The organism is Mycobacterium sp. ITM-2016-00316 (assembly GCF_002968335.2).
In the GTDB taxonomy this organism is placed as follows: Bacteria; Actinomycetota; Actinomycetes; order Mycobacteriales; family Mycobacteriaceae; genus Mycobacterium.
The window spans coordinates 3,591,346-3,705,357 of record NZ_CP134398.1 but is presented as its reverse complement, the minus strand read 5'-3'; the positions used below and the strand labels follow the sequence as shown (position 1 = coordinate 3,705,357).

Genomic DNA, 114,012 nt, shown 5'->3' with positions numbered 1-114,012 from the left:
ACAACCAGAACGCCGACGCGGCGGCCACCTCAGGGCCGGCGATCGACGCGCTGAACGGCAGCGCGGACCTGGTCGCGGGCAGTCTGTCCGATCCGCTGGGGCCCGAATTGAGCGGTGCGCTCACCCGCTGGGTCGACGCCGCGCGGGCGGTGGCCTCGGCGATCGCGACAGATATCGGGCCGAGTCCGTTCAATGACGCCATCAACGAATTGAACGATTCCCGGACGGTGGCACTGGATCTGTGCGACGCGGCTTACTGACGAACTGGGTCAAACTTGCCGCCAGGGGGCGGCTACCACAACACGACGTGCGACGATAAGGCTCCAGAAGTTCGGAGGCGCATACGAAGCAGGATGAGGGAGGACAGAAGGTGGTCGCGGCGGGGAAGGAATCCGACCCGAATTACGCCCAGAAGTTGGGTATCGAAAAGGGTCAGGTCGTCCAGGAGTTGGGCTGGGACGAGGACACCGACGACGATATCCGGTTCGACGTCGAGGATGCGTGCGGCGGTGAAATGCTGGACGAGGACTCCGACGAGGTTGTCGACGTGGTGCTGCTGTGGTGGCGCGATGACGACGGTGACCTGGTGGACCGACTGATGGACGCCATCACCCCGCTCGCCGATGACGGCGTGATCTGGGTGGTGACGCCGAAGACCGGCAAGCCCGGCCACGTGCAACCGGCCGAGATCGCCGAGTCCGCGCCCACCGCGGGACTCATGCAGACCTCGTCGGCGAATCTGGGGGACTGGATCGCCAGCCGATTGGTGCAGCCGAAGTCCAAGGCCGTCGCGAAAAGCCGATAGGCATGCTCGCTGTCGGCGACAGCGCGCCGGACTTCACGCTCAAGGATCAACACGGCCGCGCCGTGACGCTCTCGGCGCTGCGCGGCAAGAACGTGCTGCTGGTGTTCTTCCCACTGGCGTTCACCGGGGTGTGTCAGGGCGAACTCGGGGAGATCCGCGACCAGCTGCCCGAGTACCAGAACGACGACACCGGGGTGCTCACCATTTCCGTCGGACCGCCACCCACCCACAAGGTCTGGGCCACCGACAACGGCTTCGGTTTCCCGGTGCTGTCCGATTTCTGGCCACACGGCGCGGTGACGCAGTCCTACGGCGTGTTCAATGCCGACGCCGGCTACCCCAACCGGGGCACGTTCGCCATCGACCGCGACGGCATCATCGGCTTCGCCGAGATGATGCAACCCGGCGAGCTTCGCGACCAGTTGGTCTGGCGGCAGGCGTTGGCGGCCTTGCGGGGCGGCTGAGGATTTCACCGCACGCGGGCGCGACGTGTAAGTTGCCTGCGACGGGGCGCGTAGCTCAGTGGTAGAGCTCTGGTTTTACACACCAGCGGTCGGCGGTTCGATACCGTCCGCGCCCACCATCAAGTTCCCGGGTAAGTAGGTTCGGCGAGCTGCCCGCGGTAGCCGTGCCGGACGGAGCCCGTCGAGGGGCCCTGCTGAGCAGTCGCCGCATATCGGGCGTCCAGGGGCGCCCTGGGCATGCGACCGTCAAAGAGGCTGCCCACGAAAAGATCTCGATACGGTCTGGGCGCCGCGGTGAAACGCGGTGATCCCGCCACAAACTATCCGCGGATCTCGCACCTGCAATGAGGCCCCACAGTTCGTGCAGTGATCGACGCAAAGGGTGTGAATCCGTCCGCGCCCGCCATTGGCGCCGCACCGGGCCGAACACAAAAGCAGGGCGGGCCCGAATGATATTCGGACCCGCCCGTACCTAATTGAAATGCGTCAGTCGTTCGGTCCTTCGACGGTCTGCTGAGGCGCCGTCACCGGGGGAGTGAATACACCACCGCCGGGGTTGAGCGACTTTTCGGTGGGGGTCAGCGAGACCTCGGTGGTGGTTGTAGTCGTGGTGGGCGACTCTTCGGGCTTGTCGCTGTCACTGCTGCACGCTGCGGTGAAGCCGATCATCGCGATGATGGCGCCACCGCCAACCGCTGCCGAAATCCGACGACGAGCCAGACGATTTGTTGCCATCTTCGTGTCCTTTACGTGTAGTGAAACGTGGGTCGGCGCGATGGTCTGCGAAAACCGGCGATCCGATGTCACAAACTGTAACGCAGCACCTGCATCGGTACATTCCCTATCCCGTGCTCCGCGCGGGTGAATTGGCGCGGTCAGAGTTGGATTAAGTGGCCGTATATCGGATCCGTGACATTTGTTGTCGACGGACAAAACGGGCCATCCCCGACGGCATGCCCGGGCCTGGACTCCGTCGGTCCTGGGGATAACCCCCGGAGGACACGCGGGATTCCCACCTGGACAACCACCTTCGTGAAATTCGACCATAGATGTGGAATGTCCACCGGCCGAGAAGTGTTGGTGATGGGTGTGAGTGCGGTGCCAGTGATGACGCGTGCTCATACGTTGAGAGACAGCACAGGTCTGGTTCAGCGGAAGGCGGGTCACGTGCCTGAAACCTACTGATATGCCGATAGATAACTCCTAGAACCCACACGTCACAACTTCAGAAATCACAGAGTCCCGCCCCGGGTGTCCACTGCGCGCCGCCGGGTGGTTCAACTCTGCCCGAAAGGAACACGAAAATGCAGAAAATTCTCTTGGCCTCGGCAGCCTTCATGGCATTGGCGGGCGGCTCATTCGGGTTGGCGGCCACCGCGTCGGCGGCCCCAGCCGGAGCGTCGTCGGTCGAGGAAACGATCTATGACCTGCGCACTCAGGGCTACAACGTGCAGCTGAACGGCACCCGCAACGGGCCGTTGTCCAATTGCTCGGTCGACTCCGTGCGCGGAGCGTCCGACGCTGCCGTTCCGGGTGCGACGGTCTACGTGGACCTGTCCTGCCCGGCCGAGTACCAGTACTGATCGCACTGGGTCGCCGGTGCCGCTCACCCCGTGAGCGGCACCGCGACCTCATTGCGGCGCCGGAAGGGCAGCGTCCATGGCGGGTCGTAAAACCATGCCACCGGCTGCCCGTCGGTCGTGAAGTCGGTGCCCTGCAGGGCCGTCAGGAGCTCGGCCGATTTGGTCGTGACGGCCGTCGAGCTGCGGTCACCGCTGAAGCGCAGCACGGCGAAGCGTTCGGATGGCACCTCCACCACCGTCACCGAACTGTCGTCGGGTTCGGGCAGCGTCTCCATCGACCACTTCGAGGGCATATAGAACCGGATCACCGAATCGCCGGTGCCCCCGGCGTGAGTCTGCGCGACCGGGGCCGTCATGGCGATCTTCTCCCCGTGCTGCGCCACCGGGGCCGTCATCGCGATCTTCGTCTTGCGGTGATTGCCGCCGAAGATGTAGCCGGCCAGCCTCCGGAAGCCCTCGCTGCGCGCATCCTGACCGTCGCCCTTGACGCTGGTCTGCGCCGCCACGCGCGGACCGTACCGACGGATCTCGATCTCACCGATGTTGTCCTCGTGAACGTAGAGCGGTTCTTCGGTGCCCGCACGGATACCGAAGACACCCCCGACTCCCTCGATGAACTGGGTGGCGGTACCTGCGATCTTCGTCAGCATGACCTACCAAGTACCCGCTCGCGCGCCCCTCACACCACCGGTTTGCCGCGTCGCGCACGCGATCGCATATCCCAGAGATAGAGCTGATAGCCGAGCAACCACAGATCGCGCGGGACGACGCGGTCGGCGATCCGCAGCGCGGCGATCAGGGCGTCGAACGCCCGTTGCTGGCGGCCGGTCCAGCGCAACCGCATCAGGGTGCGGAACTCGGCGGGCAGGAATCCGGTCGTCGCGAACAGGTTCAACGGGCCGGCCACCTGGCGCAGCGGGGTCGGCAGGAACACCAGCGCCGCCACTCCGTGGAGATGCCTGCGCACCGGCTCGTCGATCCGCAGATCGTCCAGTGATCGATTCCAGTACTCCTCGAACGCGACGCGGTCCGCCGGCCACATGCCCTCGCGTACCTGCAGCGTGGTGCCCAGCCGTGCGGCGTCCCGGTACACCGCATCGGCGGACTCGTCATCGAGTGGGCCGTAGAGGAACTCGTGCTGATCGACGTAGTAGCGGTACAGGCAGGCCGCCACCCACAGTTGCAGCGCGGGATCGAATGCGTTGTAGCGCACGGGGCTGTTCGCACCGGACCGGATCTGGCGGTGCGCGGTGTCGACGGCCCCGCGGATCAGTGCCCTGTCGCCGTCGGTTCCCACGGTGGCCGCCGCCAGATAGGTGCCGGTGGTGCGGGCCCGTTTGAACGGATGCCGATAGACGTTGCCGCGGTCCACCGGGCTCTCCAGGACGCCGTACCCGACGCCGGGGGAAGCCAGTTGCATGATGACGTTCGCGGCAGGTGCCAGCGCCGCGGCCGGATTGATCAGATCGGCGACACGCCTCGGATTCCGTGGGGGACCGAGCCTCATGGAACCGAGTACACCACCTTGTGAGACGCTGCCGACGTGTTTGCGCCCAATGGCTGTGCCCGCGCGATCGGCCTGGCGGCCGGTTACCTGGCCGACGTGTTCCTGGCCGACCCGCAACGCGGCCATCCCGTCGCCGCATTCGGGTCCGCCGCTGCGGCGCTGGAGCGCCGCACCTACGCCGACAACCGGGCCGCCGGCGCCGCCCACACCGCCGCGCTGCTCGGCGCCCTGGGGGTGCTCGGGGTGGCCGTCGAGCGCACCGCGCGCCGGCGCGGCCCGGTGTGGGTGGCCGCGGCCACGGCGGTGAGCACCTACGTGGTGCTCGGTGGAACATCGTTGGCCCGTACCGGTGCCCGGCTGGCGGACGCCCTGGAGCGCGACGATATCGACGGGGCCCGCTCGCTGCTGCCGTCGCTGTGTGGTCGTGACCCGGCGGCCCTGGACGCCGACGGTCTGGCCCGTGCCGCCCTGGAATCGGTCGCCGAGAACACCTCCGACGCGCAGGTCGCGCCGATCCTGTGGGGAGCGGTCGCGGGCGTGCCCGGTCTGTTGGTCTACCGAGGCGCCAACACCCTGGACGCGATGATCGGCCACAAGTCGCCCAGATATCTGCAGTTCGGTTGGGCGGCAGCTCGATTCGATGATGTGGTGAACTATGTGGGAGCGCGTGCGACCGGGCTGGTCGTGGTGGCGGTCAGCGGCGCGCCGGGCGCCGCCTGGCGAGCCTGGCAACGCGACGCCGGCAAACATCCCAGCCCCAACGCCGGTGTCGCCGAGGCGTCCTTCGCCGGGGCGCTGGGGGTGCAGCTCGGTGGCCCCACCCAGTATTCGCACCGCCTCGAGATGCGTCCCACCCTGGGTGAAGGCCCGGCCCCCGACGCGGCCGACCTGCGTGGTGGGGTGCGGCTGTCGCGGGCGGTGCAGGCCGGGGCGACCGTGCTGGCGGTGGCCGTCAGTGCCGCTTGCCGTACCGGTCGGCGAGCTTCTGTTCGGTGCTGACCGGCTTCGGGGCCGCAGCCTGGTCGGGCTCGGAATCGGTCTGCGGGTTAGCCAGAGCCTTCTCCCGGCGCCGGACCTTCACCTCGGCGAGGATGAAATACCCCACACCGATCGGGGCGATGATGCCGAACGCGATCCACTGAATTCCGTAGGACAGGAACGGGCCGGCATCCAGCACGGGCAGCGGAATCACGCCGAGCCCGCCGGGCTGGTCCTCGACCAGTTGCAGATACGAGCCCGTCAGCGGGACACCGGTCAGCCCCGAAATCTGCTCCGGGTTGATGGTGTAGACCTGCTGCGTCCCCTCGGCGATGAGCGGGTCCTTGCCGGGATACACCCCCTCGGCGTCGCGCAGCCGCCCGGTGATGGTGACCGGCTCCACCGGCGCGGGCGCGATGGTCGGCACCGCGGTGCCCTGCTCGGGTTTGACGTAGCCGCGGTTGACCAGCACGGTCGGTCCGCCGTCGACGACGAACGGGACCAGCACCTCGTAGGCCGGCGCACCGTCCACCGACCGCAGACGGGCCAGCACCTGCGCCTCGGGCAGGTAGCGGCCCGAGGCTGTGACCCGCTGCCACTGATGCTCGCGTGCCGACGAATCCTGCTGCGGCAGATAGTTTGTCAGCGGCACCGGATCCGTGTTCAGCGAGTTGGCGATCTGGGCGTTCTCGCGTGAGGTCGTGGTGTTCTTGCCGAGCTGCCAGGGCGCCAGCACGGTGAAGCACAACCAGGCGAAGGCCGCCACGACGACATACAGCGCCAGCCATTGCGGCCGGAACAGAAATCCGAAACGCTTCATGGCTGTTTCCCGTTCGCGCACGTGCTCATCGGTGCCGTCCCAATTGCTGGTCGATCCAGCCGTGCAGGCCGGGCAGCGCGGCCTCGATGACGGTGAAGACGGCCTCGAAATCCTCCGGACCACCGTAATAGGGATCCTCGACGTCCAAGCTGAACGCGCCCGAGCGCGGGTCGAAGGAACGCATCATCCGCAACCTCTCCGGCGGGACACCCATGTCGGCGAGCATGCGGGCGTGGTTGCGCCCCATGGCGACGACCATGTCGGCAGCCAGATGGTCCTCGTCGAGTTGGGCCGCGCGGTGAGTGGTCGGATAGCCGTGCGCCAGCAGAACGGCGTTGGTGCGGTGATCGGCGCCGTCACCGGCATGCCAGCCGCCGGTCCCGGCGCTGGTCACCCGCACCTGTTCGGCCAGACCGCGGCCCGCGATCTGGTGGGCCAGCATCTTCTCGGCCATCGGGGACCGGCAGATGTTGCCCGAGCAGACGAACGTCACATGCACCGACTGTTCCCCGGGTCGCTGCGCTCTCCCCCGCAAGCGGGAGGTGCCCCCAGCCGGCCGACTAGACACCGAGCACCCTCCGCAGTTCGGCCATCGTGGCCACCCGGTGCAGCGGTGCGGGGGCGTCGGGCCCGTCGAAATCGGTGCCGCCGTATCCCCAGTCGACCACCACGGTGTCGATACCGTGGAAGGAGGCGCCCTCGACATCATGGCTACGGTCACCCACCATCAGCACCCGCTGCGGCCGCGGGCCCAGCTGCGCCAGCGCGTACGCGATCACCTCGGCCTTGGCGGCCCGGCTGCCGTCCGGGCTGGCGCCGGCGATGACCTCGAAATACCCGTCCATCCCGAAGTGGGCCAGGATGCGCTGCGCGGTGGGCTGTGCCTTCGACGTCGCCACCGCGAGCCGCATGCCCGCGCGCTTCAGGTCCTCCAACAGCTCGGGGATGCCATCGAACGGCCGGTTCATCGACCAGCCACGACTGGTGTAGTCGGCGCGATAGGCGGTCATGGCCTCGTCGGCGCGGTCACCGAGGCCCATGGACGTCAGCGTGTGATGCATGGGCGGGCCGACGATCCGGCCGGCGAGATCGCCGTCGGGGACGGAGGCGCCGATGCTCTCCAGCGCATGCCGGAAGCTGGCGACGATGCCGTCCGCTGAGTCCGTCAGGGTGCCGTCGAGGTCGAACAGCACCAACTGGGGAGCTCGGGTCACGGTTTCAGTCACCCCACCATTGTCGCCGATGTTCCGGTGCCGCTGGTCGGCGCACTACTGTCGTGCTGTGGTTCATGAGGTTCGGCAGGCGGCGCGCTATCACGGCGACCAGGCCGTCACGTCCGGGATGCTGGACTTCGCCGTCAACGTCCGCGCTGCCGGACCGCCGTCCTGGCTGGTCGAACGCCTCGGCGGGCGGCTCAGCGACCTGGGGCACTACCCGAGCGCGGCCGACGTTGCCCGAGCCACCGAGGCGGTGGCCGCGCGGCACGGACGCGAGGTCGGCGAGGTGGCGCTGCTGGCCGGCGGCGCCGAGGGATTTGCGCTGCTCCCGAACCTGGACCCGCGGCTGGCCGCACTGATCGCGCCGTCGTTCACCGAACCGGAGGCGGTGCTGAGCGCCGCCGGGGTGCCGATCCAGCACGTGGTCCTCGACCCGCCGTTCGGGCTGGCCGGCGCGGCGGTACCCGCTCGGGCCGACCTGGTCGTGGTCGGCAACCCCACCAACCCGACCTCGGTGCTGCACCCGGTGCGTGACATCCTCGCGCTGCGCGCGCCCGGCCGGATCGTCGTCGTCGATGAGGCCTTCGCCGATGCGGTACCCGGCGAGCCCGAATCGCTGGCCGGGATGTCGCTGCCCGATGTGGTGGTGCTGCGCAGCCTGACCAAGACCTGGTCGCTGGCCGGCCTGCGGGTCGGCTACGCACTCGGGGCGCCGGAGGTGCTGGCCCGGCTGACCGCCCGGCGCGCACACTGGCCGCTGGGCACTCTGCAACTGGAAGCCGTCGCGGCCTGCTGTTCCCCGGAAGCGGTGGCCGAGGCGGATGCCGGCGCGCGCAGGCTCGCCGCCCTGCGTACGGAGATGGTCGCCGGGATGCGCGACGTCGGGGTCGACGTGGTGGACGGCTGCGCACCGTTCGTGCTGCTGCGCGTCGACGATGCCGAGCTGACCCGAAAGCAACTGGAAACCAGGGGGATTGCGGTGCGCCGTTGCGACACCTTCGTCGGTCTGGACGGCGAGTATCTGCGGGCGGCGGTGCGTCCCGAATGGCCGCTGCTGCTGGAGGCCCTGAGATGAGTGTCTCGCTCGCCGAGGTGATGGACGTCCTGGACGCGGCGTATCCGCCTGCGCTGGCTCATGACTGGGACTCGGTCGGGCTGGTGGCCGGTGACCCGGCAGAGCCGGTCACCTCGGTGACGGTGGCGGTGGACGCCACCGACGCCGTGGTCGCCGAGGTGCCCGAGGGCGGACTGTTGCTGGCGCACCATCCGCTCTTGCTGCGCGGTGTGGACACGGTGGCCGCCTCGACCGCCAAGGGCGCCCTGATCCACCGGATGATCCGTTCCGGGCAGGCGCTTTTCACCGCACACACCAACGCGGATTCGGCCTCGCCGGGTGTCTCCGATGCGCTAGCCGAGACGCTGGGCCTGGTGGTCGAGGACGTGCTGTCGCGCGGGCCTTCCGGACCCGAACTGGACAAGTGGGTGGTGTTCGTTCCGGTCGAACAGGCTGCGCAGGTGCGGGATTCGATGTTCGCCGCGGGTGCCGGGCAGATCGGTGACTACTCCTGCTGCAGCTGGAGTGTCACCGGCACCGGCCAGTTCCTGCCGCACGCGGGTGCCACGCCGGCCATTGGTGAGGTGGGCACCGTCGAGCAGGTCACCGAGGACCGCGTCGAGGTGATCGCGCCGGCGCGGCTGCGCGCACGGGTGCTCACCGCGCTGCGCGCCGCGCATCCCTACGAGGAACCCGCCTTCGACGTCTTCGCGCTGGCACCGCTGCCCGCCGATGTCGGGATCGGCCGGATCTGCACACTGCCCCAGCCGGAACCGTTGTCGGCGTTCGTGTCCCGGGTGCGCGCCGCGCTGCCCGCGACCACCTGGGGTGTGCGGGCCGCCGGCGTCGCCGACGCCGTGGTGTCCCGGGTCGCCGTCTGCGGCGGCGCGGGCGACTCGCTGCTCGGCGCGGTCGACGGCGCCGGGGTACAGGCTTATGTGACCGCAGATCTGCGGCACCACCCGGCCGATGAGCACGGCCGGATCTCTGATGTGGCACTGGTCGACGTCGCGCATTGGGCAAGTGAGTTCCCCTGGTGTCACCAGGCGGCAACGCTGCTGCGCGGCAGTTTCGGCGAGGCATTACCGGTGCGCGTGAGTACCGTGCGCACCGATCCGTGGAATATCGATGGAGGTTCCCAATCATGAAAGCCGAAGTGAGTCAGCAACGTTCGCTACTGGACCTGGCCGAGGTCGATGCCGAATTGCGTCGCGTCGACCATCGTGCCGCCAATCTGGCCGAGCAACAGGAATTCGAACGGGTGCAGGCGCTGTACCAGGAGGCCAACGACCAGCTTGCGGTGGTCGGGATCGCCCTGGAGGACCTCGACGGCGAGATCACCAAGTTGGAGAGCGAGATCGATTCGGTGCGCCAGCGCGAGGACCGTGACCGCACACTGCTGCAGGGCGGCACAGTGAACGCCAAGCAGCTCAGCGAACTCCAGCACGAGCTGGAGACATTGGAGCGCCGCCAGTCCTCCCTGGAGGATTCGCTGCTGGAGGTGATGGAACGCCGCGAGGAGCTGCAGCGGCAGCAGTCCGAGCACCTGGCCCGCATCGACGCCCTGCAGAACGAGTTGTCGGCGGCACAGCTCGCGCGCGACGCGGCACTGGTGGACATCGAGAACGTCCGCCAGGTGTCCGCCGGGCGGCGCACGGAGTTGACGTCGCTGCTGAATGCAGACCTGGTCGCCCTCTACGAGAAGCAGCGCGCCGGTGGCGGTGCCGGAGCCGGCCTGTTGCAGGGAAAGCGTTGCGGGGCATGCCGTATCGAGATCGACCGGGGCGAGATGGCCAGGATCCTGGCCGCCGATGACGACGAGGTGCTGCGGTGCCCGGAATGTGGAGCGATCCTGTTGCGGGTCAAACAGTGAAGGTGGTCGTCGAAGCCGACGGCGGATCGCGGGGGAATCCGGGTCCGGCAGGCTACGGCGCGGTGGTGTTCAGCGAGGACCGCTCGGCGGTGCTCGCCGAGCGTCAGGAGTCCATCGGGCGGGCCACCAACAACGTCGCCGAGTATCGCGGATTGATCGCCGGACTGACCGCGGCGGCCGAACTGGGTGCCACCGAGGTGGTGGTGTTCATGGACTCCAAGCTGGTGGTGGAACAGATGTCGGGGCGCTGGCGGGTCAAGCATCCCGACCTGCTGGAGCTCAATCGGGAAGCCGCGCAACTGGCCCGGCAATTCGGACAGATCGAGTACGGCTGGATACCGCGGGCGGAGAACTCGCATGCCGACCGGTTGGCCAACGCGGCGATGGATGCTGCGGCGGCTCCCGTGTCGGCGCCGACCCCAGCCCCGGCCTCGCCGGGCTGGAGCGGCGCTCGTGGCGAACCGACCCGGCTGATGTTGTTGCGCCACGGGCAGACCGAGCTCTCGGTGGACCGCCGGTACTCCGGGCGGGGCAACCCGTCGCTCACCGAACTCGGACGCAACCAGGCCGCGGCGGCGGCTCGCTACCTGGGGGAGAAGGGCGGTATCGACGCGGTCGTCTGCTCGCCCTTGGGGCGCGCCCGGGAGACAGCCGGTGCTGCCGCGAAGGAACTCGGCCTCGACGTGGTCATCGACGACGATCTCATCGAGACCGATTTCGGTGGGTGGGAGGGCTTGACGTTCTCTGAGGCGGCCCAACGGGATCCGGACCTGCACGGCAGGTGGCTGCGTGATACCAGTGTGACCCCGCCGGGTGGTGAGAGCTTCGATGCGGTGGCGGAGCGGGTGCGCAGGGCCCGCAACCGGATCGTCGAGGAGTACGCGGGGTCGACGGTGCTGGTGGTATCGCATGTCACGCCGATCAAGACCATGTTGCGACTGGCGCTCGATGGTAGCGCCGGGATTCTGTACCGGCTGCACCTCGATCTCGCATCGCTGAGCATCGCCGAGTTCTATCCCGACGGGCTCGCCTCGGTGCGGTTGGTGAACCAAACCTCCTACCTTTGATTCAGCTGGAATGCAGGTGCAGCCGTTCACCGTGGACATCGAAGATCATGATGGCCTCGACCGGCCCGTCGACGGTGCCGAACCAATGCGGCGTCCACGTTGAAAATTCCACAGCCTCACCGGGTTTGATGATGAAATCGCGTTCTCCCAAGACCAGGCGCAGCTGCCCGGAGAGCACGTACATCCATTCCTGACCCTCATGGACCGGAAGTTCGGTGGGCGGTGTGTTGCGTTTGGTGCTGACCCGCACCTTGAACGTGTGCCGTCCGCCGGTGGGGCCCTGACGGGTCAACGGCCAGTAGGTCACCCCGTTGCGGGTGTGCGAGCTGCCGCGGACACGCGGGTCCTCGGACTCCGGCTCGCGCAGCAGTTCGTCGGTGCTGACCGACAGCGCGAGGGCCAGCCGGGGCAGGTGATCCAGCGCCAGCCGGCGCTTGCCGGATTCCAACCGGCTCAGCGTCGACACGTCGATGCTGGCGCGGGCGGCCACATCCTGCAGCGTCAGGCCTTGTTGGGTGCGCAGATCCCGCAGCCGCTTGCGGACGGTGTCATCGACACTCTTTGCCTCCATGGCAAACGAGCTTGGCATTTTGTCCGGCGATCGGCAAGCTCGATGACATGAACAACCAATGGGACTGCATCATCGTCGGTGGCGGCGCGGCCGGTCTGAGCGCGGCGCTGGTACTCGGCCGCGCGCGGCGGCGCACCTTGATCCTGGACGACGGTGAGCAGAGCAATCTGGCCGCCCACGGTATCGGCGGGCTGCTGGGGCACGACGGCAGGCCGCCCGCCCAGCTGTACGAGGCGGGCCGTGCGGAGCTCACGGAATACCCGAACGTCACCTTTCGGTCGGCGCGGGTCACCGCCGCCAAGGCGGACGGGCCGGACTTCGTCGTCGAACTCGCCGACGGGGGCCACGAACACGCGCGCCGGATCCTGCTGGCGACCGGTATGCAGTACCGGCCGCCGCAGCTCCCCGGTCTGGAGGCGCTGTGGGGTGGTTCGGCTTTCCACTGCCCGTTCTGCCATGGCTGGGAGGTTCGCGACCAGCCGCTGGCCGTGCTCGCCGACGGGGAGCGGGCTGTGCACATGGCGTTGATGCTCAAGGGCTGGACCGACGATGTCGTCGTGCTCAGCAACGGCGCGGGCCTGGAGAATGACCTGCTGGCGGCCGCCGGCATTGCGGTGGACGACCGCCAGGTCAGCGAATTCCATGCCGAGGGTGGTGTATTGACCGAAGTGCGATTCACCGAGGGTGCGCCGCTGCCGCGACGCGGTGTACTGGTGGCGGCGGTGCTGCATCAGCGTTCACACCTGGCCGCCCATCTCGGCGTGGCATTCGCGCCGGCGAGTCCCGTTGCGGCAGATGCCATCGTCGTCGACCAGTTCCAGCGGACCACGGTTCCGGAGTGTTCGCGGCCGGTGACGTCAGCGTGCAGATGCCCCAGGTGGCGGCCGCGGTGGCCAGTGGGTCGCTCGCGGCGGCCGCCGTGGTGCAGAGCCTGCTGGCCGATGACGTCGGCCTGCCCGTCCCGCCGTGGCCGGCACCCGATGTCCAGCAGCACTGGAACGAGCACTACGGGCAGCGCGATCGGGTGTGGAGCGGGCGGGTGAACCTGCGGTTGTCCGAGGTTGCGGAGTCGCTGCCGGCCGGGCGTGCCCTCGACCTGGGATGCGGTGAGGGCGCAGACGCCAGCTGGCTGGCGTCGCGGGGATGGTCGGTGGTGGCCACCGATGTCTCACAAGTGGCCCTGGACCGCGCGGCGGCCGACGCGGGGGAGTTGTTGAGCAAGATCGACTTTCAGCACCACGATCTCGAGGTGAGTTTCCCGGACGGTGAATTCGATCTGGTGTCCGCACAGTTCCTGCACTCGAAGATTCCACTGGACCGGGCGCGGGTGCTGAAGCGGGCGGCGGCTGCGGTCGCGCCCGGGGGACTAATGGTGATCGTCGATCACGGTGAGGCGCCGCCCTGGTCGAACCACCGCCACGTCGAGTTTCCCAGTGCGGAGGAAGTGGTCGGATCGCTCGACCTCGACGACAGCTGGGAACGCGTGCGGGTGGGCCCGGTCGAGCGCGAGGCCACCGGACCCGATGGGCAGCCGGGGCATCTGATCGACAACGTGATGGTGTTACGGCGGAAGTGACGTCACCCCGGACGGTCGGAACGTGTTGTCGGCCGTCCAGGGGTCGTCGAACGGTGGGTTGTTGCGGGCTCTCGGCTCCGGTGTCGAGGTGATTCTGTCGATCCGAGAACGAGTCCCATTGCCTCGCGTGGTGGCGGCGCTGGGTTCGGCCATCAGAGGTTGAGCGTGGATCACGCTGCTGGGCGCCAACGTAACGATGCCCGGCACTTCCTTGCCAGTTCTGATGAAAGTTATCCACAGCCGCGAAGTTCCCGCTTTGCGATGTCGGGGGCGCGAGTAATATAGAACACATGTTCGAAGGTTTGGATCGTGGCTCACTCGCGGAGCTGAGCGATGAGGCGCTCATCAGCGCGGTCACGACGATGACCCAGACCGAGGCGAAGGCCGCCGCGGCGCGGTTGGCGTTGATCGGCGAAGTGGTGGCCCGCCAGTGTGATGACGAGGATGACACTGTTGCTCATCAGGTGATCGATGGCTGGGCGTGGGCGCAGGCTGCGGTCGCTGCGGCCTGCAACCTCAACCCCTATGCCGCGTCCAAGCAGATGCGCATCGCCCAAGCGTTGCGTGACCGGCTGCCCCGCACCGCGGCCCTGTTCGCCACCGGCGCGATCTCGGCGACGGTGATCGATGCGATCACCTGGCGCACGCATCTGGTCGTCGACGAGGACGCGCTGGTGTTGATCGACACCGCGATCTCTGGTGAAGCGGGCGAGTATGGGGCGCATTCGGAGAAACAGTTGATCGGCGCGGTTGATCTGTGGGTGGAGAAGTTCGACCCCGAAGCCGTCGTGCGCTCCCGGCGGGCGGCCAAAGACCTTTACGTGGAGTTCGACGACAAGGACGACCCCAACGGGGTGGCCTCGTTCTGGGGACGGCTGCGTATCACCGACAAAAAGATCCTGGAACAACGGCTCGACGCCCTGGCCGACACCGTCTGCCCCAATGATCCGCGCCGTCGCGGGGAACTGCGCGCCGCCGCGCTGGCCGCGTTGGGTGTGGTGGGCCCCGCCCTGGAACGACTGACCTGCGAGTGCGGGGATACCGGCTGTGCGGGCAGCGGGAAGGATCCGCGCGCGGGCGCGATCACCATCTACGCGCTCACCGACCAGGCGCCCGCCGCCAGTGAAGACACCCCGCCGCAGAGCACGCCCGGCGGTGCGGGCGCCCCGGACTCCGAGCCCGCCGCGACCGAGGCTGCGCCAGAGAAAGAGGAGCAGACACCGGCCGCGGAATCCGAACCCGCTGCGCCCGAGCACGAGCCGCAGACACCGGCCGCGAAGTCCGAACCCGCTGGACCATCCGAGCCTGCCGCGCCGGCTGCCAGCACCAAGCCCCCTGCGCCCGCCGCACCCGCGGCCAGCACCGAGCCTGCAGCACCCGCGGCCCGCAGCCCCAGCCCCGGGGTGATGCTCGATGGCGCCATCATCCCGGCCGCCATGCTCGCCGAACTCATCGCCGCCGGCGCCACCATCAAACCCCTCGCCGAGATCGCCGATCTACCCGCCGAACGCCAATACCGGCCGTCGGCCGCGCTGACCGCGTTCGTCCGGATGCGCTCGATGACCTGCAGCTTCCCCGGTTGCAACCGGGCGGCACACCGCTGCGACTTGGATCATCTGATCCCGTGGCCGGCCGGGGCGACGCATCCGGGCAACCTCGGGCCGCTGTGCCGTCTGCACCATTTGGTCAAGACTTTCGGTGGTTGGGAACCGGCAGCGAAACCCGACGGCAGCATCCAATGGACAGCACCCACCGGGCACAGCTACCAGAAAGCCCCCGGCGCGGCAATCCTGTTCCCGCACTGGAACATTGACACGCCCATCCCGCGAAAACGGGCGATCAGTCTCATCGACGACACCGACCGCGACACCAAGATGCCGCTCCGGCAACGCACCCGCGCCCAGGACCGGGCGCAGCGCATCAAAGCCGAACGCCAACGGAACCAACTGGAGCGCGCCCTCGAACTCGCCGACAACGACAGCGACCCACCACCGTTCTGAGGTCAGTTGAAGGCGCTGACGTCAGCCAGTTGGGTGAGCCGGACGCTGTTGCCCGACGGGTCACGGAACCCGCAATCGATGCCGTACGGCATCTGATGCGGCTCCTCGGTGAATTCCACTCCGCGGGAACGGAGTTCCTCGAATGAAGCCTGGCAGTCATCGGTGGTGAGAAATACCGTCCCGGCAAAGCCCTTCGCGGTGAGGTTGCGGACCTCCTGCTGGGTGACCGCATCCATGACCGGCGGACCGGGCACCGCCATCAGCACGATCGAGACATCGTCCTGGCCCCGCGGACCGACCGTCAGCCAGCGGAATGTGTTGTCGAGATCGGGTAGTGAAGCGTCCTGGCGGACTTCGAATCCGACCTTCTCGGTCCAGTAGCGGAGAGCGGCGTCCTGGTCGTGCACCCACAGGTGCGCGCTTGCGATTTTGATCATGCGGATGACGCTACGGCCGCTCGCCGGGTGCCGTCTTCTCCCCGTGTGCTGTCTTGGACCGGCTGGCCGGGGCGCGCCGGGTATCGCGCTTGACGATGCAGTTGGGCACCCGGGCGTACACGCTCGCGGGCGGCAGGCTGGCCCGATAAGCGGCAGGCGGCCTTCCGTACACCCTGGCGAACGCAGTGGTGAACGAACCGACGCTGGTCAAGCCGACCATCGCGCAGACGTCGGCCACGGACCTGTCGGTGTTGCGCAGTAGCGCGGCGGCGCGCTCCAACCGTCGGCTCTGGAGATACGCTCGCGGCGACTCGCCGAACGTCCTGGCGAACATCCGGCTGAAATGCGCCCGGGACAGTCCGGCGGCCGCGGCGAGGTCGTCCACCGTGATCGACTCGGCGTAGCGAGCATCGACGAGATCCTTCGCGCGCAGCAAATATCGGGCTGGGGGCACCTGCGCCATGGCCCTAAGGGTACGGTGATCGGCGCGGACGAGTTGGCCGGGCGACCGCGGAGTTCAGGTTTCCACCTGGGCGTCGAGGAAAGTCCGGACTTCACAGAGCAGGGTGATTGTTAACGGCAATCCGGGGAAACCCGCGGGAAAGTGCCACAGAAAGTAGACCGCCTCCGCTGTCCTCGTGACAGCGAAGGTAAGGGTGAAACGGTGCGGTAAGAGCGCACCAGCATCCCGGGCGACCGGGGTGGCTAGGTAAACCCCACCCGAAGCAAGGCCAAGAAGGCCGCAACCTGGTTGTGGCTGCGCAAGCGTCCGAGGGCTGCTCGCCCGAGCTTGCGGGTAGGCCGCTTGAGGCACCCGGCAACGGTGTGTCCAGATGGATGGTCGCCGCCTCGCCGGACACTCCGGTGAGGAACAGAATCCGGCTTACAGGCCAGCTCGTCCGCCCTACTTCTTGACGGCCTTCTTCAGGGCCTTCAGGGCGCCGTCGATGCCGTCCTCGGCCTGCAACGCCACCTCGGCCTCCTTCTCGTAGAGCAGTCCGTAGGTGAAGGTGTCCTCACCGGCGGCGTGCGCGGCGTCGGCCTCCTCAAGCAGGTGTGTCCGGCTGACCACGCTGTCCTGGTGATCGCCGAGCAGGCTCTGGATGGTCTTGGCGCCATCGGCCACCGCGGAATTCCCGGTCGCCGCGGCGGTGTACCGAAGGCGCTTGGCGCGCTTGCGGATTCGGTGCAGGGACTCGTCGGTGCCGTCCTCTTCGGCCTTCTTGGCAGCCTTGTGGACCTTCTTGTAGGCCGCAGCGACACTCGCCGCAGCGGATTCCTCGCCGGATTTCTCCGCAGTCGCCGACGGCGCGGCCACCAGCTCATCCAGGGCATCGAGCAACCGGAAGTAGCGCTCCGAGCGCATGGCCAGCAGCGATCGCCGCCACCCGCCGGCATAGCGCTGCTTGGCGCCCTCGACCAGTCGCTCGCGTACCGGACCGCGCACCAACTCCGGCGCCAGCCCGTCCAGTGCTTTCTCGTATTTCTCGGCCAGCACCTCGGCATCGCGGGCCACCCCGAGGATGCCGGCCAGCAGTTTCAGTTCATCGAGCACCCAGGCGTCGTCGGCGAGACCGAACGACTCATCGGCGATCAGGCTGCGGATCTTGCGGGTGGTGACCCGCATCTGGTGCACCGAGTCCCAGACATCGGCGCGCACCGCCCGATCCCATGCGATCAGCTCCTCGACGTTCTCTGCGACGGCCCGCCGCACCGGGTCGGAGGCCTCCACCGCCGCCGCCTCCGGTTCGGCGGTGGCGAGCACCCTGGCCAGTTTGGAGCCGTGCCCGGCCGGTACCGCGCCCGCGTCGAGCAGCCGGTTCGACAGCCGGTCCAGAATGTCGGTGGAGCCGGCGCCCTCGGCCAGTTCCAGCTCCCATTCCCGCCAGGCCTGCGGTTCGCTGTCCGGTCGCAGCGCGGCCGCGGTCACCTGGTCATCGCAGAACTCCGCGACCGGGGAGTCGTCGGCGCCGAACAGCAACGACACGGTGCGCTGCGTGGTGATGCGAGCCACGGCGCCCAGCGGCCGGTCCCGCACGATCGCCGCCACCACGTCGCGGATCTCCTCGGGGACCGAGTCGGCCAGCGGTGCGCGCACCTCGGTGCGGGCGTCCGGGCCCGCGGGCAGCTTCACATGCCAGCCGGCGTCGCCCCCTCCGGTACGCCGGCGCAAGGTGATGCGCTTGGCGGCCAGGTCGTAGTTGGGTGTGTCGAAGTACACCGCTTCCAGCGTCTGGGTGGGTGCGTGTTGCACCCTCGACACCACGGCCAGGCCCTCGAAAGACGGCGTGACGGTGGTCTCGACCACGTCGAACTTCCGCTCAACCTCGGTGTGGCGCGACGCTTTTGGCTTCTCAGCAGGCATGTTCACCCTTGTTCGGTACCGCATCTGTCAGACGTTGTGAACAGCGTGCCACATCCAGGTGAACAACCTCCGGGCGTAGCGGGCACCGGAATCCGGGGGCGCGTGTTACACACGATGGCCCCGCCGTAATACGGTGAGCGCCATGACCGCATTCGAGACGCTGAAGTTCACCCGGGCCGGATCCGTCGTCAACATCGTCCTGGACCGGCCCGACGCCGCCAACGGGATGAACGCCGCGATGACGCGCGACCTCGCCGACGCGGCAACCTTGTGCGACACCGCGGAGACGAAGGTGGTCACCCTGACCGGCGCGGGCCGGTTCTTCTGCGCCGGCGGTGACCTCAAGGCGATGGCCGCGGCCGACGACCCGGGCGTCTTCGTCAAGGGCATCGCCAACGATCTGCACCGCGCCATGTCCACCTTCGCCCGGATGGACGCCGTCCTGATCACCGCGGTCAACGGTGTGGCCGCCGGCGCGGGATTCTCCCTCGGCGTCTCGGGTGACCTGGTGCTCGCCGCGGAGTCGGCGTCGTTCACGATGGCGTACACCAAGGCGGGCCTGAGCCCCGACGGCGGCGCCTCCTATGTGCTGCCGCGGCTGGTGGGCCTGCGCCGCACCCAGGAACTGATGATCACCAACCGGGTGCTCAAGGCCGCCCAGGCGCTGGAATGGGGCCTGGTGACCACCGTGGTTCCCGACGCCGACCTGCCCGCCAAGCTCGCGGAGCTCGCGGCCGAGGTCGCCGCGGGCGCAAAGGGTTCCAACTCGGCGGTCAAGCAGCTGCTGCTGAACACCTACGGCGCCGACTACGAAGCGCAGCTCGAACTGGAAGGCCGGTTCATCGCCCGCAACGCCGCCGGCGCCGACGGCAAGGAAGGCATCGCCGCATTCCTGGGCAAGCGCGCCCCGGTATTCCGTTAGATCCGGCGGGCTGGAGCGAAGCGACCCGGGGAGGGGGTCAGTAGGAGTGCTCCTCGGCGGGGAAGACCCCGCTGGCCACCTCATCGGCGTACTGCGTTGCGGCGCGCCGCAACTCGGCGCCGACCTCGGCGAACCGCTTCACGAACTTCGCGGTCTTGCCCGATGTCAGCCCGGCCATGTCCTGCCACACCAGCACCTGGGCATCGCAGTTCGGGCCGGCGCCGATACCGACGGTCGGGATGGTCAGCTTGCCGGTGATCTGGGTGGCCAGCTCGGCGGGCACCATCTCCAGCACGACGGCGACCGCGCCGGCCTCGGCCACCGCGATCGCGTCGTGGATGGTCTGATCGCCGGCGTCGCCGCGACCCTGCACCCGGAATCCACCGAGGCCGTTCACGCTCTGCGGGGTGAAGCCGATGTGCGCGATCACCGGGATGCCGGCCTGGGTCAGCGCCGCGATCTGGGCGGCCACCCGCTCGCCGCCCTCCAGCTTGACCGCGTGCGCGCCGGTCTCCTTCATGAAGCGGGTGGCGGTCTCCAGCGCCTGATCGGCGCTGCGCTCGTAGCTCCCGAACGGCAGATCGGCGACCACCAGGGCATGCTCGGCGCCGCGGACGACGGCCCGGACCAGCGGGATGAGTTCGTCGACGGTGACCTGCACGGTGGTGTCGTAGCCGTACACGACGTTGGCGGCGGAATCGCCGACCAACAGCACCGGGATGCCGGCGTCATCGAAAATTCGGGCGGTGGAGAAGTCGTATGCGGTGAGCATCGACCACTTGTGGCCTTCGGACTTCCACTTCTGCAGGTGGTGGGTGCGGACCTTCACGGGCGCTTTGGTGGCACCATAAACGGACTGCTCAGACATCATTGTCCCTCGATGTGTGGTTGTCGGGTTGATCCTCGTGGCCCATCCGGGTCCCCGGGTCATCTGACGGCTACCAGTGTGCCACCCCTGGGCGTGAAGGTGAACGGCCGGTTAAGTGGATTTCCTCACATCGACACCGCGCGGTCCTACCATCGGCACCATGCAACGTCTGAGCGGGCTCGACGCCAGCTTCCTGTATCTCGAAACCGCGGCCCAGCCTCTGCACGTCTGCTCGATCCTGGAGTTGGACACCTCGACGATGCCCGGCGGCTATACGTTCGACCGGCTGCGTGACGTACTGACCATGCGGATCAAGGCGATGCCGGAATTCCGGGAGAAGCTCGCCGACAGCCGGCTGAATCTGGACCACCCGGTCTGGGTGGAGGACACCGACTTCGACGTACAGCGCCATCTGCACCGCATCGGGCTGCCGTCGCCGGGCGGGCGCACCGAACTGTCCGAGATCTGCGGGCACATCGCGTCGCTGCCGCTGGACCGCAGCCGGCCGCTGTGGGAGATGTGGGTCATCGAGAACGTCGCGGGCACCGACGCACACTCCGGCGGGCGACTGGCGTTGCTGACGAAGGTGCACCACGCGGCGGTCGACGGCGTCACCGGCGCTAACCTGATGTCCACGCTGTGCACCACCGAGCCCGACGCCCCGCCCCCCGACGCCGTCGACGGCGTCGGGGGAGCATCCGAGTTGGAGATCGCGGTGGGCGGCGCGGTCAAGTTCGTCACCCGGCCGCTGAAGCTGGTCAACATGCTGCCCGCGACGGTCTCCACGGTCGTCGACACGGCGCGCCGGGCCACCAAGGGCCTGACCATGGCGGCGCCCTTCGCCGCCCCCAAGACGGCGTTCAACGCCAACGTCACCGGGCACCGCAACATCTCCTTCGCCGAGCTCGATCTGGCCGACATCAAGACGGTGAAGGACCGCTTCGGGGTGAAGGTCAACGATGTCGTGCTGGCCCTGGTCTCGGGAGTGCTGCGGCGTTTCCTGCTCGACCGCGACGAACTGCCGGAATCGTCTCTGGTGGCCATGATCCCGGTCTCGGTGCACGACAAGTCCGATCGGCCCGGCCGCAACCAGGTGTCGGGGATGTTCTCCGCGCTGCACACCAACATCGAAGATCCCGCCGAACGGCTGATGGCCATCGCGTCGGCCAACTCGGTTGCCAAACAACACAGTTCGGCCATCGGCGCGACCCTGCTGCAGGACTGGACTCAGTTCGCCGCACCCGCGGTGTTCGGGGTCGCGATGCGGGTCTATGCCCGCAGCAAGCTCTCGGCGGCCGCGCCGGTGCACAACCTGGTGGTCTCCAACGTGCCGGGCCCGCAGGTGCCGCTGTACCTGCTCGGGTGTGAGGTCAAGGCCATGTACCCGCTGGGCCCGATCTTCCACGGCTCCGGGCTCAACATCACCGTCATGTCGCTGACGGGCAAGCTCGACGTCGGGCTCATCTCATGCCCGGAACTGCTGCCTGACCTGTGGGAGATGGCCGACGACTTCGCCGTCGAACTGGCCGAGTTGGTGGCAGTCAGCGGATAGCCTCACCTGCTCCGATGTCGGCACATGGCAGCATGGTCAGCCATGAACCTCACGCGCGGGGTCCCCGCGGCCGCCATGGTGCTGCTTCTGGTCGCCGGATGCAGCAACGCAGTCGACGGCCGCGCCGTGATTTCGGCTCCCCGGCCGGGGACCCCGGTGCAGTGGGCGCCGTGTGAGGCCGCGTCGGGGGAGTCGCGGCTTCCCTCCGGCGCGGAATGCGGGCTGCTCTCGGTGCCGGTCAACTACGACAACCCCGACGGCGACGTGGCGCAGATCGCGATGATCCGGATCAAGGCGACCGGCGAGAAGATCGGCTCGCTGTTCGTCAACCCCGGCGGTCCCGGCGAATCGGGTGTGGAGGCCGCGGTCAACATCGTCGGCACCATGCCGCAGTCGGTGCGGGCGCGATTCGACCTGGTCGGTTTCGATCCGCGCGGGGTCGGCCTGTCCAAACCCGCGCTGTGGTGCAACTCGGATGAGGACAACGACAAGTTGCGTGCGGATCCGACGGTGGAATACACCGACGAAGGCGTCGAGCACATCGAGACCCAGACCAAGGAGTTCATCGACCGCTGCGTCGAGAAGATGGGCGAGGAGTTCCTCGCCAATGTCGGAACCCAAAGCGTGGCAAAAGATCTCGATGCCATGCGGGAGGCCGTCGGCGACGAGAAGCTGACCTACCTCGGCTACTCCTACGGCACCCGGATCGGCGCCACCTACGCCGAGCTCTTCGGTGACAAGGTGCGCGCGATGATCCTCGACGGGGCGGTGGATCCCAATGCCGACCCGGTGGAGGCCGATATCCGGCAGGCCGAGGCCTTCCAGACCGCCTTCAACGACTACGCCGCGGACTGCGCGCAGGACCCGAATTGCCCGCTGGGCACCGACCCCGCGAAGGCCACCGACGTGTATCACGACCTGGTCTACCCGCTGGTCGACAACCCGGCGCCGACCAACGATCCGCGTGGCCTCGGTTACAGCGATGCGATCGTCGGCACCATCCTGCCGCTGTACTCACCCAACTTGTGGCGCCACCTCACCGACGGCCTGACCGAGCTGCGCGACGGCCGCGGCGACACCATGCTGGCGCTGGCCGACCTGTACATGGGCCGGGATGCCAACGGTCACTACAACAATTCGACCGATGTGCGGGTCGCCGTCAACTGTGTCGACGAGCCACCCATCACCGACCGGGAGACCGTCATCGAACAGGACCGGAGGGCCCGCGAGGTGGCCCCGTTCCTGAGCTACGGCGAGTTCACCGGCAACGCCCCGATGGGCACCTGCTCGTTCTGGCCGGTGCCGCCCACCTCCGAACCCCACGAACTGAACGTGCCCGGGCTGCCCCCGACCTTGGTGGTGTCCACCACGAACGACCCGGCCACCCCGTATCAGGCGGGTGTCGACCTGGCCGAACAGCTCGGCGGCACCCTGCTCACGTTCGAGGGCACCCAGCACACCGTGGTGTTCCAGGGCAACGCCTGCGTGGACGACATCTCGGCGAAGTACGTCATCGACGGAGTCGTTCCGCCCGAGGGCACCCGCTGCAGATAACGGCGCTGTCACCGTCTGGTTCCCGGGTGGTCTCTGCCTGGATCCGCCGGCGAACTCGACCCGGCTCGCGTGCAAACATGAGGGCCATGTGGCTGGCGGGCAGGATTTTCGCGGTGCTGCTGGCCCTGCTCACCACGGCCGGCATGCTCTGCGCACCGGTGCAGGCGGCACCTGTGTCCTGGGGTGGCTGCGCGCAATTCCTCGGCGATGCTCCGGTGATCACCACCGCGCAGTGCACCACCATCGCGGTTCCGGTCGACCGGGCCAATCCCGAGGGCGCCCAGGCACAACTGGCCGTTATCCGAATTCCCGCGGCGGGCAACCGGATCGGGACGCTGATGGTCAACCCCGGCGGCCCGGGTGCGTCGGCGGTGGACACCGTCGCCTCGATGGGCACCGCCCTGGCTGCCTCCCCGATCGGGCAGCAGTTCGACCTGGTGGGCTTCGATCCGCGCGGGGTCGGCTACTCGACCCCGCAGCTGCGCTGCCGCACCGATGCCGAATTCGACTCCTACCGCAGCGATCCGATGGCCGACTACAGCCCGGCCGGGGTGGCCCATATCGAAGGCAGGTACCGGTCGTTCGCGCAATCCTGCCTGGACAACGTGGGGCGGGAGTTCCTGGCCAGTGTCGGCACCGACTCGGCCGCTCAGGACATGGACGCGGTACGCGCGGCCCTCGGTGAGGAACAGCTGAGCTATCTCGGTTTCTCCTACGGCACCGAACTCGGCACGGCCTACGCGCACCGCTACCCGGAGCGGGTCCGGGCCATGGTGCTCGACGGGGCGCTGGATCCCGGCACGGATCCGATCAGCGAGAGCGTATGGCAGCTGACCGGATTCCAGCGGGCCTTCGACGACTACGCCGCGGACTGTGCGCAATCGGCCGACTGCCCGCTGGGCACCGACCCCGCCCAGGCCGTCGCGCGGTACCACCAACTCGTCGACCCGCTGGTGCAGCGGCCCGCGGCGACCCCGGATCCGCGCGGACTCGGCTACGCCGATGCCATCACCGGAACCGCCAACGCGCTCTACAGCCAGCGCTACTGGCCGTACCTGACCAGCGGGCTGCTCGGTCTGCAGCGCGGGACAGATCCCAGCGACCTGCTGCAGCTCGCCGATGACTACTGGCGTCGCGATGCGTCGGGGCGCTACCGCACCCAGCAGGACGCGTTCACCGCGATCCGCTGCGTCGACGCGCCGTACCCGACGGACCCGGCGGCCTGGGTGGATGCCGACCGGCGCACCCGCGCCGCCGCGCCGTTCATGGAGTACGGCACCTTCACCGGCTACGCGCCGCGCGACACCTGCGCGCTGTGGCCGGTGCCGTCCACGTCGGTACCGGCGGCCGCGACCTCGCCCGGCCCGGGGAAGGTGATCGTGGTGTCGACGACGCGCGATCCCGCCACACCGTACGAGGCCGGTGTGGAACTGGCCCGCCAGCTCGACGCGCCGCTGGTGACCTTCGAGGGCACCCAGCACACCGTGGTGTTCAACGGTGACGAGTGCGTGGACACCACGGTGCTGGCGTTCCTGCAGGACCTGGTTCAGCCGCCGCCCGGGCTGCGCTGCTGAGAAGACGGCTTCCGGAACTATTTCCCGGGTCGCTTCGCTCCTGCCCGCCGGAACGGGATCATCTCGCGGGACAGCAGCGCCCGCACCCGGGGATCGCGGCTGCACGCCACCGCGAACACCGTCAGCAACACCCAGCTGCTCAGCGCGCTGGCGAGCACCAGCCCGAAGGCGGCCCAATCGCCGCCGGCGAGTTCACGGGCCGCGTACTGCCGGGACCAGAGCCGCCAGTAGATCATCAGGTTGACCGTCAGCCCGACCCCGTAGGACAGCGCGAACGAAAACAGGAAAGGCTTCCAGGTGCCGTCGTGCAGGCGCGCCGAAACCGGTTCGTGCCGAAGCGGATACAGCACCGACAGCACGTTCGCCACGCCCAGCCAGATGAACACCATCGTCACCAGCTGGTCGATCATGGCGACGGGATTACCGTCCCCGATCGCGGTGAGGGCGCCGATCACCGGCAGGCCCGCCCCGATCACCAGCACCGCGATGGTGATGTTCTTGACCACCAGGATGCGCCAGATGCGCTCGCCGGCGGCCAGCGCGCGGCGCACCCGTTCGGCCTCGAAACACAGTGCGTTCGTGCAGACCACACTGCCCACGATGGCCGCGAACAGATAGAGCGTCAGCCGGCCGGCGTCATAGCGGACCAGGCCGGAGAAGTGATAGAAGCCGACCAGTGACAGCGCGATGCCCAGGGTGATGGCGGTGCGGACCAGGATCGCCCGCGGTCTGTCGAACAGGACGTGGCGCAGTTCGGCGCCGACCCGGCGTGCCAGACCGGGCAGCAGGGGCCGGACACCGCGCACCACCGCGGCCCGGGTCGGCTCGGGTGCCACCTGTCGGGCCAGGGCGACCTGGGTCACCGCCTCGGCGACCGCCGCCCGGGCCAGGCCCACCGCCACCACGACGTTGGCCGCGGCCTGCAGCGGGGTCTGCGGCAGGTCCCGGGTCGAGTCGACGGCGCGGGCGTGCCCGGCCGCGCGGGCCAGCCACTGTTCGGACGCCCCGGCCGCGCCGACATCCGAGCCGACGACACGCCCGAGCTCGACGCGGGCTCGCCGGGCCTCCTCGGCGAGGGCGGCGTCGTCACCCCATTCGGCGGCCGCGGCCGCCGCTTCGGCGGCCCGCAAGGCGCCGGTCAGGGCGCGTAATTCCTGGATGGCCGCGAGTGACTGTGACTCCCGGTCGGCATCTTCGATCACCGCAACACTGAATCACGTCGAGGTCGCCGGAACCGCGACCCGTGTGTAACACAGATTTAACAGCCGGTACCTAGGCTTCCAGCATGGACCGCCAGAAGGAATTTGTGCTGCGCACGCTGGAGGAACGCGATATCCGCTTCGTCCGGTTGTGGTTCACCGACGTGCTCGGATACCTGAAGTCGGTGGCTATCGCACCCGCCGAACTCGAAGGCGCCTTCGAGGAGGGCATCGGCTTCGACGGTTCCTCCATCGAGGGATTCGCCCGGGTCTCCGAGGCGGATATGGTCGCCCGGCCCGATCCGTCCACCTTCCAGGTGCTGCCGTGGTCGGACAGTGCCGGCAAGCACCACTCCGCGCGGATGTTCTGCGATATCACCATGCCCGACGGCTCCCCGTCCTGGGCGGACTCCCGCCATGTGCTGCGCCGCCAGCTCGCCAAGGCCAGCGACCTCGGGTTCTCCTGCTACGTGCATCCGGAGATCGAGTTCTTCCTGCTCAAGCCGGGTGGTGAAGGGGACCTGCCGGTGCCCGCGGACAACGGCGGTTATTTCGACCAGGCCGTCCACGACTCGGCACCCAACTTCCGCCGCCATGCCATCGATGCGCTCGAGCAGATGGGCATCTCGGTGGAGTTCAGCCACCACGAGGGCGCGCCCGGCCAGCAGGAGATCGACCTGCGTTATGCCGATGCGCTGTCCATGGCCGACAACGTGATGACCTTCCGCTACCTCGTCAAGGAGGTCGCCCTGGCCGACGGCGTGCGGGCCTCGTTCATGCCCAAGCCCTTCGGCGAGTACCCGGGCTCGGCCATGCACACCCACATGAGCCTGTTCGAGGGCGACACCAATGCCTTCCACAGCGCCGACGACCCACTGCAACTCTCGGATGTGGCCAAGTCGTTCATCGCGGGCATTCTGGAGCACGCCAGCGAGATCAGTGCCGTCACCAACCAGTGGGTGAACTCCTACAAGCGGCTGGTGCACGGCGGCGAAGCGCCGACCGCGGCTTCCTGGGGCGCGGCCAACCGCTCGGCCCTGGTCCGGGTGCCGATGTACACCCCGCGCAAGGCCTCCTCGCGCCGCATCGAGGTGCGCAGCCCGGACTCGGCCTGCAACCCGTACCTGACCTACGCGGTGCTGCTGGCCGCCGGTCTGCGCGGTGTCGAGAAGAACTACGTGCTGGGCCCGCAGGCCGAGGACAACGTGTGGAGCCTGACCTCCGAGGAGCGTCGCGCGATGGGCTACAAGGAGCTGCCGGGCAGCCTCGGGGTGGCGCTGACCGAGATGGAGACCTCCGAACTCGTCGCGGAAGCGTTGGGGGAGCACGTCTTCGACTACTTCCTGCGCAACAAGCGCACGGAGTGGGAGAGCTACCGCAGCACGGTCACCCCGTTCGAGTTGAAGAACTACCTGTCGTTGTAGCCGGTCCCCGTCGCTTCGCTCGCCCCAGGTAGCGTGGGTGGGTGGCCAAACCCGCGACGCAGCGCCCCAAACTGCCCGGTGTGGGCCGGCTCGGACTTGTCGAGCTCACCGCGCGGGAGGACCTGGACCGGCTCGGCTGGACCACCGATGACCACGTCGAATTGTTGTGGTCACTGTCGCGGGCACCCGACGCCGATGTGGCGTTGCGGGCCATGGTGCGCCTCGCCGACGCGCTGGAGTCCGACTGGACGGAACTCAACCAGGCGCTGTTGAAGGACAAGGCGCTGCGCGGCCGGTTGTTCTCGATCCTGGGCGGGTCGCTGGCCCTCGGCGATCACCTGATCGCCCGGCCGCAGTCCTGGCATCTGCTGGCGGGTGCGGTCACGCTGCCGCCCGTCGAGGAGTTGCGGCAGGCGTTCGTCGCCGAAGCGGAGGGTATCGCCGACCCGCGCACGGCGAGCCTGCCGCTGCAGACCCTCTACCGGGACCGGCTGTTGGTGCTCGCCGCGCTCGATATGGCGCCGACGGTCGAGAACGAACCGGTGCTGCAGTTCAGCACCGTCGGCGAACACCTCTCGGATCTGGCCGACGCCGCGCTGGCCGCGGCGCTGACCATCGCCGTCAAGACGGTGTGCGGGGACGCCCCCGCGCCGGTGATCTCGGTGATCGCGATGGGCAAATGCGGTGCCCGCGAGCTGAATTACGTCAGCGACGTGGACATCATTTTCGTGGTGGAGAAAGCGGATGCGATCACCACCCGGGTGGCGGGCGAGATGATGCGCTTCGCCGGCGACACCTTCTTCGAGGTGGACGCGGCACTGCGGCCCGAGGGCAAACAGGGCCAGCTGGTGCGGACCCTGGAATCACATATCGCCTACTACGAGCGGTGGGCCAAGACCTGGGAGTTCCAGGCGCTGCTGAAGGCACGACCGGCCGCCGGCGACCCCGAGCTCGGTGCCCGCTACATCGAGGCGCTCATGCCGATGGTGTGGACCGCCTGCGAGCGCGAGGATTTCGTGGTCGAGGTGCAGGCGATGCGCCGCCGCGTCGAGGAACTGGTCCCCGCCGGGGTGCGGGCGCGGGAGCTCAAACTGGGCACCGGTGGTCTGCGCGATGTCGAATTCGCAGTTCAGCTCCTGCAATTGGTGCACGGCCGCAACGACGACTCGCTGCACGTGGCCTCCACGGTCGACGCGCTGGCCGCCCTGAGCGCGGGCGGTTACGTCGGCCGTGACGATGCCGCCAACCTCACCGCGTCCTATGAGTTCCTGCGGCTGCTCGAACACCGGTTGCAGCTGCAGCGCCTCAAGCGCACCCACATGTTGCCCGAGTCCGATGACGAGGAGGGGATGCGCTGGTTGGCGCGCGCCGCGCACATGCGCCCCGACGGTCAGCACGACGCGCTCGGGGTGTTGCGCCAGGAACTCAAACGCCAGAGCATGCGGGTGTCGCGCCTGCACGCCAAGCTGTTCTACCAGCCGCTGCTGGAATCGGTCGGCAAGCCGGGCTTCGCGGAGGGGATGTCGACCGAGGCCGCCGAGCGCCAGCTCGCCGCACTCGGCTACGAGGGCCCGCAGAGCGCGCTGACCCACCTGGCCGCGCTGGCCGGCGAGGGCGGCAGGCGCGGCCGGGTGCAGCAGGTGCTGCTGCCCACGCTGCTGGACTGGTTGTCCGACACCCCCGACCCGGACGCCGGACTGCTGTCCTACCGGCGGATCAGCGAGGAGCTGGGGGACCTGCGCTGGTATCTGGCCACGCTGCGCGACGAGGGCGCGGTCGCCAAACGACTGATGCGGGTGCTCGGCATCTCGGCCTACGTGCCGGATCTGTTGATGAAGGCCCCCGAGGTCATCCAGCTGTACGCCGACGGCCCGCAGGGGCCCAAGCTGCTCGACGTCGACCCCGACACCGTGGGCCGGGCGCTGGTCGCATCGGCGGGACGACACCAGGATCCGGCGCGGGCGATCGCGGCGGCGCGGACCCTGCGCCGTCAGGAACTGGCCCGCGTCGCCTCGGCGGATCTGCTCGGCATGCTCGAGGTGTCCGATGTGTGCCGCGCCCTGACATCCATCTGGGTCGCGGTGCTGCAGGCCGCGCTGGACGTGGTGGTCCGGGACAGGTCACCGGAGAGCGGGCCACCGGCGCGCATCGCGGTGATCGGGATGGGCCGGCTCGGCGGCCGTGAACTGGGATACGGCTCCGACGCCGACGTCATGTTCGTCTGCGAACCCGCCGACGGAGTCGAGGAAGCCGTCGCGGTGAAGTGGTCGGTGACCGTCGCCGAACAGGTGCGGGCGCTGCTCGGAACCCCCAGCGCCGACCCGCCTCTGGAGGTGGACATCGGCCTGCGTCCGGAGGGCCGCAACGGCCCGCTGGTGCGGACGCTGTCCTCGTATGAGGCCTATTACGCGCAGTGGGCCCAGCCCTGGGAGATCCAGGCCCTGCTGCGGGCGCACCGGGTGGCCGGCGACGCCGAACTGGGAGAGCGGTTCCTGTTGATGGTCGACAAGACCCGCTATCCGGCGGGCGGGGTGTCGGCCGAAACCGTGCAGGAGATCCGTCGGGTCAAGGCCCGGGTGGACGCCGAGCGACTGCCCCGCGGTGCGGACCCGAACACCCACACCAAGCTGGGGCGCGGCGGCCTCGCCGATATCGAGTGGACGGTGCAGCTGCTGCAACTGCGCTACGGGCACAAAATCCCGTCGCTGCACAACACCTCGACACTGGAGACGCTGGACGCCATCGGTGCCGCCGAACTGGTCGCCGAGGGCGATGTCGCGCTGCTGCGCGAAGCCTGGCTCACCGCGACCAGGGCCCGCAATGCGCTGGTGCTGGTGCGCGGCAAGCCCACCGACCAGCTGCCCGGCCCGGGGCGTCAGCTCAATGCCGTTGCGGCCGCAGCCGGTTGGGCAGGTGGCGACGGCGGGGAGTTCCTGGACAACTACCTGCGGGTGACACGGCGCGCGAAGGCCGTGGTGCTCAACGTCTTCGGGGGCTGAACCGGTCGGGGGCCGACCCGCTCAGGTCAGCCGGTCGGCGACGATCCCCACGGAGTCGAAAGCTGCCTTGATGGCTTCGATCTGGGCGGCGCCGAACCCTTCGGCGCGCGCCGAGGAGATGATCGCGTACCGGGCGTCGACGAACTTCGCCGTCGAGGGCAGCCGGTACAGCGAGTCGTAGAACACCCGCGCCCACTGTTCCCCGGACACCTGATTCTTGGTGGCTTCCATCATCTTGTATGCGGCGAAGTTCATGATGCCGCTGTTGCTGTGCACATAGTCGAAATCGTCGTTGGCGGTGCATCCGCATCCGTCGACGAGGCGGCCGCCGTAATGCTCGGGCTGCCGGTAATCCGACGGGTCCTCCATGTTGCGGTACGGGCTACCCGCGGCGTCTTCGGCGAAAAGCCAGCGGGCAGAACCGGTCTTGTTCTCGATGAGGGCGCCCATGATGTCGGCATAGGACTCGTTCACGGCGCCCGACTCACCCAGGTAGGCAAGCCCGTTGATGTACTGGATGACCGCGTGGGTGTATTCGTGGGCCACCAGATCCAGGGCCGCCTGGGTGTTGCCGGCATCCCCGAACACCATCACCGATCCGGACCAGGCGGCATTGCGCCAGCCGCTCGCCGACGCGCCGCCGGGGTTGTAGTCGATGCTGAGCACCAGCGCTGCGCCGTTGTCATCGAACGAATCCCGGCCCAGCACGCCCGCGTAGTAGTCGAAGACCCGAATCATGTTCGCCTGTGCCGACACCGCGGACCGCAGCCAGCTCGTCGTATATCCCACCACCTCGCCGGGGATGCTGGGCAGCCCCGACCACGTGGCCTGGTACCTGGTCGCGTAGGTGGTGATGTTGCGGCCGATATCGGTCAGCACGATCGAGGACCCGGTGTTGGCGGCGGTCACCGTGCGCACCTTGCCCAGCTGATCGGTGCCCGAGGAGCGCACCGGGGCCACAGCGTGCTGCGCGGCGGAGAATTCGGAGATGATGGCGCCGGGTTTGGCCCCGCTCGCGGCGATGATGTAGCGGGTGCCGATCGAGGGGTATCGGCTGTCGGCCGCGGAGGTCACGTCAACCCGCCAGGCCAGTCTGGGCTCGTTGTTCAGATCCTCGTGGTAGATCACCAATTCGGTGTCGTAGTGCAGTGTCGCGAAGAAGGCATCCCTGGTGGCCTGGCTGGGGTTGCCGCCGAGATCGGACACCAGGTCGGCCTTGATCAGCTCGATGACCTTGGAGACCCGGTCCACCGTGCCGATCGGGACGGTGTTGACCGCGGTGATGGCCGGGTCGTAGTTGCTGATCAGGCTGGTGACCATGCCGGTACCGTCGGTGGTGAGCACCAGCTCGCTGCCCAGCACCCGCAGCCCGTTCACCGTCGGGTTGAGTCGGTAGGACACCGTGCCGAAGTCGTTGGTGGACATGGTGATATCGCCGGCCTTGGCGAACCCGGTGGGCACGCCGAGCAGGGTGGAGATCCGGTTCAGCAGGGCCGCGGCCGACACCGCATCGGTGACGGTGTCGACGGTGAAGGTGCCGTCGATATTGCGTACCTTGCCCGCCGCGTTCCGGCCGACATCGAGGTGGCCGGTCGACGCCAGGTTCCGCAGTTCGGCCAGGGTGAGGGTGCCGTCGACGTCGGGGTGCACCGCCGCGATCGGGATACTGAGGTCGACGGGGATCCCGTGGGTGCCGTCGAGCGCCGACACGGTGACGTCCAGTGCGTCGGGACCGGGGGTGAACCAGGCGCGGTAGCGCGCAACGGTGTTCGGTGTGAAGGTGAACGCGCCGGTGTTCTGGTTGAGGGTCAGCGTGCCGCTGGTCGGCGTCGCCGAGGCGAGCAGGTAACTCAGCGGTGAGGAGTCGGTCACCTGGATCTGGCCGCTGACCACGCCGGTCACAGCGTTCACGGTGTACACGACGGTGCCCGCCACGGGCAGGTCGTTGCCGGGCGTCGACGCCGCGACGGTGACCGACACCGTGAGCGTCTGTGTCGCACCGTGTCCGTCATCGACCCGCACGGTGAACGAGTCGGTGCCGATGCCGGCTGCGCGTGCGTCGGCGGTGGGGGTGTAACCGAAGCTGCCGTCGGTGTTGACGATGACGGTGCCGCGCGCCGGAGCGGTGGGCACCACGAACGTCAGCGGATCAAGGTCGGCATCGGTGACGCCGATCAGTCCGGTGACCCGTCCGGTCGCCGGATCGGCGGACAGCCCGCTGATCGACGCGGCGGTCGGCGCGGTGTTGCGGGGACTGATGTTCACGGTCACCGGCACCGTCACCAGGCCACCGTGCCCGTCATCGACGGTGATGGTGAAGGTCTCGGTCTTGGCCGACGGGTCCGCGGTCGCCGCGGCATGTCGGGCGGTGACGGTCGGGGTGTAGGTGAACTTGCCGTCGGCGGCGACGACCAGGGTGCCCTTCAGGGTGGCGGCGGTGCCGTCGTAGTAGATGCGGTCGCGATTGGCGTCGGTGCCCTTCACGGTGCCGGTGATCACGCCGGTTGTCGAATTGGGCTTGCTCACCGTCACTTTCACCACCGGCGCGGTGTTCGCCGGGACCACCGCGATGGTGATGGTCTGCTGGACCACGCCGCGCCGTCCGTCGTCGACGGTGATGGTGACCGTGTCGGTCAGCGCGGACAGTGTCGCGGTGTCGGCGGCTGCGGTGTGCCGGGCCGTTGCGGTGGGGGTGTAGGTGAAGGTGCCGTCGGCGGCGAACGTGATGGTGCCCTTGGTGGGTTTGGTGAGGACCGTGATCGTCAGGGCATCACCGTCACCGTCGGTGACACCGGTCGATCCGATCACCTGGCCGGTGACCGCGTTGCCGGCGCCGGTCGGTGCTGCCACGTCGGGTCGCAGATTGGCCGGCACCAGCGAAACCACCCGCAGCACACCGGCGGCGGTATCGGTCAGATACAGCTGCATACCGTCCGGGCTGGCGGCCAGACCGCCGATACCGCTGCCGGTGTCCAGGGTGGTCTGCAGGGTGCGTGTCATGGTGTCGTACACCGCGAGATCGCCGTCGTCGGACGTCAGGAACAGCAGCGATCCATCTTTGCTGACCGCGGCGCTCGTGGTGGTCTTGGCGGTGCCGAACTCGCCGAGGACGCCGAAGTTGGCCGCGCTGAGCGCCCTGACGGTGGTGCCGTCGGTCACCGTGTAGAGGGCTGCGGAATCTCGGCTGACCGCGAGCACCGTTGAATCGATGGTGCCGGCAAGCAGTTTCGCAGAGTTCGACCACGAGGAGGTGCTGTAGGCGGCGATGCCCGCAGGTGTGCTCGCGTACACCCGCTTGCCGTCGGGGCTGACCACCAGCGTCGTCGCGCCGGTGGTGTTGGCGATCCAGGCGGTGATGCGGTTCGTCGACGTGCTGAGCTTGGCCATCTTGCCGGTGGCGTTGCCGATGTACACCGCGCCACCGGACGGGCTGATCGCCAGCGTGGTGGGGGTGAAGCGCAGCGCGATCTGGCGCTGCACGGTGTTGGTGGCGGTGTCGATCACCGCGATCGAGCGCCCCGCCGCGTCGGCCACATAGACCGCCTTGCCGTCGGCCTTGACCACGACCGACACCGGATCGGTGCCGACCGGGATCGTCGAGACCACGGTGCCGTCCAGGGTATCGATCACCGTCACGGTGCCGGCATTGACCAGGTAGGCACGGGTGTTGGTGGCCGCCACCGCGCCCGGTCGGCCGGCGGTGGGCACCGGGTCGAGCAGGTGTATCGGCGTCGGGTCGATCGGGATGGCCACCGCCGCAATCACCTTAGGTGTCTTGCCGTCGCTCACCGTCACCGTGAAGACGGCGTCGGGAACGGCCGCCAGTCCGGCCTGGACGCGTTGGGCCGCGGTGGGCGTGTAGATGAACGCGCCGGTGGAGGTGAATGTCAGGGTGCCCTGGGCGGGCCGGGTGAGTACTGCGTAGGTGAGCCGGGCGCCCTCGGGATCGGTGGCCACGACCTGCCCGCCGACCGCACCGGTGGTCGGATCGGGATCGCCGATCACCGGTGCGCCGATGACGGGCGCGACGTTGGCGGTGGCCGCGGCGACCGCCAAGGCTGCCGGGGCGGATGCCGCGGTCGCGGTGGGGGTGACGCCGAGCTGGCGGCGGGCCGCGGCCAGCAGTACCCACAGGCCGGGAAAATCGACCGTCGGGCCGGGCCGGCTGCCCTGGAACGGTGCGGCCAACGCGGACAGCAGGGTATTGATCACCTTCGCCGGTGTCGGCAGTGTCGGCTTCGGAACGGACTGGGGGACAGTGCTGCTCGCGGTGGCCGCGGCGATCACCGGGGCCGCGGCGGCGGCCGGCTCTGAGGACACGGTCTGCACTAGGGCGGGTGCCGCAGGCTCGACGGTCTGCCGCGGCGCCGGTGCCGCGGCGGTCTTCGCGGTGCGCCGCTGTGTGAGGGCGGTGCGGGGTTTCTTCTTCGGCGACGCGGTCCGCAGCGAGGGACGCTCGGATGCGGTGGCGGCCGGCGGTCCGGGATAGGTGCTGGGCTCCGCGGTGCCGGCCTCCGGCCCGGCGGTCGCCGGTGTGGTGTCGGTCGCTGTCGGGTCGGATGATGTCGGTTCGGACGCGGAGGTCGCGCTGTCGGACTGGCTGGTCTCCGAGCCGCCGGCGCCGGGATCGGACCAGGCCGGTGCCGGGACCGCGATGGCGGTGCCGATTCCCAAGGCCACCGCGAGCGCGCCGACGCGGCCCACGTGACGGGCGCAACCCGCTGCCGTCGAGTCCCTCACGATAACGCCCCCGCCTTGTGGCCGAACAATTGACGGCAACGACAACACTGCCTGGAAGTAGACCACAAAAACGCCCGGACCGGAGACGATGGCGCGTTTGAGTGCCGGCCCGGCTACTGATAGACCGGCTAATGATAGAACCATCTGATGAGCCAGCCGTTTTCCGAGATCAGCGCCGATGAGCACGACCGCCAGCAGGCGCTGCACGGGCCGCTGGCCGCCGCGGTGCGCAGACTGGTGGAGGCCAGCATCACCACCGGCGCCGACAGCGAGACGATCCGCCGGGCGCAGGTCGCCCTGGACGCTGTCGCCGACACCCTGGAGCAGCGGCGCTACGACGGTCCGCGGACCATGCTGCATGCCGATACCGGCCGGCCGATCACCTGGGCCGACCCGGTGATCGGTCTGCGCAATGCGATTGCGCCGCCGCTGACCATCGAGCACACCGAATCAGGCCGCTGCTGGGCCGAATTCGACCTCGGGGCGCCCTACGAGGGTCCGCCCGGGCGGGTGCACGGCGGCATCTGCGCGCTGGTGCTCGACCACATTCTCGGCGAGGTGGCCAGCGAGGGTCTGCGCAAGCCGCGCTTCACCGGCACGCTGACGTTGAAATATCTGCGCGGCACCCCGCTCGGGCCGCTGCGTGCCGAAGCCTGGGTGGATCGGACCGAGGGCATCAAAGCCTTTGCGCGCGGGCAGATCTTGGACGCCGAGGGCGTGACGGTCGAGGCCGAGGGCATCTTCATCATGCCCGCGTGGGCGCGGGAAGCTGTTTAACTCTTCCTTCGGATGATGGTGTCGAGCGCGATCGAACCGCCGCCGAGAAACACCAGCAGCAGGAACCCGAAGCAGAACAGCACCGCGGGTTCGCCGCCATTGTCGATGGGCCAGAACGCCGTCGGCAGGTGCGCGCTGGAGTACGCGTAGGCCATCTCCCCGGAGGCGATGAAGGCCGCGATGCGGGTGAACAGTCCGGTCAGGATGAGCAGGCCGAGCACCAGTTCCAGGACCCCGGCGTACCAGTACGGCCAGGTGCCCATCGGGACGGTGCCGCTTTCCATCGCGGTCGGGAATCCCAGCAGCTTCTGGGTGCCGTGCAGCGTGAAGAGCAGTCCGAACACGATCCGGAAGACCGAGAGGACCACGGGCGCGAACTGCGTCAGCTTGGTGTCGATATTGGGCGAGGCCATGCACCAATAATAGGACTACGGTCCGCTTATTTCCTAGTGCTCGGGTGTCCGGGTCCGCAACCTGTCCACGGAATACGGCCCGGGGCCGGTGAAGACCAACAGGAAAAACACGAAACAGAACGCGATGGCGTCGAGCCCGCCGTTTCCGCCGTACTCCGGCGGGACGATCGGCCAGAGGCCCATCGGCTGGTGCTGCCAGAAGTAGGCGACGGCCATGGTGCCGGAGGCGACGAACGCTGCGGCACGGGTGAACAGGCCGAACATGATGAGCAACCCGGCGACCAACTCGATCAGCCCCGCGTACCAGGCGGGCCAGGACCCGGTCGGCATCGTCATCGCGATGGGCCAACCGAACATCTTGGAGGTGCCGAACGCGGTGAACAGGAATCCGAAGACGATCCGGACGAGACTCAGTATCGACGGTGCCAGCGCGTCCAGGCGAGCGGACAGATTGATCATGTGTTCGGACCCTACCGACTGCATGCGGACGGGCACAGACGACACCACCCGCACCACGATCGGCAGGGCGATCGCGGCGCGGGTGGCGTCGTCTCTGGTGCAGCTCCCTAGGGGGTCTACACGTCGTAGTACAGCGAGAACTCGTACGGGTGCGGACGGATCTGGATCGGCATGATCTCGTTCTCCCGCTTGTAGGAGATCCAGGTCTCGATCAGGTCGTCGGTGAACACGCCACCCTCGGTGAGGTATTCGTGATCCTCTTCGAGCCTGTCGATCACCGCAGCCAGTGACGTCGGGGCCTGCGGGATGTTGGCGGCCTCGTCCGGCGGCAGCTCGTAGAGGTCCTTGTCGACCGGTGCGAGCGGCTCGATCTTCTTCTTGATGCCGTCGATGCCGGCCATCAGCATGGCCGCGAACGCCAGGTACGGGTTGCCCGAGCTGTCCGGGCAACGGAATTCGAGGCGCTTGGCCTTCGGGTTGTTGCCCGTGATCGGGATGCGGACACAGGCCGAGCGGTTGCGCTGGCTGTACACCAGGTTGATCGGAGCCTCGTAACCCGGCACCAGGCGCTTGTAGGAGTTCACCGTGGGGTTGGTGAACGCCAGCAGCGACGGTGCGTGGTGCAGGATGCCGCCGATGTAGTGGCGCGCCATATCCGACAGACCCGCGTAACCCGACTCGTCGTGGAACAGCGGCTTGCCGTCCTTCCACAGCGACTGGTGGGCGTGCATACCCGAGCCGTTGTCACCGAACAGCGGCTTGGGCATGAAGGTGACGGTCTTGCCGTTCTGCCACGCGGTGTTCTTGATGATGTACTTGAACAGCAGCACATCGTCGGCCGCGGCCAGCAGCGTGTCGAACTTGTAGTTGATCTCGGCCTGGCCGGCGGTGCCGACCTCGTGGTGGCCGCGCTCCAGGATGAAGCCCGCGTTCTGCAGGTTGGTGGCCATCTCGTCGCGCAGGTCCACGTAGTGGTCGTACGGAGCGACGGGGAAGTAGCCACCCTTGGGGCGCACCTTGTAACCGCGGTTGGGGGATCCGTCGGCCTCGTACGGCTCGCCGCTGTTCCACCAGCCCGACTCGGAGTCGACCTCGTAGAAGGTGCCGTTGATCTTCGAGTCGAAGCTCACCGAGTCGAAGATGTAGAACTCGGCCTCGGCACCGAAGTAGCAGGTGTCGGCGATGCCGGTGCTGGTGAGGTAGTTCTCCGCCTTGCGGGCGACGTTGCGCGGGTCGCGCGAGTACGCCTCACGGGTGAACGGATCGTGCACGAAGAAGCTGAGGTTCAGCGTCTTGGCCGCCCGGAACGGGTCGATGCGTGCCGTGTTGGGATCGGGCAGCAACATCATGTCGGACTCGTGGATCGACTGGAAGCCGCGCACCGAGGAGCCGTCGAAGGCCAGCCCGTCCTCGAACACGCTCTCGTCGAATGCCGCTGCCGGGATCGAGAAGTGCTGGACGACACCGGGCAGATCGCAGAACCGAATGTCGACGTACTCGACGTTCTCGTCCTTGATCAGCTTGAAGATGTCATCGGAGGTCTTTTCTGCCACTGCAAGTTCTCCTTTTCTGGTGACCCGCGCGTTGACGCTAAGGACACGATGTTGCACGGTCATCAACCATATGTTGCGTGGACGTTACGCAATGCCTTCCGCTCTATGCTTGGTCGTATGGCCCGTGAGCTCTCATCCTGGTTGTCCGGACCGGAACCTTCAAGGTCGGGCAACCCCGCCGACGGGCCCGATGACTACCCCGGGCACCGGCTGGGCCTGCCGCAGCACGGGTCGGGGTCGATCGCCGGATTCGGGCGACGGACCGCGGCGCTGCTGGTCGACTGGCTGATCGCCTACGGACTGGCGGCGCTGGCGATGAGCCTGGGGCTGCTGTCGCTGCAGACGTTGTCCACCGCGGTCCTGGTCATCTGGCTGGTGCTGGGCGCGGCATCGGTGCGGTTGTTCGGTTTCACTCCCGGCCAGATGGCCCTCGGGTTGATGGTGGTGTCGGTGGACGATCGCCAACATGTCGGGATCGGTCGTGCGCTGGCCCGCGGCGTGCTGGTGGCGTTGGTGATCCCGCCGCTGTTCACCGACAGCGATCAGCGCAGCCTGTCCGATCTGGCCACCAAGACCGCCGTGGTGAGGCGCTAGCTGTCCCGTACGTAACGCCACGGCGAGAATCTGGCCGGTTTTCCGCCACCACGTTACGAACACGGTGTCGGTGGGCGCGGGCACTGTCGAAGGACGGCACCGCACCGGGCGGCGCGCGCCGGGCGTGTGCGACTATTTGCGGCGCACGGTGCGCTGCACGCCGCGCATCTTCGCGTTGCCCGGCATCGGGCCCTTCGGCATGGCGGCCGGGCCGATCTTGGAACCGAGTGCGACCAGACGGGACTCCAGCGAATCCATCTGCTTGACGGTGATGTTGGCCGGCAGCTTGTTCAGGTGGCGCTCCAGCTTGGCCAGCGGGATCTCGCCCTCGCCGTTACCGACGACGATGTCATAGATCGGGACATCGCCGACCAGCCGTGCGGTGCGCTTCTTCTCCTGGGCCAGTAGCGGTTTCACACGGGAAGCCGCCCCTTCGCCCACGAGTAGCACCCCGGGGCGGCCGATCACCCGGTGCACCGCGTCGAAGTGCCCGGTGGCCGCGACTCCGGGCGTGACCCGCCACTTGCCGCGCAGGTTGTCCAGCGCCCAGGCCGCCGCGCCGGTCTGGCCCTCGGCCTTCTTGTACACCGACTTCTGCGCGCGACGGCCGAAGATGATGAACGCAACCAGTGCGCCGAGGATCACGCCGAGCGGGATCAGCATGTAGGTGGTGAAGCCACCGGCGACGATGCCCAACGCGACCGACGCCGCGACGATGATGACGAAAGCACCCACCATGTACGGCAGCAGGCGCTTGTCCTCTTTGCGCTGGATCTGGAATGCCTGCCAGAGCTGACTGCGCCGCTGCTTCGAGGCCGCCTTGCGGGCGGCCTTCGCCTCAGCCTTGGCGGCCTTGGTCTGGGCGGGGTTACGCGATTTCGCCATTGGATCAGGATACGGGTGGTGTGGCGGATGCCCGAACCCGTGCCGCCTGCTCGTAGAGCCGGCCGGCGCGGTAGGACGACCGGACCAGCGGACCGGCCAGTACGCCGGCGAATCCGACGCCCTCGGCGAACGAGGTGAACTCGACGAACTCGTCGGGATGCACCCACCGGTCCACCGGGTGGTGCCGCGGCGAAGGTCGCAGGTACTGGGTGATGGTGACGATGTCGCAGCCGGCCTCGTGCAGGTCGACCAGCGCGGTGCGCACCTCATCGGGGGTCTCGCCCATACCCAGGATGAGGTTGCTCTTGGTGACCAGACCGAAGTCGCGGGCGGCGGTGATGACATCGAGGCTGCGCTGGTAGCGGAAGGCGGGCCGGATCCGCTTGAAGATGCGCGGCACCGTTTCGACGTTGTGCGCGAACACCTCCGGACGCGACTCGAAGACCTCTTCGAGCAACGCGGGCACCCCGTTGAAATCCGGGGCCAGCAACTCGACGCCGGTGTTCGGGTTCAGGGCATGGATCTGGCGCACCGTCTCGGCGTAGAGCCAGGCGCCACCGTCGGGCAGGTCGTCGCGGGCCACACCCGTCACCGTCGAGTAGCGCAGCCCCATGGCCTGCACGCTCTCGGCGACGCGACGCGGTTCGTCGCGGTCCAGTTCGGCGGGCTTGCCGGTGTCGATCTGGCAGAAGTCGCAGCGCCGCGTGCACTGCTCACCGCCGATGAGGAAGGTGGCCTCGCGGTCTTCCCAGCATTCATAGATGTTGGGACACCCGGCCTCTTCACACACGGTGTGCAGGCCCTCGCGCTTCACCAGCGATTTGAGCTCGGTGTACTCCGGGCCGGTGCGCAGCTTGGTCTTGATCCACGGCGGTTTGCGCTCGATCGGGGTCTCGGCGTTGCGGACTTCCAACCTCAGCAGTTTTCGACCTTCTGGGACCACACTCACCGGGTCAATGCTACGCGGATCTGTCCGTCCAGAGCACCGGAGACGGCGTCGGCGACGGCGGTGGTGACATCTTTCACTCCGACCTGTCGGCCCAGTTCAGCGGTCAGCGAAGTCACCCCGGCATCGGCGATGCCGCACGGGATGATGCCGCCGAACGCGCCCAGGTCGCAGTCGCAGTTCAGGGCGAACCCGTGCTGGGTCACCCCGCGCGCCACCCGGATGCCGATCGCACCGACCTTGCGGGCCGGCCGCCCGCCGTCGCCGGCCACCCAGACACCGGAGCGCCCCCCGACCCGGCCGGCGTCCACCCCGACATCCGCGCACACCGTGATGAGCGCCTCCTCGAGACGGCGGACGAAATTCACCACATCCAGCGGTTCGGTCAGCCCGACGATGGGATAGCCGACGAGCTGGCCGGGGCCGTGCCAGGTGATCTTGCCGCCCCGATCGGTGTCCACCACCGGGACACCGTCGGCGGGCCGTTCCTCCGGCAGGGTGCGCTTACCCGCGGTGTAGACGGGCGGGTGCTCCAGCAGCAGCAGGGTGTCCGGACCGCCGGCCACCCGCTCCTCGGCGATCTCGCGCTGCAGCTGCCAGGCCTCGCGGTAATCGACCGTGCCCAGCAGCTTGACCTGCAGAGGCGCCGAGGATGACCGGATGGAATCCATGACCATCACGCTACGCGGGCGGCGCGCCCGCGGTGACATAGGCGAGCGCCTCGCCGACCGTCTTGTGGTGGAACACGAACCCGGCCTCCTCCAGCGCGGCCGGGATGGCCCGCTGCCCGCCGAGCAGACCCTCGTCGGCGAACTCGCCGAGCACGGCCCGCAACGCGAAGCCCGGCACGATCATCGGGGTCGGCCGGCTCAGCGCGCGACCGAGCGCGGAGGTGAACTCGCCGTTGGTGACCGGTGCCGGCCCGGTGAGGTTGACCGGCCCCGCCAGCCCGGTGTGCGAGATGGCGAACAGCATCGCCCGCACCTGGTCCTCGAGGCTGATCCACGGGAAGTACTGCCGTCCATCGCCGAGCCGGGCCCCCAGGCCCAACCCGAACAGCGGGCGCAGCCGGTTCAGCATGCCGCCGCTGGGGGACAGCACCAGCCCGGTGCGCAGCAGCACCACCCGGGCACCGGCATCGGCGGCCGCCGTGGTGGCCGCCTCCCAGTCCACACACAACTGGGCCAGGAATCCGGCACCGTGCGGGGCGCTCTCATCGACCACCCGGTTGCGGGTGTCACCGTAGAAGCCGACCGCGCTGGCGTTGATCAGAAGCGGCACACCGGCTTCGGCGACCGCAGCGGCGAGCACGTCGGTGGGATCGATCCGGCTGTCGCGCAGGCTCTGCTTGAACGCACCCGACCATCGTTTGGCGCCGACATTGACCCCGCACAGGTTCACCACGACGTCGACACCGGCCAATTCGCCGACATCGAACTCACCGGTGTCCGGATTCCAGAACACCTCGTCGGCGTTCGACGGACGCCGCCGCACCAGCCGGATCACCCGGTGATCGGCGGTGCGCAGCGCCGTGGTCAGTGCGGAGCCGATCAGGCCCGAGGATCCCGCGATCGCGACGACCATGCCCGCCACCGGCTACAGCCCCAGGTCGGCCTCGAATGCGCCCTCTTCGAGACGGCGCTTGACGGTGCTGAGGAAACGGCCGGCGTCGGCCCCGTCGATCAACCGGTGGTCGTAGGTCAGCGGCAGGTAGGCCACCGACCGCACACCGATCGACTCGTTGCCGTTGTCGTCGACGACGACGCGCGGACGCTTGACGATCGCGCCGGTGCCCAGCATCGCCGCCTGCGGCGGGACCAGGATCGGCGTGTCGAACAACGCACCCTGGCTGCCGATGTTGGTGATGGTGAAGGTGCCACCGGACAGCTCGTCGGGCTTCAGGTTGCCCGACCGCGCGCGGGCCGCGATATCGGCGATCGCGCGGGCGAGCCCACCGAGGGAGAGATCGCCGGCGTTGTGCACGACGGGGGAGAGCAGGCCCTGCTCGGTGTCCACCGCGAAGCCGAGGTGCTCGGCGTCGTAGTAGGTGATCTCCTTGCTGTCCTCGTTGTAGCTGGCGTTGACGTTCGGGTGTGCCTTGAGTGCGTCGACGACCGCGACGGCGAAGAACGGCAGGAACGTGAGGTTGACGCCCTCACGTTCGGCAAAGCTGGCCTTTGCCTTGGCTCGTAGCGCCACGATCTTGGTCAGATCGACCTCGTGGGTCTGGGTCAGCTGGGCGGTGGTCTGCAGGCTCTCGCGGGTCTTCTTCGCGGTGATCTGCCGGATCCGGTTGGCCTTCTGCGTGGTGCCGCGCAGGTGCGCCAGCGCGGGGGCCGCGGCGGGCTTGGCGGGCGCAGCAGCGGCGGGCGCGGAAGCGGCAGGTGCGGCGGGTGCCGGGGCCTTCTTGTCCTCGGCCGCGGCGAGCACATCCTGCTTGCGGATGCGTCCGCCGACACCGGTGCCCTTGACCGAGTTGAGGTCGACACCGTTCTCGGTGGCCAGCTTGCGCACCAGCGGGGTGACATACGGCGACCCGTCACCCGACGGGGCGCTCTCGGCGGCCGGCGCCGGCTTCGGCTCGGGCTTGGGCTCGGGTTCGGGTTCCGGCTTGGCTTCCTCGGCGGGCTTGGCCTTCGGCTCGGGCTTGGGCTCTTCCTTCGGCTCTTCCTTGGGTTGCGGCTCGGGCTCCGGCTCGCTCGCAGAGGGCGCGGCGTCGGCCGAACCGATCTTGGCGAGCTCGCCACCGACCGGGACGACATCGTCTTCCTCGGCGGTGATCGACAGCAGGGTGCCGGCAACGGGCGACGGGATCTCGGTATCGACCTTGTCGGTGGACACCTCGACGAGCGCCTCGTCCACGGCGACCTCGTCGCCGACCTTCTTCAGCCAGCGGGTGACGGTGCCCTCGGTGACGGACTCGCCGAGTTCGGGCATGGTGATCGAGGTGGCATCGCCGCCACCGGAGGCGGCGGGCTTCGCGGGCGCGGCCGCTGCGGCGGGCGCCTCTTCTTCGGCTTCTTCTTCGGCGGCCGGCTCGGGTTCGGGCTCGGGCTCGGCTTCTTCGGCGGGAGCGGACTCGCCGGAGTCGGCCGACTCGCCCTCTTCGCCGATCAACGCGAGGTCGCCACCGACCTCGACGACGTCATCCTCGGCCGCGATGATCTTGGTGAGGACACCGGCGACGGGCGACGGAATCTCCGTGTCGACCTTGTCGGTACTGACCTCAAGCAGGGGCTCGTCGACGGCGACGGCGTCGCCCTCCTGCTTAAGCCATCGCGTGACGGTCCCCTCGGTGACGCTCTCACCGAGTGCGGGCATCTGGACGGAGATTGCCATGGGTTTTGACTCCTCGAAAGTCATCGTCACGTGTCGTATGAAATGCCCTTCTATCCTGTCACGTCCGTCGCGTGCGGTCGTCGCGGACCGCCCACTCGATGCTCTGGCACCATCGAAGTAGGCGTCCGAGAGGAGTAACCCCAGTTGGGACTGTTCGACAGGTGGCGGCGTCCGCGCGGCGGATCGCGATCACAGACCCGAAAACAGGCTTCTGCCGACGTGGCGTATCTGCGTGACTGGGTGGCCACACACATCGGGGTTGAGGCCTTCGTGGAACCTCAGACCACCGTCACCGAGGTCACCGTCGTGCTGGTGGCCGCCGACGGTGAATGGACCCGACGGCGCACCGGCGGCGACGCCGGGGCCCGCCGATTGAGCAAGCAACTCGACATCCCGGTCTACGACGTGCAGAAAGTGGGCTACCCGCAGCGCATGCGCGATTACGATGCGCGTCGCCGCATCGAGCGCGACCGCGCGATGCGCAAAGACCTCGAAGGGTAGGCCCATGACCGGCATCACCGAACGGTTCGTCGACAGCGCCGACGGGACCCGCATCGCGGTCTACGAACAGGGCAATCCGGACGGTCCGACGGTGGTGCTGGTACACGGCTGGCCGGACTCCCACGTGCTGTGGGACAGCGTCGTGCCGTTGCTCTCAGGACGCTTCCGGGTGATCCGCTACGACAATCGCGGCGTCGGGCAATCGGGGGTGCCCAAACATCATTCGAGCTACACGATGGCGCGTTTCGCCGATGATTTCGGCGCGGTGGCCGCGGCGGTCAGCCCGGGGGCGCCGGTGCATGTGCTGGCACACGACTGGGGTTCGGTCGGGGTGTGGGAATACCTGGCGCGACCCGGTGCGGCGGACGTGGTGGCCTCGTTCACGTCGGTCTCGGGGCCCAGCAGCGACCATCTCAATCGCTTCGTGATCGACGGACTCACCCAGCCCTACCGGCCACGCCGGTTCGTCCGCGGGCTCAGCCAACTCGCTCGGTTGTCCTACATGGCGGTGTTCTCCACCCCGGTGCTGGCACCGGCCGCCGTCCGAATCGCCTTCGCGCGCGGCGGAATGCGGCGGCGACTGCTCAAGGACGGCATCGCGCCGGAGGCCATCCACCATTCCCGGGGATTCGTCGGCGACGCGGTGAACGGTGTCAAGGTGTACCGGGCCAACTTCTTCCACGGGTTGCTGCACGCCCGCGCCGACCATCACGTCGACATCCCGGTTCAGCTGATCGTGAACACCAAGGATCCCTACGTGCGGCCCTACGCCTATGCCGACGTCCCGAACCGGGTGTCGCGGCTGTGGCGCCGCGACCTGATCGCCGGGCACTGGGCGCCGCTGTCGCATCCCGGTGCGCTGGCCCGGGCCGTCACCGAGTTCGTCGATCACCTGGGCGGCGCCCCTGCCTGCCGTGAGCTCGCCCGGGCCGAGGTGGGTGTGGAGCGTGCGCCGTTCGGCGATCAGCTGGTATCGGTGACCGGCGCGGGCAGCGGCATCGGGCGGGCCACCGCCCTGGCCTTCGCCGCACTGGGCGCCGAGATCGTGGTGAGCGATCTCGATGAGGGGGCTGCGGCCGCGACCGTCGCGGAGATCACGGCCGGCGGCGGAACCGCGCACGCCTACCGGCTCGACGTGGCCGACGGCGAGGCCGTCGATCGGTTCGCCGAGCAGGTGTGCTCCGCGCATGGGGTGCCCGATGTGTTGGTCAACAACGCCGGTGTCGGGCACGCCGGGCTGTTCCTGGATACCCCGGCCGACCAGTTCGACCGGGTGCTGAACATCAACTTCGGCGGGGTCGTCAACTGCTGCCGGGCATTCGGGGCACCGATGGTCGAGCGCGGCACCGGCGGGCACATCGTCAACGTCGCGTCGATGGCCGCGTATTCACCGACCCAGGCGATGAATGCCTATGCCACCAGCAAGGCCGCGGTGTTCATGTTCTCCGACTGCCTGCGCGCCGAACTCGATTCGGCGGGGATCGGGCTCACCACGGTATGCCCCGGCGTCATCGACACGAACATCATCGACGCCACCCGCTTCGATGTGCCCACCCACAAGCGGGCCGACGTGGAACCGCTACGGGCACAGATCAAGAAGGGATTTGCGCTGCGGCGCTACGGCCCGGAGAAGGTGGCCAAGGCCATCGTGTCGGCGGTGCAGAAGAACAAGCCGATCCGCCCGGTCACCCCGGAGGCGTACCTGGTCTACGGGGTGGCGCATGCGCTGCCGCAGGTGATGCGCAGCACCGCGCGGGCCAACCTGGGCTGAGGATCAGCCGTTGGCGGCGATGTCCTCCAGCACGGCGAACATGGTCCGGGTCGGCAGGCCGGTGCCACCCTTGGGGGTGTAACCCCACGGCGCGCCGGTGTTGTAGGCGGGGGCGGCGATGTCGATGTGCGCCCACTGCACGTCATCGGCGACGAACTCACGCAGGTACACCCCGGCCACGAGCATGCCGGCGAAGCGCGAGGAACTCACATTGGCCAGGTCGGCGACCGTCGACTTCAGGTCGTCCTTGAGCTCCTCGGGCAGCGGCATCGCCCAGCCGTTCTCGCCGACCGACTGCGACAGCGCGGCCACCCGGTCGCGGAACTCGTCGCTGCCCATCACGCCGGGGGTGCGGGAGCCCAGCGCCACGGTCTGCGCGCCGGTCAGCGTCGAGGTCTCGATGAGGTAATCCGGGTCGTCCTCGCAGGCCCGCACGATGGCGTCGGCCAGGATCAGGCGGCCCTCGGCATCGGTGTTGAGCACCTCGACGGTGATGCCGCCGTACTGGGTCAGCACATCGCCGGGGCGCTGCGCGGTGGCCGACGGCATGTTCTCGGCCATCGGGACGGTGGCGATGACATCGATGGGCAGCTTCTGCGTGGCGGCCAGCACCACCGTGGCGATGACGGCGGCCGCGCCGCCCATATCCGAGGTCATGTGGTGCATGTTGGCGGCCGGCTTGATGGAGATGCCGCCGGTGTCGAAGGTGATGCCCTTGCCGACCAGCGCGACCCGCTTGCCGCCCCGCTTGGCGCCCTTGTAGGTCAGCCGCACCAGGCGCGGCAACCGTGACGAGCCCTTGCCCACCCCCACGATGCCGCCGTAACCGGCCTTGGTCAGCGCCTTGTCATCGAGCACCTCGACCACCAGGCCGACGGCCTCGCCCAATGCCTTTGCCCGCTGGGCGAATTCGGCCGGGAACAGGTGGCTCGGCGGGGTGTTCACGAAGTCGCGGGCGGTGCCGACGGCGGAGGCCACATCGACGGCGCGGGCGGCGGCGGCCTTGGTGACAGCCTTCGCGTCGCCCGCGAGCGCGACGATCTTGGTCAGGCCGGTGTCCTTGGGCGCGGTCTTGGCGCTGCGGAAATCGGTGAACCGGTACCCGCCGAGGATCAGGCCCTCGATGGCGGCCTCCAGGTCCAGGATGGACAGCGCGGTGACGACGGTGCCGACCTTGTCCAGCGAGCGCGCCGCGGACCCTGCGGCGCGGCGGATCGTGTCGGGCTGCCATTCGTCGCTCGCGTCACCCAGGCCGACGGTCAGCACGCTGGCCACCGGCAGGGCGGCGATCACCAGCCGGTGTAGCTGACCTTCGCCGCCGGTCCCGTTGAGCGCCCGCAGACCGGACTCGATGGCCCCGATGGCTTCGGCGTCCAGCACGGCGTCGACGCCGATGACGGCCGGACCGGCGTCGCCGGTGACCACCGGTACGACGAGTACGGCGTCGGCGATGCCCCTGCCGGGCAGGGACGAGCTGACGGTGACGGTGGGGGCCTGGTATCCGGGTGCGCTGCTCACCCGCCCAACCCTAATCCGGTCAACGCGTACGCGTTGACCGGCTCGTCGAAGCCCTTCAGCCGCAACGGTGCCGCGGCGGCGGTCTGGCGGCCGGGGGAGAGCTCGTGCACGGACTCCGAGACCAGGATCTGGCCGGGTGCCGCGGCGGCCACCAGTCGGGCCGCGCGGTTGACCGGGTTGCCGAAATAGTCCCCGCCGAAGGTCAAGACCGTGCCGTAATCCAGGCCGGCCCGGATCAGCAGGCCGGCCTCGGCGGCGCGCGGATGCCCGACGATGTCCTCGGCGACCCGCACCAGTTGCTCGGGGCTCGGTGCCACCCACATCACCTCGTCGCCGATGAACTTGACCAGCCGTCCGCCCAGGCCATGGATGACATCGGCTGCGGCGGCGCTGAATTCGTTGAGCAGCGCCGTCAGCTCGGGGATGCCGAGAGTCTGGGTCAGCGACGTGAAACCGGACAGGTCGGCGAACCCGACACCGCACACCACCGTCGCCGGATCCTCGCGGGCCACCTGCTCGAAATACATCCGGGTGGTCCGCAGGTGATGACGGTGCACGGCGTCCATCAGTGCGCCGAGGCGCGGGACGAACTCCGCGGCGACCCGGTAGGCCCTGGCCGTGCGGAATTCGTCATGGGACTGCTCGATCTGGATGTCCGGGGTGTTGGCGCGGATCATCGAGGCCACCGCTTCGGACAGCCGCGCCATCCCGGCCCCCACCACCCGCAGCAGGGCGGTGGCCGCCTCGTCGCCGAGCGGCCCACGCATATCGACCCAGGTGGCCAGGCCGTCCACATCGGCCTGGCTGAGCACGAACTCGTCGGGACCGGCGACGGTGAGTCCGAGCGCGGCCCAGGCCCGCGCCACCTCGGCGACCGGGAGCCCCAGCGCGTGCGCCGCGGTGGTCAGGCTGTGGATCGGCGGACCGGTCAGCTGGACCGCGTCACCGGCCAGCCCGAACAGGCGGCCGCGCCGTTCGGCGTCGACCATCTCCTCGGGGCTGAAGCCGAGCCCGTCCAGGTATTCGATCAGCGCCGCCCGGCCGCGCGCGTCGGCGATCCCGGCGGCCTGGAGCGCGTCGAAATCCACCACCGGGTCAGTGTGACAGCAGGGAGGCTCGCACTAGGGTGTGTTCGTGAGTGAGAACCTGCTGCACGGCCCGCTGGAAGAACAACACCGCGCACTGGGCGCCAGTTTCGCCGAGTTCGGCGGCTGGCTGATGCCGGTGTCCTACGCGGGCACCGTCGCCGAGCACACCGCCACCCGCACCACCGTCGGCCTGTTCGACGTGAGCCATCTGGGCAAGGCGCTGGTGAAGGGCCCGGGTGCGGCCGACTACGTCAACCGCGCGCTCACCAACGACCTCAATCGCATCGGACCGGGAAAGGCGCAGTACACGTTGTGCTGCAACGAGACCGGTGGCGTGATCGACGATCTGATCGCCTACTACGTCGCGGACGACGAGATCTTCCTGGTGCCCAATGCCGCCAACACGGCCGCCGTGGTCGCCGAGTTGGCGCGCCACGCCCCGGACGGCCTGACCATCACCGATGAGCACCGCTCCTATGCGGTGCTGGCGGTGCAGGGACCCAAGGCCGCCGAGATCGTCGCGGGACTGGGGCTGCCGACGACGATGGATTACATGGGTTACGCGGACGGCGAGGTGGCCGGTGTGCCCACCCGGGTGTGCCGCACCGGCTACACCGGCGAGCACGGATTCGAGCTGCTACCGGAATGGGATCGCGCCGGGGCGGTGTTCGACGTTCTGGTCGAGGCCGTGCGTGCCGCGGGCGGTGAGCCTGCGGGCCTGGGCGCCCGCGACACCCTGCGCACCGAGATGGGTTACCCGTTGCACGGGCACGAACTGTCGTTGGACATCTCCCCGCTGCAGGCCCGTACCGGCTGGGCGGTGGGCTGGAAGAAGGACCAGTTCTGGGGCCGCGACGCGTTGCTGGCCGAGAAACAGGCCGGACCGACCCGGCTGCTGCGCGGCCTGAAGGCGCTGGGCAGGGGGGTGCTGCGGGCCGATCTGACCGTGCTCAACGGAGACACCCCGGTGGGCGTCACGACATCGGGAACGTTCTCTCCCACACTGAAGGTCGGCATCGCGCTGGCATTGATCGACACCGCCGCCGGGATCGAGGACGGCGCGACCGTGACCGTCGATGTGCGCGGGCGGGCCCTGGAATGCGAAGTGGTAAGCCCGCCCTTTGTCCAGGCGAAAACCCGTTAGCCTTGGGTTATACAATCGGTTCATGACTGACCGCCCCCTCGAATTCACGCTTGCCCGCAACACCTCTCCGGCAAGCGATGAAGTACGAGCGGGCATCCTGGCCGATCCCGGTTTCGGGCGGTTCCACACCGACCACATGGTGTCGCTGAGTTACACCACCGCCAACGGCTGGCACGACGCGCAGGTGCTGCCGTACGGCCCCATCGAGCTGGATCCGTCGGCGATCGTGCTGCACTACGCGCAGGAGATCTTCGAGGGACTGAAGGCCTACCGGTGGGCCGACGGTTCCATCGTGTCGTTCCGGCCGGAGGCCAACGCCGCCCGGCTGCAGACCTCGGCGCACCGACTGGCCATCCCCGAACTGCCCACCGAGCTGTTCCTGGAATCGCTGCGCCAGCTCATCGCGGTCGACGAGCAGTGGGTGCCCGCCGCGGGCGGCGAGGAATCGCTGTACCTGCGTCCGTTCGTGATCGCCACCGAACCCGGACTGGGCGTGCGGCCCTCCGACGAGTACCGCTACCTGGTCATCGGTTCGCCGGCCGGGGCCTACTTCAAGGGCGGCATCAAGCCGGTCAGCGTGTGGCTGTCCAACGAGTATGTGCGGGCTTCCCCGGGCGGCACCGGCGCGGCGAAGTTCGGCGGCAACTATGCGGCGTCGCTGCTGGCCCAGGCCCAGGCTTCCGAGCAGGGCTGCGATCAGGTGGTGTGGCTGGATGCGATCGAACGCCGCTACGTCGAAGAGATGGGCGGGATGAACCTGTTCTTCGTCTTCGGCAGCGGCGGGTCGGCGCGCCTGGTCACCCCGGAGCTGTCCGGCTCGCTGTTGCCCGGCATCACCCGGAACTCGTTGCTGCAGTTGGCCACCGACGCCGGCTTCGCCATCGAGGAACGCAAGATCGATGTCGACGAATGGCAGAAGAAGGCGATCGCCGGTGAGATCACCGAGGTGTTCGCGTGCGGGACCGCCGCCGTGATCACCCCGGTGTCACACGTCAAGCATCGCGAGGGTGAGTTCACCATCGCCGACGGTCAGCCCGGGGAGATCACCATGGCGCTGCGCGACACCCTGACCGGGATCCAGCGCGGCACCTTCGCCGACACGCACGGCTGGATGGCCCGGCTCAACTAACGCGGGCCGCGATCATTGCCCGGAGCTACCAGGTTTCAGTCTCGACGAGCAGGATGCCCGGAGACTGAAGCCAGGTAGCCGAAAGCGGCTGGCGGCCTACACCAGTGCAGCCGCGTGGCCGATACGGGCAACGAGACTGAAGCCAGGTACACATCCCAGCCGAGAGTCTCAGGTACCGCAGAAGGTGCGGTAGCCGGCCGCGAAATCCTCCGATGCGGGCAGCGCGTAGCGCTGCAGGCCGGGGCGTTCGGTGAACGGATCCCCGACCGCGTCCAGCAGCGCGCGTGCCGGTCCGACATCTCCGGCGGTGGCCGCCGCCAGCGCTTCCTCGACCAGGTGGTTGCGCGGGATGTAGACCGGGTTCGCCGCATCCATCGCCGCGGTGTCCGGGGAGTGCGTGCGCCAGCGCTTCACCCACGCCATGAACCCCAGCGGCATGTCACCGTGGGCCAACCCGCGGAAGAACGAGGTGTGATCGGTGCGGTGTTCCGCCATCAGTGCGGGCAGCTCGTCGATCAGGGCATCGTCGGTAAACCCCTGCGCCAGGCCGAGTTTGGTGCGCATTCCCGCGCGCCACGCCGCCTGGTAGCGCGGGGCGAACTCGCCGAGCGTGGCGGTGGCCAGTTCGATGGCGGTATCGGCATCCTCGTCGATCAAGGGCAGCAGCGTCTCGGCGAAGCGGGCCAGGTTCCATCCGGTGATCGCCGGCTGGTTGCCGTAGGCGTAGCGGCCCCAGCTGTCGATCGAGCTGAACACGGTGGCCGGATCGAAGGTGTCCATGAACGCGCAGGGCCCGTAGTCGATGGTCTCACCGGAGATGGTCACGTTGTCGGTGTTCATCACGCCGTGGATGAACCCCACCAGCATCCACCGGGCCACCAGTTCGGCCTGCACGGAGATCACCGCGTCGAACAACGCCAGGTACGGGTTGTCGGCCTGCGCGCAGCCGGGATGATGGCGGGCGATCGCGTGGTCGGCGAGGCGGCGCAGCAGTGCGTTGTCCCCGGTACCCGCGGCGTACTGGAAACTGCCGACCCGCAGGTGACTGGCCGCGACCCGGGCCAGCACCGCGCCCGGCAACGGCGTCTCCCGGTGCACCGTCGCCCCGGTGGCCACCACCGCCAGCGATCGGGTGGTGGGGATCCCCAGGGCGTGCATCGCCTCACTGATCACGTACTCGCGCACCATCGGGCCGATCGCGGCCAGGCCGTCACCCCCGCGGGCCAGCGGGGTCCGGCCCGAGCCCTTGAGGTGCAGGTCGCGGCCGTCCTCGAACTCACCGAGCAGCAGCGCCCGGCCGTCACCGAGGCGCGGCTGCAGCCCGCCGAACTGATGACCGGCATAGACCTGGGCGACCGGTGTCGCCGAGGCGGGCAGCGTCGTCCCGGTGAGCAGACCGATACCGGCCGGGCTGCGCAGCCAGTCGGGGTCCAGTCCCAGCTCGCGGGCCAGCGGTTCGTTGAGCAGCAGCAGGGTGGGTTGCGGCGGGTGCTGCGCCTGCCAGCTGATCGCCAGCTCGGGAAACTCGGTGGCGAAGCGGTTGCCCAGCGAGAGGGTCGAGGTGGTCATCTTCTCGACGCTAGTTGATGGCCAGTCCCAGTGCGGTCAGCGTCGTCGTGACCTCCACGGATGCCCCGAGCACATCGCCGGTGATCCCACCGAACCGGCGCACACAATGGGCGACCAGCCCCGCGCACAGCCCCAGCGCCAGCAGCACCACCAGCGGACCCTGCCACGGCCGCGGGGTGGCGAAGGCGGCGGCCGCGGCCAGCGCCGCGGTCCAGGCCACCACCACCGGCAGCGGCTGGGAGCCCGCGACCATCGTGCCCAGCGTGCTGCCCGGCGCGGCCGGCACCGAACGGCGACAGGTCAGCACCACCGCGACCCGGCCGGCCAGCACCGCCACCACGATCCCGGCCGGCTCCAGCGTGCCGAAGGTCAAGCCCTGCACCGCGATGGCGATGACGACGGCCGCGACCCCGAACGGCCCGGCGGTCCCGTCACGCATCACCGCGAGCGCCCGCTCCGGCGGGCCGTAGCAGCCCAGTCCGTCGACCGTGTCGGACAGGCCGTCGGTGTGCAGGCCGCGGGTGAGCAGCAGCAGTGCCGTGACCGCCAGGACGCCGGCCAGCGCCTCCGGCCCGAACAGCTGCCCGCCCGCCCAGACCAGCCCGGCGGCCACGGCTCCCAGCACGGCGCCCACCACCGGAAGCGCGGTCAGCGCGCCGCGCCCGAACGGCGTCGCCGATCGCACCGGCAGCACCGTGCCGAACGCGAAAGCCGAAGCGAGCGAACCGATCATCGTGGTCTGCTCACGCCGGGGCGGTGGAGATGCCGGCCGCGTCGAAGGTCGCCATGGAGGCCAGGGTGGCCACCGCGGCCCGCAGCACCGGCAGCGCCACCGCCGCACCACTGCCCTCGCCGAGGTGCATCCCGAGATCCAGGATCGGCTCCAGGTCCAGGTGCTGCAAAGCCAGCGTGTGCGCCGGTTCGGTGGACCGGTGCCCGGCCCGCCACCAGGCCCGCGCGCCGGGGGCCAGCTGATCGGCGACCAGGGCGGCGGCGGTGACCACGACACCGTCGAGCAGCACGGGGGTGCGCCGCACCGCGGCCTGGGCCAGAAAACCGGCCATCGCGGCCAGGTCGGCGCCGCCGCACACCCGCAGCAGACCGACCGGATCGGCGACCACGCTGCGGGCCCGGTACAGCGCATCGCGGATCGCCGAGGCCTTGCGGGCCCAGCCCTCGTCATCGATGCCGGTGCCGCGACCGACCACCGCGACGGGTTCCGAGCCGGTCAGCGCGGCGATCAATGTCGTTGCGGGCGTGGTATTCCCGATGCCCATATCGCCGGCGATCAGCAGATCGGCCCCGCCGTCGACCTCCTCGTCGGCGATGTCGCGCCCGGCCTGCACGGCGGCCAGCGCCTCCTGGGCGCTCAGCGCGTCCTCGACGGCGATGTTTCCGCTGCTGCGGCGCACCTTGTGCGCGCCGATGCCGGTGTCGCCGGATTCGGTGTCCACCGCGATATCGGCCACCCGCACCCCGGCGCCGGCCAGGTCGGCCAGCACGTTGATGGCGGCGCCCCCGGCGCCGAAGTTGGCGACCATCTGCGCGGTCACCTCGGACGGGAACGCCGAGACCCCCGAGGCGGTCACGCCGTGGTCCCCGGCGAACACCACGACCCGGGCGCGGGTGAACTGCCGCGGCGGGCAGACGCCCTGGCAGGCCGCCACCCAGACCGACAGTTCCTCCAGACGGCCCAGCGATCCGGGCGGTTTGGTCAGGGTCTGCTGGCGGGATCGGGCGGCGCGCTCGGCCTCGGGGTCCGGGCCGACCACCGCGGGGAACGCACTCACCTGATCTCCTTCACGGCCAATGGCTGCCCGGCGATGACCAGCACCACCCGTTCGCACAGGGTGGCCAATCGCTGGTTCACCGTGCCCAGTTCGTCGGCGAACAGCCGGCCTGCCGCGGTCGCGGGCACGACCGTCAGCCCGACCTCCGGGCTGACCAACACCAGCGGCCCGGAGAAGCCGTCGACCGCGCGGCACAGTGCCTCGACCTCGGCCGCGACCGAACCCCCGGTCCATGCGGCCCGGCGGTCCATGGCCGCGGTGAGCCAGCCGCCGATATCGTCGACCATCGTGGGTGTCACGGCGTCGGCGTGCAATTGCGTTGCGACATCTGACGTTTCGACGGTCGACCAATGCGGTGGGCGTCGGTTGCGGTGCGCGTCGACGCGCACCGACCAGCTGGCGTCACCGTCGGGGGACGGTCCGGTGGCCAGGTAACGCACGGCGCCGGCCTCGGCGAGCATGCCCTCCGCATGGTGCGATTTGCCCGAGCGGATTCCGCCGAGAACCAGCACGCGCATGTGCGTCAGACGTCGGCGCCGCGGTTGACCATCGGGCGGGGGGCGCGCATCCGGCGCAGCTGCGATGCCCGGCTGCCGGCGTAGAAGCCGAGCTTCCAGCCGGTTTCGGTGTTGTCCGGGAAACGCTCGTCGACGCGGCGGTTCACGAAGCGGCCCAGGATGACGCCGTCGATGGCCATCACGATCAGCAGCACCGGCATCGCGAACGACAGCGGTTGCTGCACCGCCGGGGTCGGGACGGACAGCGTGACCAGGATGAGGGCCAGCGCGATCGGCATGAAGAGTCCGAGCAGGTTGCGGCGGGAATCGACGAGATCCCGCGCGTACCGGCGGACCGGACCTTTGTCGCGGGGCAGCAGGTAGGCGTCCTCGCCGGCCATCATCCGCTCACGGCGATCGGCCATATCGGCGCGCCGGGTCAGTTTCTCGGCCTTGCGCTCTTCCTTGGTGAGCTTGCGGCCACCGACCTCTTTGCGACGCTTGCGCGCCTCGGCGGTGGTCATCGGCGCCGGCGCCACCGGGCCGCGCCTGCGCGCCGCCTCGCTGCGCTTGGGGGTCGGCCGGCCTTTCGGGGCAGTCGCCCGGGCCTCGCCGGCATCCACCGGTGTGCCGGCGGAATCGTCATCCTCCGGGGGCGGGTTGTCCTTCTTGCGGCCGAGCAGATTCACACCGACCAGATTACTTCCCGGGCGGCGGTCGCCCGCCATGCACCTCGGAAAGTGAGGCTCTACGCTGCTGGAATGACGGGCCTTGCAGTGCTGATAGCGCCGGATTGCTACGGAGACAGCCTCACTGCGGTGCAGGCCGCCGGCGCCATCGCCGACGGCTGGCGGCAGGCGCGCGGCGATGACCGGTTGACCCTGGCCCCGCAATCCGATGGCGGGCCCGGGTTCGTCGATGTGCTGGCCAGCAGGCTGGGCGGCCTGCAGAACGCCACCGTCAGCGGCCCGCTGGACATCCGGGTGACCGCGCAGTGGGTGTTGCACGGGCAGACCGCGTATATCGAGTGCGCGCAGGCATGTGGGCTGACGCTGCTCGGTGGACCGCCCACGGTGCGCACCGCGGTGGCAGCGCACAGCGGGGGAGTCGGAGAGCTCATCGCCGCCGCCGCGGACGCCGGGGCCCGGCGCATCGTGGTCGGGCTCGGTGGCAGTTCCTGTACCGACGGTGGGCGCGGCCTGGTGGAGGCGCTGGGCGGACTCGAGGCGGGCCGGGCCCGGCTGGCCGGCATCGAACTGATCGCCGCCAGTGACGTCGAGCACCCGCTGCTGGGGCCGATGGGTGCGGCCGTGGTCTTCGGGCCGCAGAAAGGGGCCGACCCGGCCACCGTGGAGCTGCTCGAAGCCCGGCTGACCGAATGGGCGGCCGAACTGGGTGACGATATCGCCGACCAGCCGGGAGCCGGAGCCGCCGGCGGGATCGGCGCGGCCCTGCTGGCATTGGGCGGACGCCGCGAACCGGGGGCGGCCGTCATCGCCGAACACACCGATCTGGCCGCCGACGTGGCGCGGGCCGACCTCATCATCACCGGTGAGGGCCGCTTCGATGACCAGTCGCTGCACGGAAAGGTGGTCAGCGCGCTGGCCGGCGGGGCGCGGGAGCGGGGCACCCCGGTGCTGGTGCTTGCCGGGCAGGTCACGCTGTCACCGGCCGCTCTCGCACCGGCGGGAATCGCCGCGGCCTACTCGATCACCGACTTTGCCGGGTCCGTGCAGCGGGCCATGGACGATGCCGAAGCCCAACTCACCGGGCTGTCCCGGCGGACGGCCGGTGACTGGCCAGGACATAACTCGGGAATAGCGCCCGAGCAAGGTACCGTTGATTAGATCGCGAATGCACTAGCAGTTCCGGGTACGTCAGGGAGAAAAGCAATGACTGTTCAGGACACCACCACCGAAACCCATGGTGCGGTGCTGACCGACGCGGCCGCCAGTAAGGCCAAGGCACTGCTCGACCAGGAGGGCCGCGATGATCTGGCCCTGCGTATCGCCGTGCAGCCGGGTGGTTGCGCCGGCCTGCGCTACAACCTGTTCTTCGATGACCGCACCCTCGACGGTGACCTGACCTCCGACTTCGGTGGCGTGGCGCTGACCGTGGACCGGATGAGCGCGCCCTACATCCAGGGCGCCACCATCGACTTCGTCGACACGATCGAGAAGCAGGGCTTCACCATCGACAACCCCAACGCCACCGGCTCGTGCGCCTGCGGCGATTCGTTCAACTGATCGTCACGGCTCAGCTGCTGCGCTGCACGTAGGAGCAGACGAGGATCTCGTCGTCTGACTGCAGCAGCTGGGCCACCACCTGCATCTCGGTACCGGCGTCGGCGGATCCGCGTCCGCTGCCCGGGGTGATCACCGTCATGGTGAACAGTGCCTGGGCCTGATTCGTCGACCACGGCACCACCTTGTCCACCGAGGTCACCTCGACCTCGGTGAACTGCTTGCGGAACGCGTCCGAACTCAGGTCGGCCAGCGCGAGATCCGAATTCCGGTCGTCCACCGCGTCGTACAGCCCGCACAGCGCGTGCCGGGCGATCGCCTCGTCATCACCGTCGGTCAGCGCGTCCAGGAAGCCCTGGATGGCCGGTCGCACGTTGTCGGCGTCCATCGCCACCGGCGCGTCGTCATCCCCGCCGGAGAACACCAGCACGGCACCGGCGACGGCGGCGACGACCGCCACCGCGGCACCGACGGCCGCGATCGCTTTCCAGGGCGTGCGTTTCGGGTACTGCACCGGCGGCGGCAGTGCGCCGGGATACGCGCCGGGAAATGGCGGAAACCCTTGTGGGGGAGTTGATTCGGGATACGGCACGGGACCGGACATCGGTGCTTTCTCAGGTGTTGGGGCGGGTGACGGACTCGCATGCAGGCTATCGCACGCCGGTCAGCGCCCCCGCGGACCGAAGCGCCGGCACCCACGCGTCTGTAGTGTTCGCCTAGCTATGTACATGAACTGAAGGGCTGTATTCGTGACCATCGCCGTGACCGGCTCCATTGCGACCGACCATCTGATGAAGTTCCCCGGCAAGTTCTCCGAGCAGTTGCTGCCGGACCACCTGCAGAAGGTGTCGCTGAGTTTCCTGGTCGATGACCTGGTCATCCACCGCGGTGGCGTGGCCGGCAACATGGCCTTCGCCATCGGGGTGCTCGGCGGCGACGCCGCGCTCGTCGGGGCGGTCGGCAAGGATTTCGACGACTACCGCGGCTGGCTCACCAATCACGGCGTGAACTGCGACAACGTGCTGGTCTCCGACAGCGCCTACACGGCACGGTTCGTCTGCACCACCGATGAGGCAATGGCCCAGATCGCGTCGTTCTACCCCGGTGCCATGTCCGAGGCCCGCAACATCGATCTCGCCGATGTGGTGAAGCGCAGCGGCACACCGGAACTGGTGATCGTCGGCGCCAACGACCCGGACGCCATGTTCCGCCACACCGAAGAATGCCGTTCGCTGGGCCTGGCGTTCGCCGCGGACCCGTCCCAGCAGCTGGCCCGGCTCTCCGGCGAGGAGATCCGCCGCCTGATCGACGGCGCGGCGTACCTGTTCACCAACGACTACGAATGGGACCTGCTGCTGCAGAAGTCCGGACTGTCCGAGGCGCAGGTCATGAGCCAGATCAAGCTGCGCATCACCACGCTGGGTGAGAAGGGTGTCGACATCGTGGGCAGCGACGGCACGTTCGTGCACGTCGGCATCGTCCCGGAAACCCATCAGGAGGACCCGACCGGCATCGGCGATGCCTTCCGCGCCGGCTTCCTGACCGGCCGCGCCGCCGGCCTCAGCCTGGAACGCTCCGCGCAGCTGGCCTCGATGGTCGCCACGCTGGTGCTGGAGGCCCCCGGGCCGCAGGAATGGACCTGGGACCGCGACGCGGCCGTCACGAGGCTGACCGACGCCTACGGCGCGGAGGCCGGCACCGAAATCGGCGCCGCCATCTGATCGGGCATGCCCCGACCTAGATCTGCACCGGATAGGTCGGTTCGCTGATCTGAGGTGTCACGCTGCCCTCGATGAAGATGGCGTGCCACAGCATGAAGATCAGCACCGTCCACAACCGTCGGCTGTGATCGCTGTCGCCGGCCCGGTGCTCGTCGAGCATGGTGCGCACCGCGTTCAGGTCGACGAGATCACCGGTCTGGGACGCCGCGACCATGGCGTGCGCCCAGTCGAGCAGCTCGCCGGCCTTGAGCCAGTGCCGGATGGGCACCGGGAAGCCGAGCTTGGGCCGGTTGAGCACATGCGCGGGCACGATCGGTTCCAGCGCGCGGCGCAGCGCGTATTTGGTGGTGGTGCGGGTGATCTTCTGGTCATAGGGCAGCCGCGAGGCCACCGCGAACACCTCGGGATCCAGGAACGGCACCCGTAGTTCCAGCGAGTTGGCCATCGTCATCTTGTCGGCCTTGACCAGGATGTCGCCGCGTAGCCAGGTGAACAGGTCCACATGCTGCATGCGGGCCACCGGATCCCAGCCCTCCGATGCCGCGTACAGCGGCGCGGTGACATCGGTGTGCGTCCAGTCCGGGCGGAACCCGGGCAGCACCGCCCGTAGTTGGGCATCGGAGAAGCTGCGGGCGTTGCCGTAGTAGCGCTCCTGCAGCGTCAGCGAACCCCGATGCAACAGGCTCTTGCCGCGCATCCCGTCGGGCAGCGGCTGCGACGCCTTGCCCAGTGAACGTCGCACCGGCTTGGGTAGGTAGTCGAAAGCCTTCAGCGACAACGGTTCCCGGTAGATGGTGTAACCGCCGAACAGCTCGTCGGCGCCTTCGCCGGAAAGCACCACCTTGACGTGCTTGCGCGCCTCGCGAGCGATGAAGAACAGCGGCACCAACGCGGGATCGGCGACAGGTTCGTCGAGGTACCAGACGATCTCGGGAAGCGCGGCGACGAACTCGGCCGCACTCACCACCTTGGTGACATGCCGGGCGCCGATCGCCTTCGCCGATTCCACGGCGACGTCGACCTCGGAGAAGCCTTCCCGCTCGAAGCCCGTCGTGAACGTGATGAGGCGCGGGTTGTGCCGCATGGCCAGCGCCGCGATGGCCGTGGAATCGATACCCCCGGACAGGAACGCGCCGACGGTGACATCGGCGCGCATGTGCTTGGCGACGGAGTCCTCCAGCACCGCGGTGATCTCGTCATAGCGGGCCTGCTCGCTGCCCGCCCTGAACGGCACAGTGGTGAACTTCGGCTCGAAGTAGCGCGTCACCACCGGTGCCCGCCCCGGACGGACCAGGGCATAACTGCCCGACTCCAGTCGGCGGATGCCGCGCTGCAGGGTTTCGGGTTCGGGCACGTACTGCAGCACGGTGTAGTGCTGCACGGCGCGCTCGTCGATACCCAGGTCGATCCCGGCGGTCGCGGCGAGGTCGAGGAGGCATTTCTTCTCGCTGCCCACCACGGTGCCGCCCGGGCCGGTGGCCAGATAGAGCGGCTTGATGCCGAACGGATCCCGCGCGCACAACAGTTCCGCAGTGTGGGTGTCCCACAGCGCGAAGGCGAACATGCCGCGCAGCCGGGTCAGGACATCGGTGCCCCAGTGGTGGAAGCCGGCGACGATCGCCTCGCCGTCACCGTCGGTGTGAAACACCGCACCGTGCTCGGATTGCAGGGCGGCACGCAGTTCCAGATAGTTGTAGATCTCGCCGTTGAACACCAGCGCGTAGCGCTCCGGCGCCTCCGGCGGACCCCAGCGCAGCGGTTGATGACTGTGCGCGATATCGATGATCGAGAGCCGGTTGAAACCGAGCACGATATCGGCATCGGTCCAGGTCCCGGGCTCGTCAGGACCTCGATGACGCATCAGATGCGAGGCCCCCGATACCGCTTCGACCAGCGCAGGGGAGGTCTCGACGGACGGGTCGGTCAGATACGCCAGCAGTCCGCACACCGGGCCAGTATGCCGAATCGTCCAGTCGCTTCGCTCGACCCGGCGGGCGTGGTCTACGCTGCGTAGTATTCGCCAAGTTTCACCGACCGCCCTGCGGTTCACCGACTTCATTTAGGAGGCGCCAACGTGGCCGCTCGCGGGTACCGTTTGGTGGCGTTGTCAGTGGTTCTGGGTGGCGTGGCCATCCTGCTCAGCGGTTGCAGCTACCAGGAGATCTTCGGCCTGGGCTGGCCGGAGGGCATCACCCCGGAGGCCCGGCTGAACCGCGACCTGTGGGTCTGGTCGGTCATCGCCTCGTTCGTCGTCGGCGGCATCGTGTGGGCGCTGATCTTCTGGACCAGCGCGTTCCACCGCAAGAAGGACACCGACACCGAGCTGCCGCGTCAGTTCGGCTACAACATGCCGCTGGAACTGGTGCTCACCGTGGTGCCGTTCCTGATCATCTCGGTGCTCTTCTACTTCACCGTCGTCGTGCAGGAGCGGATGCTGCACAAGGACCCCAACCCCGAGGTCGTCATCGACGTGACCGCCTTCCAGTGGAACTGGAAGTTCGGTTACCAGAAGATCGAGTTCGGTGACGGCACGCTGTCCTACGACGGCGTCGACAACGCGCGTAAAGAGGCCATGGCCTCGGCGCCCGAGGGTGTCGACGAGCACGGCAACGAGATCGTCGGCCCGATCGCGGGCAAGAACGAGACCGACCGCACCTACCTGAACTTCGACAAGATCGAGACGATCGGCACCTCCACCGAGATCCCGATCCTGGTGCTGCCCAAGGGCAAGCGCATCGAGTTCCAGATCGCCTCGGCCGACGTCATCCACGGTTTCTGGGTCCCGGAGTTCCTGTTCAAGCGGGACGTGCTGCCCAATCCCAAGGAGAACAACTCCGACAACATCTTCCAGGTCAGCGAGATCGAGCAGACCGGCGCCTTCGTCGGCCGCTGCACCGAGATGTGCGGCACGTACCACTCGATGATGAACTTCGAGGTCCGTGTCGTGGAGCCCAACGATTTCAAGGCCTACCTGGACGCCCGGACCGGTGGCTTGACCAACGCGCAGGCGCTGGAGGCCATCAACCAGGCTCCGCTGGCCACCACCACGGCGCCGTTCGACACCCGTCGCGGCGAGCAGGTCGGCGTTCCCGCACAGGCGAGCAAGTAAGGACGACTCATGCATATCGAAGCCCGGTTGTTCGAGTTCCTGACCGCGTTCTTCCTGCTGTCATCGATCGTGTACGGCGTGCTGACCGCGATGTTCGCCACCGGCGGCATCGAGTGGGCGGGCACCACCGCCCTCGTGCTCACCACCGGCCTGACGCTGATCACCGGTACTTTCTTCCGGTTCGTGGCGCGACGTCTGGACACCCGGCCCGAGGACTACGAAGACGCCGAGATCAGTGACGGCGCCGGCGAGCTGGGCTTCTACAGCCCGCACAGCTGGTGGCCGATCCTGATCGCGCTGTCCTTCTCCACCGCGGCCGTCGGTGCCGCGCTGTGGCTGCCCTGGCTGATCGTCGCGGGTGTCTGCTTCGTGCTGGCCTCGGCCGCCGGCCTGGTCTTCGAGTACTACGTCGGCCCCGAGAAGCACTGAGGTCTTCCGCCAGGTCACAACCGTGCGTCAGTTCGCTGACGTGACGTCGTGGCGTGGTCCCCACCGTTGCCTGGTTGGGTAGTGTTGCCGAGGCAGCAGTCGAGAAGGATAGGCCGAGGTTTAGTTGCAGATGAGCGGGCCGTCAGGACCGGAGCAGTCGGGTGCGGACAAGGATCGCAGATCCCGCGCCGACGAGACCGACATCCAATCCCGGGCGTACTCCGCCCCGGAATCCGAGCAGTTCACCAGCGCTCCGTACGTGCCGCCGGATCCGGCGCTGTACGACTACGACAACTACGCGCCCGCTGATCCCGACCAGGACGCACCCCCGAGATGGCCATGGGTCGTCGGCGTGGTGGCCATCGTCGCCGCCGTAGCCCTCGTGGCATCCGTGGCACTGCTGGTGACCCGCACCGACAACACCGGACTGGCCAACCCCGAAACGTCGACCACGACGGCGCCGCCCGTGCAGGACGCGATCACCACGACGCCACCACCGCCGCCCAGCAGCGAGCCGCCGCCCCCGCCGCCGCCCACCGAGGAGCCCCCGCCCCCGCCCCCGGAGACCGTCACGGTGACGCAGGAACCACCACCCCCGCCACCCAGTGCGGAGGCGCCGCCACCGCCTGCCACCACAGAGGCCCCGCCGCCGCCCCCGCCGACGACGACACGGCCGGCGGGACCCCGGCAGGTGACCTATTCGGTCACCGGCACCAAGGCGCCCGGCGACATCATCACCGTCACCTATATCGACGCGTCCGGGCGCAGCCGCACCCAGCGCAACGTCTACATCCCGTGGTCGCTCACCGTCACCCCGATCTCGCAGTCCGAGGTCGGGTCGGTACAGGCGTCGAGTTTGTTCTTGGTCAGCCGGCTGAACTGCTCGATCACCACAAGCGATGGCACCGTGCTGTCGTCCAACACCGGCAACGCCGCACAGACAAGTTGCTGATGCTCAAAGACACTGAACTCACCCCGTCACCCCGTCGTACCCTGTCCGGTCCGGAGAACCTGGAGCGGATCCTGCTGGGCGCCTGTGCCGTCATCTGGCTGGCAGCGCTGGGCGCCGCGGTCGCCGCCACCGTGTCCCTGGTGGACATGGCGAGCGGCCGGGGCACCGTCCGCGCCGAACTGTCCGAGGCGTCCGGCTCGGACACCCCCTGGGTGCTCTACACCGTGATCGGCATATCGGCCGCGGTGATCGTCGTGGCGATCCCGCTGTTGGTGCGGGCCCGTCGGCAGAGCTCCCACCGGCCGATCCGGGACACCCCCGCCGGCGGCTCGGTGGTCGAGGACATCGCCGCCGTGTCGCCCCGCGAGTCCCGGCGCAGGCGTTCCGACCAGGTCCCGGAGTCCACCACGCGTGCTGCCGCGCTGCCGGGCGTCATCGATCAACTGTCCGTGCGATTCGGGCTGTCGATCGCGTGCGCGGTCGGGGTGGGCACCCTCGCCGTCGGGCTGGCCACCTACCTGACGGCCAATGACAGCGGCAGTGCCGCCGTGGCGTTCTTCATCATCGCCGGGATCGTCACCGTGGCCATGCCGGTGCTGCTCTGGTTCTACCTGCGCGAGCTGCGCGGCGTGCTCGGGCCGGCCGACAAGCCCGCCGCCTGACTCAACCTGCTCCCGGGCGCCAATCGGCCGGCGGGTCTTCACCGACGCGTCCGTCGACGGCCTCGCGCAGCAGATCGGCGTGGCCGGTGTGGCGGCCGTACTCCTCGATCAGGTCACATACGCTGCGGCGCAGGCTCGCCCGGCTGCCGTCGGGCCAGGCGATGCACACCAACTGATCGAGGCCACCATCGGCCAGCGCCGCTGCAAGCCTGGCCCGGGAATGCGCGATGGCCCGATCCCAGAGTGCATAGAGCTCCGCCGGGGTGTCCTGCGCGGCCGAGGTGAAGTCCCAGTCCGGGTCCGCATCCCAATCGGCGGAGTCCCACGGCTCACCCATGGGAGAGTCATCGAGGCCGGGGCCGAAACGTTGTGCCTCGGCCCGCGCGAGGTGCTTGAGCAGACCTCCGAGCGTCAGCGACGAGGCGCCGATCCGGACACCCAGCCCGGCCGAGTCGAGCCCGTCGGCCTTCCAGCGGAACGTCGCTCGCAGCCGCTCCAGCGAGGCGACGAGATGCTGTTCCTCGGTGCCGGCCAGCGGTGGCTCCCATGGCGGATCGGCGACCATGCGGGTCAGCGTACTGCCGGCGGGGTAGGGGAGAGGGGCCGAACGACAGAAGGCTCGCGCAGCGTGCTGCGCGAGCCTTCTGCCGTCGTGAAACTGCTAGTGGTGCCCGTTGGATCCGTTCGACCCATGGGAACCGTTGCCGTTGCTGCCCTGGTGCTCGGCCAGCACGGCCAGCGCCCGGTGCTCGGAGGCATGGGCCGCCTCGGCGAGCGCATCGTGCTCTTCCACCGGATCGGCGAACAGGAAGCTGCCGCTGCCGGGCGCGCCGCCGGATCCGAGCTTGTTCATCCGCTTGGGCAATGCCGCGCCCTGGTACTCCAGCGGAATCGGGTGCCCGTGATCGTCGACCGGTCCGAGCGGCTGGTGCAGCTCGATGTAGGCACCGTGCGGCAGGCGCGTGATGATGCCCGTCTCGATACCGTGCTCCAGCACCGCACGGTCGCTGCGCTGCAGGCTGATCGCCCACCGGTAGGTGATGTAGTAGACGATCATCGGCAGCACCACCATGCCTATGCGGCCGATCCACGTCGTCGCGTTCAGCGAAATGTGGAACTTCAACGCGATGATGTCGTTCATGCACATGAACGTCAGCAGGATGTAGAACGAGATCGCCGCGGCGCCCACAGCGGTACGCGTCGGGGCGTCACGCGGGCGCTGCAACAGGTTGTGGTGTGCGTTGTCGCCGGTGAGCTTGCGCTCCAGGAACGGGTAGACCGACAGCAGCACGAACACCAGGCCCATGCCGACCGCCACCCACACCGACTGCGGAATCGTGTAGTTCCCGATGTAGAACTCCCAGGCCGGCCAGGTGCGGGCCAGGCCGTCGGTCCACATCATGTAGAAGTCGGGCTGGCTACCCGCCGAGATCTGCGAGGGCTTGTACGGGCCGAGCACCCAGATCGGGTTGATCTGCAGCAGGCCGCCCATCAGGCCGAGCAGGCCGGTGATCATGGCGAAGAAGGCACCCGACTTCACCGCGAAGACCGGCATGACGCGCACGCCGACGACGTTCTTCTCGGTCCGGCCGGGACCGGGGAACTGGGTGTGCTTCTGGAACCACACCAGCGCCATGTGAGCGCCGATGAGCGCCAGCATGATTCCGGGGATCAGCAGAATGTGCAGGGCGTACAACCGCGGGATGATGATCTCGCCGGGGAAGTCACCGCCGAACAGCGCCCAGTGCAACCAGGTGCCGATGACCGGCATGCCCAGGGTGATCGAGGAGAACGCGGCCCGCAGGCCGGTGCCCGAGAGCAGATCGTCGGGCAGCGAGTAGCCGAAGTAACCCTCGAACATCGCCAGGATCAGCAGCAGCGAGCCGATGACCCAGTTGGCCTCGCGGGGACGCCGGAACGCGCCGGTGAAGAAGATGCGCGCCAGGTGAACCATGATCGACGCCGCGAAGAGCAGCGCGGCCCAGTGGTGGATCTGGCGGACGAACAGGCCGCCGCGCACCTCGAAGCTGATCTCCAGGGCCGATTCGTAGGCCCGCGACATCTGCACACCGCGCAGCGGCTGGTACACGCCTTCGTAGGTCACGTGCGCCATCGACGGATCGAAGAACAGCGTCAGCCACACACCCGTGATCAACAGGATGATGAAGCTGTACAGCGCGATCTCACCCAGCAGGAACGACCAGTGCGTGGGGAAGACCTTGTTCAGGATGCCGCGACGTACCGCCTCCGAGGGGTGGTACCGGGAATCGATCGCATCGCCTTGTGCGGCCGCGATATCTCCGAGCTTGGGACTCATGATTTGCGCTCCCAGAATGCCGGTCCGACGGGTTCGATGAAGTCGCCGTTCGCGACCAGATAGCCGTCCTTGTCGATGGTAATAGGCAATTGCGCCAGCGCACGCGCGGCCGGACCGAAGATCGGCCGGGCGAAGTGCAGCGCATCGAACTGCGACTGGTGGCACGGGCACAGAATGCGGTAGGTCTGCTGCTCGTAGAGCGAGGACGGGCAGCCCAGGTGCGAGCAGACCTTCGTGTAGGCGAACAGTTCGCCGAAGTTGAAGCTCTCCTGGCCCTGGCGCTTGACGACCTTTTTCATGTCCTGAGGCTTGATGCGGATGAGCATGACCGGGTTGCGGACACCCATCGCGACCTCGAACAGGTGGTGGCTGGATTCCACCGTGACGCCGTCACCGTCGGACTCGCGCCAGGGGAAGACCGTCTCCATACCGCCGGCGTCGATGTCCTCGGGACGCATCTTCACGAAGGGCGATTCGCCGGGGATGCCGGTGGCACGGGCCAGGTAGATGGTCTCGCCCTGGAAACGCGGGGTCCATCCCGAGGTCCACAGCACGGCCTTCTTGCCCTCGGCGGTCTGCACGACCGGCTTCCACGGGTTCTTGATCAACCCGCCTGCGAAGGCGACCAGGGTGCCCAGGCCGAACGCCCCGAGCCCGATGCCCATCGACAGCCCGATCAGCTTGCGCCGCTTGATGGTCGACCCCTCGAGGGCGTCGCTCAGGTTGGCGACGATGGTCTTGCGGTGGATCTCCGCGGAGGCGCCGTCGTGGCGGTCCTGGATGGTGATCTCTTCGGGGATGAACTTCTTCTGGAAGAGCACCGCGCCGATACCGATCGCCAGGATCGACAGGCCGAAGGTCAGGCCGTACAGCGGGGTGGCCAGCGTGTAAATCCGCTCGCCCTCGGCGCCGTAGGGCACGTACTCCCAGGGCCAGAACAGGAAGACCAGCAGCAGCGCCAGCCCCGAGAAACCGCCGAGCAGCAGCCAGTAGGACACGGTGCGCGAGGCACGCTTCTCGGCCTTGGTGCCCTCGACCGGCCAGCGGGGTTCCTTGAAGACGACCTCGACACCGTCGAGCTTGCCGCCGAGCGCGAGCAGTTCCTCGCGCGACATCTCGGCCAGTTCGGCGTCGGTGGGCTGACCCGGAACCGGACGTCCCGAGGTGTCGCCGCCCTGGATATCCCCGCTCATGCGCGTGCTCCGATCCACAACGTCATGCCGACGGCAGCCACGATCCCGATGATCCAGATGGCCATACCTTCGGTGGTCGGGCCGAATCCGCCGAGGCCGTAGCCGCCGGGATCCGGAGTGTCCGCCGCCTGCCGCACGTAGGTGACGATGTCGGCCTTCTCCTCGGGGGAGAGCTGGCGATCGGAGAACTTGGGCATGTTCTGCGGGCCGGTGAGCATGGCGGTGTACACCTGCGCGGGCACCTTCGACGCCTCGCCGAGGTCCGGTGCGTACTTGCCGGAGGACAGGGCTCCGCCCTTGCCGGTGAAGTTGTGGCACGAGGCGCAGTTCAGCCGGAACAGGTCGCCACCGCGGGCGACGTCACCGGACAGCAGGGACTCGTCGGCGATCTGCCCGTTGGCTTCCCGGGGCACGACGGGGCCGCCGCCGTTGGCCTGGACGAAGGCGCCGAGCGCGTCGATCTGGTGCTCGTCGAAGACCGGCTCCTTGCGGGGCGCCTGGGCCTCGCCGCGCATTGCGGGCATCCGGCCGGTGGAGACCTGGAAGTACACGGCCGCCTCACCGGTGCCGATCAGGCTGGGGCCGCGGTCGGGCACACCCTGCAGGTTGGCGCCGTGGCAGCTGATGCACGAGGTGTCGAACAGTTGCTTGCCGGTGCGCAGCAGCGCCGACTGGGATTCGTCGGCGACGGCGACCTGGGGGGTCGGGGTCAAGGTGGCGGCGGTGACGCCCGCCACAGACAGCCCGAGCAGCAGCAGCACGGCCGCCGACACGCGCCGGCGCAAGCGACGTTGCTTGATCGTCTTCCCGGCTGCGCCGGACTTGCTGGTCATCGAACCCCTTCTCATCGTCGAGAGCATCGGACGCATCGGCTTGCCGATCATCGGACGAAGTAGATGACGGCGAACAGGGCGATCCACACGATGTCGACGAAGTGCCAGTAGTAGGACACGACGATCGCCGCGGTCGCCTGCGCAGGCGTGAATTTGGACAGCCTGGTGCGAATGAGCAAGAAGATGAAGGCGACCAGACCGCCGATGACGTGCAGTCCGTGGAAGCCGGTGGCCAGATAGAACACCGACCCGTAGGCACTGCCCGGGATGGTGGTGCCGGTCTCGACGAGGTGGATGTACTCGTAGCCCTGGCCGAGGACGAAGAACAGTCCCATCAGGAAGGTGATCACGTACCACCGGCGCAGGCCGAACACGTCGCCCCGCTCGGCGGCGAACACGCCCATCTGGCAGGTGAAGGAGGAGGCGATCAGCACCGCGGTCACCGGTACCGCGAGCCACAAGTTCAGCTCGGTCGGCTCGGGCGGCCAGGCGCCTTGGGCCTGCGCACGCGCGGTGAAGTACATCGCGAACAGACCAGCAAAGAACATCAGCTCACTGGAAAGCCACACAATGGTGCCGACACTGACCATGTTCGGTCTGTTCAGCGAATGTACGCGGGAGGTAATCGCGGTCCCCGAGGTCCCAACAGCGCTCGTCACAGGTGCAAGTATGACGCTTTGTAGTTGACGAACACCACCCGGGTTCGTAATTGAGTTGAAACGTGTCTTGGTAGGCAGTCGTGACAGGCTCCGGACGGCGGGTGCGCGGGCGATAGCATCACGGCGTGTCATCCGCTCAGAGCGCATCCGAGAGTCCGTTCACCTGGCCGCTGATCCTCGGCCGTCTGACCACCCACCGGGATCTGGAGCGTGGTCAATCGGCGTGGGCGATGGACCAGATCATGACCGGCACGGCGACGCCGGCGCAGATCTCCGGCTTCGCGGTGGCGATGCGGATGAAGCGCCCGACATCGGCGGAGGTCACCGAGCTCGCCGACACCATGCTCAAGCACGCCCGCCGGATCCCCGACAGTGCGGTCGGCGCCGACGCCGTCGACATCGTGGGAACCGGGGGCGACGGGTCCAACACGGTGAACCTGTCGACGATGGCCTCGATCGTCACGGCGGCGGCCGGGGTGCCGGTGATCAAGCACGGCAACCGGGCGGCTTCCTCACTGTCCGGCGGAGCGGACACCCTGGAGGCGCTCGGGGTGCGCATCGATCTGGGACCCGAAGATGTCGCGCGCAGTGTCGCCGAGGTCGGTATCGCCTTCGCGTTCGCGCCGCAATTCCATCCCTCCTACCGGCACGCCTCGGTGGTCCGCCGCGAGATCGGCGTGCCGACCGTGTTCAACCTGCTCGGTCCGCTGACCAATCCGGCGGCACCGCGGGCCGGTCTGTTCGGCTGCGCCTGGGGGGATCTGGCCGAGGTGATGGCCGGGGTGTTCGCCGCCCGCGGCGCCAGCGCCCTGGTGGTGCACGGTGACGACGGTCTGGACGAACTGACCACCACGACCACCAGCACCATCTGGCGGGTGCAGGCCGGCACGGTCGAGCGCCTCACGCTCGATCCCGCGGCCTTCGGGTTCCGGCGGGCCGATCTGAGCGAACTCGTCGGCGGTGACGCCGAGGCCAACGCCGCTTCGGTGCGGGCGGTGCTCAGCGGCGCCAAGGGACCCGTCCGGGACGCGGTGGTGCTCAACGCCGCCGGCGCGATGGTCGCCCATGCCGGTCTTTCCGGTGACGCGCAGTGGGTGCCCGCGTGGCAGTCCGGTCTGCAGCGTGCCGCCGAGGCCATCGATTCCGGTGCCGCAGAACGACTTCTGGCGAACTGGGTGCGGTTCACCCAGAAGGTCGCCGGCTGACTCAGACCGCCCTGGCGTGGGTGCGCCCGGGTTTGTGGACGCCGTAGCGATCGTCCAGATCATCGGTCTGGGTGGCCGGCTGCGCGGCGGCCAGGCGCGCCGACCGTGCGGTGGCGGCCCAGTCGGCCCACCGGGCGGCCGACCCGATCGGGCTGGCCCAACCGGTTTCGGCGCTGACGATGCGCACACCCGGGCCGGCCAGCCACCGGGTGATCACCGCCGTCTCCTCCACCAGTGCGCCGCCCAGCGGGGCCGGTTGCGGCAGGATCGACTGTGCCGCAAGGGTTATGGCGTCGATGACCGGCATGGGCGGCACGCCGCGGCGGGCGCACCCGGCCGAGGCCAGCTGTCCGTGCCGGATCACGGCCAGCTCCCAGCCGCCGCGCCCGTCGGGCCGCGCCGCGATCAGCTCGTCGACCGCGGCCAGTGCTTGGAGCCGTTGCCCACGCCATGTCGTCTCCACGGCGGACGCCGTGTGATCGCGTAGCCGGGCGGCGGTTTCATAGCGGTGCAGGCTCGCCAGCGACTCGATCTGGCTCAGCACGGTGCCGAACGCCGCGCTGTCCACACCGTCGAGCAGATCGGTCGCCCGCTGCGCCGCGCCGGCGTACTGCGCCATATCGGCGCCACGGGTGGCCGGGCAGGGGGAGAGCTCGCGTTCCTCGCAGGCGTGCCGCGCGCTGCGGGCCAGCCGGGTGCTGCAGGTTCGTACGCCGGTGCCGAGGGCCAGCACGTCGACGGTCGTGACGGCATCCGCGCGGGAGGTGAACGGTCCGATCGCGCGCGGACTGCGCGGGGAGCGCACCACCGAAAAGCGGGGGAACGCCTCGTCGGTGAGGGTGATCCACCACCACCGGCGCGGAAACTTGGACCGGCGGTTGTACGGCGGGGCGTGCGCGGCCAGCAGCCGCAACTCGCGCACCCCGGCCTCCAGCTCGTGCGCACACTCGACATGGTCGACCCGGGTGGCCAGCGCCACCATCTCCTTCATCCGGGTGCGTGGGTCGGCCCCGGTGAAGTACTGGCCCACCCGGCGGCGCAGATTCACCGCGGTGCCGATGTAGAGCACCTCATCGGCGGGCCCGCGGAACAGATACACGCCCGGCCGGGACGGCACACCATCTGCCAGGTGACGCTTGCGACGCTGCGGGGCGGTGGCGTCGGGCAGATAGGCGCGTAACTCGGGATAGGTGCGCACCCCCTGGTTCCCGACGCGCTCGATCAGCCCGTGCAGCACATCGACCGTCGCGCGGGCGTCATCGAGTGCCCGGTGGTTCGGGGTGGTGGTGGCCGAGAACAACCGCGCGAGTGCCGAGAGTTTGACGCTGGGCGCCTCGTCACGGGTCAGCACCCGCCGCGCCAGCCGCACCGTGCACAGCACCGGCGGGCGCGGCCAGGCGATGCCCAGGCGCTGCGCCGAGGCCCGCAGGAACCCGATGTCGAATCCCGCATTGTGGGCGACCAGCACCGCGCCCCGGGCGAACTCGAGGAACGCGGGCAGCACGGCATCGATGCGGGGTGCGTCGTGGACCATCGCCGACGTGATGCCGGTCAGCGAGACGATCTGTGGCGGGATGCTGCGGCCCGGGTCGACCAGGGTGGCCAGTTCGCCGAGAACCTCACCGCCGCGGATCTTGACCGCGCCGATCTCGGTGATCGCGTCGTGGTCGTTGCTCCCGGGCGTGCTGTCGGTGGCGCGGCCACCGGTGGTCTCCAGGTCCACCACCACGAAGGTGGTGTCGGCCAGCAGCAGATCGACGAGCGGGTCACCCTCGGCGAAGCCGACGGATGCATCACCGTCGGCGAAGCCGACAGATGGATCCACGTCGGCGAAGCTCAGCTGCTGCACACCGGTGACGGTAGGCCCCGCCCCTGACAAGCCGGGCCAGCGTGTCGTCGGTCGGTGGGCGTGTCGGTACCCGTCGTTACGGTGCGAAACATGAATCAAGGCCCGATGAACGAACGTGCGATGGAAGAGCCCGACGACGCGCTGGACACCGGCTCGGTGGTGATCGACTGTGATGACTGCGCGGTGCGCGGTCCGGGCTGCCAGGATTGCGTGGTGAGTGTGCTGCTCGGTGTGCCGGAGACTTTGCTGGACGACGAGCGTGCAGCGCTCGCGGTGCTCGCCGAGGTCGGGCTGGCGCCCCGGTTACGGCTCGTTCCGATCCATCGCCACGAGCGCCCGGATGGTAGAACTGGTGTGGCGTGAGGACACGCGCGTGACCTTTGGCAACGCCGCCAAGTCCGAATTTAATCCCGGTCGCCTGTTACGTTCACGTCTTCCGTTGGACAAGCCCGATGCCGTTTCGTAACCTATTCGAGACCAAACAGAAGTTCGTCGCGGCTGAATCGCAGTTGTAAGGACGCAATATCTTGAGGCCTGATCGCACACACCGACGTAAGAGTGGCGTCCAGCGACCCCTGATCGGTGCGTTAGCGGCCCTGACCGTGTTCGGCGGGATCCTCGCCTCCGGCGTGCAGGCCGACCCGGCCGACGATGCACTGGCAAAGCTCAACGAGTTGTCGCATCAGGCCGAGATCGCCACCGAGAACATGCACGCCGCCCAGCTCGATCTCGACACCAAGCTGGTCGCGCAGCGTGCCGCCGAAGAAAAGCACGCCGCCGATATCGCGGCGGTCGAGGCGGCCAAGGCCGATCTCGCAAAATTCCAGACCTCCGTCGACAAGATCGCCGCCGCCCAGTACATGGGCGGCCGCACCGATGGCCTGGATTCCATGCTCACCGCGAGCTCGCCGCAGGTACTGATCGATCAGCTGGCCGTGCAGCGCGTGATGGCGACCGAGATGTCGGCGCAGATGCAGAACTTCCGGAACACCAACGTGCGGGCCGCGCAGGCCGAATCGGCCTCGGCCCAGTCCGCCGCCAACGCCAAGACCGCCGCCGAGCAGGCCGCCGCGGTGCGTGCGGACCTGCAATCCAAGCAAAGCAAGCTGCAGGTCGAGATCGCCGTCGTCAAGTCGCAGTACGAGGTGCTGACCCCGGCCCAGCGTGAGGCGCTGGCCGCCATCCCACCGGTGCCGGCTTCGGTCCCGGTGCCGGCTCCGGAGGCGTTGCCGAACAACGATCCCGGCGTGCTGGCCGCCCCGCCGGCGGGCATCCCGCCGGGCGATGTCGCGCCGCCGCCCGCCGCCGCACCCGGCTCGGGCCCGGCCGTGGTGGCCGTGCAGGCCGCACTGACCCGCATCGGTTCGCCCTATTCGTGGGGTGCCGAAGGCCCGGGCGCCTTTGACTGCTCCGGCCTGGTGAAGTGGGCCTTCCAGCAGGCCGGTGTCTCGCTGCCGCACTCCAGCTACGCGCAGGCCGCCGGTGGCCAGGCGGTCTCGACCGATCAGATGCAGCCCGGTGACGTCGTGTCCTACTACTCGGATGCGTCGCACGTCGGCATCTATATCGGTGACGGCATGATGGTGCACGCCTCCACCTTCGGCAAGCCCGTGGTCGTGGCCCCGGTCAACAACGCACCGATCTACAACGTGCGTCGGTACTGAGAACGTGCGTCGGTACTGAGACACGCACTGTGCGGCGCGCTGACCGCCGCAGTCCTGCTGTCCGGGTGCCAGGCTGAATCACCGCCTGCGCCGCCGGTACCGAGCCCGACATCGAGTACTGCCGCGACGACCAGCATCTCGCTGCCCGACGGGCGTACCGCGCAGTTGCGCGGGCTCGGCGGTGCGCGCAGCGCGCCGATGATCGAGCGGATCGGCGCCGAACTGCCCGGGGCGGCGGCCGCCGTCACCGCGTTCTGGGGCCCGGACTGGCCGCGCGAGATCGTGGTCGTGGTGACCGAATCCGACGAACAGTTCCGGGTACTGGCCCACGGCAGCCCCGATATCGCCGCGGCCACCACCGCCGACGGCATGGTGTTCGCGCCGGGAGCGGCAGCGATGAATGACACCGCGCTGCGGATCGTGGTGCGCCACGAGCTGTTCCACTACGCGGCCCGCCCGCACACGGTCGCCGATGCGCCGCTCTGGGTCACCGAGGGTGTCGCCGACTATGTCGGCCGGCCGGAGCCGGGCCCACCCGGGCCCGCACAGGCCGATCTGCTCGCCCGGTTGCCCGAGGACGCCGACCTGCAGACCGAGGGACCGGTACGCTCGCTGGCCTACGACCGGGCCTGGTGGTTCAGCCGCTACGTCGCGCAGCAGTACGGCCCGCAGACATTGCGTGCGCTGTATCTGCGGGCCTGCGGTCCCGGCCATCCCGATCCGGCCACCGCCGTTCGCGAGACACTGCACGAGGACCTCGATGAGGTGCTCGCGCAGTGGCGCCGGTGGATGACCGGATAGCGTTGCCGGTCGATGGTCGGCGGTGCCGGTAGTGAGGAGAGCGATGACACGGGTGCTGTTGGTGACCAACGACTTCCCCCCGCGCCGCGGCGGCATCCAGTCCTACCTGGAGGCCTTCGTCGGGGAACTGACCGCGACGGGCGGCCACGAACTGACCGTGTACGCGCCCTCGTGGAAGGGCGCCGCCGACTACGACAAGGCGGCCGCCGAGGCATCCGGATACCGGGTGGTGCGACACCAGAGCACCCTGATGTTGCCCGAGCCGACGGTCGCGGGCCGGATGCGCGCCCTGATTGACGAGCACGACATCGAGACGGTGTGGTTCGGCGCGGCGGCCCCGCTGGCGCTGCTGTCACCGCTGGCCCGGCGTGCCGGGGCGACCCGGGTGGTGGCCAGCACGCACGGCCATGAGGTCGGCTGGTCGATGTTGCCGCTGGCGCGCAATGCGCTGCGTCGCATCGGCGACGACGCCGACGTGGTCACCTATGTCAGCGGCTACACCCGGGGCCGGTTCGCATCGGCATTCGGCCCGCGGGCCCGCCTGGAGCGACTGTCACCCGGGGTGGACATCGACCGCTTCGCGCCCGATACCGTCTCGCGTGCGCAACTGCGCGCGAGGTACGGGCTGGGGGACCGGCCGGTGGTGTTGTGCCTCTCCCGGCTGGTTCCGCGCAAGGGCCAGGACATGTTGATCCGCGCGTTCGGCCGGATCCGGCGGCGGGTTCCCGGTGCGGCCCTGGTGATCGTCGGCGGCGGACCGTATCGGGAGAACCTGGAGACGCTCGCGCAGCGCGCGGGCGTCGCCGACGATGTGCTGTTCACCGGCGGCGTCCCCGGCGCGGAGCTACCGGCCCACCACGCCATGGCCGATGTCTTCGCCATGCCATGCCGCACCCGCGGTGCGGGTCTGGACGTCGAGGGCCTGGGCATCGTGTTCCTGGAGGCCTCGGCCTCCGGCGTGCCGGTGGTGGCGGGCCGCTCCGGCGGCGCCCCGGAGACGGTGCGAGACGGTGAGACCGGCTGGGTGGTCGACGGCACCGATGTCGACGCCATCGCCACGGCGGTCAGCGATCTGCTCGCCGACCCCGCCACCGCCACCCGGATGGGGGCGGCGGGGCGGGATTGGGTCGTGCAGAACTGGCAATGGCGTACCCAGGGCACGCGACTGCAGCGACTGCTGACGCCCTGAGACCAGGGAATCAGGCGTAGATCGCCGCGATCTGGTCGGCGAACTTCTCGGCGACCACCTTGCGCTTGACCTTCAGCGTCGGCGTCAGCTCACCGGTGTCCTCGGTGAAGTCGACCGGCAGGATCCGGAACGTGCGGATCGCCTCGGCCTTGGACACCGATTCGTCGGCCTCATCGACCGCAGATTGGATCTCGGCGAGTAGGTCGGGGTCCTGGGTCAGATCTGCCACCGTGGCAGCCGCATTCTTCCCGTGGCGCTGTTTCCAGCCCTCGAAGGCCTCGGGATCGATGGTGATCAAGGCGGCGATGAAGGGTTGGGCGTCGCCCACGCACATCGCCTGGCTGATCAGCGGGTGTGCGCGCAGTTTGTCCTCCAGCGGGGCCGGGGCGACGTTCTTGCCGCCCGCGGTGACGATGATCTCCTTCTTGCGGCCGATGATCGTCAGGAAACCGTCGGCATCGATCGCGCCGAGGTCGCCGGTGTGGAACCAGCCGTCGGTGAACGCATCCGCGGTGGCCTGTTCGTTGCGCCAGTAGCCGCCGAACACCACGCCGCCGCGCAGCAGCAGCTCATGATCATCGGCGAGCCGCATGCTGTTGCCGGGCAACAACTTTCCGACCGAACCGACCTTGACGGCGCCCACCTGGTTGGCGGTGACCGCGGCGCTGCTCTCGGTCAATCCGTAGCCTTCGTAGATGGTCAGTCCGACACCGCGGTAGAAGTGCCCGAGTCTGGCGCCCAGCGGTGCGCCGCCGGAGATCGCGGCGCGGCAGTTGCCGCCGAGCGCGGCCCGCAGCTTGCCATAGACCAGCTTGTCGAACAGCGCGTGCTTGAGCTTCAGGACCAGACCGGGGCCGGTGCCGTCCTGGGCCTGGCTGAACTCGATGGCGGTGTTGGCGGCGATCTCGAAGATGCGGCCCTTGCCGTCGTTGCGCGCGTTCTGCTCGGCAGTGTTGTACACCTTCTCGAAGACCCGCGGCACCGACACCACCAGCGTCGGTTTGAACACCCCGAGCGCGGGCACCAGGTTCTTGATATCGCTGGTGAAGCCGAGGGTGACCTTGTTGGCGAACGCGCCGATGGTGATCGCCCGGGCCAGCACGTGCGCCAGGGGCAGGAAGACCAGCAGCCGCTCACCCTTGCGCAGCAGCGTCGGGAAGGCCGCCTTGGCGCCGCGGATCTCGTAGAGCAGGTTGGAATGGGTGAGCTGGCAGCCCTTGGGCAGGCCGGTGGTGCCCGAGGTGTAGATCAGCGTTGCGGGATCGCCTGACTTGATGGCACCGACCCGGGCTTCGAGGGCAGCGGCGTCCTCGGTCTGCCCGGCTTTGGCCAGCACGTCGAGGGCGGGCTCGGCAGTGCTGCTCTCGATGCGCAGCACCGCACGCACGTCGGGCAGCTGGTCGGTGAGTTGCTCGACCCGGTCGGCATGGGCATCGGTCTCGGCGATCACCAGCACCGCGCCCGAATCGTTGAGCACGTGCCGGATCTGCTCGGGGGCCGATGTCTCGTAGATCGGGACGGTGACGGCGCCGATCGACAGGATCGCGAAGTCGAAGATCGGCCATTCATAGCGGGTTGCCGACAGGAGGGCGACCCGGTCGCCGGCCTGAATGCCATGGGCGATCAAACCCAAAGCCGCCGAACGAATCTGGGCTGCCGCCTGGGCGCAGGTGACATCGGTCCAGGCGCCGTCCACCTGACGCTGGAAGATCACCTGGTCGGGATCCTCGCGCTCATGTGCATAGACCGAGCTGACGACGGTGTCATACTCGGCGATCTCGAACGATGCCGGAACGGTGAACTCACGCACGATCTTGGCCCCTCGGGTCCTGGTGACGGATTTTCTGGCGACAGCCTAGTCGGCCGCCCAGTCAGCTAGGTCACAGCGCTCGCAACCCATGTGTGAAGCTATTGGGCGATGAACAGCGTGCAGATCGCCGATGAGACCTTTGTGTGCGCCGACCCGGCCGATGTCGGGCGGGCGGTCGCCGACCCGGCCTGCTGGCGGCGCTGGTGGCCGGATCTGCGGCTCACGGTGGTCGAGGACCGCGGTCCGGCAGGCCAGCGCTGGACCGTGGCGGGCGGTTTGACCGGCACCATGGAGGTGTGGCTGGAAACGATGATGGACGGCGTCATCCTGCACTACTTCCTGCACGCCGAGCCGCCCGGTGACCGCGCGCAGCTCGATCTGGCAAAGCTCAATCACAACCGCCGGGTGGCGGGCAAGAGAATGGCCTTCGAGATCAAGACCTGCCTCGAGGCGCAGCGCCCGGTGGGGGTGTCACGGCTGGCATGAAGCGAGCCGAGTACGGGTACATTTCTGGGCGTGGCGGAGAAGACGGCGCAGACGATTTACATCGAGGCTGATCCCTCGACGGTGATGGACGTGATCGCCGATATCGGCTCCTACCCGGAATGGGTGGCCGAATACAAGGAAGCCGAGGTGCTCGACGCCGACGGGGCGGGGAATCCGAAGACGGCCCGGCTGGTGCTGGACGCCGCGGTGCTCAAGGACACGATGGTGCTGTCCTATGACTGGCCCGCCGACCGTCAGTCCGTCACCTGGACTCTGGTCTCCAGCTCCCTGCTGAAAGCGCTGCAGGGTGCGTATCGGTTGTCTCCCAAGGGTTCCGGTACCGATGTGACCTATGAACTCTCCGTCGACCTGGTCATCCCGATGATCGGGCTGCTCAAGCGCAAGGCGGAGCGCCGGCTCACCGACACCGCGCTGAAGGATCTCAAGAAGCGAGTCGAGGTGCAGTGAGCTGAGTGCGGAGAATTCACCCGCGCCCGCCCGGGTCAGCCTGTTCGTCGGCAAGGGTGGGGTAGGCAAGTCCACGTTGGCCACCGCCACCGCTGTGCGTGACGCGCGCAGCGGGCTGCGGGTGCTCATCGTGTCCACCGACCAGGCCCATTCCACCGGCGATGTGCTGGGCGTCAGCATCGTCCCGACCGGCAAGCGCGAGCCGACCAGGGTGCTGGCCGACCTGGACATCGGACCCGGTGACGGCGGTTTCCTGGACGCGCTGGCCCTGGACACCCTGGCGCTGCTGGAGGCCCGCTGGCGTGACATCGCCGGTGTCCTGGAGCAGAAGTACCCGCTGTCAGATCTGGGAACTATTGCCCCGGAAGAACTTTCGGCATTGCCCGGCGTCCAGGAGGTGCTCGGGCTGCACGAGGTCGGCGAGCTCGCAGACTCCGGCCGGTGGGATCACGTGGTGGTGGACTGCGCCTCCACCGCCGATGCATTGCGGATGCTGACCCTGCCGGCCACCTTCGGCCTCTACCTGGAGCGGGCCTGGCCGCGGCACCGCCGCCTCGCGCAGCCGGCCGCCGACGCGGCCTCGGCCGCCGCGGTGACGTGGGTGGAGCGGATCGCCGACGGCACCGAGAGGCTCTCGGCGCTGCTTGCCGACGCCTCGCGGGTGAGCGCGCATCTGGTGCTCACTGCCGAGCGGGTGGTCGCCGCCGAGGCGGCCCGTACCCTCGGCTCGCTGGCGCTGATGGGCGTGCCCGTCGCCGAGCTACTGGTCAACCAGATTCTGGTGCAAGACGATTCATTCGAGTATCGGAACCTTCCGGCCCACCCGGCATTCGACTGGTATTCCGAGCGGATCGCCGAACAGCAGGCGGTGCTCGACGAGCTGGACGCGGCCATCGGCGATGTGAAGCTGGTGCTGGTGCCGCATCTGGCGGGTGAGCCGATCGGACCCAAGGCGCTCGGTGAACTCCTGGAGGCCGCCCGGCTACGGGACGGATCGCCGCCGCCCGGGCCATTGCGCCCGGTGGTGGATCGTGAATCCGGAACCGGCCTCGATGCGGTGTACCGGATGCGGATAGAGTTGCCGCAGGTCGACCCCGGTGCGCTGACACTCGGCCGGGTCGACGATGACCTCATCATCGGCTCCGGCGGTATGCGGCGGCGGGTTCGATTGGCCTCGGTGCTGCGGCGCTGCAGCGTGATCGGCGCACAGTTCCGGGGCGGGGAGTTGACGGTACGTTTCAGACCGAATCCGGAGGTGTGGCCGAAGTGAGCGGGCAACACTCCGACATCCCGCCGGAACTGCGGCAACTGGCCCAGGCGATCCTGGACAAGCTCGATCCGGCGGTGCGGCTGGCGGCCGCACGTGCCGGCGCCGACGGCGCCGGGCCCGGGCCGTGCCAGCAGGTGTGGTGCCCGGTCTGCGCGCTGGCCGCGCTGGTGAACGGCGAACAGCATCCGCTGCTGTCGGTGATCGCCGAGCACAGCGTGGCGCTGCTGACGGTGATCCGTGCGATGGTCGGCGATCCGGAGCCGCCCCCACCGCCACCGCCGCCGCCCGCCGACGGCGATCGGCCGCCGAACGGATTCAGCCGCTACGAGCAGATCCCGGTGACGTTGGACGACTGACGGATCACGTGTGGTCGCACTCACGCAGCCTGGGTACAGTTGTCCCCGTCCGGCCCGGTCTCGGAACCGGGTGCCGTTGCAGGAGGGTCCATGTGGTTCTGGTTCTACAAGTACATCTTGATGGGCCCGTTGCTGTCGCTGCTCGGCCGACCGAAAGTGCAAGGGCTGGAATACGTTCCGGATTCCGGTGCGGTGATCCTGGCCAGTAATCACCTGGCCGTCGCGGACAGCTTCTATTTGCCGCTGGTGCTCAAGCGTCGTATCACCTTCCTGGCTAAGGCCGAGTACTTCACCGGCACCGGTCTCAAGGGCAAGCTGACCAAGTTCTTCTACTCCTCGACCGGCCAGGTGCCGATCGACCGCACCGATGCCGACTCCGCGCTCGCTGCGCTGACGACGGCGCAGCGAATTCTCGGCGAGGGCAAATTGCTCGGGATGTACCCCGAGGGAACCCGTTCCCCGGACGGCCGGCTGTACAAGGGCAAGACCGGCCTGGCCCGGGTCGCCCTGGAGAGCGGTATCCCGGTGATTCCCGTCGCGATGATCGGAACCAACGTCGTCAACCCGCCCGGCAGCAAGATGTGGCATTTCGGCCGCGTCGAGGTCCGTTTCGGTAAGCCGATGGATTTCAGCCGGTTCGAGGGATTGGCCGGTAACCGCTTCATCGAGCGCGCCGTCATCGACGAGGTGATGTACGAGCTGATGCGTCTCGGTGGTCAGGAGTACGTGGACCTCTACGCCGCCGATCTCAAGCTGGCGGCCGAAGAGGCCAAGGCCCCGGCCCCGGCCGCGGTCACCGCGAAGGCCGGTTAGGGCGTCTTCGCCGCGGGCAGCGGGTCGGCGGGCTGTTCGCCCTCGACGGTGGCCGCCGCCGCGGGCACGGTGCCCGCCGCGATGATCACCGCGAGCGCCCACCACAGGTACGAGCCGCCGGCCAGCCGACGCCACAGTGACGCCGCGGTTTCCTGGTGCTCGGGCATCAGGGTGATCGGCGTCCAGATCGTCAGCGCCAGACCCGCCAGGCCGGCCAGCACCAGGACCAAACGGCGACGGCGTAGCCCGACCACCACGGTCACCACCACGGTGGGCAGCACCCACACCCAGTGATGTGACCACGACACCGGGGACACCACGAGGCCGAACATCGCCACGCAGATCACCGCCAGCACCGCCTCGTCGCTCTCGGGGCCCGCACGCAGCAGTCGCAACACCGCCCAGACGGTGAGCCCCAGCACCGCGAAGCACAACACGACCCACAGCCCGAAGCGGGCGTCCTCACCGGCGCCGAGCCGGGCCAGCATGCCCGAGATGTTCTGGTTGGTGTTCAGGGTGGCGGACCCGATGCGGTCGGTGTCGCGCAATGTCTCGAACCAGTACACCCAGGAGTCGCGCCAGGCCAGGGCGAATCCGAGCAGGGTGGCTGCCAGCGCCGAGGCCGCGGTCACCAGCAGCGCGCGTACATCGCGGCGCAGCAGGAAATACAGCAGGAAGACCGCCGGTGTCAGCTTGACGGCGATGGCCAGTCCCAGCAGCAGGCCGCGCGGCCACGGTGTGCGGCGCGGCACGCAGTCGGCGATCACCAGTGTCATCAGCACCACGTTGATCTGTCCGAACTCGAAGTTGGCCCGGATGGGTTCGACGAAGACCACCGCGGGGGCGACCAGCGCGGTGGCCAGCCAGCCGCGGCGCGCCCAGGCGGGCGTCCGCAATGACGACGTGTCCCACACCCGCAGCCGGGTCAGCACGATATGCGTCGAGACGATCAGCAGCACCAGGGTGGTCAGGGTGATCGCGGCGCTGGCCGCGGGCAGTGACAACCACGCGAATGGGGCGAACGCGACGGCGGCCAGCGGGGGATAGGTGAACGGCAGGTCCAGCCCGGCCTGGGTCTGGAAGACGGTGGCGTCGTTGTAGAGTTCCGTGCCGTCCAGCCAGGCGCGTCCACCCATCCGGTACACGTCGATATCGATGCGATAGATGGCGTGGCCGAGAAGTCGCCACCCCGCCCAGGCCAGCAAGCCCAGCGTGGCCAGCTGGAACAGCCGCCACAGCAGCACATGACCGGGCCCGGCCCGCCCGATGGCAGATCGCCCAGCCGGCCCGTCGGGCGTCCACCGAATCCTCATTTCGCCGACCAGCCTATCGGGGGCCGGCGACGCGATGGACGGCACACGGTGGCCGATGCCGCGGAGCCGGTACCGACCGGCGTATCTTCTCGACCGTGCATCTGAACGTCCAGCTGGACTTCATCACCGGGGACCGCCTACCACTACTGTGCTGCCTGATCGCTTTCATCCTGACGTTCTTCGTGACCCGTCTGATCGTCCGTTACATCCGCAGCCACCCCGGCACCGACGCGCCGCGCAAATGGTGGCAACCGCGCAACATGTCCGTCGGGGGCGGCGTTCACCTGCACCATGTGGTGATCGGCGTCGTCCTGGTGATGGTGTCCGGGGTGGCCATGGTGACGATGGCGGTCAGCGGCGGGGTCGCGGAGTTCACGGTCGCCGCAATCCTTTTCGGTATCGGGGCGGCATTGGTGCTCGACGAGTTCGCGCTCATCCTGCACCTGCAGGACGTGTACTGGGCCGAGGACGGCCGCACCTCGGTGGACGCCGTGTTCGTGGCGATCGCCGTGGCGGGACTGCTGATCCTCGGGTTCAACCCGCTGTCCTTCTTCGATATCAACATCTGGCGGGCCGATGACACCCTGGCGGCCCGAGCGCTGGTCATCGTGCTGGCGGTGCTGACGCTGGCGTTGGCGGTGGTGGTGCTGCTCAAGGGCAAGGTGTGGACCGGTCTGGTGGGTATGTTCATCACCCCGTTGCTGTTCATCGGCGCGCTGCGGCTGTCCCGGCCGCACGCGCCGTGGGCCCGCTGGCGCTACACGACGCGACCCCGCAAGATGCACACGGCGCTGGAACGGGAACGCAGGTTGCGCCGGCCGGTGGTGCAGGCGAAGTTGTGGGTGCAGCACGTGGTCGCCGGCGAACCGCACTTTCCGGACGATGCCAAGGTCAACGAGGAACTGGACCGCGAAATCCATGCCGCGCCGGCACCGCCCGCCCCCAGCCAGGGAGTTGCTTGATCCATGCGCTTTTTCTATGACACCGAGTTCATCGACAACGGTCGCACCATCGAGCTCATCTCGATCGGGGTGGCCGCCGAGGACGGCCGCGAGTATTACGCCGTGTCAAACGAATTCCCGCCGGAGCAGGCAGGCAAGTGGGTCCGTACCCATGTGCTGCCGAAACTCCCGCCGCCGTCATCGCAACTGTGGCGCTCACGCAGGCAGATCCGGGAGGACCTGGAGGAGTTCTTCGGCATCGACGGTGACGAGGCGATCGAACTGTGGGCCTGGGTGGCGGCCTATGACCACGTGGTGCTGTGCCAGCTGTGGGGGCCGATGACCAGCCTGCCGCCGCAGATCCCCCGGTTCACCCGGGAGCTGCGGCAGTACTGGGAGGAGCGCGGCAGCCCGCGGATGCCGCCGCGCCCCCGCGACACCCACGACGCACTGGTCGACGCCAAGCACAACCTGCGGCGCTTCCAGATCATGACCGAGAACGACGACGACTACGCCCGGTGGGCCGCCGGTCGCTGATGGCTACCATGGAGCGGTGAACTGGACCGTCGACGTGCCCATCGACCAGCTGCCCGCGCTCCCGCCACTGCCCGAGGACCTGCGCCAGCGCCTCGATTCCGCGCTGGCCAAGCCGGCGCTGCAGCAGCCCAGCTGGGATGCCGGTCAGGCCAAGGCGATGCGCACGGTGCTGGAGAGCGTCCCGCCGGTGACGGTGCCCTCGGAGGTCGAGAAGCTCAAGACCCAGCTCGCCGCCGTCGCCCGGGGTGAGGCGTTCCTGCTGCAGGGCGGCGACTGCGCCGAGACGTTCGTGGACAACACCGAGCCGCACATCCGCGCCAACATCCGGACCCTGCTGCAGATGGCCGTGGTGCTGACCTACGGCGCCAGCATGCCGGTGGTCAAGGTGGCCCGGATTGCCGGCCAGTACGCCAAGCCACGCTCCTCGGACACCGACGCACTGGGCCTGAAGTCCTACCGCGGCGACATGATCAACGGGTTCGCCCCCGACGACGCCGTCCGCCAGCACGACCCGTCCCGATTGGTACGTGCGTACGCGAATGCCAGCGCGGCGATGAACCTGGTTCGTGCGCTGACCTCCTCGGGGATGGCGTCGCTGCAGGCGGTGCACGACTGGAACCGCGAGTTCGTGCGCACCTCGCCCGCCGGGGCCCGGTACGAGGCACTGGCCGGTGAGATCGACCGCGGGCTGCGCTTCATGACGGCCTGTGGGGTCAACGACCGCAACCTGGACACCGCCGACATCTACGCCAGCCACGAGGCGCTGGTGCTCGACTACGAACGCGCGATGCTGCGGATGGACTCAGGTGCCGCGCCGGACTCGACCGACGAGCCCAAGCTCTACGACCTGTCCGCGCACTACCTGTGGATCGGTGAGCGCACCCGGCAGATCGACGGCGCCCATGTGGCGCTGGCCGAGGTGATCTCCAACCCGATCGGTATCAAGATCGGCCCGACCACCTCGCCGGAGTTGGCCGTCGAGTACGTGGAACGGCTGGACCCCCGCAACGAACCGGGCCGGCTGACCCTGATCAGCCGGATGGGCAACGGCAAGGTGCGTGACGTGCTGCCGGCCATCATCGAGAAGGTGCAGGCCTCCGGGCATCAGGTGATCTGGCAGTGCGACCCGATGCACGGCAACACCCACGAGTCCTCGACCGGTTACAAGACGCGGCACTTCGACCGCATCGTCGACGAGGTCCAGGGATTCTTCGAGGTGCACCACGCGCTGGGCACCCATCCGGGCGGTATCCATGTCGAGATCACCGGTGAGAACGTCACCGAATGTCTCGGTGGCGCACAGGACATCTCCGATTCCGACCTGGCCGGCCGCTACGAGACCGCCTGCGATCCGCGGCTGAACACCCAGCAGTCCCTGGAGCTGGCGTTCCTGGTCGCGGAGATGCTGCGCGGCTAGTCAGATCGGATCCGGCGGGCTGGAGCGGAGCGACCCGGGGTCAGATGAGGTTGGGCAGATTGTTGCCCAAGGTCCAAGCGCCCATCGCCAGCATTCCGGCCAGGATGAGCACGATGACCACCCAGGCCGCCAGCACCCGCTTGCTGCGCTGCCGGGCCCAGCGGAAGTGCTCGAATTCTATACCGGCGAATTGCCCTGTGACGGGCTGATATTCGGGCTCGTCTCGCAGGGAGTCGGCCGCCAGCGGTAGTTCGGCCGGCGTGAACACCATGGTGTCGCGGCGCGGGTCCGGCGGGCGGGCGTCGGCGGTGCCGACATTCGGATGCCGGTCGGTGCTGCGGTCCTGCAGCATCCGGCTGTGGAATTCGGTGGCGGCGCGGTGCTGGGCCGACTGGTTCGGTGCCGGAACCCGGAACGCGGGCAGTCCGAGGTCGTCGATCACCTCGCCCAGCGCATCGCCCAGTTCCGCGGCGTCGGCGAACCGGGCGGCCGGGTCGCGTTCGGTGGCCCGCCGGATCAGTTCGTCGAACTGCGCGGGCACCCCGGCGATGGCCGAACTCGGCGGCGGCACATCGTTGTCCATCCGCTGGTAGGCCACCGACAGCGCGGTGTCCCCGGTGAACGGGGTGCGCCCGGTGAGCAGTTCGTAGGCCAGGATGCCCACCGCGTACACATCGCTGCGGGGGTCCGAATCGCCGGAGCCGACCTGTTCGGGGGACAGGTACGCGGCGGTGCCGAGAATGACGCTGGTAGAGGTGATTCCGGCCTCGGCGACGGCCCGCACCAGGCCGAAATCGGCGATCTTGACCTCGCCGTCATCGGAGATCAGCACGTTCTCCGGTTTCACATCGCGGTGCACCAGCCCCGCGGCGTGTGCGACGGCCAACCCGTTGCAGATCGGCGTCAACACCGCCGCGACCGCGTGTGGCGGCATCGGCCCGCGTTCGCGCAGCAGTTCACGCAGGGTGCCCCCGTCGACCAGTTCCATGACCAGGAACGGCGGCTCGTCGCCAGGGGCTCCGCCGCCCTGGTCGTACACCGCCACCAGGCCGTCGCCCTTGAGCCGCGCCACCGCCTTGGCCTCGCGCTGGAACCGGGTGAGGAACTGGACATCCCCGGAATAGCGCGAATCCATCACCTTGAGCGCGACCGGCCGGTCCAGGCGGGTGTCCAGGCCGCGGTACACCGTGGACATCCCGCCGGTGGCGATCACGGCGTCGACACGGTAGCGCCCTTCCAGCGCCGCGCCGATGAGCGGGTCGGCTCGCTGGTAGGTCTCCATCGAAGTCATGGTACGGATCTCGGTGAGTCCGCTTAGAATCTGTGCGGTGAGCATCCCGGCGGCCAAAGACATCCTCGACCCCGACGAAACCGTCCTCGAACTGGCCGAGGTGTCGAAGCTTCTCGGCGTCTCGGTCACCAAGGTGCACCAGCATCTGCGCGACGGTCACTTGATGGCGGTGCGCCGCAATGGCTCCCTCGTCGTGCCGAAGGTGTTCTTCGACGAGAAGGGCACGGTGGTCAAACCCCTTCCGGGTCTGCTCGTGGTCCTCAAGGACGGCGGTTTCGACGTCACCGAGGCGATGCGCTGGTTGTTCACCCCGGATTCATCGCTGACGCTGAGCCGGGACGGCAGCACCGAACGCCTGGAGAACGCCAGGCCGGTGGACGCGTTGCGCTCCCATCAGGCCCGCGAGGTGCTGCGGCGCGCGCAGGCTATGGCCTACTGACCGGGCACCGGCCGTGGCCTACTGACCGGGCACCGGTCGTGGCCTACTGACCGGGCACCGGTCGTGGCCTACTGACCGCAGGTTCCTCCGGGGCCCGCGACAGCGAGTACCAGGCCGCCACCGCGCACGCGGTGGCCAGCGCCACGTGAAGCCACGAGTACATGCCGTGCGAGCCGTCGGGTTTGAAGATCACCATGATCCAGGTCGAGAAGCCGGCGATCAGCGCGATCGCGGCGCGGCTCTGCCACAGCGTCGAGAGCACCGCCAGCGGCCAGGTGTAGTACCAGGGCAGCGCGGCGGGCACGAACAGCACCACCACGCCGAGCGCCAGGGTGATACCGGTCAGCGCATCGCGGTCGGTGTGCCGGAAACGCCACCACAACAACGGAAGTGAGATCGCGATGATCGCGATGCCGATGATGCGGGTGACTTCGAGCACCGCGTAGAAATTGACCGGCATGACCAGCCCGCCGACGGCGTTGATCAGGTTGGCCGTCGCGGTCGGCAGGGTGAGCCAGTTGATGATCTTCACCGAACCGGCCAGCGCGGTCAGCCAACCCAGGCCGACCCCGGCCAGCAGGGACAGCACGGCGAACACCGCCCCGAAGATCGCCACCGACGCCGCGGTCGCGAAGGCGAAGGCCGGCACCGGACGGTACCCGCGGGTGTCGCGCAGTCGCCGCATCCAGACCCACACCATGAACGGCAGGGCGATACCCGCGGTCGCCTTGACCGCGACCGCGGTGGCGATGAACCCCACCCCGATGATCGGTCTGCCGCCGAAGGTCAGCGCGATGGCGGCCATCATCAGCCCGACCATCAGCATCTCGTTGTGCACGCCGCCCATGAGGTGGATGATCACCAGCGGATTCAGCACGCAGATCCACAGGGCCGCAGCCGAGTTGGCGCCGATATGGCGGGCGATCCGGGGCGTCGCCCAGATCAGCAGGGCCAATCCGGGCAGCATGCACAGCCGCAGCAGCATGGTGCCCTCGACGACATTGTTGCCGACGATCATCGTGACGAACTTCGCCACCAGGATGAACGCCGGACCGTACGGGGCGGTGGTGGTGGTCCAGATCGGGCTCACATCGTCGAGCAGCGAGTTCTGATTCTCGATCGGGCCGACGACGTAGGGGTCGAAACCGTCCCGCAGCAGCGCGCCCTGCGCCAGATAGGAATAGGTGTCGCGGCTGAAGACCGGCGCGCTCAGCAGCAGCGGCGCCAACCAGAAACCGGTGGTCGCCAGCATCGTGTACTGGCTCGCGGTGCCATCGACGACGCGCCGCCCCAGCCACATCCAGGCCAGCAACATCAACGCGACGCCGCCCCACAGCAGGACCGAGGACAGCACCAGGCCGTGGCCGAAACGCAGCCAGGACATGTGCAGAGACTCCAGCAGCGGATCGTGCAGGCGGGTGCTGCCCGCGCCGAGACCGCCGGCGGTGATGAGCGCCGCGCCGAGAAAACCCAGCCGGGCCGGGCGCGCCTCGGGCGATGCGGCGAAGATCAGCAGCCGGGAAAGCTGCGTGCGCAGACCACGTCTCGTGGACTCGACCGATGCCGGGGTGGTCATCTCCTCAGGCGGACCGGTTCGACGCCAGACTGGCCAGCTCGGCGAGGCCGATCTTGGCCTGCGGATCGATCTGGGCCTCGTTGAGCGTCGCGATGGCGCGGCGGTTCAGCATTTCGATGCGGCTCTCCACGGCGGCCAGCGCACCGACCGATTCGATGGCCATGCACACCTCTTTGACGGCCACATCGGTCAGCTCGGTGCCGATCGACTCGCGCAGCAGCTTCGCCGCCGCCGGGTCGCTGCGTTCGGCGAGTTCGACCGCCTCGGCCAACAACACGGTGCGCTTGCCGGAACGCAGGTCGTCTCCGGACGGCTTCCCGGTGACCTGGGGATCGCCGAACACGCCGAGCACGTCATCGCGCAGCTGGAAGGCGACGCCGAGGTCGGTGCCGATCTGGTGGAACACGGCCTGCACGTCGGGGCGGTCGGCCGCGGCGGCCGCTCCGAGCTGCAGCGGGCGCGAGACCGTGTAGGAGGCGGTCTTGTAGGTGTTGACGTTCATCGCCGACGCCACCGAGTCCGCACCGCTGGATTCCGCCACGATGTCGAGGTATTGCCCGCCCAGGACCTCGGTGCGGATATCGGCCCACACCTTGTGCACCCGGACGTGTGCGTCGGCGGGCAGGTCGGCGGTCGCGACGATGTCATCGGCCCACACCAGGGACAGGTCACCGAGCAGGATCGCGGCCGACAGGCCGAACTGCTCGGACGAGCCGAGCCAGCTGTTGGTGCGGTGCCGGTCGGCGAAATGCCGGTGCACGGTCGGAAGTCCGCGGCGGGTCGCCGACGCATCGATGACGTCGTCGTGGGCCAGCGCGCAGGCGTGCAGCAGTTCCAGCGCGGAGAAGAGCCGCAGGGCCTGTGCGTCGGACTGCCGGTCTTCGCCGGCCACCGCCCGCCAGCCCCAGTAGGCGAAGGCCGGTCGCACGCGTTTGCCGCCGCGGAGGACGAATTCTTCGAGGGCCGCCGTCAGCTCGGCGTACTCGGGACCGATGTAGGCGGAATCGCGCCGGCGTTCGGCCAGATACTGCCGAAGCTGCTCGACCACGGCGTTCACCAACTCGGCGGCCGACGGTGCCGCTGTGTACACGCTCAGCGGTCGCCCCTTTCTGATCCCGATTTGCTCCCCCGAGCGTCTTCAGCGTAGAGCGTGGCCGGTGCCTCCTGGCAGTCAGGCACGCCTACAACCACGCAATTATGCGGTCGTCAGGCCAAATGTGCGCGGTGGCCGGTATCAGTCGGCGCCGATCTTCGGGGACTGGTCGCGGCTCACCCAGGCGACCGAGGCGAGGATGCCCGCCACGATCAGCGATCCGATGCCCAGCGAGATCGCCGCACCGGTGAACGATCGCGCGCTGGGATCGGTGTAGCGGGCCTGGGCGTTCATCGTGGTCACGACGCCGGGCTTGAGCTTCCATTCGACGACGTCGCTCGATATCTGGTCGCCATTGGTGGAGGTCACCTCGCCGGGAAAGGAGACACTGAGCGAGACGTCGGCCTCGGGGTCGCTCAGCGAGGTGAGGTCCACCCGTCCCTCGAGGATCACCAGGTTGCCGGCGCGCCGCAGGGAGATGTCGACCCCGGCGGCATCACGGTTCATGTTCGCCAGCTGCGGCAACTCGGCGAAGGTCAGGTCGGAGAACACCGCCTGGGAGCCGACGTAATCACCGCGCTCGTACCTCGAGACCGCCACCTTGTTGCTGAACGGCAGGGAGTTCAGCAACTGGGGCCCCTTGTCATCGTCGTCGCGGGGGATGGCGGCGGCGACGATCTGACCGGACACCCGGTCATCGGGGGACACCGTGATCGAGGCCCGCACCCGGACACATCCGACGGCCAGTGGGACGAGGATCAACAGCAGCAGGACCAGGGCGGGAAGCCGGTGGCGGCGGGGGCGCGCATGCACCTGGCAATCGTGCCAGACCCGGTCAGTCCAGGGGCAGCGACCGGCCGAGGATGGCGAAGGCCCGGGGATCGCCGGCGAAGTGGTAGTCGCGGATCACATCGCCGAACCCGAGTCTGCGGTACAGCCGCCAGGCCCGGTTTGCCTCACCGTTGATCTCCGGCGTGGACAGCAGCACGTGTGCCTCGGTGCGCCCAGCGAGCAGCCGGCGGGCCAGGGCCTCACCGAGACCGTGCCCCTGGGCGCGTGGGTGGATGTGCAGTTCGGTGAGCTCGAAATAGTCGCCGAGCAGCGCCTCTGCCCGGTCCGGATCGGTGCCGATGCGGCGCAGGCCGTGCACGACCTGTTGTTGCCACCATTGATCGGGCGCCCCGCTGTAGCCGTACGCGACACCGAGCAGTTCGGCGCCGTCGAGCGCTGCGACGGCTTTCCAGCCCACCCTGCGCGTGTGTTCCAGCCACATCGACGCACGCTGCTCCTCGGTGCCGCGCGGATAGCGCATCGCCTCGACGTAGACGCTCAGTGCCTCGGGTAGCCGCCGGCGCATCACATCGGCCGAGAGATCCACCAGATATGTCGGCAACGGGTGTCCTTCGCGGTCTTGTTCGGTGCGCACGGTCGGGGTTCATTATCGGGCCCCGGTTGGGGGTTGTGGTCGCGCGGGTGAGGTGATGACCGACTTTGGTGCCGTACGTCATACAATCGTGTACCAAGTAGGTGGTACGGCTCAGATTGACCTCGTATCATGGACATCAGACGTCCGTGATCGCGGGCGCACCACACGTTGATGACACGGTTCCGGAATCACCGGGCCAGGGCGCGGACAAGGAGGGACGGATGCCACTCTCCGATCATGAGCAGCGCATGCTCGACCAGATTGAAAGCGCGCTCTATGCCGAGGACCCCAAATTCGCTTCCAGCGTTCGGGGCGGCAATCTGCGGGCCCCCTCGGCACGTCGTCGGTTACAGGGTGTCGCACTCTTCATCGTCGGGCTGGCGATGCTGGTGTCCGGTGTCGCCATCAATGCGACCTGGATCGGTGGTCTGCCGATCCTCTCCGTCATCGGCTTCATCGTGATGTTCGGTGGCGTGGTGTTCGCGATCACCGGCTCGCGGGCGTCGGGCCCGGCCGACAAGTCGGCGCCGCCAACGGGTGCCGCGCGGCCGAAGCGCGGTAAGAGCACCGGCGGATCCTTCACCAGCCGTATGGAGGACCGCTTCCGTCGTCGGTTCGACGAGTAGCGGCCCCACCCACTTCTCCCCACCGGGGTAGCTCCGTCTCGGAGCTGCCCCGTTTTTTTGTGCAGCTGGGCGCCCGGAGACGTCGGCGTGTCGGACCGGACAGGGCGTTCTACCCACAATCTCCCCACCGCTCCCCACCCGGGCCCGTACCGCTGGTGTATGCGCATTGAGCTGCGCTTTCCCATTCTTGTGCGGGTGCCGCACCGATCGAACGGGTGGGGCAGGAGGCGACTTCTGATCCGTAAGTGGGGCGTGGGGATATCTAGGTGGCAGCAGATGGAGCTAAGTGGGGGATTGTGGGGTAAAGTGGCGGACAACGGAGCAACCGGAGCTCCGCCAAGCGGGCAGAAGCGACTCGGGATCCAGCCGAGTGGTGGGAGGTGGCGAGATGTTTCTCGGCACCTACACGCCCAAGCTCGACGACAAGGGGCGGCTCACACTGCCCGCCAAGTTCCGCGACGCACTGGCAGGAGGGTTGATGGTCACCAAGAGTCAAGATCACAGCCTGGCCGTGTACCCGCGGACGGAGTTCGAAAAGCTGGCTGAAAAGGCGATGCTGGCATCGCGCAGCGACCCTCAGGCCCGCGCTTATGTGCGAAACCTGGCGGCCGGTGCCGATGAGCAACATCCCGATGCGCAGGGCCGGATCACCCTGTCGGCCGAACACCGCCGGTACGCCAACCTGTCCAAGGAATGCGTGGTGACGGGTTCGCTCGGTCACCTCGAAATCTGGGACGCCCAGGCTTGGCAGCAGTACCAGGAGACCCACGAAGAGACCTTCTCCGCGGCCAGCGATGACACTCTTCGCGACATCATCTGACCATCCTGTCCGTGCAACGCGGCCTCTGTCCGAACCGGCCCTGGCGTACTTCCCCGACGCCAGGTCCGCACCCTCGGGCAGGGACCCCGTTGCAGGGGCGCCCCTTCGCAACAGGGGAGCCGCAGTGCCAGACGATCCCGATCATGGCCACGTCCCCGTCCTCCTCGACCGCTGCGTCGAGCTCCTGAGGCCGGCGCTGACCCGTCACCACCCTGACGGCACCGGAGCCGTCCTGGTCGACGCGACCCTGGGCGCCGGCGGGCACACCGAACGTTTCCTCACCGAACTTCCCGGGCTGCATGTCGTCGGCCTGGACCGCGATCCCGACGCGTTGCGCATCGCCACCGAACGGCTGGCGCCCTTCGGTGACCGCTTCCGGTTCGTCCGCACCCGCTACGACGGCTACTGGGCCGACCGGGACGAGAACGCCATCGACGGAGTGCTTTTCGATCTCGGTGTCTCCTCGATGCAACTGGACCTGATCGACCGTGGCTTCTCCTACGCACACGACGCGCCGCTGGACATGCGGATGGATCCCGAGGCCGAGCTCACCGCGGCCGACATCCTCAACACCTATGAGGAGCGGGCGCTGGCCAGGGTGCTCCGTGAGTACGGTGAGGAACGGTTCGCCAGCCGGATCGCCTCCCGCGTCGTCAAACGTCGTGCGCGCCAACCGTTGCACAGCACGGCCGAACTGGTCGAGCTGCTGTACGAGGCGATTCCCGCCGCCACCCGGCGAACCGGCGGACATCCGGCCAAGCGCACCTTCCAGGCGCTGCGGATCGCGGTCAACGCCGAACTCGATTCGCTGCGCGACGCCTTGCCTGCCTCGCTGGCGGCGCTGTCCGGCGGTGGGCGCATCGTCGTGATGGCCTATCAGTCCCTGGAGGACAAGATCGTCAAGGGGCTGTTCGCGGCCGCCACGGCATCGCGCACGCCGCCCGGGCTTCCGGTCGAATTACCCGGATATGAGGCCGAATTCGTGACACTGACCCGCGGTGCCGAACAGGCCGACGCGGACGAGATCGAGCGGAACCCGCGCAGCGCCTCGGTGCGGTTGCGGGCATTGGAAAAGGTTGCCGGAAAGGAAGACTCATGAAGGGTAAGCGACCCGCACCGGTGCCCGGCGCCGACGAGCGTCGACGCGGCAACCCCCAGCGTGCCCGCGGCCGGCAGACAGAAGCGCCGGCCCGCAAGCGCCGCGGCGCACCCGAACAGCGTCCGCAGCGGCCCGCGCCGAAGACCACCCCGATGCGGCGTCCCGTCGACGCGCCCGCACGGCCCAAGAATGCCAGCCAGGCCAAGGCTCGCGCCAAGGCGCGGAAGGCCAAGGCCCCCAAAGTCGTCCGCCCGCCACTGCGCGAACGGCTGATCACCCGGCTGTCCGAGATCGAGTTCAACCCACGGACCCTCGCGGCGCGGGTGCCGTTCGTGGTGCTGGTGATCGGTGCACTCGGTATCGGGCTCGGCGTCACGCTGTGGCTGTCCACCGACGCCGCCGAACGCTCCTATCAGCTCGGGCACGCACGCCAGCTGAACCAGGCTCTGGCCCAGCAGAAAGAGGCCCTGGAACGCGACGTGCTGGAGGCGCAGGCCCCGCCGGCGCTGGCCGAGGCCGCCCGCGAACTGGGCATGATCCCGTCCCGTGACACCGCGCACCTGGTGCAGGACCCGACCGGCGCGTGGATGGTGGTGGGCACACCGAAGCCGGCCGAAGGCGTCCCGCCGCCACCGCTGAACTCCCCACTGCCCGACGACACACCGGTGACCGAGCGGCCGGCGCGTCCCGCCGCCGATGCGCCGCCGGCACCCCGGGTGGTGGATCCGCGTGAGGTTGTGGTGCGGGTACCGCCGCGGGAGCAGACCCCGGTCCCGGCGACGCCGCTGACCGCACCGGTCGCGCCGGTCGCACCGGTCGCACCGCTGGCTGCCCCGGCTGATCCCGCGGTGTTGCCGCCGGTCGCCGACCTGCCACCCGCTGCGCCGCCCGTGGATGGTCTTCCGCACCTGGCCGCTCCGGCACTGCCGGCTCAGCCCGGTCCGGTCGGCGGCATCGAAAACGTCGGGCCCGCACCGGTTGAGGCGCCGGCACCGGTCGAGGTCCCGCTCGTCCCCGAGGTGCCGGTTGCATGAGCCGTAAGTCGCAGGAACACGCCGCCACCGACCGGCGCATCCGTCGCCCGGAGCCCCAGACCGGTGTGCGCAGTTCGTCCTTCGTGTTCCGGCACCGGGCGGGCAACGTCGTCATCTTTCTGGTCCTCGTGGTCGCCGCGGCGCAGCTGTTCAACCTCCAGATCTCCAATGCCGCCGGATTGCGCGCGGAGGCCGCCGGTCAGCTCAAGGTGACCGATGTGCAGAAAGCGGTGCGCGGCAGCATCGTCGACCGCAACGACGACAAGCTCGCCTTCACGATCGAGGCGCGGGCGCTGACCTTCCAGCCCGTCAAGGTGCGCAAGCAGCTGGAAGAGGAGAAGGCCAAGGATCCTGACGAGCCGGATCCGGACACCCGGTTGCGCGAGATCGCCACCGAGATCGCGACCCGGCTGAACAACCGGCCCGACGCGTCGACCCTGCTGAAAAAGCTCACCAGCAAGGAATCCTTCGCCTACCTGGCCCGCGCCGTTGACCCGGCCGTCGCCGAGGCCATCATGGCCAAGTTCCCCGAGGTGGGCTCCGAGCGTCAGGACATCCGGCAGTACCCGGGCGGTTCGCTGGCCGCCAACATCGTCGGCGGAATCGACTGGGACGGACACGGTCTGCTGGGGCTGGAAGATTCGATGGATGCCAAACTGGCCGGCACCGACGGCTCGGTCACCTATGACCGCGGCTCCGACGGCGTGATGATCCCGGGCAGCATGCGTAACCGACACGAGGCGGTCGACGGTTCCACCGTGCAGCTCACCCTCGATGACGATATCCAGTTCTATGTGCAGCAGCAGGTCCAGCAGGCCAAGGACGTCTCGGGCGCGGCCAATGTCTCCGCCGTCGTCCTGGACGCCAAAACCGGTGAGGTGCTGGCGATGTCGAACGACAACACGTTCGACCCCTCGCAGGACATCGGTAGACAGGGCACCCGGCAGATGGGCAACCCCGCCGTCGCCTCACCCTTCGAGCCGGGCTCGGTGAACAAGATCGTCACCGCCGCAACGGCCATCGAGATGGGACTGACCAATCCCGACGAGGTGCTGTCCGTCCCGGGTTCGATCGACATGGGCGGGGTGACCGTCAAGGACGCCTGGAACCACGGCGTCGACCAGTACACCACCACCGGCGTCTTCGGGAAGTCCTCCAACGTCGGCACCCTGATGCTGGCTCAGCGCGTCGGGCCCGAGAAGTTCGCCGAGATGCTCACCAAGTTCGGTCTGGGCGAGCGCACCGGCGTCGGGTTGCCGGGCGAGAGCGCCGGACTGGTGCCACCGATCGATCAGTGGTCGGGCAGCTCATTCGCCAACCTGCCCATCGGGCAGGGTCTGTCGATGACCCTGCTGCAGATGGCGGGGATGTACCAGGCCATCGCCAACGACGGTGTGCGCATCCCGCCGCGGGTCGTCAAGTCCATCGTCGCCGCCGACGGCACCCGTACCCCCGAGGAAGCGCCGGAACCCATCCGGGTGGTCTCCCCGGAGACCGCGGTCGCGGTGCGCAACATGCTGCGCGCCACCGTGCAGCGCGACCCGCGCGGCGTGCAGCAGGGCACCGGCTGGCAGGCGGCCGTCGAGGGCTATCAGATCGCCGGTAAGACCGGAACCGCCCAGCAGATCAACCCCAACTGCGGCTGCTACTACGACGACCACTACTGGATCACGTTCGCCGGGCTGGCTCCCTCGGATGATCCGCGCTACGTGATCGGCATCATGGCCGACAACCCGCGCCGCACCGCCGACGGACAGCCGGGCACCACCGTGGCCCCGTTGTTCCACAACATCGCGGCCTGGTTGCTGCAGCGCGAGAACGTGCCGCTGTCCGCCGATCCCGGTCCGCCGCTCACGCTGCAGGCCACCTGAGCGGCGTCCCAGGCCTCGGCAGGCAGCCCGGTACTGTGGCAACGCCATGAAACTGCGTCCCTCCCAACCCTGCGGTGAGCTGCTCGGACCGCTGGCCGAGCGGATCGGGGTGCCGGCGGCGAGCGCGCACACCCGGGTGACCGGTGTGACGCTGCGCAGCCAGGACGTCCGGCCCGGGGATCTGTTCGCCGCGCTGCCGGGTGCGTCCGCGCACGGAGCCCGGTTCGCCGCCGACGCCGTGGCCGCCGGCGCGGTGGCCGTGCTGACCGATCCGGCCGGCGCCGACCAGCTGCGCGCCGACCTGGACGCGGCCGTGCTGGTGCATCCCGAACCGCGGGCGGTGCTCGGCGCGCTGGCCGCCGATGTCTACGGCCATCCGTCCCGGACGTTGCGCGTCATCGGCGTCACCGGCACGTCCGGTAAGACGACCACCACCTATCTGATCGAGGCGGGCCTGCGGGCCGCGGGCCGGACCGCGGGGCTGATCGGCACCGTCGGCATCCGCATCGACGGACGTGATGAGCCCAGTTCGCTGACCACCCCGGAGGCCCCCGATCTGCAGGCGTTGCTGGCGGTGATGCTGGAGCGCGGGGTGGACACCGTGGTGATGGAGGTGTCCAGCCATGCACTGACGCTCGGCCGGGTGGACGGGACGGTCTTCGAGGCCGGCGGATTCACCAATCTCTCCCGCGACCACCTCGACTTCCATCCGACGATGGAGGACTATCTGGACGCCAAGGCCCGGCTGTTCGAGCCGGATTCGCCCACCCATGCCGCGCACGCGGTGGTCTGTGTCGACGACGACTGGGGCCGCCGGATCGCGGACCGGTCCACCTCACCGGTGCGGGTCAGCGCGGGCGGGGCGGACGCCGACTGGGGGATCGACGCGGTGCGCGCGGTCGGGCGGGGCGGCCAGGAGTTCGTCGCCGTCGACCCCGCCGGGGTGCACCACACGCTGCAGATCGGGCTGCCGGGGCGCTACAACATCGCCAACGCGCTGCTTGCGGTCGCGCTGCTCGACGTGGTCGGGGTGTCACCGGAGCAGGGCGCGCCGGGTCTGCGGGCCGCGGCGGTGCCGGGCCGGCTGGAGACCGTCGACCACGGTCAGGATTTCCTGGCGCTCGTCGACTACGCCCACAAGCCGGGTGCGCTGGAAGCGGTACTGCAGACACTGCGGGATCAGGAGCCCGGTGCCCGGATCGCCGTGGTGTTCGGCGCCGGCGGTAACCGGGACGTCGGCAAGCGCGAACCGATGGGCCGGGTCGCCGCCGAACTGGCCGATCTCGTCGTCGTCACCGACGACAACCCACGCGACGAGGACCCGGCGGCCATCCGAGCCGCCGTGCTGGCCGGGACGGCCGGCCATGCCGGCGAGGTCGTCGAGATCGGGGACCGCCGCGCCGCCATCGACTACGCCGTGGCCTGGGCACGCACCGGGGATGTGGTGCTGATCGCAGGGAAGGGCCATGAGTCGGGGCAGACCAGCCGTGGCGTCACCCGCCCGTTCGATGACCGGGTGGAGCTCGCGGACGCGCTGACCGCCCTCGGGTGGACCCGATGATCGCGTTGACGCTGGCCCGGGTCGCCGAGATCGTCGGTGGCGAGTTGGCCGATATCACCCCTGGCGACGCCGAGACGGTCCGGATCACCGGAACTGTCGAGTTCGACTCGCGGGCGGTGACCCCCGGTGGGCTGTTCCTGGCTCTGCCGGGCGCCCGCTCCGATGGCCACGACTTCGCGGCCGGGGCCATCGCCGCGGGGGCGGTGGCCGTGCTGGCCGCCCGCCCGGTCGGCGTGCCCGCCGTGGTGGTTCCCGCGGTGGCCGCTGCCGACACCGGGTCCGGCGCGCTGGAACACGATGACGCCGCAGGGTCGGGTGCCGCGGTGCTGGCCGCGCTGGCCAAGCTCGCGGCCGCGGTGGCCGCCGAGTTGGTGGCCGGCGGACTGCGCATCATCGGGGTCACCGGGTCTTCGGGCAAGACCTCGACCAAGGATCTGCTGGCCGCGGTGCTGGCGCCGCTCGGGGAGGTGGTGGCCCCGCCGGGTTCGTTCAACAATGAGCTCGGCCACCCGTGGACCGTGTTGCGGTCCACCACCGACACCGACTTCCTGATCCTGGAGATGTCGGCGCGCCATCCCGGCAATATCGCGGCACTGGCCTCGATTGCGACCCCGTCCATCGGTGTGGTGCTTAACGTCGGCACCGCCCATCTCGGGGAGTTCGGCTCGCGGGAGATCATCGCTGCCACCAAATCGGAGCTGCCGCAAGCTGTTCCGTCCTCCGGCGTGGTGGTGCTGAACGCGGACGATGCGGCGGTCGTCGCGATGGCCGACAAGACCGCGGCGCGGGTGGTGCGGGTGTCACGCAGTAGCGGTGCCGATGTGTGGTCGGCCGACGAGACGCTCGATGAGCTGGCGCGCCCGCGCTTCACGTTGCATGCCGGCGACGGTGCGGTCGACATCGCGCTGGCGGTGCACGGCGAACATCAGGTGTCCAATGCGCTGTGCGCCGCGGCGGTCGCGCTCGAATGCGGGGCGAGCTTGCAGCAGGTGGCCGACGCGCTGGCCGCGGCCGGTCCGGTGTCGGCGCGACGGATGCATGTCAGCACCCGCGCCGACGGCGTCACCATCATCAACGACGCCTACAACGCCAACCCGGATTCGATGATGGCCGGGCTGAAGGCGCTGGCATGGATGGCGCGTGAGTCCGTCGCGACGACGGGCCGGAAACGCCGTAGCTGGGCCGTCCTGGGTGAGATGGGCGAGCTCGGGGATGACGCGATATCCGAACACGATCGCATCGGCAGGTTCGCCGTGCGCTTAGATGTGTCTCGTCTGGTTGTCGTGGGAACCGGGAGACCGATGAGCGCGATGCTCCAGGGGGCGGTGATGGAAGGCTCATGGGGCAGTGAAGCGGTGCTGGTCCCCGACGCCGACGCCGCGCTGGATGTGCTGAGGGCCGAACTGGCCGAGGGAGACGTTGTACTTGTGAAGGCCTCGAACGCCGCCGGACTCGGCGCGCTCGCCGATCTGCTCGCCGAGCAGGGGGATCGGTAGCGGTGAAGCAGGTCCTGTTCGCGGTCGCGATCGCGCTGGCAGTCTCGATCATCCTGACGCCCGTGCTGATCCGGCTGTTCACCAAGCAGGGGTTCGGCCAGGAGATCCGTGAGGATGGCCCGCCGAGCCACCAGAAAAAACGCGGCACGCCGTCGATGGGCGGTGTCGCGATCATCGCCGGCATCTGGGCGGGATACCTGGGCACCCACCTGGTGGGACTGGCGTTCAACGGTGAGGGTCCATCCGCGTCCGGCCTGCTGGTTCTCGGGCTGGCGACCGCGCTGGCGATCGTCGGCTTCATCGACGACTCGATCAAGATCCGCCGGTCCCGCAACCTGGGCCTGAACAAGACCGCCAAGACCGTCGGACAGCTGACCGCGGCGGTGTTGTTCGGCGTATTGGTGCTGCAGTTCAGCAATGCCGAGGGCCTCACGCCGGGCAGCGCCCAGCTGTCCTACGTGCGCGAGATCGCCACCGTCACGCTGGCCCCACTGGTGTTCGTGGTGTTCGTGGTCGTGCTCGTCAGCGCCTGGTCCAACGCGGTCAATCTCACCGACGGACTGGACGGCCTGGCTGCCGGCGCGATGGCGATGGTCAGCGCCGCCTACGTGCTCATCACGTTCTGGCAGTACCGCAACGCGTGCGCGACCAGCCCCGGACTCGGCTGCTACAACGTGCGCGACCCGCTGGATCTGGCGCTGGTGGCCGCCGCGACCGCGGGTGCCTGCATCGGCTTTTTGTGGTGGAACGCGGCCCCGGCCAAGATCTTCATGGGCGATACCGGGTCGCTGGCGCTGGGCGGCATCATTGCCGGCCTTTCCGTGACCAGTCGCACCGAGATCCTGGCCGTGGTGCTGGGTGCCCTCTTCGTCGCCGAGGTGACCTCGGTGGTGGTGCAGATCCTGGCTTTCCGCACGACCGGGCGCCGGGTGTTCCGGATGGCGCCGTTCCATCACCACTTCGAGTTGGTGGGCTGGGCGGAGACCACGGTGATCATCCGGTTCTGGCTGCTCACCGCGATCGCGTGTGGTCTGGGCGTCGCACTGTTCTACGGCGAGTGGCTGTCGATCGTCGGCGCTTAGGCGCCGCGGCGTAGGCGCCGTGCTTCGCCGAGACCCGCGCAGTGGCTGCTTTTGTGGCCGTCACAGCGACCGCTTTGCGTTTCTCGGATTAGCTGACCACCGTCGATCGGACCGTTACCGCGACACGCCCCAGATATCCGCGCCGTCCGGCGCGGGACGGGGGAGGATTCTGGGGTGCAGGGGACTAGTGGGGCTGGCGTGACGCCTGTGACTCTTGTGAGTGGCGGGTGAACAATCTTCTGACCGCGGTGCGGTCGCGGTTGCGCCGTCCCGCCAAGGCCGGTGCCGACGAGGCCGCCGCCAAGAAACCCGCCACCGTCGCGGCGACCGAACAGCCACGCACCCGCTTCGGCGTCTGGCTCAGCCGGCCGATGACATCGTTTCACCTGATCATCGCGGTGGCATCCATCCTGGTGACGCTCGGACTGATCATGGTGCTCTCCGCATCGGGGGTCTACTCCTATGACTCCGGCGGCTCGCCGTGGACGGTGTTCCTGAAGCAGGTGGTCTGGACTCTCGTCGGCCTGGTGGCCTTCTATATCGCGCTGCGGATGCCGATCAGGATCATGCGCAAGCTGGCGTTCCCCGCCTTCGCGTTCACCATCGTCCTGCTGGTACTGGTGCTGGTCCCGGGAATCGGGAAGATCGCTAACGGTTCCCGCGGCTGGTTCGTGTTCGGTGGGTTCTCCATGCAGCCCTCGGAGCTGGCCAAGATGGCCTTCGCCGTCTGGGGCGCACACCTGCTGGCCGCCCGCCGGATGGAGCAGGCCACGCTGCGCCAGATGCTGGTGCCCCTGTTGCCCGCTGCGGCGCTGGCGCTGACGCTGATCTTCATGCAGCCCGACCTCGGGCAGTCGGTGTCGCTGAGCATCATCCTGCTGGGCCTGCTCTGGTACGCAGGTCTACCGCTGAAGTTGTTCGTGAGCACCGTGTCCGGCGCGGTGATCGCCGCCGGCATCCTCGCGGTGTCCGCCGGGTACCGATCGGCGCGCGTGCAGTCCTGGCTCAACCCGATGGCCGACGCCCAGGGCTCGGGATATCAGGCCCGGCAGGCGCGCTACGCGCTGGCCAACGGCGGGTTGTTCGGTGACGGCCTTGGCCAGGGCACCGCCAAGTACAACTACCTGCCCAACGCCCACAACGACTTCATCTTCGCCATCATCGGCGAGGAGCTCGGCTATATCGGTGCCGCCGGGGTGTTGTGCCTGTTCGGCCTGTTCGCCTACACGGGTATGCGGATCGCGCGCCGCTCTGCCGATCCGTTCCTGCGCCTGCTCACCGCGACGGTGACCATGTGGGTGATCGGTCAGGCCTTCATCAACGTCGGCTACGTGGTGGGCCTGCTGCCGGTGACCGGGCTGCAGCTGCCACTCATCTCCGCCGGTGGAACATCCACGGCGACAACGATGCTCATCCTCGGTGTGATCACCAACGCGGCCAGGCACGAACCCGAGGCGGTGGCCGCGCTGCGGGCCGGCCGCGATGACCGGGTCAACCGGCTGCTGCGGCTGCCGCCGCCGGTGCCGTATGTGCCCAGCCGCCTCGAAGTGGCCCGCGACCGGCTGCGCACCAGGGAGGGCAAGGCGCCCGCCAAGGCCGTCAAGAAGGCACCGCCGAAGTCGCCCGCCAAGGCCTCGGGGAAGGCCTCTTCGAAGGCCTCGGGGAAGGCCAAAACCAAGCAGCCCCGTAAGGCCCCGGTGGCCGATGCACGCCGAACTGCCCAGCCGGGCGAACGGACGGCACGGCGCGCAGGGCATCATGGAGAGGGCCGAAACGGCCGCCAGGGGCGAGGCCAACAGGGCCGTGCCCGGTCATTGGAAGGTCAGCGTTACGGGTGAGCACGATATCGGTCGTTCTGGCGGGGGGCGGCACGGCGGGACACGTCGAACCCGCGATGGCCGTGGCCGATGCACTGACCGAATTGGACCCACAGGTACGGATCACCGCGCTGGGCACTGCGCGCGGCCTGGAAACCCGCCTGGTCCCTGAGCGCGGCTACGACCTGCAGCTCATCACCCCGGTGCCACTGCCGCGCAAGCCTTCGGCGGATCTGCTCCGGTTGCCGCTGCGGGTGCGCACCGCGGTCCGGCAGACCAGGGCCGTGTTCGACTCCGTGCATGTCGACGTCGTGATCGGTTTCGGCGGGTACGTCTCGGTGCCCGCCTACCTGGCCGCAAGGCCCGGTCTGCGCCGGTCCCGGGTGCCGGTGGTGATCCACGAGGCCAACGCCAGCGCCGGCTGGGCCAACCGGCTGGGTGCGCGTTCCGCGCAGCGCGTGCTGGCCGCGACACCCGATCCCGGGCTCGGGGACGTCGAGGTGGTCGGGGTGCCGGTGCGCGCGAGCATCACCTCGCTGGACCGCGCCGCGCTGCGTGCGCAGGCGCGTGCCGCGTTCGGATTCGCCGAGGACGCCCGCGTGCTGCTGGTGTTCGGCGGATCCCAGGGTGCGCAGTCGATCAACCGCGCGGTATCCGGTGCGGCGGGAGCGCTTGCCGCCAACGGTATTTCGGTTCTGCACGCGCATGGACCGAAGAACACCCTGGACCTGCCCGAGCCTTCGGGGCCGCCCTATGTCGCGGTGCCCTACCTGGACCGGATGGACCTGGCCTACGCCGCCGCCGATCTGGCCATCTGCCGATCGGGTGCGATGACGGTGGCCGAGGTCAGCGCGATCGGCCTGCCCGCCATCTACGTGCCGCTGCCCATCGGCAACGGCGAACAACGCCTGAATGCGCTGCCGGTGGTCGACGCCGGCGGCGGACTGCTGATCGACGACGCCGACCTGTCACCGTCGTTGATCGCCGACACGGTGGCCTCGGTGCTGGCCGATGCCGATCGCCTGCAGCAGATGACGGCGGCCGCCGCACTGGCCGGGCATCGCGACGCCGCCCGCCGGGTGGCCGAGGTGGCGCTCGAGGTGGCGCGGCAGTATCGCGCGGACCGGAAGTCAGTGCGGTGAAGGGCCTACCGCCGGAGCTGCAGCGCGTGCACATGGTGGGCATCGGTGGTGCCGGGATGTCCGGTATCGCCCGCATCCTGTTGGACCGCGGCGGGCAGGTCTCGGGTTCGGATGCCAAAGAGTCCAGGGGTGTCGCGGCATTACGCGCCCGGGGCGCCCACATCCGGATCGGGCATGACGGCTCGGCGCTGGACATGCTCGACGGTGGTCCGACCGCGGTGGTGACCACGCACGCGGCCATCCCGAAGACCAATCCCGAACTCGTCGAGGCCCGCCGCCGGGGTATCCCGGTGATCCTGCGCCCGGTGGTGCTGGCCAAGCTGATGGCCGGGGACACCACCGTGATGGTCACCGGTACGGCAGGAAAGACGACCACCACATCGATGGTGATCGTGGCGTTGCAGCACAGCGGATTCGACCCCTCGTTCGCGGTCGGCGGGGATCTCGGCGCGGCCGGGACCAACGCGCACCACGGCAGTGGCCCCTACTTCGTCGCCGAGGCCGACGAGAGCGACGGATCGCTGGTGCAGTACCAGCCCGATATCGCCGTGGTGACCAATATCGAGGCCGACCATCTCGACTTCTTCGGAAGTGAGCAGGCCTATGTCGCCGTGTTCGATGCGTTCATGGAGCGCCTGACGCCCGGCGGTGCCCTGGTGGTCTGCGTGGATGATCCGGGCGCCGCCGCACTCGCCGAACGCACTGCGGCGCTGGGTATTCGGGTGCTGCGCTACGGGAGTGCCGGTCAGCCTGAGCTGGCCGGTGCCCTGCTGGACTGGGAGCAGCACGGGACCAGCGCGGTGGCGACCGTGCAGTTGGCGGGGGAGGCCGGCCCGCGCACCATGCGGTTGTCGGTGCCCGGCAGGCACATGGCGCTCAATGCGCTGGCCGCACTGCTGGCCGCAATCCAGGCCGGCGCTCCGGCCGACGTCGTACTCGACGCCCTGGCCGAATTCGAGGGTGTGCGCCGCCGGTTCGAACTGGTGGGTGTCGCGGCGGAGGTCAAGGTCTTCGACGATTACGCGCATCACCCCACGAAGGTGTCGGCCGCGTTGTCTGCGGTGCGTGCGCTGGCCGCCGAATCACAGGGCCGCGCCATCGTCGTCTTCCAGCCGCATCTGTATTCGCGCACACAGACTTTCGCGCGCGAGTTCGGCGCCGCGCTGAGCGCTGCCGACGAGGTGTTCGTCCTGGATGTCTTCGCGGCACGCGAGCAGCCCATTGCCGGGATCAGCGGGCGCAGCATCGCCGAGCATGTCAGCGTGCCGGTGCATTACGTACCGGATTTCTCGGCGGTCGCCGAGCAGGTGGCGGCCGCCGCCGGACCGGGTGACGTGGTGGTGACGATGGGCGCCGGCGATGTCACCCTGCTGGGCCGCGAGATCCTGGACGCCGTGAACGCGCGCGCCGACCGGGCGGCACGGTAGATGACCGGCCCGGCCGACGGGCGGGACGAACCCGAGACCATGGCGGCGGCCGCACAAGCCGCCGAAGAAGTGGCGGCAGCCGCCGAGGACCCGCAGCCTGCGCAGGACGCCGGCGCGCCCGAACCGGACGCCGGCGCGCCCGAACCGGACGCCGAATCCGACGCAGCGGCCGAAGACGCCGCGGCCGAAGAGGATTTCGAAGGGCCGCGCCGCCGTGCCCGGCGGGAACGCGAGGAACGCCGCATCGCGCAGGCACGCGCCCAGGCCATCGAACAGAACCGCCGCGAAGCCAAGCGCCGCGCCTTCGGCCGCACCGAGGAGGCGCCGGCACCCAACCGTCGCGGGGTGATCCGCGGCCTGAAGGTGCTGATGTGGTCGGCGCTGCTGGCGGTGCTGGCCGTCGGTGCGGGCCTGTTGCTGTATCTCACGCCGATCATGTCGGCGCGCGCGACGGTGATCACCGGTCTGACGGCCATCACCGAGGACGAGATCCGGCAGGCCGCGGCCGTGCCGTCCGGCACACCGCTGCTGCAGATCAACACCGACACGGTGGCCGAGCGGGTGGCCTCCATCCGCCGGGTGGCCAGCGTCCGGGTGCAGCGCGAGTACCCGTCGACGCTGCGCATCACCGTCGAGGAGCGGATCCCGTTGGTGGTCAAGGACTATCCGGACGGTCCGCACCTGTTCGACAAGGACGGCGTCGATTTCGTGACCGCGCCGCCGCCACCCGGCCTGCCCTATATCGACACCGAGACACCGGGCCCGAATGATCCGGCGACCCAGGCGGCGCTCGAGGTGCTCACCTCGTTGCCGCCGGAGGTGTCGGGTCAGGTGAGCCGAGTCGAGGCACCTTCGGTGGCGGCCATCACACTGATCCTGTTCGACGGCCGGAAAGTGGTGTGGGGCACCACCGACCGTACCCAGGAGAAGGCGCTCAAGCTGGCCGCGCTGCTCACCCAGCCCGGGCAGACCTACGACGTCTCCAGCCCGGATCTGCCGACGGTCAAGTAGGACACCGCGCGCAGGCTCCGGGGAGACACCGCGCGCAGAGGCGAGAAATTGTCGCGCCGTGTCGGCGCGCCTGCGGGGTTCCTGCGCCGGGTCGCCCTACCGTTCTGGTTGCGCGGAACTACTTGACATAACTCTAAGCCTATGGTTGAGGTTGAGGGTTTCGCTCACCGACATCGACATTCAGGTCAGGAAAGGGCGATCCGCGATGACCCCCCCGCATAACTACCTCGCCGTTATCAAGGTGGTCGGCATCGGCGGCGGCGGCGTGAACGCCGTCAACCGGATGATCGAGCACGGACTCAAAGGCGTCGAGTTCATCGCCATCAATACCGACGCGCAGGCGTTGTTGATGAGCGATGCCGACGTCAAGCTCGACGTCGGTCGTGATTCGACCCGCGGCCTGGGCGCCGGCGCCGACCCGGAGGTCGGCCGCAAGGCCGCCGAGGACGCCAAGGACGATATCGAGGAACTGATCCGCGGCGCGGACATGGTGTTCGTCACCGCAGGCGAGGGTGGCGGCACCGGCACCGGTGGCGCACCGGTGGTGGCCAGCATCGCCCGCAAGATGGGTGCGTTGACGGTCGGTGTCGTGACGCGGCCGTTCTCCTTCGAGGGCAAGCGCCGGTCCAACCAGGCCGAGACCGGCATCACCGCGCTGCGCGAAAGCTGCGACACCCTGATCGTGATTCCGAACGATCGGCTGCTGCAGATGGGCGACGCCGCCGTCTCGCTGATGGATGCGTTCCGCAGCGCCGACGAGGTGCTGCTCAACGGTGTCCAGGGCATCACCGACCTGATCACCACGCCCGGCCTGATCAACGTCGACTTCGCCGACGTCAAGGGTGTCATGAGCGGCGCGGGCACCGCGCTCATGGGCATCGGCTCGGCCCGCGGCGACGGACGTGCGCTCAAGGCCGCCGAGATCGCCATCAACTCACCGCTGCTGGAGGCCTCGATGGAAGGCGCGCAGGGCGTGCTGTTGTCGGTGGCCGGTGGCAGCGATCTCGGCCTGTTCGAGATCAACGAGGCCGCCTCGCTGGTGCAGGAGGCCGCGCACGCCGAGGCCAACATCATCTTCGGCACCGTGATCGACGATTCTCTGGGCGACGAAGTGCGGGTCACCGTCATCGCCGCCGGATTCGACACCTCCGGACCCAGCCGCAAACCCGTTGTCGGGGAAGGTGCCGCGGGCGTCGCCCCCGGTACGGCCGGCAAGGTGCGTTCCAGCGTGTTCGAGCCGGCCGACGCCATGTCCGTCCCGGCACACACCAACGGGGCGACGGTGAAGATCGGCGGTCCGGACGACGGCGGCATCTCCGACGACGACGTCGACGTGCCGCCGTTCATGCGCCACTGATCCGTCATGTCCGTCCGGGTTCGGCGCGTGACCACCACCCGCGCGGGCGGAGTATCGGCACGGCCGTTCGACACCTTCAATCTCGGCGACCACGTCGGCGATGATCCGGCCGCGGTGGCCGCCAACCGGAAACGGTTGGCGACCGCGCTCGGCCTTGCCGAGGACGCGGTGGTGTGGATGAACCAGGTGCACTCGGCCAATGTCGCGGTCGTCGAGGGTCCGCAGGGTGCCGCCGTCGACCAGACTGATGCGTTGGTGAGCACCACCCGCGGTCTGGCGTTGGCGGTGGTGACCGCGGACTGTGTCCCGGTGCTGCTGGCCGACGCGCGGGCCGGGGTCATCGGCGCCGCGCACGCGGGCCGGGTGGGTGCGCAGATCGGCATCGTGCCCCGCACCGTGGAGGAAATGGTGAAGTTGGGTGCGTCCGTCGCCGACATCTCGGTGCTGCTGGGTCCCGCGGTGAGCGGTCGCCATTATGAGGTGCCTGCCGAGATGGCCGCCGAGGTGGACGCGGCGCTGCCGGGCAGTCGCTGCCGCACCGCCAGGGGAACCCCCGGTCTGGACATTCGTGCCGGACTTGCCCGACAACTGACGGATCTGGGTGTCACGGCCATCGACGTCGATCGCCGCTGCACCGTCGAGGACGCCGCGCTGTTCAGCCATCGGCGTGATGCTCCGACCGGACGGCTGGCGTCATTGGTGTGGATGGAATGAGTACTCACCGCGATGTCGAACTGGCCGGAGCGCTGGCCGCGGTACGGACCCGGTTGGCACGTGCCGCCGAGGCCGCCGGCCGGCCGGTGCGGGACATCGAACTGTTGCCGATCACGAAGTTCTTTCCCGCCTCCGATGTCGTGATCCTGCGGCGATTGGGCTGTACCGAATTCGGTGAGTCCCGCGAGCAGGAAGCCGCCAGGAAGGTGGCCGACGTCCGGTCCGCGTTTCCCGGTGACGAGATCCGCTGGCACATGGTCGGCCACATCCAGCGGAACAAGGCGCGCGCCATTGCCCGTTGGGCCTACGCCGCGCATTCGGTGGACAGTGCCCGGCTGATCGCCGCCCTCGGGGGAGGCGCCGAGCAGGAGCTGGAAGCGGGCGGGCGCACCCGACCGCTGCGGGTCTATCTGCAGATCAGTCTGGACGGTGACCCCGATCGCGGCGGGGTGGATGTGAACAAGCCGGACCTGATCGACGAGCTATGTGCCGCAACACATGCCATCGACGCACTGGAGTTCGCCGGGTTGATGGGCATCCCGCCGCTGGACTGGGATTCCGAGGATGCGTTCGCGCGGCTGCAGGCCGAGCGCGACCGGGTGCAGGGCTCCTTCACTCAGCGGCTCGGGCTGTCGGCGGGCATGTCGGGGGATTTGGAGACGGCGGTGCGATACGGATCCACGTGTGTGCGTGTCGGAACCGCGTTGATGGGTCAACGTCCTCTAACGTCACCCTGAGTAGTCACTCCAGTCACATCTTCATCACAGACAACACAGACACAAGTCGTTAAAGGGGCAGGCGATGAGCACTCTGCACAAGGTCAAGGCCTACTTCGGTATGGCGCCGATGGACGATTACGACGATGAGTACTACGACGACGAGCGTGGGCCGCGTGCGTACCCGCGGCGCGCCGCCGAAGAGCGTTTCGAGGATGAGGGTTACGGCCGCGAGTCCCGGGCGTTCGACGACCGGATTCCGGCCCGCGAGTACGACGACGTCCCCGGCGCGTACCGCGGCGGCTACGGTGACGCCCCGCGCTTCGAGGGCCGGCTGCGCACACTCCGCGAGTTCGACCGCCCGGCGCCGCGTTTCGCAGGTGCTCCCACCCGCGGCGCGCTCGCCATGGAACCGCGACGGATGGCCGAGCTGTTCGAGGCCGGCAGCCCGCTGGCCAAGATCACCACGCTGCGCCCCAAGGATTACAGCGAGGCCCGCACCATCGGTGAGCGGTTCCGTGACGGCACCCCGGTGATCATGGACCTGGTCTCGATGGACAACGCGGACGCCAAGCGACTGGTCGATTTCGCCGCCGGCCTGGCGTTCGCGCTGCGCGGATCCTTCGACAAGGTCGCCACCAAGGTGTTCCTGCTCTCACCGGCCGATATCGATGTCAGCGCCGACGAGCGCCGCCGGATCGCCGAGGCCGGTTTCTACTCCTACCAGTAGGGGTCCCGGCCGACTACACCCATTGCGCCACCCAGCCCGTTCCAGTCCGCCAGGTAGGCTGTCGTCCTGGGATCGCATGCTTGTCCCACCTGCTCGAATGTCCCTATACCTGCCCGTCTGTGTATGCAGTAGTGAGGTCGGCTCAGTTGTCGATGGTCTTTCAAATCCTGGGTTTTGTGCTGTTCGTCTTCTGGCTGTTGCTGATCGCCCGGGTCGTTGTCGAATTCATCCGGTCGTTCAGTCGCGACTGGCAGCCCAGCGGTGCCACGGTGGTGGTGCTGGAACTCATCCTCAGCGTCACCGATCCGCCGGTGAAACTGCTGCGCCGGATCATCCCGCAGCTCACCATCGGCGCGGTGCGATTCGATCTGTCGATCATGGTGTTGTTGCTGGTCGCGTTCATCGGCATGCAGCTGGCATTCGGTGCCGCAGCCAGCGCCACGATCTGATCGAGATCGTCGGCGTGGGGCACTCCGAACATTGAAATTCGCTCTTAATTATGAGCCTCCGGTGCAACCGTAGAGTCTGCTGTGACAGGATGGACGCCAGTTACTTCTACTGACGCTCTACACTTTGACACCGGTTGACGGTCCAGACTTCAAGGGGGCAGACAATGCCGCTCACTCCAGCCGACGTTCACAACGTCGCATTCAGTAAGCCGCCGATCGGCAAGCGCGGCTACAACGAGGACGAGGTAGACGCCTTCCTCGACCTGGTCGAGAACGAGCTGACCAGGCTCATCGAGGAGAACGCCGACCTGCGTCAGCGGGTGTCCGAGCTCGACTCGGAGCTGGCCGGTGCACGTTCCGGTGGAGGCATCCAGGCGACCCAGACGATCCCGCCCTATCAGGCCCCGCAGCCGGAGCCCGAGCCCGAGCCGGTCCAGCCGGTGTACGAGGCTCCCGCGCCGGTGGCACCCGTGGCGCAGCAGGCCCCGGTCTCCGAGGATTCGCATCTGCGGGCGGCCAAGGTGCTCAGCCTGGCCCAGGACACCGCGGACCGCCTGACCGGTACGGCCAAGGCCGAGTCGGACAAGCTGCTCGCCGATGCCCGCGCCCAGGCCGACGCCATGGTCAGTGAGGCGCGCAGCACCGCCGAGACGACCGTCGCCGACGCCCGCGCCAAGGCCGACGCCCTGCTGTCTGATGCCCAGACCCGCTCCGAGACGCAGCTGCGTCAGGCGCAGGAGAAGGCCGATGCCCTGCAGGCCGATGCCGAGCGCAAGCACTCCGAGATCATGGGCACCATCAACCAGCAGCGCACCGTGCTGGAGGGCCGCCTCGAGCAGCTGCGCACCTTCGAACGCGAGTACCGCACCCGCCTCAAGACCTACCTGGAATCTCAGCTCGAGGAGCTGGGCCAGCGCGGTTCCGCGGCACCGGTCGATTCCGCTGCCGGTAACGAGGGCGGCGGCTTCAACCAGTTCAACCGGGGTAACAACTGACCGGCCCAGCACCGGCTAAGTTCGTCGCATGCTGATCATTGCGCTCGTTCTCGCTGTCATCGGTCTGGTCGCCCTGGTGGCCGCCGTCGTCACCAGCAACGAGCTGATCGCCTGGGTGTGCATCGGTGCCAGCGTCATCGGCGTGCTGTTGCTCATCGCCGATGCGCTGCGTTCCCGGCGCGATGGTGACCCCGACGCGGATGCCGCCGATGCGGACGAGGACGAGCAGGGCGTCCAGGATTACCCCGAGGAGCCGGAAATGACCGAGTCCCAGCCGACAGAGTCCGATCCGACCGATTCCGATCCGGAGGTCGCCGGCGTGACCGACACCGACACGGACACCGCCGACGATGAGTCCGGCGGTTCCGTCGAGATCTCGCCCGACCCCGAGGAAACCCCGAAGAGCTAGCGACGCCGGGCCAGCAGCGCACGCACCTCGTCGTCGCTGGTCTGGGTGAAATCGTCGTAGGCCTGCCCGACCGCCCGAAAGTCCGGCGGTTCGTCCAGGCACACCACCTCGTCGGCCTCGTCGCCGACCAGCCGCAGTGCGGTGCGAGAAGCCACCGGGACCGCCACCACCACGCGCGCAGCACCCCCCGCACGAACGGCCCGGATCGCGGCGAGCATGCTCGCGCCGGTGGCGATACCGTCGTCGACCAGCATCACGGTGCGGCCGGCCAGATCCGGCGCCCCCTCGACGCCGTAGGCCGCCTCGCGGCGGCGCAACTCCACCCGCTCGCGCTCGATGACCTCGAACAGCTGGTCCTCGGTGACCGCCTGGCTGCGGATCACATCCTCGTTGCGCACCACGGTGCCGCCGGTGGACAGCGCCCCCATCGCCAGCTCGGGCCAGTGTGGCAGGCCGAGCTTGCGGACCAGGAAGGCATCGAACGGGAGGCTCAGCGCGACCGCGACCTCCCAGCCGACCGGGACGCCGCCGCGCGCCAGCCCCAGCACCACCGTGCCCGCCGCGCCACGATGGTGCGCCAACCCGGACGCCAGCACCCGTCCGGCTTCCCGGCGGTTCGCAAAGCCGGCGGTCGTTTCTCCCATACGATCCGGGGTACCCCCGGGCCGGGCGGGACCAACAAAGGGCGGACACCAATGGGTATCGAGTACGACAGCATCGTCGACCATCCGATCGACGAGGTCTTCGCCTGGCACACCAGGTCAGGGGCCATGCGACGGCTGGTGCCCCCCTGGCAGCCGATGACGGTGATCGCCGAGACCGACTCGCTGGCCGACGGCCAGGCGGTGCTCGGGCTGCCCGGCGGGCTGCGCTGGGTGGCCCAGCACGAGCCTGCGGAGTTCGACCCACCGCACCGATTCGTCGACACCCTGGCCGCCGACGGTCCGGCATCCTGGCCGGCGCGGGTGATCGGCACCTGGCGGCACACCCACGAGTACGCCGAGGCGGGCACCGGCACGCGGGTGTATGACCGCATCGACGCGGTCGTCCCGGCGGCGGCGTTGCGGCCGATGTTCGTCTACCGGCACACCCAGCTGGCCGAGGATCTCGACGCGCACCGCGCTGCCGGCCTGGCGCCGATGGTGATCGCCGTGACCGGCGCCGGCGGTCTGGTCGGCGATGCCCTGACCGCGTTCCTGAGCACCGGTGGCCATCGTGTCATCCGGCTGGTGCGCGGCACCCCGACGGGATCCGATGAGCGCCAGTGGGATCCCCACAACCCCGCACCGGACCTGCTGGCGGGCGTGGATGCCGTCGTGCACCTGGCCGGGGCCTCGATTGCGGGACGGTTCACCGATGCGCACCGGGCCGCGATCCGGGACAGCCGGATCGGGCCCACCCGCAAGCTCGCGGAAGTCGCCGCACGTGTCGTCGACGGCCCCAAGGTCTTCGTCAGCGCCTCGGCCGTCGGCTATTACGGCTACGAACGCGGGGACTCGCTGCTCACCGAGGACGCCACGATGGGCGGCGGGTTCCTCGCCGATGTGGTGGCCGACTGGGAGGCCGCGACCGAACCCGCCGCGGCCGCCGGCATGCGCGTGGTCAACGTCCGCACCGGTGTGGTGCAGTCCGCCCGCGGCGGCACCCTGCGACTGCTGCGCCCACTGTTCGCCGCCGGTCTCGGCGGTCGACTGGGCAGCGGCACCCAATGGCTGTCCTGGATCGGCATCGACGATCTGCTCGACGTGTATCACCGCGCGTTGTACGACGACCGGTTGGCGGGCCCGGTGAACGCGGTGGCGCCAGAACCGGTGCGCAACAACGACTACACCGCCGCACTGGGCAGGGTGCTGCATCGGCCGACGCTGCTGCCGGTGCCGTCTTTCGGTCCGAAGCTACTGCTGGGCGCCCAGGGCGCCCGGGAACTCGCCGAGGCCGATCAGCGGGTGGTGCCGGCGAAGCTGACCGGGTTGGGCCATACCTTCCGTCGCCCCGTCATCGACGCGGCGCTCTCTCACGAACTGGGGCACGGCTGACGCGCCGTGTACGCCAGGAAGCCCTGTACCAGGCGCCTGATCCGCTGGGCCGCATCGTCATATAATTCGGCTGTGCGCGAGCGCAGTTCATCGTGGGTGCAGCCGCCCAGCGCGGCCTCGCCGGCTTCGCGGTCATCGTCGAGCCAGAGTTCGAGCAGTGCCGGATCCAGTTCGGGATGGAACTGCAGCGCCACCGACCGGCCGAGCGTGAAGGCCTGCGAGGTGCCGGGTGTCCGCCCGATCTCGGTGGCGCCCGGCGGCAGCGTCCAGCGGTCGAAATGCCATTCGAACCACGGGCCGCCCGGGATCAGCTCGTGGCGATCGGATTCCAGTTCATACCAGCCGATCTCGGGGGTCTCGGAGCGGAAGACGCTGCCGCCGAAGGCCTGCGCCAGGAGCTGCCCGCCGAAGCAGACGCCGAGGGTTGGGATGCCGG

110 protein-coding genes, 1 tRNA gene and 1 other RNA gene (2 of these 112 cut by a window edge) are annotated in these 114,012 nt (G+C 68.8%); 67 read left to right on the top strand and 45 right to left on the bottom strand.

Translation table 11 applies throughout. The annotated features are described in order from the left end of the window. The 4 genes from C6A86_RS17860 to C6A86_RS17845 all read left to right on the top strand — a co-directional run. Positions 1-260, top strand: partial view of a hypothetical protein gene (locus C6A86_RS17860; RefSeq protein ID WP_199196265.1) — the 3' end only. The gene continues 322 nt to the left of window position 1, outside the view; only the last 260 of its 582 coding nucleotides appear in the window; the start codon falls outside the window, past its left edge; the stop codon is at positions 258-260. 110 nt (positions 261-370) lie between these two features. Further along, positions 371-805: a DUF3052 domain-containing protein gene (locus C6A86_RS17855; RefSeq protein ID WP_105364329.1), complete on the top strand. Its 435-nt coding sequence runs from the start codon at positions 371-373 to the stop codon at positions 803-805. Between the two features lie 2 nt (positions 806-807). After that, positions 808-1,269: a peroxiredoxin gene (locus C6A86_RS17850; protein ID WP_105364330.1), complete on the top strand. Its 462-nt coding sequence runs from the start codon at positions 808-810 to the stop codon at positions 1,267-1,269. Positions 1,270-1,313: 44 nt separating this feature from the next. Next, positions 1,314-1,388 (top strand) — tRNA-Val (locus tag C6A86_RS17845). A gap of 367 nt (positions 1,389-1,755) precedes the next feature. Here C6A86_RS17845 and C6A86_RS17840 read toward each other — a convergent pair. Then, complete coding sequence (locus C6A86_RS17840; protein ID WP_105364331.1) at positions 1,756-2,004, bottom strand: hypothetical protein; 249 nt, start codon at positions 2,002-2,004, stop codon at positions 1,756-1,758. 569 nt (positions 2,005-2,573) lie between these two features. Here C6A86_RS17840 and C6A86_RS17835 point away from each other — a divergent pair. Next, entirely contained in the window at positions 2,574-2,852 is a 279-nt protein-coding gene (locus C6A86_RS17835) for a hypothetical protein (protein WP_105364332.1), read from the top strand. A 23-nt stretch (positions 2,853-2,875) separates the two neighbouring features. Here the strand turns inward: C6A86_RS17835 and C6A86_RS17830 are convergent, their stop codons facing one another. Next, complete coding sequence (locus C6A86_RS17830) at positions 2,876-3,502, bottom strand: heme-binding protein (RefSeq protein ID WP_105364333.1); 627 nt, start codon at positions 3,500-3,502, stop codon at positions 2,876-2,878. A gap of 29 nt (positions 3,503-3,531) precedes the next feature. Continuing rightward, positions 3,532-4,359 carry an oxygenase MpaB family protein gene (locus C6A86_RS17825; RefSeq protein WP_105364334.1) on the bottom strand — a complete coding sequence of 276 codons (828 nt, stop codon included), beginning with the start codon at positions 4,357-4,359 and terminating at the stop codon, positions 3,532-3,534. Positions 4,360-4,395: 36 nt separating this feature from the next. Here C6A86_RS17825 and C6A86_RS17820 point away from each other — a divergent pair, with 36 nt between their 5' ends. Beyond that, positions 4,396-5,358: a cobalamin biosynthesis protein gene (locus C6A86_RS17820; RefSeq protein WP_105364335.1), complete on the top strand. Its 963-nt coding sequence runs from the start codon at positions 4,396-4,398 to the stop codon at positions 5,356-5,358. Here the strand turns inward: C6A86_RS17820 and C6A86_RS17815 are convergent. The 3 genes from C6A86_RS17815 to C6A86_RS17805 form a co-directional block, all read right to left on the bottom strand. Beyond that, the gene (locus tag C6A86_RS17815; protein ID WP_105364336.1) at positions 5,312-6,157 is read right to left on the bottom strand and encodes an SURF1 family protein; all 846 of its coding nucleotides are present in this window, start codon (positions 6,155-6,157) and stop codon (positions 5,312-5,314) included. The two genes, C6A86_RS17820 and C6A86_RS17815, sit on opposite strands and share 47 nt — an antisense overlap. 25 nt (positions 6,158-6,182) lie before the next feature. Next, positions 6,183-6,611, bottom strand: coding sequence for a low molecular weight protein-tyrosine-phosphatase (locus tag C6A86_RS17810; RefSeq protein WP_233213082.1), 429 nt, complete (start codon positions 6,609-6,611; stop codon positions 6,183-6,185). A 106-nt stretch (positions 6,612-6,717) separates the two neighbouring features. Further along, on the bottom strand, positions 6,718-7,383 hold the full coding sequence (locus C6A86_RS17805; protein WP_199196266.1) for an HAD-IA family hydrolase: 666 nt from the start codon (positions 7,381-7,383) through the stop codon (positions 6,718-6,720). Positions 7,384-7,399: 16 nt separating this feature from the next. Here C6A86_RS17805 and cobC point away from each other — a divergent pair, with 16 nt between their 5' ends. Genes cobC through C6A86_RS17785 form a run of 4 tightly spaced genes read left to right on the top strand, consistent with a single transcriptional unit; the run spans position 7,400 to position 11,368 of the window. Beyond that, entirely contained in the window at positions 7,400-8,449 is a 1,050-nt protein-coding gene (gene cobC, locus C6A86_RS17800) for an Rv2231c family pyridoxal phosphate-dependent protein CobC (RefSeq protein WP_105364339.1), read from the top strand. Next, positions 8,446-9,576, top strand: coding sequence for a YqfO family protein (locus tag C6A86_RS17795; protein ID WP_105364340.1), 1,131 nt, complete (start codon positions 8,446-8,448; stop codon positions 9,574-9,576). Before cobC ends, C6A86_RS17795 begins: the two co-directional genes overlap by 4 nt. Continuing rightward, a complete protein-coding gene (locus C6A86_RS17790; protein ID WP_105364341.1) occupies positions 9,573-10,301 on the top strand; it encodes a zinc ribbon domain-containing protein in 729 nt (242 codons plus the stop codon). Before C6A86_RS17795 ends, C6A86_RS17790 begins: the two co-directional genes overlap by 4 nt. Next, positions 10,298-11,368, top strand: a complete 1,071-nt coding sequence (locus C6A86_RS17785; RefSeq protein ID WP_105364342.1) for a bifunctional RNase H/acid phosphatase — start codon at positions 10,298-10,300, stop codon at positions 11,366-11,368. Before C6A86_RS17790 ends, C6A86_RS17785 begins: the two co-directional genes overlap by 4 nt. A gap of 1 nt (position 11,369) precedes the next feature. On the opposite strand, the gene C6A86_RS17780 is transcribed toward C6A86_RS17785, so the two are convergent. Continuing rightward, positions 11,370-11,939, bottom strand: coding sequence for a helix-turn-helix domain-containing protein (locus tag C6A86_RS17780; protein WP_105364343.1), 570 nt, complete (start codon positions 11,937-11,939; stop codon positions 11,370-11,372). Positions 11,940-11,986: 47 nt separating this feature from the next. Here C6A86_RS17780 and C6A86_RS17775 point away from each other — a divergent pair, with 47 nt between their 5' ends. The 3 genes from C6A86_RS17775 to C6A86_RS17765 all read left to right on the top strand — a co-directional run bounded on the left by C6A86_RS17775 (position 11,987) and on the right by C6A86_RS17765 (position 15,515). Further along, positions 11,987-12,982 (top strand): NAD(P)/FAD-dependent oxidoreductase, encoded by a 996-nt coding sequence (locus C6A86_RS17775; RefSeq protein ID WP_311100812.1) that lies wholly within the window; start codon positions 11,987-11,989, stop codon positions 12,980-12,982. Then, positions 12,892-13,515: a class I SAM-dependent methyltransferase gene (locus C6A86_RS17770; RefSeq protein WP_396835350.1), complete on the top strand. Its 624-nt coding sequence runs from the start codon at positions 12,892-12,894 to the stop codon at positions 13,513-13,515. The genes C6A86_RS17775 and C6A86_RS17770 overlap by 91 nt, the downstream gene beginning before the upstream one ends. Before the next feature lie 290 nt (positions 13,516-13,805). After that, entirely contained in the window at positions 13,806-15,515 is a 1,710-nt protein-coding gene (locus tag C6A86_RS17765; protein WP_311100811.1) for a DUF222 domain-containing protein, read from the top strand. Between the two features lie 2 nt (positions 15,516-15,517). On the opposite strand, the gene C6A86_RS17760 is transcribed toward C6A86_RS17765, so the two are convergent. Together C6A86_RS17760 and C6A86_RS17755 are read right to left on the bottom strand one after the other, a co-directional pair. Further along, on the bottom strand, positions 15,518-15,952 hold the full coding sequence (locus C6A86_RS17760) for a VOC family protein (RefSeq protein ID WP_105364601.1): 435 nt from the start codon (positions 15,950-15,952) through the stop codon (positions 15,518-15,520). 10 nt (positions 15,953-15,962) lie between these two features. Continuing rightward, positions 15,963-16,415, bottom strand: a complete 453-nt coding sequence (locus tag C6A86_RS17755) for a helix-turn-helix transcriptional regulator (RefSeq protein WP_105364600.1) — start codon at positions 16,413-16,415, stop codon at positions 15,963-15,965. Positions 16,416-16,444: 29 nt separating this feature from the next. Between C6A86_RS17755 and rnpB the strand changes: the two genes are divergently transcribed. Continuing rightward, an RNA gene (gene rnpB, locus C6A86_RS17750) (RNase P RNA component class A) lies at positions 16,445-16,854 on the top strand. A gap of 2 nt (positions 16,855-16,856) precedes the next feature. Here the strand turns inward: rnpB and C6A86_RS17745 are convergent. Beyond that, positions 16,857-18,317 carry a CYTH and CHAD domain-containing protein gene (locus C6A86_RS17745; protein WP_105364599.1) on the bottom strand — a complete coding sequence of 487 codons (1,461 nt, stop codon included), beginning with the start codon at positions 18,315-18,317 and terminating at the stop codon, positions 16,857-16,859. Between the two features lie 142 nt (positions 18,318-18,459). Here C6A86_RS17745 and C6A86_RS17740 point away from each other — a divergent pair, with 142 nt between their 5' ends. Beyond that, positions 18,460-19,239 (top strand): enoyl-CoA hydratase/isomerase family protein, encoded by a 780-nt coding sequence (locus tag C6A86_RS17740; RefSeq protein WP_105364598.1) that lies wholly within the window; start codon positions 18,460-18,462, stop codon positions 19,237-19,239. A gap of 37 nt (positions 19,240-19,276) precedes the next feature. Here the strand turns inward: C6A86_RS17740 and panB are convergent, their stop codons facing one another. Further along, positions 19,277-20,107, bottom strand: a complete 831-nt coding sequence (gene panB, locus C6A86_RS17735; RefSeq protein WP_105364603.1) for a 3-methyl-2-oxobutanoate hydroxymethyltransferase — start codon at positions 20,105-20,107, stop codon at positions 19,277-19,279. A 160-nt stretch (positions 20,108-20,267) separates the two neighbouring features. On the opposite strand from panB, the gene C6A86_RS17730 reads away from it, so the two are divergent. The 3 genes from C6A86_RS17730 to C6A86_RS17720 all read left to right on the top strand — a co-directional run bounded on the left by C6A86_RS17730 (position 20,268) and on the right by C6A86_RS17720 (position 24,787). Then, positions 20,268-21,659, top strand: a complete 1,392-nt coding sequence (locus tag C6A86_RS17730; RefSeq protein WP_105364597.1) for a wax ester/triacylglycerol synthase family O-acyltransferase — start codon at positions 20,268-20,270, stop codon at positions 21,657-21,659. Between the two features lie 42 nt (positions 21,660-21,701). Further along, positions 21,702-23,213, top strand: a complete 1,512-nt coding sequence (locus tag C6A86_RS17725) for an alpha/beta hydrolase (protein ID WP_199196294.1) — start codon at positions 21,702-21,704, stop codon at positions 23,211-23,213. A gap of 77 nt (positions 23,214-23,290) precedes the next feature. Next, positions 23,291-24,787: an alpha/beta hydrolase gene (locus C6A86_RS17720; protein ID WP_105364595.1), complete on the top strand. Its 1,497-nt coding sequence runs from the start codon at positions 23,291-23,293 to the stop codon at positions 24,785-24,787. Positions 24,788-24,804: 17 nt separating this feature from the next. Here C6A86_RS17720 and C6A86_RS17715 read toward each other — a convergent pair whose 3' ends face one another. After that, positions 24,805-25,989: an ABC transporter permease gene (locus C6A86_RS17715; RefSeq protein WP_105364594.1), complete on the bottom strand. Its 1,185-nt coding sequence runs from the start codon at positions 25,987-25,989 to the stop codon at positions 24,805-24,807. 83 nt (positions 25,990-26,072) lie between these two features. Here C6A86_RS17715 and C6A86_RS17710 point away from each other — a divergent pair, with 83 nt between their 5' ends. Both C6A86_RS17710 and C6A86_RS17705 read left to right on the top strand, forming a co-directional pair. Beyond that, positions 26,073-27,410: a glutamine synthetase family protein gene (locus C6A86_RS17710; RefSeq protein ID WP_105364593.1), complete on the top strand. Its 1,338-nt coding sequence runs from the start codon at positions 26,073-26,075 to the stop codon at positions 27,408-27,410. A gap of 41 nt (positions 27,411-27,451) precedes the next feature. After that, on the top strand, positions 27,452-30,409 hold the full coding sequence (locus C6A86_RS17705) for a bifunctional [glutamine synthetase] adenylyltransferase/[glutamine synthetase]-adenylyl-L-tyrosine phosphorylase (protein ID WP_105364592.1): 2,958 nt from the start codon (positions 27,452-27,454) through the stop codon (positions 30,407-30,409). 21 nt (positions 30,410-30,430) lie between these two features. On the opposite strand, the gene C6A86_RS17700 is transcribed toward C6A86_RS17705, so the two are convergent. Next, positions 30,431-35,149: an Ig-like domain-containing protein gene (locus C6A86_RS17700; protein ID WP_158263294.1), complete on the bottom strand. Its 4,719-nt coding sequence runs from the start codon at positions 35,147-35,149 to the stop codon at positions 30,431-30,433. Between the two features lie 147 nt (positions 35,150-35,296). On the opposite strand from C6A86_RS17700, the gene C6A86_RS17695 reads away from it, so the two are divergent. Continuing rightward, positions 35,297-35,926 (top strand): PaaI family thioesterase, encoded by a 630-nt coding sequence (locus C6A86_RS17695; RefSeq protein ID WP_105364590.1) that lies wholly within the window; start codon positions 35,297-35,299, stop codon positions 35,924-35,926. Here C6A86_RS17695 and C6A86_RS17690 read toward each other — a convergent pair. From C6A86_RS17690 to glnA, 3 genes are all read right to left on the bottom strand, one after another. Then, positions 35,923-36,339 (bottom strand): DoxX family protein, encoded by a 417-nt coding sequence (locus C6A86_RS17690; protein ID WP_105364589.1) that lies wholly within the window; start codon positions 36,337-36,339, stop codon positions 35,923-35,925. The genes C6A86_RS17695 and C6A86_RS17690 overlap by 4 nt on opposite strands. 33 nt (positions 36,340-36,372) lie before the next feature. Continuing rightward, complete coding sequence (locus tag C6A86_RS17685) at positions 36,373-36,798, bottom strand: DoxX family protein (protein WP_105364588.1); 426 nt, start codon at positions 36,796-36,798, stop codon at positions 36,373-36,375. 116 nt (positions 36,799-36,914) lie between these two features. Further along, entirely contained in the window at positions 36,915-38,351 is a 1,437-nt protein-coding gene (gene glnA / locus C6A86_RS17680) for a type I glutamate--ammonia ligase (protein WP_105364587.1), read from the bottom strand. A 117-nt stretch (positions 38,352-38,468) separates the two neighbouring features. Between glnA and C6A86_RS17675 the strand changes: the two genes are divergently transcribed. Then, the gene (locus C6A86_RS17675; protein WP_105364586.1) at positions 38,469-38,945 is read left to right on the top strand and encodes an RDD family protein; all 477 of its coding nucleotides are present in this window, start codon (positions 38,469-38,471) and stop codon (positions 38,943-38,945) included. Positions 38,946-39,077: 132 nt separating this feature from the next. Here C6A86_RS17675 and C6A86_RS17670 read toward each other — a convergent pair whose 3' ends face one another. The 5 genes from C6A86_RS17670 to sucB are packed head-to-tail and all read right to left on the bottom strand — an operon-like array spanning position 39,078 to position 44,115. Continuing rightward, complete coding sequence (locus C6A86_RS17670) at positions 39,078-39,830, bottom strand: DUF4191 domain-containing protein (RefSeq protein ID WP_105364585.1); 753 nt, start codon at positions 39,828-39,830, stop codon at positions 39,078-39,080. A gap of 4 nt (positions 39,831-39,834) precedes the next feature. After that, positions 39,835-40,779 (bottom strand): lipoyl synthase, encoded by a 945-nt coding sequence (gene lipA, locus C6A86_RS17665; RefSeq protein WP_105364584.1) that lies wholly within the window; start codon positions 40,777-40,779, stop codon positions 39,835-39,837. Beyond that, positions 40,776-41,453 carry a lipoyl(octanoyl) transferase LipB gene (lipB, locus tag C6A86_RS17660; RefSeq protein ID WP_105364602.1) on the bottom strand — a complete coding sequence of 226 codons (678 nt, stop codon included), beginning with the start codon at positions 41,451-41,453 and terminating at the stop codon, positions 40,776-40,778. The genes lipA and lipB overlap by 4 nt, the downstream gene beginning before the upstream one ends. Positions 41,454-41,457: 4 nt before the next feature. Beyond that, positions 41,458-42,360: a TIGR01777 family oxidoreductase gene (locus C6A86_RS17655; protein ID WP_105364583.1), complete on the bottom strand. Its 903-nt coding sequence runs from the start codon at positions 42,358-42,360 to the stop codon at positions 41,458-41,460. A gap of 12 nt (positions 42,361-42,372) precedes the next feature. Further along, positions 42,373-44,115 carry a 2-oxoglutarate dehydrogenase, E2 component, dihydrolipoamide succinyltransferase gene (sucB, locus tag C6A86_RS17650; RefSeq protein WP_105364582.1) on the bottom strand — a complete coding sequence of 581 codons (1,743 nt, stop codon included), beginning with the start codon at positions 44,113-44,115 and terminating at the stop codon, positions 42,373-42,375. A 144-nt stretch (positions 44,116-44,259) separates the two neighbouring features. On the opposite strand from sucB, the gene C6A86_RS17645 reads away from it, so the two are divergent. After that, entirely contained in the window at positions 44,260-44,616 is a 357-nt protein-coding gene (locus C6A86_RS17645) for an oxidoreductase (protein WP_105364581.1), read from the top strand. 4 nt (positions 44,617-44,620) lie between these two features. Next, the gene (locus tag C6A86_RS17640) at positions 44,621-46,387 is read left to right on the top strand and encodes an SDR family oxidoreductase (protein ID WP_105364580.1); all 1,767 of its coding nucleotides are present in this window, start codon (positions 44,621-44,623) and stop codon (positions 46,385-46,387) included. Between the two features lie 3 nt (positions 46,388-46,390). Here the strand turns inward: C6A86_RS17640 and C6A86_RS17635 are convergent, their stop codons facing one another. Beyond that, positions 46,391-47,905 carry a leucyl aminopeptidase gene (locus tag C6A86_RS17635; protein ID WP_105364579.1) on the bottom strand — a complete coding sequence of 505 codons (1,515 nt, stop codon included), beginning with the start codon at positions 47,903-47,905 and terminating at the stop codon, positions 46,391-46,393. Then, positions 47,902-48,996, bottom strand: coding sequence for an adenylate/guanylate cyclase domain-containing protein (locus C6A86_RS17630; protein WP_311100810.1), 1,095 nt, complete (start codon positions 48,994-48,996; stop codon positions 47,902-47,904). The genes C6A86_RS17635 and C6A86_RS17630 overlap by 4 nt, the downstream gene beginning before the upstream one ends. A 43-nt stretch (positions 48,997-49,039) precedes the next feature. Here C6A86_RS17630 and gcvT point away from each other — a divergent pair, with 43 nt between their 5' ends. Together gcvT and C6A86_RS17620 are read left to right on the top strand one after the other, a co-directional pair. Beyond that, positions 49,040-50,137 (top strand): glycine cleavage system aminomethyltransferase GcvT, encoded by a 1,098-nt coding sequence (gene gcvT, locus C6A86_RS17625; protein WP_105362465.1) that lies wholly within the window; start codon positions 49,040-49,042, stop codon positions 50,135-50,137. Positions 50,138-50,159: 22 nt separating this feature from the next. Then, entirely contained in the window at positions 50,160-51,266 is a 1,107-nt protein-coding gene (locus tag C6A86_RS17620) for a branched-chain amino acid aminotransferase (protein ID WP_105362452.1), read from the top strand. Between the two features lie 168 nt (positions 51,267-51,434). On the opposite strand, the gene C6A86_RS17615 is transcribed toward C6A86_RS17620, so the two are convergent. From C6A86_RS17615 to C6A86_RS17595, 5 genes are read right to left on the bottom strand one after another with little or no spacing between them, the layout of a single operon-like run. Continuing rightward, a complete protein-coding gene (locus C6A86_RS17615) occupies positions 51,435-52,835 on the bottom strand; it encodes a YdiU family protein (RefSeq protein ID WP_105362453.1) in 1,401 nt (466 codons plus the stop codon). 10 nt (positions 52,836-52,845) lie between these two features. Beyond that, entirely contained in the window at positions 52,846-53,568 is a 723-nt protein-coding gene (locus tag C6A86_RS17610; protein ID WP_105362454.1) for an adenosylcobinamide-GDP ribazoletransferase, read from the bottom strand. Positions 53,569-53,578: 10 nt separating this feature from the next. Further along, positions 53,579-54,625, bottom strand: a complete 1,047-nt coding sequence (cobT, locus tag C6A86_RS17605; RefSeq protein ID WP_105362455.1) for a nicotinate-nucleotide--dimethylbenzimidazole phosphoribosyltransferase — start codon at positions 54,623-54,625, stop codon at positions 53,579-53,581. Beyond that, positions 54,622-55,143: a bifunctional adenosylcobinamide kinase/adenosylcobinamide-phosphate guanylyltransferase gene (locus tag C6A86_RS17600; protein ID WP_105362456.1), complete on the bottom strand. Its 522-nt coding sequence runs from the start codon at positions 55,141-55,143 to the stop codon at positions 54,622-54,624. The genes cobT and C6A86_RS17600 overlap by 4 nt, the downstream gene beginning before the upstream one ends. 5 nt (positions 55,144-55,148) lie before the next feature. Next, the gene (locus tag C6A86_RS17595) at positions 55,149-55,811 is read right to left on the bottom strand and encodes a DUF3043 domain-containing protein (protein WP_199196118.1); all 663 of its coding nucleotides are present in this window, start codon (positions 55,809-55,811) and stop codon (positions 55,149-55,151) included. Positions 55,812-55,883: 72 nt separating this feature from the next. Between C6A86_RS17595 and C6A86_RS17590 the strand changes: the two genes are divergently transcribed. Next, a complete protein-coding gene (locus tag C6A86_RS17590; RefSeq protein WP_105362458.1) occupies positions 55,884-56,969 on the top strand; it encodes a glycerate kinase in 1,086 nt (361 codons plus the stop codon). Between the two features lie 45 nt (positions 56,970-57,014). Next, positions 57,015-57,368: an iron-sulfur cluster assembly accessory protein gene (locus tag C6A86_RS17585; RefSeq protein ID WP_105362459.1), complete on the top strand. Its 354-nt coding sequence runs from the start codon at positions 57,015-57,017 to the stop codon at positions 57,366-57,368. A 10-nt stretch (positions 57,369-57,378) separates the two neighbouring features. Here C6A86_RS17585 and C6A86_RS17580 read toward each other — a convergent pair whose 3' ends face one another. Next, complete coding sequence (locus C6A86_RS17580) at positions 57,379-57,969, bottom strand: hypothetical protein (RefSeq protein WP_105362460.1); 591 nt, start codon at positions 57,967-57,969, stop codon at positions 57,379-57,381. 145 nt (positions 57,970-58,114) lie between these two features. On the opposite strand from C6A86_RS17580, the gene C6A86_RS17575 reads away from it, so the two are divergent. Further along, a complete protein-coding gene (locus C6A86_RS17575; protein ID WP_105362461.1) occupies positions 58,115-59,086 on the top strand; it encodes a carbohydrate kinase family protein in 972 nt (323 codons plus the stop codon). 16 nt (positions 59,087-59,102) lie between these two features. On the opposite strand, the gene asnB is transcribed toward C6A86_RS17575, so the two are convergent. Next, a complete protein-coding gene (asnB, locus tag C6A86_RS17570) occupies positions 59,103-61,034 on the bottom strand; it encodes an asparagine synthase (glutamine-hydrolyzing) (RefSeq protein ID WP_105362462.1) in 1,932 nt (643 codons plus the stop codon). A gap of 126 nt (positions 61,035-61,160) precedes the next feature. Here asnB and C6A86_RS17565 point away from each other — a divergent pair, with 126 nt between their 5' ends. The 4 genes from C6A86_RS17565 to C6A86_RS17550 all read left to right on the top strand — a co-directional run bounded on the left by C6A86_RS17565 (position 61,161) and on the right by C6A86_RS17550 (position 64,238). Further along, the gene (locus C6A86_RS17565) at positions 61,161-62,195 is read left to right on the top strand and encodes a cytochrome c oxidase subunit II (RefSeq protein WP_105362463.1); all 1,035 of its coding nucleotides are present in this window, start codon (positions 61,161-61,163) and stop codon (positions 62,193-62,195) included. A 9-nt stretch (positions 62,196-62,204) separates the two neighbouring features. After that, positions 62,205-62,624 (top strand): cytochrome c oxidase subunit 4, encoded by a 420-nt coding sequence (locus C6A86_RS17560; RefSeq protein ID WP_105362464.1) that lies wholly within the window; start codon positions 62,205-62,207, stop codon positions 62,622-62,624. 130 nt (positions 62,625-62,754) lie between these two features. Then, positions 62,755-63,576 (top strand): MmpS family transport accessory protein, encoded by an 822-nt coding sequence (locus tag C6A86_RS17555; protein WP_311100809.1) that lies wholly within the window; start codon positions 62,755-62,757, stop codon positions 63,574-63,576. Continuing rightward, positions 63,576-64,238 (top strand): DUF2561 family protein, encoded by a 663-nt coding sequence (locus tag C6A86_RS17550; protein WP_105362408.1) that lies wholly within the window; start codon positions 63,576-63,578, stop codon positions 64,236-64,238. The genes C6A86_RS17555 and C6A86_RS17550 overlap by 1 nt, the downstream gene beginning before the upstream one ends. 1 nt (position 64,239) lies before the next feature. On the opposite strand, the gene C6A86_RS17545 is transcribed toward C6A86_RS17550, so the two are convergent. The 5 genes from C6A86_RS17545 to C6A86_RS17525 all read right to left on the bottom strand — a co-directional run bounded on the left by C6A86_RS17545 (position 64,240) and on the right by C6A86_RS17525 (position 69,240). Then, the gene (locus C6A86_RS17545) at positions 64,240-64,803 is read right to left on the bottom strand and encodes a DUF664 domain-containing protein (protein ID WP_105362407.1); all 564 of its coding nucleotides are present in this window, start codon (positions 64,801-64,803) and stop codon (positions 64,240-64,242) included. Positions 64,804-64,899: 96 nt separating this feature from the next. Beyond that, the gene (locus tag C6A86_RS17540) at positions 64,900-66,555 is read right to left on the bottom strand and encodes a ubiquinol-cytochrome c reductase cytochrome b subunit (protein WP_105362406.1); all 1,656 of its coding nucleotides are present in this window, start codon (positions 66,553-66,555) and stop codon (positions 64,900-64,902) included. Then, on the bottom strand, positions 66,552-67,748 hold the full coding sequence (locus C6A86_RS17535; RefSeq protein WP_105362405.1) for a ubiquinol-cytochrome c reductase iron-sulfur subunit: 1,197 nt from the start codon (positions 67,746-67,748) through the stop codon (positions 66,552-66,554). Before C6A86_RS17535 ends, C6A86_RS17540 begins: the two co-directional genes overlap by 4 nt. After that, on the bottom strand, positions 67,745-68,581 hold the full coding sequence (locus tag C6A86_RS17530) for a cytochrome c (protein WP_105362411.1): 837 nt from the start codon (positions 68,579-68,581) through the stop codon (positions 67,745-67,747). The genes C6A86_RS17535 and C6A86_RS17530 overlap by 4 nt, the downstream gene beginning before the upstream one ends. A 47-nt stretch (positions 68,582-68,628) precedes the next feature. Beyond that, a complete protein-coding gene (locus C6A86_RS17525) occupies positions 68,629-69,240 on the bottom strand; it encodes a heme-copper oxidase subunit III (RefSeq protein WP_105362404.1) in 612 nt (203 codons plus the stop codon). A gap of 125 nt (positions 69,241-69,365) precedes the next feature. On the opposite strand from C6A86_RS17525, the gene trpD reads away from it, so the two are divergent. Continuing rightward, positions 69,366-70,445: an anthranilate phosphoribosyltransferase gene (gene trpD, locus C6A86_RS17520; protein WP_105362403.1), complete on the top strand. Its 1,080-nt coding sequence runs from the start codon at positions 69,366-69,368 to the stop codon at positions 70,443-70,445. Position 70,446: 1 nt separating this feature from the next. On the opposite strand, the gene C6A86_RS17515 is transcribed toward trpD, so the two are convergent. Further along, positions 70,447-72,285 carry a DEDD exonuclease domain-containing protein gene (locus C6A86_RS17515; RefSeq protein WP_105362410.1) on the bottom strand — a complete coding sequence of 613 codons (1,839 nt, stop codon included), beginning with the start codon at positions 72,283-72,285 and terminating at the stop codon, positions 70,447-70,449. 99 nt (positions 72,286-72,384) lie between these two features. Here C6A86_RS17515 and C6A86_RS17510 point away from each other — a divergent pair, with 99 nt between their 5' ends. The 4 genes from C6A86_RS17510 (at position 72,385) to C6A86_RS17495 (ending at position 75,948) form a co-directional block, all read left to right on the top strand. Beyond that, complete coding sequence (locus C6A86_RS17510; RefSeq protein ID WP_396833783.1) at positions 72,385-72,657, top strand: hypothetical protein; 273 nt, start codon at positions 72,385-72,387, stop codon at positions 72,655-72,657. A gap of 164 nt (positions 72,658-72,821) precedes the next feature. Further along, positions 72,822-73,958 (top strand): peptidoglycan hydrolase RipC, encoded by a 1,137-nt coding sequence (ripC, locus tag C6A86_RS17505; RefSeq protein ID WP_105362402.1) that lies wholly within the window; start codon positions 72,822-72,824, stop codon positions 73,956-73,958. Positions 73,959-74,156: 198 nt separating this feature from the next. Further along, complete coding sequence (locus tag C6A86_RS17500) at positions 74,157-74,759, top strand: peptidase (RefSeq protein ID WP_199196112.1); 603 nt, start codon at positions 74,157-74,159, stop codon at positions 74,757-74,759. 43 nt (positions 74,760-74,802) lie between these two features. After that, positions 74,803-75,948 (top strand): glycosyltransferase family 4 protein, encoded by a 1,146-nt coding sequence (locus C6A86_RS17495; RefSeq protein ID WP_105362401.1) that lies wholly within the window; start codon positions 74,803-74,805, stop codon positions 75,946-75,948. 10 nt (positions 75,949-75,958) lie between these two features. Here the strand turns inward: C6A86_RS17495 and C6A86_RS17490 are convergent, their stop codons facing one another. Beyond that, positions 75,959-77,758: a long-chain fatty acid--CoA ligase gene (locus C6A86_RS17490; protein WP_311100808.1), complete on the bottom strand. Its 1,800-nt coding sequence runs from the start codon at positions 77,756-77,758 to the stop codon at positions 75,959-75,961. A 108-nt stretch (positions 77,759-77,866) separates the two neighbouring features. On the opposite strand from C6A86_RS17490, the gene C6A86_RS17485 reads away from it, so the two are divergent. The 5 genes from C6A86_RS17485 to C6A86_RS17465 all read left to right on the top strand — a co-directional run bounded on the left by C6A86_RS17485 (position 77,867) and on the right by C6A86_RS17465 (position 81,151). Beyond that, positions 77,867-78,244, top strand: coding sequence for an SRPBCC family protein (locus C6A86_RS17485; protein WP_105365619.1), 378 nt, complete (start codon positions 77,867-77,869; stop codon positions 78,242-78,244). Positions 78,245-78,274: 30 nt separating this feature from the next. Next, positions 78,275-78,712: an SRPBCC family protein gene (locus C6A86_RS17480; RefSeq protein ID WP_105365620.1), complete on the top strand. Its 438-nt coding sequence runs from the start codon at positions 78,275-78,277 to the stop codon at positions 78,710-78,712. A 1-nt stretch (position 78,713) separates the two neighbouring features. Then, positions 78,714-79,982, top strand: a complete 1,269-nt coding sequence (locus tag C6A86_RS17475; protein ID WP_105365621.1) for an ArsA family ATPase — start codon at positions 78,714-78,716, stop codon at positions 79,980-79,982. Next, complete coding sequence (locus tag C6A86_RS17470; protein WP_105365654.1) at positions 79,979-80,338, top strand: hypothetical protein; 360 nt, start codon at positions 79,979-79,981, stop codon at positions 80,336-80,338. The genes C6A86_RS17475 and C6A86_RS17470 overlap by 4 nt, the downstream gene beginning before the upstream one ends. Before the next feature lie 90 nt (positions 80,339-80,428). Next, complete coding sequence (locus C6A86_RS17465; RefSeq protein ID WP_105365622.1) at positions 80,429-81,151, top strand: 1-acyl-sn-glycerol-3-phosphate acyltransferase; 723 nt, start codon at positions 80,429-80,431, stop codon at positions 81,149-81,151. Here the strand turns inward: C6A86_RS17465 and C6A86_RS17460 are convergent. Beyond that, positions 81,148-82,464: a glycosyltransferase family 87 protein gene (locus C6A86_RS17460; RefSeq protein WP_105365655.1), complete on the bottom strand. Its 1,317-nt coding sequence runs from the start codon at positions 82,462-82,464 to the stop codon at positions 81,148-81,150. The genes C6A86_RS17465 and C6A86_RS17460 overlap by 4 nt on opposite strands. 95 nt (positions 82,465-82,559) lie before the next feature. On the opposite strand from C6A86_RS17460, the gene C6A86_RS17455 reads away from it, so the two are divergent. Genes C6A86_RS17455 through C6A86_RS17445 form a run of 3 tightly spaced genes read left to right on the top strand, consistent with a single transcriptional unit; the run spans position 82,560 to position 85,359 of the window. Then, the gene (locus C6A86_RS17455) at positions 82,560-83,426 is read left to right on the top strand and encodes a hypothetical protein (protein WP_105365623.1); all 867 of its coding nucleotides are present in this window, start codon (positions 82,560-82,562) and stop codon (positions 83,424-83,426) included. A gap of 3 nt (positions 83,427-83,429) precedes the next feature. Beyond that, positions 83,430-83,942: a polyadenylate-specific 3'-exoribonuclease AS gene (locus tag C6A86_RS17450; protein WP_105365624.1), complete on the top strand. Its 513-nt coding sequence runs from the start codon at positions 83,430-83,432 to the stop codon at positions 83,940-83,942. A 16-nt stretch (positions 83,943-83,958) separates the two neighbouring features. Then, complete coding sequence (locus tag C6A86_RS17445; protein WP_105365625.1) at positions 83,959-85,359, top strand: class II 3-deoxy-7-phosphoheptulonate synthase; 1,401 nt, start codon at positions 83,959-83,961, stop codon at positions 85,357-85,359. Positions 85,360-85,399: 40 nt separating this feature from the next. Here the strand turns inward: C6A86_RS17445 and C6A86_RS17440 are convergent, their stop codons facing one another. Further along, entirely contained in the window at positions 85,400-86,650 is a 1,251-nt protein-coding gene (locus C6A86_RS17440) for a protein kinase domain-containing protein (protein WP_105365626.1), read from the bottom strand. Positions 86,651-86,687: 37 nt separating this feature from the next. Here C6A86_RS17440 and C6A86_RS17435 point away from each other — a divergent pair, with 37 nt between their 5' ends. After that, entirely contained in the window at positions 86,688-87,089 is a 402-nt protein-coding gene (locus tag C6A86_RS17435) for an Rv2175c family DNA-binding protein (protein WP_311100807.1), read from the top strand. Positions 87,090-87,132: 43 nt separating this feature from the next. Here the strand turns inward: C6A86_RS17435 and C6A86_RS17430 are convergent, their stop codons facing one another. The 4 genes from C6A86_RS17430 to C6A86_RS17415 form a co-directional block, all read right to left on the bottom strand. After that, entirely contained in the window at positions 87,133-88,665 is a 1,533-nt protein-coding gene (locus C6A86_RS17430) for an alpha-(1->6)-mannopyranosyltransferase A (RefSeq protein ID WP_105365628.1), read from the bottom strand. Positions 88,666-88,669: 4 nt separating this feature from the next. Then, positions 88,670-89,755, bottom strand: a complete 1,086-nt coding sequence (gene idsA2 / locus C6A86_RS17425) for a bifunctional (2E,6E)-farnesyl/geranyl diphosphate synthase (protein WP_105365629.1) — start codon at positions 89,753-89,755, stop codon at positions 88,670-88,672. A gap of 144 nt (positions 89,756-89,899) precedes the next feature. Further along, positions 89,900-90,571 (bottom strand): LppM family (lipo)protein, encoded by a 672-nt coding sequence (locus C6A86_RS17420; protein ID WP_105365630.1) that lies wholly within the window; start codon positions 90,569-90,571, stop codon positions 89,900-89,902. A 22-nt stretch (positions 90,572-90,593) separates the two neighbouring features. Continuing rightward, on the bottom strand, positions 90,594-91,151 hold the full coding sequence (locus C6A86_RS17415; RefSeq protein ID WP_199196384.1) for an N-acetyltransferase: 558 nt from the start codon (positions 91,149-91,151) through the stop codon (positions 90,594-90,596). Between the two features lie 254 nt (positions 91,152-91,405). Between C6A86_RS17415 and C6A86_RS17410 the strand changes: the two genes are divergently transcribed. The 19 genes from C6A86_RS17410 to C6A86_RS17320 all read left to right on the top strand — a co-directional run bounded on the left by C6A86_RS17410 (position 91,406) and on the right by C6A86_RS17320 (position 111,540). Further along, a complete protein-coding gene (locus C6A86_RS17410) occupies positions 91,406-91,810 on the top strand; it encodes a DUF3040 domain-containing protein (RefSeq protein ID WP_105365657.1) in 405 nt (134 codons plus the stop codon). A gap of 388 nt (positions 91,811-92,198) precedes the next feature. Beyond that, a complete protein-coding gene (gene mraZ, locus C6A86_RS17405; protein WP_105365631.1) occupies positions 92,199-92,630 on the top strand; it encodes a division/cell wall cluster transcriptional repressor MraZ in 432 nt (143 codons plus the stop codon). Beyond that, positions 92,605-93,729 (top strand): 16S rRNA (cytosine(1402)-N(4))-methyltransferase RsmH, encoded by a 1,125-nt coding sequence (rsmH, locus tag C6A86_RS17400; protein ID WP_105365632.1) that lies wholly within the window; start codon positions 92,605-92,607, stop codon positions 93,727-93,729. The genes mraZ and rsmH overlap by 26 nt, the downstream gene beginning before the upstream one ends. Beyond that, positions 93,726-94,763, top strand: coding sequence for a hypothetical protein (locus C6A86_RS17395; RefSeq protein ID WP_105365633.1), 1,038 nt, complete (start codon positions 93,726-93,728; stop codon positions 94,761-94,763). Before rsmH ends, C6A86_RS17395 begins: the two co-directional genes overlap by 4 nt. Next, positions 94,760-96,634 carry a penicillin-binding protein 2 gene (locus C6A86_RS17390; RefSeq protein ID WP_105365634.1) on the top strand — a complete coding sequence of 625 codons (1,875 nt, stop codon included), beginning with the start codon at positions 94,760-94,762 and terminating at the stop codon, positions 96,632-96,634. The genes C6A86_RS17395 and C6A86_RS17390 overlap by 4 nt, the downstream gene beginning before the upstream one ends. A gap of 46 nt (positions 96,635-96,680) precedes the next feature. Then, positions 96,681-98,195: a UDP-N-acetylmuramoyl-L-alanyl-D-glutamate--2,6-diaminopimelate ligase gene (locus C6A86_RS17385; protein ID WP_105365635.1), complete on the top strand. Its 1,515-nt coding sequence runs from the start codon at positions 96,681-96,683 to the stop codon at positions 98,193-98,195. Then, on the top strand, positions 98,192-99,691 hold the full coding sequence (murF, locus tag C6A86_RS17380; protein WP_105365658.1) for a UDP-N-acetylmuramoyl-tripeptide--D-alanyl-D-alanine ligase: 1,500 nt from the start codon (positions 98,192-98,194) through the stop codon (positions 99,689-99,691). Before C6A86_RS17385 ends, murF begins: the two co-directional genes overlap by 4 nt. 2 nt (positions 99,692-99,693) lie before the next feature. Then, positions 99,694-100,773 (top strand): phospho-N-acetylmuramoyl-pentapeptide-transferase, encoded by a 1,080-nt coding sequence (gene mraY / locus C6A86_RS17375; protein ID WP_105365636.1) that lies wholly within the window; start codon positions 99,694-99,696, stop codon positions 100,771-100,773. 227 nt (positions 100,774-101,000) lie between these two features. Next, complete coding sequence (gene ftsW, locus C6A86_RS17370; protein WP_233213200.1) at positions 101,001-102,611, top strand: putative lipid II flippase FtsW; 1,611 nt, start codon at positions 101,001-101,003, stop codon at positions 102,609-102,611. Between the two features lie 56 nt (positions 102,612-102,667). Beyond that, positions 102,668-103,732: an undecaprenyldiphospho-muramoylpentapeptide beta-N-acetylglucosaminyltransferase gene (gene murG, locus C6A86_RS17365; RefSeq protein ID WP_233213203.1), complete on the top strand. Its 1,065-nt coding sequence runs from the start codon at positions 102,668-102,670 to the stop codon at positions 103,730-103,732. Between the two features lie 32 nt (positions 103,733-103,764). Further along, complete coding sequence (murC, locus tag C6A86_RS17360; RefSeq protein ID WP_233213204.1) at positions 103,765-105,159, top strand: UDP-N-acetylmuramate--L-alanine ligase; 1,395 nt, start codon at positions 103,765-103,767, stop codon at positions 105,157-105,159. Further along, on the top strand, positions 105,160-106,170 hold the full coding sequence (locus C6A86_RS17355) for a cell division protein FtsQ/DivIB (RefSeq protein ID WP_233213201.1): 1,011 nt from the start codon (positions 105,160-105,162) through the stop codon (positions 106,168-106,170). It begins immediately after the preceding gene. A gap of 205 nt (positions 106,171-106,375) precedes the next feature. Next, on the top strand, positions 106,376-107,527 hold the full coding sequence (gene ftsZ / locus C6A86_RS17350; RefSeq protein ID WP_105365639.1) for a cell division protein FtsZ: 1,152 nt from the start codon (positions 106,376-106,378) through the stop codon (positions 107,525-107,527). Between the two features lie 6 nt (positions 107,528-107,533). Continuing rightward, entirely contained in the window at positions 107,534-108,241 is a 708-nt protein-coding gene (pgeF, locus tag C6A86_RS17345) for a peptidoglycan editing factor PgeF (protein ID WP_105365640.1), read from the top strand. Beyond that, entirely contained in the window at positions 108,238-108,978 is a 741-nt protein-coding gene (locus C6A86_RS17340) for a YggS family pyridoxal phosphate-dependent enzyme (RefSeq protein ID WP_105365641.1), read from the top strand. Before pgeF ends, C6A86_RS17340 begins: the two co-directional genes overlap by 4 nt. Before the next feature lie 64 nt (positions 108,979-109,042). Further along, complete coding sequence (locus tag C6A86_RS17335; RefSeq protein WP_105365642.1) at positions 109,043-109,687, top strand: cell division protein SepF; 645 nt, start codon at positions 109,043-109,045, stop codon at positions 109,685-109,687. A 146-nt stretch (positions 109,688-109,833) separates the two neighbouring features. Next, positions 109,834-110,136 (top strand): YggT family protein, encoded by a 303-nt coding sequence (locus C6A86_RS17330; protein ID WP_105365643.1) that lies wholly within the window; start codon positions 109,834-109,836, stop codon positions 110,134-110,136. Positions 110,137-110,300: 164 nt separating this feature from the next. Then, positions 110,301-111,131 (top strand): DivIVA domain-containing protein, encoded by an 831-nt coding sequence (locus C6A86_RS17325; protein WP_105365644.1) that lies wholly within the window; start codon positions 110,301-110,303, stop codon positions 111,129-111,131. 28 nt (positions 111,132-111,159) lie between these two features. Continuing rightward, entirely contained in the window at positions 111,160-111,540 is a 381-nt protein-coding gene (locus tag C6A86_RS17320) for a hypothetical protein (protein WP_105365645.1), read from the top strand. Here the strand turns inward: C6A86_RS17320 and C6A86_RS17315 are convergent. After that, on the bottom strand, positions 111,537-112,184 hold the full coding sequence (locus C6A86_RS17315; protein WP_199196383.1) for a phosphoribosyltransferase: 648 nt from the start codon (positions 112,182-112,184) through the stop codon (positions 111,537-111,539). The two genes, C6A86_RS17320 and C6A86_RS17315, sit on opposite strands and share 4 nt — an antisense overlap. A 51-nt stretch (positions 112,185-112,235) precedes the next feature. Between C6A86_RS17315 and C6A86_RS17310 the strand changes: the two genes are divergently transcribed. Further along, positions 112,236-113,576 carry a TIGR01777 family oxidoreductase gene (locus C6A86_RS17310; RefSeq protein WP_105365662.1) on the top strand — a complete coding sequence of 447 codons (1,341 nt, stop codon included), beginning with the start codon at positions 112,236-112,238 and terminating at the stop codon, positions 113,574-113,576. Here the strand turns inward: C6A86_RS17310 and C6A86_RS17305 are convergent. Next, positions 113,555-114,012: the 3' portion of a type 1 glutamine amidotransferase gene (locus C6A86_RS17305; RefSeq protein WP_105365646.1), read on the bottom strand. It continues 271 nt past the right edge of the window; 458 of the gene's 729 nt are visible here — the last part of the coding sequence; the start codon falls outside the window, past its right edge; its stop codon occupies positions 113,555-113,557. The genes C6A86_RS17310 and C6A86_RS17305 overlap by 22 nt on opposite strands.

Coding starts and splice junctions, on each gene's coding strand:
- C6A86_RS17500 (WP_199196112.1), top strand. CDS start 74,157: ATGATCGAGCGGATCGGCGCCGAACTGCCCGGGGCGGCGGCCGCCGTC.
- C6A86_RS17825 (WP_105364334.1), bottom strand. CDS start 4,359: ATGAGGCTCGGTCCCCCACGGAATCCGAGGCGTGTCGCCGATCTGATC.
- C6A86_RS17740 (WP_105364598.1), top strand. CDS start 18,460: ATGACCGCATTCGAGACGCTGAAGTTCACCCGGGCCGGATCCGTCGTC.
- C6A86_RS17615 (WP_105362453.1), bottom strand. CDS start 52,835: ATGACCACCTCGACCCTCTCGCTGGGCAACCGCTTCGCCACCGAGTTT.
- C6A86_RS17760 (WP_105364601.1), bottom strand. CDS start 15,952: ATGATCAAAATCGCAAGCGCGCACCTGTGGGTGCACGACCAGGACGCC.
- C6A86_RS17510 (WP_396833783.1), top strand. CDS start 72,385: ATGAATCAAGGCCCGATGAACGAACGTGCGATGGAAGAGCCCGACGAC.
- C6A86_RS17590 (WP_105362458.1), top strand. CDS start 55,884: ATGACGGGCCTTGCAGTGCTGATAGCGCCGGATTGCTACGGAGACAGC.
- C6A86_RS17530 (WP_105362411.1), bottom strand. CDS start 68,581: ATGACCAGCAAGTCCGGCGCAGCCGGGAAGACGATCAAGCAACGTCGC.
- C6A86_RS17385 (WP_105365635.1), top strand. CDS start 96,681: ATGAAACTGCGTCCCTCCCAACCCTGCGGTGAGCTGCTCGGACCGCTG.
- C6A86_RS17840 (WP_105364331.1), bottom strand. CDS start 2,004: ATGGCAACAAATCGTCTGGCTCGTCGTCGGATTTCGGCAGCGGTTGGC.
- C6A86_RS17655 (WP_105364583.1), bottom strand. CDS start 42,360: ATGGTCGTCGCGATCGCGGGATCCTCGGGCCTGATCGGCTCCGCACTG.
- C6A86_RS17440 (WP_105365626.1), bottom strand. CDS start 86,650: ATGACTTCGATGGAGACCTACCAGCGAGCCGACCCGCTCATCGGCGCG.
- rsmH (WP_105365632.1), top strand. CDS start 92,605: ATGACACTCTTCGCGACATCATCTGACCATCCTGTCCGTGCAACGCGG.
- C6A86_RS17555 (WP_311100809.1), top strand. CDS start 62,755: ATGAGCGGGCCGTCAGGACCGGAGCAGTCGGGTGCGGACAAGGATCGC.
- cobC (WP_105364339.1), top strand. CDS start 7,400: ATGTTCCGGTGCCGCTGGTCGGCGCACTACTGTCGTGCTGTGGTTCAT.
- panB (WP_105364603.1), bottom strand. CDS start 20,107: ATGTCTGAGCAGTCCGTTTATGGTGCCACCAAAGCGCCCGTGAAGGTC.
- sucB (WP_105364582.1), bottom strand. CDS start 44,115: ATGGCAATCTCCGTCCAGATGCCCGCACTCGGTGAGAGCGTCACCGAG.
- C6A86_RS17315 (WP_199196383.1), bottom strand. CDS start 112,184: ATGGGAGAAACGACCGCCGGCTTTGCGAACCGCCGGGAAGCCGGACGG.
- C6A86_RS17585 (WP_105362459.1), top strand. CDS start 57,015: ATGACTGTTCAGGACACCACCACCGAAACCCATGGTGCGGTGCTGACC.
- ftsZ (WP_105365639.1), top strand. CDS start 106,376: ATGACCCCCCCGCATAACTACCTCGCCGTTATCAAGGTGGTCGGCATC.
- C6A86_RS17545 (WP_105362407.1), bottom strand. CDS start 64,803: ATGGTCGCCGATCCGCCATGGGAGCCACCGCTGGCCGGCACCGAGGAA.
- C6A86_RS17725 (WP_199196294.1), top strand. CDS start 21,702: ATGAACCTCACGCGCGGGGTCCCCGCGGCCGCCATGGTGCTGCTTCTG.
- C6A86_RS17610 (WP_105362454.1), bottom strand. CDS start 53,568: ATGATCGGTTCGCTCGCTTCGGCTTTCGCGTTCGGCACGGTGCTGCCG.
- C6A86_RS17535 (WP_105362405.1), bottom strand. CDS start 67,748: ATGAGCGGGGATATCCAGGGCGGCGACACCTCGGGACGTCCGGTTCCG.
- C6A86_RS17340 (WP_105365641.1), top strand. CDS start 108,238: ATGAGTACTCACCGCGATGTCGAACTGGCCGGAGCGCTGGCCGCGGTA.
- C6A86_RS17790 (WP_105364341.1), top strand. CDS start 9,573: ATGAAAGCCGAAGTGAGTCAGCAACGTTCGCTACTGGACCTGGCCGAG.
- C6A86_RS17710 (WP_105364593.1), top strand. CDS start 26,073: ATGGACCGCCAGAAGGAATTTGTGCTGCGCACGCTGGAGGAACGCGAT.
- C6A86_RS17600 (WP_105362456.1), bottom strand. CDS start 55,143: ATGCGCGTGCTGGTTCTCGGCGGAATCCGCTCGGGCAAATCGCACCAT.
- C6A86_RS17755 (WP_105364600.1), bottom strand. CDS start 16,415: ATGGCGCAGGTGCCCCCAGCCCGATATTTGCTGCGCGCGAAGGATCTC.
- C6A86_RS17775 (WP_311100812.1), top strand. CDS start 11,987: ATGAACAACCAATGGGACTGCATCATCGTCGGTGGCGGCGCGGCCGGT.
- mraZ (WP_105365631.1), top strand. CDS start 92,199: ATGTTTCTCGGCACCTACACGCCCAAGCTCGACGACAAGGGGCGGCTC.
- lipB (WP_105364602.1), bottom strand. CDS start 41,453: ATGGTCATGGATTCCATCCGGTCATCCTCGGCGCCTCTGCAGGTCAAG.
- C6A86_RS17310 (WP_105365662.1), top strand. CDS start 112,236: ATGGGTATCGAGTACGACAGCATCGTCGACCATCCGATCGACGAGGTC.
- murG (WP_233213203.1), top strand. CDS start 102,668: ATGGCCGTGGCCGATGCACTGACCGAATTGGACCCACAGGTACGGATC.
- C6A86_RS17745 (WP_105364599.1), bottom strand. CDS start 18,317: ATGCCTGCTGAGAAGCCAAAAGCGTCGCGCCACACCGAGGTTGAGCGG.
- C6A86_RS17815 (WP_105364336.1), bottom strand. CDS start 6,157: ATGAAGCGTTTCGGATTTCTGTTCCGGCCGCAATGGCTGGCGCTGTAT.
- C6A86_RS17335 (WP_105365642.1), top strand. CDS start 109,043: ATGAGCACTCTGCACAAGGTCAAGGCCTACTTCGGTATGGCGCCGATG.
- C6A86_RS17485 (WP_105365619.1), top strand. CDS start 77,867: ATGAACAGCGTGCAGATCGCCGATGAGACCTTTGTGTGCGCCGACCCG.
- C6A86_RS17780 (WP_105364343.1), bottom strand. CDS start 11,939: ATGGAGGCAAAGAGTGTCGATGACACCGTCCGCAAGCGGCTGCGGGAT.
- C6A86_RS17540 (WP_105362406.1), bottom strand. CDS start 66,555: ATGAGTCCCAAGCTCGGAGATATCGCGGCCGCACAAGGCGATGCGATC.
- C6A86_RS17325 (WP_105365644.1), top strand. CDS start 110,301: ATGCCGCTCACTCCAGCCGACGTTCACAACGTCGCATTCAGTAAGCCG.
- C6A86_RS17560 (WP_105362464.1), top strand. CDS start 62,205: ATGCATATCGAAGCCCGGTTGTTCGAGTTCCTGACCGCGTTCTTCCTG.
- C6A86_RS17640 (WP_105364580.1), top strand. CDS start 44,621: ATGACCGGCATCACCGAACGGTTCGTCGACAGCGCCGACGGGACCCGC.
- C6A86_RS17465 (WP_105365622.1), top strand. CDS start 80,429: ATGTGGTTCTGGTTCTACAAGTACATCTTGATGGGCCCGTTGCTGTCG.
- C6A86_RS17460 (WP_105365655.1), bottom strand. CDS start 82,464: ATGAGGATTCGGTGGACGCCCGACGGGCCGGCTGGGCGATCTGCCATC.
- C6A86_RS17320 (WP_105365645.1), top strand. CDS start 111,160: ATGCTGATCATTGCGCTCGTTCTCGCTGTCATCGGTCTGGTCGCCCTG.
- C6A86_RS17850 (WP_105364330.1), top strand. CDS start 808: ATGCTCGCTGTCGGCGACAGCGCGCCGGACTTCACGCTCAAGGATCAA.
- C6A86_RS17690 (WP_105364589.1), bottom strand. CDS start 36,339: ATGGCCTCGCCCAATATCGACACCAAGCTGACGCAGTTCGCGCCCGTG.
- C6A86_RS17765 (WP_311100811.1), top strand. CDS start 13,806: ATGTTCGAAGGTTTGGATCGTGGCTCACTCGCGGAGCTGAGCGATGAG.
- C6A86_RS17390 (WP_105365634.1), top strand. CDS start 94,760: ATGAGCCGTAAGTCGCAGGAACACGCCGCCACCGACCGGCGCATCCGT.
- C6A86_RS17730 (WP_105364597.1), top strand. CDS start 20,268: ATGCAACGTCTGAGCGGGCTCGACGCCAGCTTCCTGTATCTCGAAACC.
- pgeF (WP_105365640.1), top strand. CDS start 107,534: ATGTCCGTCCGGGTTCGGCGCGTGACCACCACCCGCGCGGGCGGAGTA.
- C6A86_RS17450 (WP_105365624.1), top strand. CDS start 83,430: ATGCGCTTTTTCTATGACACCGAGTTCATCGACAACGGTCGCACCATC.
- murF (WP_105365658.1), top strand. CDS start 98,192: ATGATCGCGTTGACGCTGGCCCGGGTCGCCGAGATCGTCGGTGGCGAG.
- C6A86_RS17395 (WP_105365633.1), top strand. CDS start 93,726: ATGAAGGGTAAGCGACCCGCACCGGTGCCCGGCGCCGACGAGCGTCGA.
- C6A86_RS17550 (WP_105362408.1), top strand. CDS start 63,576: ATGCTCAAAGACACTGAACTCACCCCGTCACCCCGTCGTACCCTGTCC.
- C6A86_RS17675 (WP_105364586.1), top strand. CDS start 38,469: ATGGCCCGTGAGCTCTCATCCTGGTTGTCCGGACCGGAACCTTCAAGG.
- C6A86_RS17580 (WP_105362460.1), bottom strand. CDS start 57,969: ATGTCCGGTCCCGTGCCGTATCCCGAATCAACTCCCCCACAAGGGTTT.
- C6A86_RS17355 (WP_233213201.1), top strand. CDS start 105,160: ATGACCGGCCCGGCCGACGGGCGGGACGAACCCGAGACCATGGCGGCG.
- C6A86_RS17430 (WP_105365628.1), bottom strand. CDS start 88,665: ATGACCACCCCGGCATCGGTCGAGTCCACGAGACGTGGTCTGCGCACG.
- C6A86_RS17495 (WP_105362401.1), top strand. CDS start 74,803: ATGACACGGGTGCTGTTGGTGACCAACGACTTCCCCCCGCGCCGCGGC.
- C6A86_RS17795 (WP_105364340.1), top strand. CDS start 8,446: ATGAGTGTCTCGCTCGCCGAGGTGATGGACGTCCTGGACGCGGCGTAT.
- C6A86_RS17670 (WP_105364585.1), bottom strand. CDS start 39,830: ATGGCGAAATCGCGTAACCCCGCCCAGACCAAGGCCGCCAAGGCTGAG.
- murC (WP_233213204.1), top strand. CDS start 103,765: ATGGTGGGCATCGGTGGTGCCGGGATGTCCGGTATCGCCCGCATCCTG.
- C6A86_RS17835 (WP_105364332.1), top strand. CDS start 2,574: ATGCAGAAAATTCTCTTGGCCTCGGCAGCCTTCATGGCATTGGCGGGC.
- C6A86_RS17810 (WP_233213082.1), bottom strand. CDS start 6,611: ATGGCCGAGAAGATGCTGGCCCACCAGATCGCGGGCCGCGGTCTGGCC.
- C6A86_RS17410 (WP_105365657.1), top strand. CDS start 91,406: ATGCCACTCTCCGATCATGAGCAGCGCATGCTCGACCAGATTGAAAGC.
- C6A86_RS17620 (WP_105362452.1), top strand. CDS start 50,160: ATGACTGACCGCCCCCTCGAATTCACGCTTGCCCGCAACACCTCTCCG.
- C6A86_RS17720 (WP_105364595.1), top strand. CDS start 23,291: ATGAGGGCCATGTGGCTGGCGGGCAGGATTTTCGCGGTGCTGCTGGCC.
- C6A86_RS17695 (WP_105364590.1), top strand. CDS start 35,297: ATGAGCCAGCCGTTTTCCGAGATCAGCGCCGATGAGCACGACCGCCAG.
- C6A86_RS17830 (WP_105364333.1), bottom strand. CDS start 3,502: ATGCTGACGAAGATCGCAGGTACCGCCACCCAGTTCATCGAGGGAGTC.
- C6A86_RS17685 (WP_105364588.1), bottom strand. CDS start 36,798: ATGATCAATCTGTCCGCTCGCCTGGACGCGCTGGCACCGTCGATACTG.